This is a genomic window from Pseudomonas sp. CHM02 (assembly GCF_000612585.1).
Lineage (GTDB): Bacteria > Pseudomonadota > Gammaproteobacteria > Pseudomonadales > Pseudomonadaceae > Aquipseudomonas.
The window spans coordinates 1-90,006 of record NZ_JFCA01000034.1 but is presented as its reverse complement, the minus strand read 5'-3'; the positions used below and the strand labels follow the sequence as shown (position 1 = coordinate 90,006).

Genomic DNA, 90,006 nt, shown 5'->3' with positions numbered 1-90,006 from the left:
TCGCCGGCAAGCCGGGCTCCTACCGTTCAGCGTCAGGCCTGGTAGCTGATACGTCCGTCGACCAGGGTGTAACGCACCGTCGCCGGCAGGCTATGGCCGACGAACGGGCAGTTTTCCCCCTTGGACAGCCACTGCTCCCCGGCAATGGTGGAGCTGGCCGGGTCGAACAGCACCAGGTCTGCCGCCGAACCCACCGCCAGCTTGCCCGCCGGCAAGCGCAAGGCCTCGGCCGGGCCGGGGCTCAGGCGTGCCAGCAGTGTCGGCAAGTCCAGCAAGCCATCCTCCACCAACGTCATCGCCAGCGGCAGCAACAGTTCGACACTGCTGATGCCCGGCTCTGTCGCGCCGAACGGTGCCAGCTTGGCATCGCGCTCGTGGGGCTGGTGATGGCTGGAAATCGCCGAGACCACACCGGATTTCACCGCCGCACGCAAACCTTCGCGGTCGGCCAGGGTGCGCAGCGGCGGTTGCACGTGATACAGGCTGGAGAAGTCGATCAGCGCCTCATCCGTCAGGATCAGCTGATACAGCGCCACATCCGCGGTAACCGGCAAGCCACGGGCCTGGGCCTGGGCGATCAGGGCCACACCACGCGCGCTGGTCAGCTGGCTGAAGTGCGCACGCACGCCACTTTGTTCCACCAGCAGCAGGTCGCGGGCGAGGGCCACGGTTTCGGCGGTTTCCGGAATGCCCGGCAGGCCGAGGAAGCTGGCCACTGCGCCTTCATGGGCCAGGCCGCCTTCGGCCAGGTCGCGGTCCTGGGAGTGGAAGATCACCGTCAAATCGAAGGTCGCCGCGTATTCCAGGGCACGCAACAGCGTACGGGTGCTGCGGAAGCTTTCCAGGCCGTTGCCGAAGGCGACGCAACCGGCGTCACGCAGGGCGATCAGCTCGGCGAGTTGTTCGCCTTCCAGGCCTTTGCTCAGGGCGCCGATGGGGAACACTTTGCAATTGCCGGCTTCACGGGCGCGGTCGAGGATCAGCTCGGTCACGGCCGAGGTGTCCAGTACTGGCTTGGTATGCGGCGGGCAGCACAGGCTGGTCACACCACCGGCCGCGGCGGCGCGGGTTTCGCTGGTGATGTTGCCCTTGCGGCTGTAACCCGGCTCGCGCAGGGCGACGTTCAGGTCGACCAGGCCAGGCGCGGCCACCAGGCCTTTGGCGTCGATGGTCTCGCTGGCGTTGAAGCCTGCGGGCGCGGCGCCAATGGCAATGATCTTGCCGGCTTCCAGATGCAGATCGGTAACTTGATCCAGGCCACTGGCCGGATCGATGACTCGGGCGCCGAGAATGCTGAGCTTCACTGGGCGTTCTCCTGCTCGAATTGACGTTGCGCGGTTTGCCCGCTCATGGCCATGGACAACACCGCCATGCGTACGGCGATGCCGTAGGTCACCTGGTTGAGGATCACCGACTGGTTGCCGTCGGCCACCGCCGACTCAATCTCCACGCCGCGGTTGATCGGGCCGGGGTGCATCACGATGGCATCCGGCTTGGCGCCGGCCAGGCGTGCGGTGGTCAGGCCGAACAGACGATAGAACTCGCCTTCGCTCGGCAGCAGGCCGCCGGCCATGCGCTCACGCTGCAGGCGCAGCATGATCACCACGTCCACATCCTTGAGGCCTTCGGTCATGTCGGTGTAGACCTTCACGCCGTATTGCTCGATACCGATCGGCAGCAGGGTTTTCGGTGCAATCACGCGGATGTCCGGGCAGCCCAGGGTCTTCAGGGCCAGCATGTTCGAGCGTGCGACCCGCGAGTGCAGGATGTCGCCGACGATGGCCACCGAGAGGTTTTCAAAGCTGCCCTTGTGCCGACGAATGGTGAGCATGTCGAGCATGCCCTGGGTCGGGTGCGCATGACGGCCGTCGCCGCCGTTGATGATCGCCACCTGCGGGCACACGTGCTCGGCGATGAAGTGCGCAGCGCCGGAATCGCCGTGGCGCACCACGAACATGTCGGCGGCCATGGCTTCCAGGTTGCGCAGGGTGTCGAGCAGGGTTTCGCCCTTGCTCGCCGACGAAGTGGACACGTTCAACGTGATCACGTCGGCCGACAACCGTTGGGCCGCCAGTTCAAAGGTGGTTCGGGTGCGGGTGGAGTTCTCGAAGAACACGTTGCAGATGGTCTTGCCACGCAACAGCGGGACCTTCTTCACCGCGCGGCCACCGACTTCGAGGAACGAGTCGGCGGTGTCGAGGATTTCGGTGAGCAGTTCGCGGGGCAAACCGTCAAGGGACAAGAAGTGTTGCAACTGGCCCTGAGCATTGAGCTGCAGCGGGCGCTTGGCATCTAGAGGCGTCATCGCGGGGACTCTTTACAAGGCGGTTTAAAGGGCGAGGTCTTGCAGTTCGAGTTCGAGCGGCGTGGGACCGGACAATTTTACCCGTTGGTGGGCTTGCAGCGACAGTGTGGCGCCGACCACGTCCGGGCTGATCGGCAATTCGCCGGCGTCCAGGTCCAGCAGGCACACCAGGGTCACGCTGGCCGGGCGGCCGTAGTCGAACAGTTCGTTCATGGCGGCGCGGATGGTGCGGCCGCTCATCAGCACGTCGTCGATCAGCACCAGGTGCTGGCCTTCGATCTCGAACGGCAGGGCCGACGGGCGCACTTGCGGGTGCAGGCCGTTCTGGCTGAAGTCGTCGCGGTAGAAGGACACGTCCAGGGTGCCCAGGGGCGAGTCGCTGCCCAGTGCCTCCAACAGTGCCTGGGCCACCCACACACCGCCGGTGCGGATGCCAATGAAGCGTGGCTCGCTGATGGCACGGTGTTGCAGATGGGCCGTGAGGCTTGTCGCCATCTGGCTGATCAGTTCGGCGGGATTGGGCAGGCTCATGGTGCGCTCCTTCAAGGCCTTGCGCAGGCAAGGTCCGGGCTCAAACGTAAAAGACACTGTAGGAGCGAGCTTGCTCGCGAAGAACTCACAGGCACCGCGTGCATCACTGGATGCGCGCGTAATCGTTGACGTTTTTCGCGAGCAAGCTCGCTCCTACAAAAAGCAATGCGGCAATTCAGGATGTAAATAAAGCAGTGTTTTCATCCAGCCAGCCCTGCAACAGCAGCGCGGCGGCGATGGCGTCCACGGGGTTGTCGCGGTAGCTGCCTTTCTGGCCGCCACGGTCGCGGCGCTCACCCTTGGCTTCAAAGGTGGTCAGGCGTTCGTCATGGGTATAGAAGGGCAGGTTGTAGCGGCCATTGAGGCGGCGGGCGAACTTTTCGGCGCGCAGGCACATGTCGCTGGGGGTGCCGTCCATGTTCAAGGGCAGGCCGACGACGACCGCGTCGGGCTTCCACTCTTTGATCAGGGCTTCGACCTGGTTCCAGTCCGGCACACCGTTCTGGGCTTTCAGGGTGCACAGTTCGCGGGCCTGGCCGGTGATCACCTGGCCGACCGCTACGCCGATCTGTTTAGTGCCGTAGTCAAAACCAAGGATCAGACGCAAAGCCATCAGGCGTGCCCCGCCTGGCTGGTCAGCAGGCTGAGGTTCACCCGCAGCTTGGCCGCAGCGGCTTCCAGGCGCAGTTCGCTGGGGGTGTTGAAGAGGATTTCGGCGTCGAAAGGGCAGGTCAGCCAGGCATTGCTGGCCAGTTCGGCTTCCAGTTGGCCGGCTTCCCAGCCCGCGTAGCCGAGGGTGATCACGCTTTGCTCAGGGCCCACGCCGTCCGCGATGGCGAACAACACGTCCTGGGAAGTGGACAGCGACACGCCTTCCAGGTCGACCGTGGCCTGGAACTTCGGTCCGGTGGGGTGCAGCACAAAGCCGCGATCGGTCTGCACCGGGCCGCCGATGTAGATCGGCACGCCCTGGCACCGGGCGGGCGGGTCGATCTCTGGGCGCAGTTGCTCAAGGATGTCCGCCAGGTTCAGCTCTTGCGGGCGGTTGATAACCAACCCCATGGCACCATTGGCGGTGTGCTCGACGATGTAGGTCAAGGTCTGCGCAAAGTTCGGGTCGGCCATATGGGGCATGGCGATCAGGAATTGGTGCTTGAGGTAGGTCGGGCTGACATTTTTCATGTCCGCTAGTGTGGCGGTGGAGGGGCGAGCTGACAAGCTGGGGCGGACCATAATTGTGGCAAACAGGGTTGTTGTGGTGAGCGGGCTCACCACAGCAAGCCTGCTTACCACGAAGGTCATATTCAGTTGCTGGACAGGCGGTCGCCCTTGGCGAACTTCCAGGTGCGGATGATTTCCAGGCGGTCGACGTCATTCAAGTCGCCGCTGAATGGCGCAAAGGGCGCCGCCAGGCGCACGATGCGCTGGGCGGCCTGGTCCAGCAACGGCTGGCCGGACGATTCCAGCACCTGCACCTCATATAACGTACCGTCGCGGTTGATCGACACCAGCAAGCGCAAATTGCCATAAATCTGTTGGCGTCGCGCTTCATCCGGGTAGTTGAGGTTGCCGATACGCTCGACCTTCTTGCGCCATTCGTCCTTATACCAGGCGCCTTTGTCACGCATGGTCGAGGCAGCGTTCAGCCGGTAGATGCGCGGGCGCTTGGCGTACAGCTGCTGTTCGTTGGCCAGTTCGGCTTCCAGGCTGGAAATTTCATCGGTCAGCGTCGAGCTGTCGAAGGTTGGCGCCGGTTTCACGGGCTCGGGCACGGGCTCGGTCTTGGTTTTTTCGCGCTGGGTCGGGGCTTTTTGCGGTTTGGGCGCGACGGTGGTCACTGCAGCCTTGGGCGCGGCCTGCTTGACCTCCGGCTTGGGGGCTGGTGGCGGGGTGACTTTATTCACCTTGTTGTCCTGGAACGGCGCCACTTCGGTGGTCTTGGGCACGGCTTTCTTGTCGAGCGTGCCGCTGCCTTGCTGATTATCCTGGGCGAGAAAGTCCGCCTTCTCGGGCTTCTTTTCGCTCTTGAACGTGGCGAGGGTGATTTCCAGGGTTTTGCTGATCTGCTTGGGCTCGACCATTGTGAACCCAACGCCGAGGATCAAGGCCAGGTGAATCAGTGCAGCGAGGAACAGGGTAAATCCGAGCCGATCAGCCGGGCGCACGCCGCTATGGGAGAGTTCGGGAGGCAGTTCGGACGGGAGTGTCATGACAAAAAAACCAACATCGCGCGTTTCACAGGTGGCGCATGATAACGCAATGTTGGTGTGTGTCCGGCTGTTCTATGTCACTTGGCTTGTAGCTTGCGCTCAATGGCGGCCATCAACATTTCGCCGATGTTCGTGCCAAATGCGTTGTCGATCTCGCGAATGCAGGTCGGGCTGGTGACGTTGATTTCGGTGAGGTTCTCGCCGATCACATCCAGTCCCACGAACAGCAAGCCTTTTTCGCGCAGGGTCGGGCCAACCTGGGTGGCAATCCAGCGGTCCTTGTCCGACAGAGGACGTGCTTCACCACGACCACCGGCCGCCAGGTTGCCGCGGGTCTCGCCGGCTGCCGGGATGCGCGCCAGGCAGTAGTCCACCGGCTCGCCGTCGATCATCAGGATGCGCTTGTCGCCGTCCTTGATCGCCGGCAAGTAGGCCTGGCCCATGATCTGCTGGGTGCCCAGGGCGGTCAGGGTTTCGAGGATCACCGACAGGTTCGGGTCGCCGGCGCGATGACGGAAGATCGAGGTGCCGCCCATGCCGTCCAGCGGCTTGAGGATCACATCACCGTGCTTGGCGGCGAATTCACGCAGCACGTCGGCGCGGCGGCTGACCACGGTTGGCGGGGTGCACTGCGGGAAAAGGGTGGCGAACAGCTTTTCATTGCAGTCGCGCAGGCTCTGCGGCTTGTTGACGATCAGCACGCCGGCGCGCTCGGCCTGCTCCAGCAGGTAGGTGGAGTAGACGAATTCCATGTCGAACGGCGGATCCTTGCGCATCAGGATCACGTCCAGATCGCTCAGCGGGCTGTCGATTTCGTCGGCAAGCTCGAACCACTTCTCGGGGTTGGCAAACACCTGCAGCGGGCGCATGCGTGCGCGGGCTTCGCCGTCACCCTGGTAAAGATCGCGCTGCTCCATATAGAACAACGTCCAGCCGCGGGCCTGGGCGGCCAGGAGCATGGCCAGCGAACTGTCCTTTTTATAGGAGATGCTGGCGATAGGGTCCATGACAATGCCGACGCGAACGCTCATGGGGGATTTCCTCTAGCAAATTAGGGCGCATAAAAGTGGCGTCAGAGTGGCGCTGTGGCTGTTGTGGGTCAAGGAAAAACCACCTGGCCGGTTGCTCGATAGATTGCGTCCGGAGACTGTGCTAAAAAGACTGCCACGGCGTAGCAGCCCTTGAATTCCAAGGCTTGCGGCGCTCATCCTGTGCAACATCAGGCAGTACACACCGAAAACCGATTCGCTGTGGCGATGGCAGAGCAGATATGGAACAGCATTCCAACGCCTTGAGAGTGATGGTGATCGACGATTCGAAGACGATCCGGCGCACCGCTGAAACCTTGTTGAAGAATGTGGGATGCGATGTCATCACGGCCATCGACGGTTTCGATGCCCTGGCCCGGATTGTTGATCATCACCCGCACATTATTTTTGTCGACATCATGATGCCGCGCCTGGATGGCTATCAGACCTGCGCGCTGGTGAAGAACAACCCGGCGTTCAAGTCGATTCCGGTGATCATGTTGTCCTCCAAGGACGGCCTGTTCGACAAGGCCAAGGGGCGCATCGTCGGTGTCGATCAGTTTTTGACCAAGCCTTTCAGCAAGGAAGAACTGCTGAGCGCGATCAAGGCCTACGTGCCTGCTTTCGCCGCAGTAGAACAAGCACACTGACACCGCCTCACAAGGGCCGGCGTCCACCTATGTAGTGGGGAAAACCATGGCACGTGTTCTGATCGTCGACGATTCGCCGACCGAAATGTACAAACTGACCGGCATGCTGGAAAAGCATGGCCACCAGGTTCTCAAGGCCGAAAACGGCGCGGACGGCGTGGCCCTGGCCCGCCAGGAAAAACCCGATGCCGTGCTGATGGACATCGTGATGCCGGGCCTCAATGGCTTCCAGGCCACGCGCCAGCTGTCCAAGGAGCCGGAAACCAACGGCATCCCGATCATCATCATCACCACCAAGGACCAGGAAACCGACAAGATCTGGGGCGCGCGCCAGGGCGCCAAGGACTACCTGACCAAGCCGGTGGATGAAGAAACCCTGATCGCCACCCTGAACAAGGTGCTGGCCGGCTGACGGTTCGCCATCATGACCGAGTCGCAAACCGCCTTCGAGCTGCTGCTGGACATCGACCGGCGCTGCCGCCTGCTGGCTGCCGACCTGCCGTCCCAGGAAACCCGCCTGCAACGCTGGAGCGGAATCGGCTTTCGCCTGGGCCAGCACTGGTATGTGGCGCCCATGGGCGAAGTCGCCGAAGTCCTGCATGAACCGCGCTGCACGTTGATGCCCGGGGTCAAGGCCTGGGTCAAGGGCGTGGCCAACCTGCGTGGGCGCTTGCTGCCGGTGATGGACCTGGGTGGTTTCCTCGGGCTTGAACTGTCCAAGGCGCGTAAACAACGGCGCGTACTGGTGGTGGAATTCAACGACGTGTTTGTCGGGCTGCTGGTCGACGAGGTGGTGGGGATGCAGCATTTCGCACAAGACGCACTGCTGGCGAGCACCGCTCCCGGTGCGCCGTTTATCCAGGGCCAGTTCGATGGCGCCCAGCAATGGCAGGTCTTCAGCCCCTTCGCCCTGGCCCAGGCCCCAGGCTTCATGGATGTTGCCGCATGACCACCGCTACCACTCCAAAACCCCAGGCCGGCTCGCGCAGCCGTTCTCAGATCATCGTGCTGTTCATTGCACTGATCGTGTTCATCATGTTGCTGTTCGCCAACTTTGCGTACCTCAACACCCAGTCCACCTATGACAAACAGTACATCGGCCACGCCGGCGAGCTGCGCGTGCTGTCCCAGCGTATCGCCAAGAACGCCACCGAAGCCGCTGCCGGCAAGGCGGCTGCGTTCAAGCTGTTGGGTGAGGCGCGCAACGACTTTGCCCAGCGCTGGGGTTACCTGAAAAAAGGTGACGTGGAAACCGGCCTGCCCGCCGCGCCCAACGCCGTGCGCGCTGAAATGCGCGCAGTGCAGACCGATTGGGAAGCGCTGCTGAAAAATACCGACGCCATCCTCGCCAGCGAACAGACCGTGCTGTCGTTGCACCAGGTCGCTGCGACGCTGGCCGAAACCGTACCGCAACTGCAGATGGAGTCGGAAAAAGTTGTCGACATCCTCCTGCAACGCGGCGCCCCGGCCAGCCAGGTGGCCCTGGCCCAGCGTCAGTCCCTGCTGGCCGAACGTATCCTTGGCGCGGTGAACACCGTACTCGCCGGCGACGAAACCGCCGTCCAGGCCGCCGACGCCTTTGGCCGCGATGCCAACCGCTTCGGGCAGGTGCTCAACGGCATGCTCCAGGGCAACCCCGGCCTGCGCATCACCCAGGTCGAAGACCACGACGCCCGTGCGCGGCTGGCGGAAATTGCCGAGCTGTTCGAGTTTGTCTCAGGCTCCGTGGATGAAATCCTTGAGACTTCGCCGCAACTGTTCCAGGTACGCGCCTCGGCGAGCAATATCTTCAACCTGTCGCAAACCTTGCTCGACGAAGCCTCGCACCTGGCCACCGGGTTCGAAAACCTGGCCAGCGGGCGCAGCTTCGACACCATTGGCGGCTATGTGCTGGGCCTGTTGGCGCTGACTTCGATCATCCTGATCGGCCTGGTGATGGTGCGCGAGACCAACCGCCAACTGCACGAAACCGCCGAGAAGAACGAGCGCAACCAGAATGCGATCATGCGCCTGCTGGATGAAATCGAAGACCTGGCCGACGGCGACCTCACCGTGACGGCCTCGGTGACCGAAGACTTCACCGGCACCATCGCCGACTCCATCAACTATTCCGTCGACCAACTGCGCGACCTGGTCGCCACCATCAACCTCACCGCCGGGCAAGTCGCCGGCGCGGTGCAGGACACCCAGGCCACCGCCATGCACCTGGCCCAGGCCTCGGAGCACCAGGCCCAGCAGATCGCCGAGGCGTCCACGGCAATCAACCAGATGGCCCAGTCCATCGACCAGGTCTCGGCCAACGCCGCCGAGTCCTCGGCGGTGGCGGAGCGCTCGGTGGAGATCGCCAACAAGGGCAACGAGGTGGTGCACAACACCATCCACGGCATGGACAACATTCGCGAACAGATCCAGGACACTGCCAAGCGCATCAAGCGCCTGGGTGAGTCGTCCCAGGAGATTGGCGACATCGTCAGCCTGATCGACGACATCGCCGACCAGACCAACATCCTCGCCCTCAATGCTGCGATCCAGGCGAGCATGGCCGGGGACGCCGGACGTGGCTTTGCGGTGGTGGCCGATGAAGTGCAGCGCCTGGCCGAACGTTCGTCTGCGGCGACGCGGCAGATCGAAACGCTGGTGCGGGCGATCCAGGCCGACACCAACGAAGCGGTGATATCCATGGAGCAGACCACCACTGAAGTGGTGCGCGGCGCGCGGCTGGCCCAGGACGCCGGAGTGGCGCTGGAAGAGATCGAAGGCGTGTCGAAAACCCTGGCGGCGCTGATCCAGAGCATCTCCAACGCGGCGCAGCAACAGACGAGTTCGGCGGGGCAGATCTCCCTGACCATGAACGTGATCCAGCAGATCACCACCCAGACCTCGTCGGGCTCCACGGCGACCGCCGAAAGCATCGGCAACCTGGCGAAGATGGCCAGCCAGTTGCGCCGGTCGGTGTCGGGGTTCACCCTCCCGCCCGCAAAGCAGGTTGATGATTGAAATGCAGTGTCAATGTGGGAGGGGGCTTGCCCCCGATAGCAGTGGGTCAGTCACCCAATCTTTGACTGATGCACCGCCATCGGGGGCAAGCCCCCTCCCACATTTGATCTCTATCTGTCTTGAGATCTCGCACCACCAGCAACCCATGAATTCTAAGCGGAGCAGTTATGGTTGATCGGCACGACTACGTGGCCCTCGAATGGGTCAAGGGCGACATTGCCGAAACCCTGAAACAGGCCCGTTCGGCGCTCGATGCGTACGTCGAAACCTCCGACGGCGACGCCATCACCGAGTGCCTGGTCGGCATCCACCAAGTGCATGGTGCGTTGCAAATGGTCGAGTTCTACGGCGCGGCCCTGCTCGCCGAGGAAATCGAAGAATTGGCCCTGGCCCTCCAAGCCGGTCACGTGAGCCAGCGCGACGAAGGCATCCGCCTGCTGCAACAAGCCCTCAACCAATTGCCGCTGTACCTGGACCGTGTGCACAGCGCCCGCCGTGACCTGCCGCTGGTGGTGTTGCCGCTGCTCAACGACCTGCGCAGTGCCCGGGGTGAAAGCCTGCTGTCGGAGACCAGTCTGTTCAGCCCGCAACTGCTGACGATCGTGCCGTTGCCCGATGAGGCCCTGGCCCAACGCACCGTGCCCGACCTCAAAGAGCAATTGCGCCAGTGGCACCAACTGCTGCAACAGGCCCTGGCCGGGCTGCTGCGCGAAGACCACGGTCCCAGCAACCTGGAAGACATGGCGCGGGTGTTCGCGCGCCTCGAAGCCTTGTGTCAGGGCGCGCCGTTGTTGCCGCTGTGGCAAGTCACCTCGGCGCTGGTCGAAGGCATGCTCACCGGCGTGATCGCCAACAGCCCGGCGTTGCGCAGCCTGCTCAAGGCCAGTGACAAACAACTCAAGCGCCTGCTGGCGCAAGGCATCGGCGGGATCAATCAACCGGCGCCGGATGAGCTGCTCAAGAGCCTGCTGTTCTATGTCGCCAAGGTCACCCGGCCGACGCCGCGCATGCAAAGCCTCAAGGAACGCTACGGCCTGGATGAAGCCTTGCCTGACAGTGCGGTGGTCGATGCCGAACGCGCACGCTTGGCCGGACCGGACCGCAACGCCATGGGCTCGGTGCTGGGGGCATTGTGTGAAGAACTGGTGCGGGTCAAGGAGCGCCTCGACTTGTTCGTACGCAGCGACCGTCAGCACACCAGCGATCTCGATGCATTGCTGGCACCGCTGCGGCAGATCGCCGACACCCTGGCGGTGCTGGGTTTCGGCCAGCCGCGCAAAGTCATCATCGACCAGCTTGCCGTGGTGCTGAGCCTGGCCCAGGGGCAGCGCGAGCCGAACGATGCGGTGCTGATGGACGTCGCCGGCGCGTTGCTCTACGTCGAAGCCACACTGGCCGGCATGGTCGGCACCGTCGAGCCGGAAAGCCGCGAAGACAGCCGCCTGCCCACCACCGACCTGACCCAGATCCACCAACTGGTGATCCGCGAATCCTGCCAGTGCCTCAAGCAAGCCAAGGAACTGGTGATCGACTGCATCGAAGCCGACTGGGACCGCCAGCGCATCGAGTCCTTGCCGGAGCTGCTGAGCCAGGTGCGTGGCGCCCTGGCGATGATTCCGCTGCCCCGTGCGGCGAGCCTGATGCGGGGTTGTACGGATTACGTCGACGAACAGTTGATGGGCAACGACGCGTCGCCGTCCGAGATGCAACTGGCGCATTTCGCCGACGTGATCAGCAGCCTTGAGTACTACCTCGAACGTATGCTCCAGGACCCCGATGCTGCAGGTGAACGGGTGCTGGAACTGGCCACCCAAGGCCTGGCGGCGCTGGGTTACCTGCCTGCCGAGAAACCCTGGCGCCAAGCCCTGGTTGCGCCGGACGGCGCACTGGCGGTGGAGGTCACGCCGAGCCAGTCGCAGTTCGACGCGCTGGCCAGCCCGACGTCGCGCCTGAACCCGCCGGCGCTGCAACGCCCAGGCAGCCTGCTGCCGCCTCCGGCCGATGAAGAACCCATCGACGATGAACTGCGCGAAGTCTTCCTTGAGGAGACCGACGAAGTCCTGGAGGTGCTGCACCGTTACCTGCCCAACAGCGCGGATAAAACCGCCCAGGGCGAAATGCGCCGGGCCTTCCACACCCTCAAGGGCAGCGGCCGCATGGTCCGTGCCCTGGTCCTGGCCGAGCTGGCCTGGGCTGTGGAGAACCTGCTTAATCGTGTACTGGAGCGCAGCGTGGTCCTGGGCCCCGAGGTGCAACAGGTGCTGGATGAAGCGGTGGCCCTTTTGCCGGAACTGGTGGCTGACTTTGCCACCGATGACCAACGCCAGCGCGATGAAGTCGACGCCCTGGCCGCCCGCGCCCACGCCTTGGCCAGCGGTACACAAGTACCGGCCGCCGAGCCCCATGACCCGATGTTGCTGGAGATCTTCCGCAACGAAGCCCAAAGCCATCTGGACAGCCTCAACCACTTCCTGCAACAGGCCGCCGAGCATGTACCGCTGCAAGTCAGCGATGAACTGCAACGCGCCCTGCACACGCTCAAGGGCAGCGCCTACATGGCCGGCGTGTTGCCCATCGCCGAGCTGGCGCGCCCGCTGGACCACCTCACCCGCGAATACAAGGCTCACCGCCTGCCGCTGGACCTGGACGAAGTGGAGTTGCTGCTCGAAGCCGAGGGCCTGTTCCAGCGCGGGCTGCGTGACCTGGACGGCGACCCCCTGGCGCCCATCAGAGGCGCACAGGACCTGATCAACCGTACCCAAAGCCTGCTGGACCACCAGCTTGAAGCATTGCTCGACGCCCCGACCACCGGCCTGCGCATCAAGCGCGACCCGCAACTGATCGCCAACTTCCTGGCCCGGGGCATGGACATTCTGCTCGACGCCGAAAGCCTGTTGCGCCGCTGGCAACAGCATCCCGGCGAACGCCAGGAACTCACCGCGCTGCTCGACGAACTGACCACCCTCGGGGAGGGCGCGCACGTCGCGGATTTGCACGCCATCGACGAACTCTGCGAAGCCCTGCTCGACCTCTATGGCGCGGTGGAGGAGAGCAGCCTCGCCGTGAGCGAGCGGTTTTTCCATGAGGCCGAGCAGGCCCATGAAGCGCTGATCAGCATGCTCGACCAACTGGCCGCCGGCCAGGAAATCAGTCCGGCACCGGCGCGGGTCGAAGCCCTGCGCGAACTGCTGGATGAAGCCCTCGACCCGTCCGCCACCGGCCTGATCAAAAGTGACGGCAGCCGGGTGCTGAGCATTTCCGAACTGGGCGCGGCCACGCAGCAGTTGGATCACGCCACCGCGATGGACGATGAGATCGTCGAGATCTTTCTCGAAGAAGCCGTGGACATCCTCGACAGCGCCGGGCAGTCGCTCAAGCGTTGGTTACTGGAACCCGACAGCGCCGCGCCGTTGTCGTCATTGCAGCGCGACTTGCACACCCTCAAGGGGGGCGCGCGCATGGCCGAAATCGGCCCGATTGGCGACCTGGCCCATGAGCTGGAATGCCTGTACGAAGGGTTGGTGGACCGTCGCTTCAGCTATTCCACCGAGCTGTCCCAAGTGCTGATGGCCAGCCACGAGCTGCTTGCCTTGCAGCTTGAAGAGCTACAGCATCACCAGCCCTTGAGCGACAGCGCCGAGCTGATTGCCAAGGTGCGGGCGTTGCGCCAAGGCAATGCGCCTGTCGCCCCGACCGCCGAGCCGCCAGCGTCCGGTGCCGACCCCGAGCTGCTGGATATCTTCCTCGAAGAGGCGGCCGATATTCTCGACAGTTCCAGTGCGGCGTTGTCGCGCTGGCAGGCCGAGCCCGGCAATCGCCAGGAGGTGGAAACCCTGCTGCGCGACCTGCACACCCTCAAGGGCGGTGCACGCATGGTCGAAATCGCGCCCATTGGCGACCTGGCCCATGAACTGGAGTTTCTCTACGAAGGCCTGTCCGCCGGTTTGCTTGCGCCGTCGCCGGAGCTGTTCGCGTTGCTGCAGGGCTGCCACGACCGATTGGCGCAGATGATCGACGCAGTGGCGGATGGCTTGCCGGTCGGCTCGGTGGACAAGCTTATCGAGCGCATCAAAAGCCTGGTGCACCCAAGCGTAGAGCCGGTAGCGCCGGTGGCGTTGCCTGCGGGCAAGACGGATGCCGTGGTGGACCCGGCGGCCGACATGGTGAAGATCTCTGCCGAGCTGCTCGACGATCTGGTCAACCTGGCCGGTGAGACTTCCATCTTCCGTGGCCGTATCGAGCAGCAAGTCAACGACGCACGCATTGCCCTCACGGAAGTGGAAACCACTATCGAGCGCATGCGCGACCAACTGCGACGTCTCGACACTGAAACCCAGGGCCGCATCCTCAGCCGCCAGCAAGCCGAGGCCGAGCGCCTGGGCTACGAAGAATTCGATCCGCTGGAAATGGACCGCCACTCGCAATTGCAGCAATTGTCCCGTGCGTTGTCCGAGTCCGCCTCCGACCTGCTCGACCTCAAGGACACCCTCGAGCGCCGCAACGAGGACGCCCACGGCCTGTTGCAGCAACAGGCGCGCATCAACACCGAGTTGCAGGAAGGCCTGATGCGCACGCGCATGGTGCCGTTCGAGCGCATGCTGCCGCGCCTCAAGCGCATCGTGCGCCAAGTGGCCGGGGAGTTGGGCAAAGACGTGGAGTTCATCGTCGGCAATGCCGAGGGCGAGATGGACCGCAACGTGCTGGAGCGCATGGCCGCGCCGCTGGAGCACATGCTGCGCAACGCTGTCGACCACGGCCTGGAGTCCCGTGATGCGCGGCTGCTGGCTGGCAAGCCCGAGAAAGGCCGCATCACCCTGGACCTGACCCACGAGGGCGGCGACATCGTCTTCGACATGCGCGACGACGGCGCCGGTGTACCGCTGGAGGCCGTGCGCCGCAAGGCGATCAAGCGTGGCCTGCTCGCCCCGCATCAAGAGATCAGCGACCGCGATGTGTTGCAGTTCATCCTGCAGCCGGGGTTCTCCACCGCCGAAAAGATCACGCAGATTTCCGGGCGCGGCGTGGGCATGGATGTGGTGCATGAAGAAGTGCGTCAGCTGGGTGGCTCGATGGTCATTGATTCGACGCCGGGCGAGGGTGTGCATTTCCGTATTCGCTTGCCGTTCACCGTGTCGGTCAACCGCGCGCTGATGGTGCAATGTGCGGACGACCAGTACGCGATTCCGCTCAACACCATCGAAGGCCTGGTGCGGGTGCTGCCCCATGAGCTGGCGGGGCACTATCAGCAGGATCCGCCGAGTTATGAATACGCCGGCCAGCGCTATGAGCTGTTCTATCTGGGCGACCTGTTGCACACCGTGAGCCGCCCGAAACTGCTGGGCCAGTACCAGCCGGTGCCGGTGCTGTTGGTGCAGTGCAATGAGCTGCGCGTGGCCATCCATGTGGACGCCATGGCCGGCACGCGGGAGATTGTGGTCAAGGGCCTGGGCCCGCAGTTTGCCGGTGTGCAGGGCCTGTCGGGCGCGACGATTCTGGGCGATGGCCGCGTGGTGTTGATCATCGATTTGCTCGCACATATTCGTGCACGCCAGCCGGCCTTGCCGGCCCAGTCGGTCGATGCACCGCTGATCCTCAACGACCCATTGAAAAAACGCCCGTTGCTGGTGCTGGTGGTGGACGACTCCGTCACCGTGCGCAAAGTCACCAGCCGCCTGCTGGAGCGCAACGGCATGAACGTGCTCACCGCCAAAGACGGCATCGACGCCCTCGCCGTGCTCGAAGAACACACCCCGGACCTGATGCTGCTCGACATCGAAATGCCGCGCATGGACGGCTTCGAAGTCGCCACCCAAGTGCGCAACGACCCCCGGCTGATGCGCCTGCCGATCATCATGATCACCTCGCGCACCGGCCAGAAACACCGCGACCGCGCCATGGCCATCGGCGTCAACGACTATCTCGGCAAGCCGTACCAGGAATCGGTGCTGCTCGAAAGCATCGCCTACTGGAGCAAGTCCCATGCTTGACCACCGCACCAGCCAACTCACCGGCCTGCTCCTGCCCTTGGCCGACCGCCACCTGGTGCTGCCCAACGTCGCCATCGCCGAGCTGATCGACTTTCAGCGCGGCGAGCCGGCCAGCGATGCACCGCCGTGGTATCTGCGGCAAGTGACCTGGCGCGATCGGCAAATCCCGCTGATCAGCTTCGAAGCGGTATGCGGCGAAGCGAGTGTGACCGGCGAACGCTCGCGGATCGTGGTGTTGAATGCATTGGGTGGGCGGCCGACGTTGAAGTTTATTGCGCTGGTGATCCAGGGCATTCCGCGTTCGTACAAGCTCGACAGTGAGTTGAGCTATGTGGACGTGCCGCTGTGCCCGCTGGAACTGGCGGCGGTGCAGGTGGGCGAGCATGTGGCGAAGGTGCCGGACCTCATGGGGTTGGAAGCCTTGCTGGTCGAATCTGGTCTGGCGTAAATCTCTGTAGGAGCCGGCTTGCCGGCGATGACGGTCTGCCAGCCCACTCATTAACAACTGACCCACCGCTATCGCTGGCAAGCCAGCTCCTACAGGGGATTGTGCGTGCCTTTAAGCCTCAATCAATCCGCGCAAACCGCTCAATCACCGGCTGCTCCCGATGCTCGGCCTGCCACAAGTCGTAGGCGCTTTGCATCGACAGCCATAACTGCCCAGTGCTCACACCTGCCCGCTCAAGCCGCACCGCCAAGTCAGGACTGACAGGCGCACGCCCATGCAAAATCCTCGAAAATGTCTCACGGGCGAAACCCAGGCGCCGGGCCATTTCGGTGATGGTGATGTTCAGGGCAGGGATTACATCTTCAAGCAGGATTTCACCTGGGTGAGGGGGGTTGTGCATGCCCATATCGATACCTCTACTCAGTGGTAATCAAGATAATCAACCAGTTCGACTTGGTCGTCGAACATCCGAAAAGTGATGCGCCAGTTACCACTAATGCTGACAGACCAATAGTCGATCAGGTCGCCATTCAACCGATGGAAACGCCAACCAGGCAAGTTCAGTGCCTCTGGACGTTCGGCTTTGTCCAGAATGAACAGAACGCGGCGTAAGCGCTTTGCATGATTTGCGTTGATTCCACTGGTCGAGCCTGTCTCATAGAAGACCCTGAGACCTTTGTGTTTCCAGCTGACGATCATGGCGCGATTGTGATGTGATACATCACGCTCTGCAATGGCCTTGCATCGGTTTTAACGGTCGGCTTCATGATGTCTGTCCGCGGAACGATTCGGAGCGGAAAGGCTAGAGACACAGGTTCCGAGCAACAACCTGAAACGCTGTCAGAACATTCCTTGTTGCTTGTCGGGACGATAATCGTAGGTAGGGCTCGGACTGATAGCGTGTCTGAAATTTCTGTAAGTCTCACCTTCGTATTTTTACTGATTTTTGAGTGCTAGTTTTCATCGCTCAGCCCCATCAGCAAGGATTCGCAAATGGCCGTCCCTCCCATACCTTCGGGCGTTTCGCTGCAAGACAATATCGCCTTGGCCAACAACCGCAGGATGCATTTGAAGCCTGGTTCGGCCTTCGCCTATTCGTGGTTTTACTCACAGGTTCGGGGGCGTGGCCCTTGGGATTACAAACAGAAAAGCCGTGAGTACGAGGCGTTCGGTAACTTCAACTACGGCGTTACCGGCATTGTGCTGGGTATTCCGGAGAGTGTGCTGTTGAGAGCGGCTGGTGCGGCGCAAAAGGCAGCAGGGACTTCTCGGGCGGAGTTCGGAGACTGGTGGGGCGATGCGCCGTATGGTGATGATCACAGTGACCAGCATTGGATCAAGGAGGGTATCGAATATGCCAGAGCTCAAGGGTATTAAGTGGCCGGTCCAGGGCTTGTTCAATGGGCTGCTGGTGGTGTGTCTCGGGTACTTGGGTGTTGGTTGGTTGATGAGCCCAGGTCCACCGGAATTGGATGAGGTTGTGCTCAAGTATTCCCTGAATAACGGGAGCTCCATTTACGGTGCGCGAAACAATCAGGGTGGCGCTACGGTGGGCTTTTCCTACCTGTACTACGTCCACAAGGATCTGGGGAATGATCGGGAAATACTCACGACATTGGTGTCGGCACACCCTTTTCTGAAAACCAAAGAGCCGGATGTTCAAGTTACCCGGCAGGGGGGCCTTATCCGCCTCACTGTTCGAGGTGAGGTTTATGAGTACCGTAGTTACCCGCTCGAAGGTTTAGGGGCTGTGAGACTAGACATGAGGTTATAGGTCGGCAGGCTCTCGGATTTTTCCTGCAAGATTTTGGGCTGTGCATGAACTTGTCGCGTGCCGTCAGCGCGCCTAGTCTTCGTTCTGTCATCGCAAAAAACGGTGACACGGACGTGCAAGTCCGGTTACATATCGGCGCACCAACGCCCATAGCCATCCAACGGGCGTTTTTTATGCCTGCTGTATTTGTTATGGCGGCTGTGCGTGGGAGACCCTTCGGGGTCTGCCGGGGTCCGATATGCCCGGTCTTGCACACCTGCGCACAGCTGCCACCTTATTCGCGTGCAAGCGGAAGAGGGCGGTCTCCATCACATATCGGAGCTGTAAATCATGGTCAAACCTACCCCCAATCCGCCCCTCTTCACCGTAAACCCGCACGAAAACACCGAAACCCTGCTGGTCAACGCCAGCGAAACCCTGTCCTCCCTCAACGCACTCACCTGCAATCTCGCTTTCGACCTGGACACCTCCCAGCGCGCGATCATGCTCGGGATTCAGCAAATGGCAGAGTTGGGTCAGTTGTTGGTCGATAGAGCATTGGAGCAAGTCAGCCCATCGCCAGCCTCTTGAAACGGTCCCAAACAGGGACTGATCGTTCCCTGATTGGGACCGCTATTTAACAAACACCATCGATCAAATGTGGGAGCTGGCTTGCCTGCGATGGCGGAGTACCAGTCGACTTATCGCCAGATGACACACCGCTATCGCAGGCAAGCCAGCTCCCACATTTTGATGTGCATCAGGCTCACGATCAGCATTCGCAGGGGCTTCGTTACCCCAACCGTAACGATCCAACGCCCAGCTTGATTGATGGCCCTCTGAATCACTCCTAAGGTACAGCCCACGACAGCAAACCCGTGGAGCGACCATGACAACAACAATAACCCCCGACTCACGCTGGACGCGGCGGCGCGACGAGAAGCAGCGGCGGCTCGGGCTGGTCAAACAATACGCAGACGGCGCGGTGCTGCCCAGCGACAGGATCGTCGAGGCGCTTGAGGCGTTGATCCTCCCCGGCGACCGCGTGGTGCTGGAAGGCAACAACCAGAAACAGGCCGATTTCCTCTCGCGCTCCCTGGCCAAGGCCAACCCCGCCAAACTCCACGATTTGCACATGATCATGCCCAGTGTCGGCCGTTCCGAGCACCTGGACCTGTTTGAAAAAGGCATCGCCCGCAAGCTGGACTTCTCCTTCGCCGGCACCCAATCCCTGCGTATCAGCCAGTTGCTCGAAGACGGCCTGCTGGAAATCGGCGCGATCCACACCTACATCGAACTCTATGCGCGGCTGGTGGTGGACCTGATCCCCAACGTCGTGCTTTCCGCCGGTTTCATGGCCGACCGCGCCGGCAATATCTACACCGGCGCCAGCACCGAAGACACCCCGGCGCTGATCGAGCCCGCCGCGTTCAGCGATGGCATCGTGATCGTGCAGGTCAACCAGTTGGTGGACGACGTCACCGATTTGCCCCGCGTCGACATTCCGGCAAGCTGGGTGGATTTTGTGGTGGTGGCCGACAAGCCGTTCTACATCGAGCCGCTGTTTACCCGCGACCCGCGCCACATCAAGCCGGTGCATGTGCTGATGGCGATGATGGCGATCCGCGGCATCTACGAAAAACACAATGTGCAGTCGCTCAACCACGGCATCGGTTTCAACACTGCCGCCATCGAGCTGATCCTGCCCACCTACGGCGAATCCCTGGGCCTCAAGGGCAAGATCTGCCGCAACTGGACCCTCAACCCGCACCCCACGCTGATCCCTGCCATTGAAAGCGGCTGGGTGGAAAGCGTGCATTGCTTCGGCACCGAACTGGGCATGGAGCACTACATCGCCGCGAGGCCGGATGTGTTCTTCACCGGCCGTGACGGCTCGATGCGCTCCAACCGGATGTTCTGCCAACTCGCCGGCCAATACGCGGTGGACCTGTTTATCGGCGCCACCCTGCAGGTCGACGGCGACGGCCATTCCTCCACCGTGACCCGTGGCCGACTCGCCGGTTTTGGTGGCGCACCGAACATGGGCCACGACCCACGCGGCCGGCGCCACGGCACGCCGGCCTGGCTGGATATGCGCCACGACGATGCCCCGGAAGCGCTGCTGGAACGTGGCAAAAAACTCGTGGTGCAAATGGTCGAGACCTTCCAGGAAGGCGGCAAACCCACTTTCGTCGAGACGCTCGACGCGGTGGAAGTGGCGCGCAAAAGCGGCATGCCGCTGGCACCGATCATGATCTACGGCGATGACGTCACCCACCTGCTCACCGAAGAGGGCATCGCCTACCTGTACAAGGCGCGCTCCCTCGAAGAGCGCCAAGCGATGATTGCCGCTGTCGCAGGTGTCACGGCGATTGGCATGCGCCATAACCCCAAGGACACCGCGCGCATGCGCCGCGAAGGCCTGATCGCCTTGCCCGAAGACCTGGGGATTCGCCGCACCGACGCCACCCGCGAGCTATTGGCCGCCAAGAGCGTGGCCGACCTGGTGGAGTGGTCCGGTGGCTTGTACAACCCGCCCGCCAAGTTCAGGAGTTGGTAAATGCGCGCCCTCAAACTGCATGAACTCAGCCTTGCGGATCGCCTGGCCGATATGGCCGTCGATGCGCTGATCGATGAAGCGGACCTGTCGCCCAAACCCGCGTTGGTGGACCGGCGTGGCAACGGCGCCCACAGCGATTTGCACCTGGGCCTGATGCACGCCTCGGCGTTGTCGCTGTGGCCGATGTTCAAGGAAATGGCCGAGGCGGCGATTGAATTCGGTGAAGTCGGTCTGCCTCTGCGCGAAGCCCTCGGGCGTATTGGCCGTGAGGGTGAGCAAGCGATGCTAATCACCACTAACGGCGTGAATACCCACCGCGGCGCGATCTGGGCGCTTGGCTTGATCACCGCTGCCGCCGCCCTGGCACCCCGCGCCATCACGCTGACTGCGGCCAGACTGGCCCTGCTCAACGACCGCTACGCCCCCCAGCCCATGAGCCACGGTGCTCAAGTCGCCCAACGTTACGGCGCACGCGGCGCTCGTGAAGAAGCGCAGCTGGGCTTCCCCTCCGTGGTGCAACGCGGCTTGCCGCAGCTGCACCGAAGCCGCCAGCAAAACGCCGGCGAACAGAACGCGCGCCTGGACGCCTTGCTCGCGATCATGACGGACCTGGCCGACACCTGCGTGCTCTACCGCGCCGGCACCGAAGGCCTGCACGCGATGCAACGCGGGGCCCAGGCCGTGCTGGATGCAGGTGGCAGCGCAACCCTCGCCGGTCGCCGCCAACTGCACGCACTGGATCACCAACTGCTGGCCCTGAATGCCTCCCCCGGCGGCGCCGCCGACCTGTTGGCCGCCTGCCTGTTTATCGACCGCCTCGACGGAGCGTTGTGATGGAAACCTTATCCTTTGAATTCCCCGCCGGGCAGCCCCCCAAAGGCCGTGCGCTGGTGGGTTGCGTCGGCTCGGGCGACCTGGAAGTGCTGCTGGAACCCGGCACGCCGGGCACCCTGACCATCCAGGTGCAGACCTCGGTGAATGGCGCCGAGCAACGCTGGCAGCATCTGTTCGAGCGGATCTTCCAGGAGCAGACCCCGCCGGCCTTGAACATTGATATCCACGACTTCGGCGCCACCCCCGGCGTGGTGCGCTTGCGCCTGGAGCAGGGTTTCGAGGAGGTCGGCCATGACTGACTTACTCGCCAAACACAGCTTCGTTGAACTGGGCGCTCGGCAGCGTGCCAAGGCTTTGCTGGACGCCGGCTCCTACCGCGAATTGATCGACCCGTTCCAGCGCGTCATGTCGCCGTGGCTCAGCCGCCAAGGCGTGGTGCCCCAGGCCGATGACGGTGTGGTGATCGCCAAGGGCAGCATCGACGGCAAACCTGTCGTCATTGCCGCCATCGAAGGCAACTTCCAGGGCGGCAGCCTCGGCGAGGTGGGCGGCGCGAAAATCGCCGGCGCGCTTGAGCTGGCGGCCGAAGACAATCGCAAGGGCATTCCAACCCGCGCTGTGTTGCTGCTGGAAACCGGCGGCGTGCGCTTGCAGGAAGCCAACCTGGGCCTGGCCGCCATCGCCGATATCCACGCCGCGATCGTCGACCTGCGCCAGTACCAGCCGGTGGTCGGCGTGGTAGCCGGCAGCGTCGGTTGTTTTGGCGGCATGTCCATCGCGGCCGGGTTGTGCAGTTACCTGGTGGTCACGCGCGAAGCCCGCCTGGGCCTGAATGGCCCGCAAGTGATCGAACAGGAAGCGGGGCTTGAAGAGTACGACTCCCGCGACCGGCCTTTCATCTGGAGCCTTACGGGCGGTGAGCAACGCTTCAACAGCGGCTTGGCCGACCGTTATGTAGCGGACGATGTGGCCGAGATTCAACAGACCGTCAGTGCATTGCTGCAACAAGGCCGGCCCACCCAACAACGCAGCCGCCAGGCCGCGTACTACCTGGCGCGCCTGGCCGAACTGGACGCCACGGCGCAGATCGACCCGGCGACGGTACGCGCGCTGTTTCAAGGAGAACGCTCATGAGAGGTTTGCAGTGGTTCAACGCATTGAGCGCGGGTGCGACGCCTGTCGAGGGGTTGCCGAACTCTCTGAGAGTGGCTGACGGGCTGTTGGGCGAGCAGGCCGTGCGCTTTATCGCCGTGGTCACTGACGCGCAAAACCGCTTTGCGCGTGCGCGTAATGGCGAAGTCGGTTTGCTCGAAGGTTGGGGCCTGGCCAAAGCAGTGGATGAAGCCATCGCCCGAGGCGACAAACGCCCGATCATCGCCATTGTCGACGTGCCCAGCCAAGCCTATGGCCGGCGCGAAGAAGCCCTCGGCATCCACCAGGCCCTGGCCGCCGCTGCCGACAGCTACGCCCGTGCTCGCCTGGCCGGGCACCCGGTGATTGCGCTGTTGGTAGGCAAGGCCATGTCCGGCGCATTCCTTGCCCACGGCTACCAGGCCAACCGCCTGATCGCCCTGCGCGACCCTGGCGTGATGGTGCACGCCATGGGCAAGGCTTCGGCCGCGCGGGTGACCCTGCGCAGCGTTGAAGAGCTGGAAGCCCTGGCCGCGAGTGTGCCGCCGATGGCCTATGACATCGACAGTTATGCCAGCCTCGGCTTGCTCTGGGAGACCTTGTCGGTCAGCCAGATCGAACAGCCCACGGCGCAGGATGTGGCGCGGGTCAGCGATTGCCTGGCACAGGCGATCAAGGATATCGGCAGCACCGACTTGAGCGGGCGCCTTGGTGCGACCAACCGTGCAGCCTCCAGCCACGTACGCCAGTTGCTGCGGGAGCAATGGTGAACGCCCACGACTTGCTCTGGGGCATGACCCCGGCGCACCTGCCTGCCGACGCGCCGACCTGGGCGGTGGAGGCGATCGGCGCGGGGCAGCCCGTGGTGGTGCGTCGCGCCATTGCCGAGCCGGGCTATGTGGCGGTCGGTGTGCGCGGGCGCTTGCGGGAGCAGCGCTTGGCGGCGCAGATGCCGGTGTCGGCGGTGCAGCGGCGTGTGACGCCGGAAGCCTTGCGCGGTGTTGTTTCACCACGGGATTTGCCGGCGTTGCGAGCGCTCGCAGCCCTGCGGCCGATGCTGGCTCAGGAGACATGGGGCGTCACCGGCAGCGCCGGCTTCGAATTGGCCAGCGGGGTCGAAGCGCTGCATGAGCAGAGTGATCTGGATTTGATCCTGCGCACGCCCGAGCCGTTGGCTCGAGGTGATGCAGAAGACCTGTTGGCGATTCTTGAAACGGCTGAGTGCCCCGTGGATCTGCAGTTGCAAACGCCATTTGGCGCTGTTGCCCTGCGCGAATGGGCGAGTGGTTCACGCCGCGTGTTGCTCAAAACCGCCAGCGGTGCGCACCTGGTGCTGGATCCTTGGCAGGCCTTGGCATGAGCAGCCTTCTGGTGTTCCCGGGGCAGGGCGCCCAACGGCCGGGCATGCTCCAACAGTTGCCCGTGGAGGTGTTGGAGCAAGCCAGTGATGCATTGGGCGAAGACGTGCTGACGCTCGACTCGGCGCAAGCCCTTGAGTCGACCCGCGCTGTGCAGCTGTGCCTGTTGATCGCCGGCGTGGCCCACGCTCGCCGCCTGCAACACTCCCCGGACTACGTCGCGGGCCTGTCCATCGGCGCCTACCCGGCGGCGGTGATCGCCGGTGCACTGGACTTCGACGACGCCCTCAAACTCGTCAGCCTGCGCGGCGAGCTGATGCAAAACGCTTATCCACAGGGTTACGGCATGACCGCTCTGATCGGCCCTGCGTTATCCACCGTCGAAAGCATGCTGGCCGATATACACAGTGCTGAAACCCCGGTGTACCTGGCCAATATCAACGCCGACAACCAGACCGTGATTGCTGGCAGCAACGCGGCCATGCAGCGTGTCGCAGAACGCATCAAAGGCAACGGCATCGCCAAGCGCCTGGCCGTCAACGTGCCGTCCCATTGCGCGCTGCTGGAAGCGCCTGCCCAGGCGCTGGCGCAAGCCTTCGTGCCGCTCAAGGCGCCGCGCATCACCTACCTGAGCAGCACCCGCGCGCGGCCCATTCACAACCCCGAGCAACTGCGCGACGACCTGGCCTTCAACATGTGCCGCGTCGTCGACTGGCGCGGCACCGTGCAAAGCGCCTATGAGCGCGGCGTACGCCTGCAAATCGAACTGCCTCCGGGCGCGGTGCTCACCGGCCTGTCGCGACGGGTGTTTGAACAGGGCACGGTGATCGCCTGCGAAGGCGCACGCCTGGACACCTTGCAGGCCCTGCTGCAAGAGGAGGAACGCCGCCACCGATAAAGCACCACCCAAGGCTTTCGAAGCACAAAAACAACAATTTCGATCGAGCACTTTGAGGACAACAACAATGATTATCTACGGTGTGGCGTTTCTGGCGCTGTGTACCTTGGCCGGCTTGTTTGTCGGTGAACTGCTGGGCAAATGGATGGGCATCCCGGCCAACGTCGGTGGCGTGGGGATTGCCATGTTGCTGTTGATCGGCCTGGGCAGTTACCTGGGCAAGCGTGGGTTGTTTACGGGTAAGTCAGAGCAGGGCGTAAGCTTCTGGGCCGCGATCTACATTCCGATTGTGGTGGCCATGGCCGCCCAGCAGAACGTGTATGGCGCCATCAGTGGCGGGCCCATGGCGATTCTGGCCGGAACACTGGCAGTGGTGCTGGGCTTTGCCCTGGTGCCGGTGCTGGTGCGCATCGGCAATCGCGAGCCGAGCGCGGTTGTTCCCACCAAAGAAGCCGGGTGATCGCCATGTACGAATCGATAATGAAAGTGATCACCGGCTATGGCCTGATCAGTGGTTTCGCCGTAATTGGCCTGACCATGTGGGTCTCCTATTGGATTTCCGACACCTTCACCAAGGGCCGCCTGCACGGTTCGGCGATTGCCATCCTGTTGGGGCTGGTACTTTCTTATGTTGGCGGTGCGTTTACCGGTGGTTCGAAAGGCGTGGTGGATATCCCGTTGTTGTCGGGCATCGGCCTGTTGGGCGGGGCGATGCTGCGGGACTTTGCCATTGTCGCTACGGCCTTTGGCGTGAGTGTCGATGAGCTCAAGCGCGCGGGCTATGTCGGGGTACTCGCGTTGTTTGTCGGCGTGGGCTCGTCCTTTGTCGCCGGCGTCGGCGTGGCCATGGCGTTCGGCTACACCGATGCCGTAAGCCTCACCACCATTGGTGCGGGTGCCGTCACCTACATTGTCGGCCCGGTTACCGGCGCGGCGATTGGGGCCAGTTCCGAGGTGATGGCGCTGTCCATCGCCGCCGGGTTGATCAAGGCGATCCTGGTGATGGTGATGACGCCCTTCGTGGCGCCCCTGATCGGCCTGAACAACCCGCGCAGCGCGGTGATCTTCGGCGGCTTGATGGGCACCTCCAGCGGTGTGGCTGGCGGGCTGGCGGCAACCGACCCGAAACTGGTGCCGTATGGCTGCCTGACCGCAGCGTTCTATACGGCGTTGGGTTGTTTGCTGGGGCCTTCGCTGCTGTTTCTGCTCATGCGCGGCCTGGTCGGCTAGTCGCTACGGTTGGCGTACATCCGACACTCCGCCAACAACGCGAGCAAGTTCGGGTCACGTTCCTTGGCTTTCAGGAACACCACCCCGATATGCTGCTGCAACCGATACCTGGGTTGCAGCGGTATCAACTTCACGCGGTTCTCGTACACCGCCGCAATCCGCCCCGGCAGCAGCGCATAACCCACGCCCGAGCTGACCATGCTCAGCAGCGTGAAGATGTCATTGACCTGCATCGCCACCTTCGGCTCGAACCCCGCCTGCTTGAACACGCGATTGCCATCCTGGTGCGTGGCGAAGCCTTGGGTGAGGGTGATGAAGGTGGCGTCGCGCACGTCGGCGAGGTCGATCTCCCGCTCACGGTCGAAGGGGGAATCAGCCGGGGTGGCGAGGAAGATATCATCGGAAAACAGCGCAATCTGCTCGCAGTCGGGGTCGTTGGCGTGTTCGTCCAGGGAGATGAGGATCGCGTCCACTTCCATGTTCTTGAGCTTGTAGAGCAGGTCGAAGTTGGAGCCCAGGATCAGGTCGATATTGAGTTCGCTGCGGCGGATCTTCAGGCCCATGATCAGTTGCGGCACGGTCTTCACGGTCAGCGAATACAGCGAGCCCAGCTTGAAGCGCTCGGCAGAGAACCCGGCGGCTTCGCGGGTAAGGCGCACGCTGTCGACCACATCGGCGACCAGTTTTTGCGCGCGCTCTTCCAATACGTAGGCGCTTTCCAGCGGCGTGAGGTTGCGCCCTTCGTGTTTGAACAGCGGGCAGCGCAGGGCGTTTTCCAGGGAGTGGATGGCGCGGTGCACGCTGACGTTACTGGTTTGCAGCTCGGCGGCGGCGCGGGTCAGGTTTCCGGTGCGCATGAACGCCAGGAAGATTTCCAGTTTCTTGAGGGTGAATTCTTCGTCGATCAGCATGGCCGGGGCTCTTGTTCGAATGCGGTCGATTGTGCCCCTAAAACCAGTTCACTCCCAGCCATGCACTGCACAGGCCCAGCACCACGCCGAGGACGATCAGCCAGATCGCATTCAGCCGCGTGTAATACACCGCGGCGGCGCTGGCCAGGGTCAGCACCAGGCTGGTGGCGTTGCTTTCCAGGCTGTTCATCAGGATGTAGCTGGCGGCGAGGATCAGGCCGATGGAGATCGGCAGCAGGCTGCGTTTGACCCGCTGCACCCACGGCGTTTCGGTATGGCGCTCCAGCCAGCCGGCGCCGATGTAGGTGAGCACCGAGCACGGCACCAGCTTGGCCAGCAGTGCGACCAGCGCGCCGGGCAGGCCGGCGGCTTGCTGGCCGATAAACACCAGCAGCATGCCGTTCGGCCCGGGCAGGGCCTGGGACAGGGCGAAGAACGCGACGAATTGTGCGTCGGTCAGCCAGTTCATGTCGTTGACGGAGTAGCGGTGGATATCGCCGATGGCAACCATGTTGCCGCCGATCGACATCAGCGACCACAGCGAGCATTGGATCATCAGGTGCAGGAGGGTGGCTTGCATCAGCGGGCCACCTTGCGGGTGTCGATGAACCCCAGCGCCAGCGAACTGGGGATGCAGATCAACAGCACCATCCACAGCGGCAGCACCAGGATCGCCATCAACACGAAAGTCATCAGGAACGCGACGTAGTTGGCGACGGTCCTGGGCATGGCCTTGAGCAGGCGCAGGGTCGTGCCGAGAATCAGGCCGGTGGCAATCGGCATGACTGCGCCGAAAATCTGCTGGACCACCTCATGGGTCCACCACTTTGTATAGGCGAAGCCGGCGAGCACGGTGATCAGCGAGGGGAACAGGTACAACCCGCACACTGTCACAACCGCACCTGGCAAGCCATGCAGCCGTCGGCCGTAGATGATGCCGACGTTGGCAATGTTGGGGCCGGGGAAGAACTGGCCGGTGGTCAGCAGTTCATTGAACGCCTGTTCGCTGACCCAACGCCTGCGGTCGACCATCATCTGCCGCGCCCAGGGCATCACGCCGCCAAAGCCGAACAGACCGACCATGGCAAAGTTGTAAAACAATTGCCATAGGCTGGGTGGCGGCACGTCGGGTTCAAGTTCGGGCATGGTCAATACCAATAATCGGGGCGCACGCTCCCCTTGTAATTGGAGCCGGCCGCTGGATCGCCGCAAGGCTCAAGGGCCTCATTGCCGGCAAGGAGGGTGTGAATCATCCGATGGGCAGTGGTGTTAGAGCAAATGAAGAAAGGTTGTTACCTGATAGTGAGTGACTGGCGTCAGAATGCTCAAGGTGATAACGGTTATTCGAGGTGAGTGACACATGTATCACGGGGAACGATTCAACGCCTGGAGCCATTTGCTCGGGGCGGTTGCGGCCAGTATTGGCGCGGTATGGATGTTGGTGGTGGCGAGCCTGGACGGCAGCCCCTGGAAGATCGTCAGCGTGGCGATCTATGGCTTTACCTTGATGGTGCTGTACAGCGCGTCCACCGTGTACCACAGCGTGCAGGGGCGCCGAAAAGAGATCATGCAGAAGGTCGATCACTTTTCGATCTACCTGTTGATTGCCGGCAGCTACACGCCGTTTTGCCTGGTGACCTTGAGAGGGCCGTGGGGCTGGACACTGTTCGGCATCGTGTGGGGGCTGGCGGTGATCGGGATTTTGCAGGAGATCAAGCCGCGCTCCGAGGCGCGCATCCTGTCGATCGTGATCTATGCGGTGATGGGCTGGATCGTGCTGGTGGCGGTCAAACCGTTGATTGCAGCACTGGGCACGGCGGGGTTTATCTGGTTGGCTTCAGGCGGGGTGTTGTACACCGTCGGCATTATCTTCTTTGCCCTGGAGGACCGCCTGCGGCATTCCCATGGCATCTGGCACCTGTTCGTAATCGGCGGCAGCCTGCTGCATTTCGTGGCGATCATGCACTACGTCCTGTAGGAGCCGGCTTGCCGGCGATGGCTGCCTTGAATCCTCCGCAAGGCATCGGGCCTCATCGCCGGCAAGCCGGCTCCGTTACAAGCGTTGCAGCAGGTCACGGGCGCGGTGGCCGAGGATGTCGAGCAGGTTGGCCAACATATGCGGCGGCGGCTCATCGGCGCGGGTCAGGGCGTACAGGGTAATTGGCAGCGGCGGTGTGAGCGGGCGGATGCAGGTGGTGGCGGTCGAAGCACCGAGGGCGGTGAAGGGATCGATCACCGTCAAGCCGGCTCCGGACTCCACCATCGCGCGCGCCAGGGAATAGGTTTGCACCGAGATCGTGACCCTGGGCGGTGGGTCGACGTTTTCCAGGTAGCTGTCGAGTTTCGCCGCCAGCGGGTCGGCGCTGGAAAGACCGATCAACGGCGCGCCCGCCAGGTCCGCCAAGGGCAAGGGTTTGCTCAGTTCGTCTTGCGGCCAATAGCCTTTGGACGCCAACGCCACCAGCACTCCATTGGCCAGCACCTGCGTGGTCAGCCCTGGATGGCCGGAGAAGTTGAGAGTCAGCGCCAGATCAATCTCACGCATCAGCAGCTTCTGCACCAGTTCGCGGCTGTGGTCGCTGGACAGCTCGCAGGCCATGTCCGGGTAGTCGCGCTTCCACTCCAGCACCGCCGGCGGCAGCAGCGACAGGGCCAGCGCCGGGATCGCGCCGATGCGCACACTCTGGCCCGGTGCACGGCGCAAGCTCTTGGCCAGGCGGCGTACGCCTTGCAGGCTTTCGGTGACTTTCTCCACTTCGCGCTCCAGCGCCAGGGCTTCCGGCGTGGGCTGCAACTTGCCGCGCACGCGCAGGAACAGGGGGAAGCCCAACTGCAGTTCGGCGTGCTGCAGCACCTTGGTGACGGCGGGCTGCGACACGTGCAGCAACTGCGCAGCCGCACTGACGGAGCCGGTCTGGCGGATGGCCTGGAAGATTTCGATATGACGCAAGCGCATGGCAAGCCCATAACCTTTGTTTATAGGTGGCCCATCTTTATTCATTGTCGGTGACGTGTCACCTGCCTCTAGGCTTGAGGCCTCTGGATTCAACGGCGGGCAGCGAAGATGGTGTGCATCATTGGCGGTGGGGTGATTGGTCTGGCCAGCGCATATGCGTTGGTGCGTGCAGGTCATGAGGTGACGGTGATCGATGCGCGCGAGACCCTGGGCAGTGAAACCAGCTTCGCCAACGGCGGGCAACTGTCCTATCGCTACGTGGCACCGCTGGCCGATAAAGGGGTACCGCTGCAGGCCATTGGCTGGTTACTGCGCGGTGACTCGCCGCTGAAACTGCGCCCGCGCCTCGACCCCCAGCAATGGCGCTGGATGACGGCGTTCCTCGGCGCCTGCCGTGGCTCGGTGAACAAACGCAATGCCGCCCACCTGCTGCGCCTGGCGACCCTCAGCCAGGACACCTTGCAGCAATGGCGCGACGATGATCACCTGGACGGCTTCGACTGGCGGCGCAACGGCAAGCTGGTGACCTTCCGCAACGCCAGCTCCTTTGAACAGGCGCGCAGTAAGGTTACCAATATCCTTCAACAGCAGGTGCTGTCGGCCGCCGATTGCGCCCGCCTGGAGCCGGCGCTGGCCGGCGGTGGTTTCGTCGGCGGGATCTATACGCCCAACGAAGAGGTCGCCGATTGTCACGCGTTCTGCCAGCGGTTGGCGGCGCGGCTGGAGGCATCAGGGCGCTGCACTTTTTTGTTGGGGCGCAAGGTCACCGGGATTCGTCACGCTGACACAGCTGTGCAGGCTATCGAACTGGGCAGCGAGGTGATGCCGGTAGAGCATCTGGTGCTGGCGGCCGGGCATCGCAGCGCCGAGTTGGCGTTGCCTGGATTGTCACTGCCGCTGTATCCGCTCAAGGGGTATAGCCTGAGTGTGCCGATTGGCGAGCAGCACCGGGCGCCGAACGTCAGCATCACCGACTACGACCGCAAGATCGTCTATGCACGCATCGGCGAACAGCTTCGGGTAGCGGCCATGGTGGATATTGTCGGTTTCGACACCCGCCTGGAGCCCAAGCGCCTGGCGCTGATGAAACGCCAGGCGCTGGAGACATTTGCGCTGGCCGGCGATTATGCCCAGGCGGTGGAGTGGGCCGGCATGCGCCCGGCCACCCCAACCGGTGTGCCGCTGATTGGCGCCAGTGTCTACCGCAACCTGTGGCTGAACCTGGGGCACGGTGCGCTGGGTTTTACACTGGCCTGTGGCAGCGGCCAATTGCTCGCCGAATTGATTGGCCGGCAAACCCCTTCCATTGATATGCAGGGCCTGACACCCCGCGCTGCGTGACCACTCACAACCCGAAAACCAACGGAGCATAACAATGAAAAGAATCCTGTTGACCGGCTGCACCCTGGGGCTTTTGCTGGGGGCACAGGCCCATGCGAGTCCAGCGGTGCTGGAGGGCACGCTGGGCAAGATCGTCAGCGCCAAGTCCATAACCTTGGGCTATCGCGATGCGTCGGTGCCGTTTTCCTACGTGGGGGATCACAGTGGCAAGCCCATGGGCTATTCAGTGGAACTGGCGGACAAGATCGTCGAACGTATCCAGCAGAAAACCGGGGTGGCAACGCTTAGGGTGAAATACAACCTGGTGACATCGCAGACGCGTATCCCGCTGGTGCAGAACGGTACCGTCGACCTCGAGTGCGGCTCCACCGGGGTGACGGCCGAGCGCCAGAAGCAGGTGGCATTTTCCTACGGTTTCATTTACGTGAAGGGACAACTGCTGACGGCCAGGGACAGTGGCATCCAAGGCTTCTCCGACCTTGCGGGCAAGAACGTGGTGACCACCGCCGGCACGACCAATGAGCGCTATCTCAAGCGCTACAACGTCGAGCATAAAGCCAATATCTCGGTGATCAGCGCCAAGGATCACGGCGAGGCGTTCAAGATGCTCGAGACTGGTCGTGCGGTAGCGTTCTACATGGATGACGCGTTGCTCTATGGCGAACGCGCCAAGGCCAAGGACCCGCATAAGTGGGTGGTGGTGGGCGAGGAGCAGTCGCGGGAGATCTACAGCTGCATGGTGCGCAAGGACGACCCGCAGTTTCTGGCGGTGGTCAACGAGACGCTCGGCGACCTGTACCGCAGTGGCGAGATCAACGGGATTTACCAGCGCTGGTTTGAACAGCCGATCCCGCCCAAGGGCTTGAACCTGGAATTTCCGATGACCAGCGAGTTGAAGGCGATCATTGCCAAACCGATCAGCGATCCGGTGGAGTAAACCCTAGAAATCGCCCCACAGCTGCTGGGCGACGGCCAGCGCCACCACCGGCGCCGTCTCGGTACGCAACACCCTTGGGCCGAGGCGGGCGGCGTGGTAGCCGGCGGCTTGGGCGGTTTCGACTTCAGGGTCGGTCAGCCCACCTTCAGGCCCGATCAGGAACGCCAGGCTCGACGGCTTGGCGTGGCTGACCATCGGCTCGGCCACCGGGTGCAGCACCAACTTCAAATCCGCCTCGGTCTGCTTCAACCATTCTGCCAGCAGCAGCGGTGGGTGAATCACCGGCACTGTGGAGCGCCCGCATTGCTCGCAGGCGCTGATGGCTACCTGGCGCCAGTGCAGCAGGCGTTTGTCGGCGCGTTCATCCTTGAGGCGCACTTCGCAGCGCTCGCTGAAAATCGGCGTGATCGCGTTGACGCCCAGTTCGGTGGCTTTCTGAATCGCCCAATCCATGCGCTCGCCGCGGGACAGGCCCTGGCCGAGATGGATATGCAGCGGTGATTCGGTCTGGCCGGCGAAGTGTTGCGTGAGTTGCACGGTGACGCGCTTCTTGCCGACTTCCAGCAGGCTGCCCAGGAACTCCTGGCCGGAACCGTCGAACAATTGCACGGCATCGCCTTCGCCCATGCGCAGCACACGGCTGATGTAGTGCGCCTGGGCTTCGGGCAGTTCATGGTCGCCGAGGCTCAGCGGGGTGTCGGTAAAAAAGCGGGACAGTCTCATTTCTGTTCTCTGGAAAATAGGAGCGATGACAAATCCCTGTAGGAGCCGGCTTGCCGGCGATGGCGGCTGTAAGCTCGCTGCAAGGCGTAAAGGCCTCATCGCCGGCAAGCCGGCTCCTACAAGGGGGCTAGCCTGGGTCGCGGAAATCGGGGTGGAAATTGTCTGGAACGGCAACACTGACCTTGCTGTTGGTGGCGATATCGATGCCTTCGCTGGCGACTTTGGCGAGGAAGTCGATCTGCTCCGGCGTGATCACATAGGGCGGCAGGAAATACACCACGCTGCCCAATGGCCGCAACAGGGCACCCCGCTCCAGGGCATGCTCGAACACCTTCAGGCCGCGACGTTCCTGCCATGGGTAGGCGGTCTTGGTGGCTTTGTCCTGGACCATCTCGATGGCCAGCACCATGCCGGTCTGGCGCACTTCCGAGACGTGAGGGTGATCCACCAGGTGCGCGGTAGCCGTGGCCATGCGCTGGGCCAGGGCCTTGTTGTTCTCGATGACGTTGTCTTCTTCGAAGATATCCAGGGTCGCCAACGCTGCCGCACACGCCAGCGGGTTGCCGGTGTAGCTGTGGGAATGCAGGAAGGCGCGCAGGGTCGGGTAGTCGTCGTAGAAGGCGCTGTAGACATCTTCAGTGGTGACCACGGCCGCCAGCGGCAGGTAGCCGCCGGTCAGGGCCTTGGACAGGCACAGGAAGTCCGGGCGGATACCGGCCTGTTCGCAGGCGAACATGCTGCCGGTGCGGCCAAAGCCTACGGCGATTTCGTCGTGGATCAGGTGCACGCCGTAGCGGTCGCAGGCTTCGCGCAGCAGCTTGAGGTACACCGGGTGGTACATGCGCATGCCGCCGGCGCCCTGGATCAGTGGTTCGACGATCACGGCAGCGACGGTGTCGTGGTTGTCCGCCAGGGTTTGTTCCATGGCCAGGAACATAGTGCGCGAATGTTCTTCCCAGCTCATGCCCTCGGGGCGCAGGTAGCAGTCCGGGCTCGGCACCTTGATGGTGTCGAGCAGCAGCGCCTTGTAGGTCTCGGTAAACAGCGGCACGTCGCCCACTGACATCGCGGCGATGGTTTCGCCGTGGTAGCTGTTGGTCAAGGTGACGAAGCGCTTCTTGTTCGGCAGGCCACGGTTGAGCCAATAGTGAAAGCTCATCTTCAGCGCGACTTCGATGCACGACGAACCGTTGTCGGCGTAGAAGCAGCGGGTCAGGCCTTCGGGCGTCATCTGCACCAGGCGTTCGGACAGCTCGATCACCGGCTGGTGGCTGAAACCGGCGAGGATCACGTGCTCCAGCTGGTCGACCTGGTCCTTGATGCGCTGGTTGATGCGCGGGTTGGCGTGGCCAAACACGTTGACCCACCAGGAACTGACGGCATCGAGGTAGCGCTTGCCTTCGAAGTCTTCCAGCCAGACGCCTTCACCGCGCTTGATCGGAATCAGCGGCAATTGCTGGTGGTCTTTCATCTGGGTGCAGGGATGCCACAGTACCGCAAGGTCGCGTTGCATCCACTGGTTGTTCAAGCCCATCGGTTATCTCCTCGAAGCGGTCCTGCGGCTGGCGCAGGTAAAACAATCGCGCAAGCCTATGCAATGGACGGCTGTGTCACAAGCTATTACCCATGAATTCGCGGTAAACACAGGACGGTCTGTCACGTTTCTTAGGAATAGTCCTTAATCCTTCGTTAACTTACTGTGCATACGCTCCAGATCGTATTTCTCGATATTTCAAAGCGAAATTTTCCGCTTTAATTCGATAGGTAAATCGCTAGTCTTGGGCACAGCTCTTACGGGATTTGGGACATGCAGCTACGTAATTCATCGGCCCGCTATGGTTGGGTCAGCATTGTTTTGCACTGGGGCGTGGCCCTGGTGGTGTTTGGTTTGTTCGCCCTGGGCTTGTGGATGGTCGGTCTCGACTACTACAGCGCCTGGCGCAAAGACGCGCCGGACCTGCACAAGAGTATTGGCATCACGCTGTTCGCCATCATGCTGGTGCGTATTGTCTGGCGCCTGGTGAGCCCACCGCCGCCCGCGCTGGCCAGCTACAGCCGCATGACCCGTATCGGTGCTGCATTTGGCCATGCGTTCCTTTATCTCGGGTTGTTTGCCGTGATGATCGCCGGTTACCTGATTTCCACCGCAGACGGTGTCGGTATCCCGGTGTTTGGCCTGTTTGAGATTCCTGCCGTGGTTTCCGGGCTACCGGACCAGGCAGACAACGCTGGCCTCGTGCATCTGTACCTGGCCTGGGTGTTGGTGGTCTTCGCCGGCTTGCATGGCGTGGCTGCATTGAAACACCACTTTATCGATCGTGATGCGACCCTCACGCGAATGCTGGGGCGCAAAGCCTGATGTTCAACCTCGACTCACAAGGAATAGAAAGCATGTTGAAAAAGACCCTCGCCGCTCTGGCAATCGGTACTGCCCTGCTGTCTGCAGGTCAGGTGATGGCTGCTGACTACAAGATCGACAAAGAAGGCCAGCACGCCTTCATCGACTGGAAAATCAGCCACCTGGGCTACAGCTTCATCCACGGTACCTTCAAGGATTGGGATGGCTCGTTCAGCTGGGATGCTGCCAAGCCTGAAGCCAGCAAAATCGCGGTCGACGTGAAAACCGCCAGCCTGTGGTCCAACCACGCAGAACGTGACAAGCACATCGCCAGCAAAGACTTCATCGACGTGGGCAAATTCGCCGACGCCAAGTTCGTGTCCACCGCTGTTAAATCCACCGGCGAAAAGACTGCTGACGTGACCGGCGACCTGACCTTTCACGGCGTGACCAAGCCTGTGACCTTCAAGGCCACGTTCAACGGTGAAGGCAAGGACCCATGGGGCGGCGAACGCGCTGGCTTCAACGCCACCACCACGCTGAACCTGAACGACTTCGGCATCAAAGGCCCAGGCCCGTCCTCGCAGACCGTGGACCTGGACATCTCGCTGGAAGGCGTCAAGACGAAGTAATGCTTCGTATGCAGGAGCCGGCTTGCCGGCGATGAGGCCCTTGAGGTTTGCAGTGACTCAATGACTGCTATCGCCGGCAAGCCGGCTCCTACAGTTTCAAAGCGCTAAAAAAATGCCCCGCATCTTTCGATGCGAGGCATTTTTTTTGGCGTTTTGAAACTACCGGTTGCGCGTCAGCAATGCCGGTTTTTCACCACGAGGACGGCCTGGCAGTTGATCCAATTGCTCGGGTGTCGGGAAGCGGTCGGCTTTCGACTCCTTGTGGATGATCTTTGGCGCCGGGCCACCGCGCGGGTTCTGCACCGCCGGTTCGGACAAGCGAGGCTGGTCGTCACGGGCTGGTCGGCGGTTATTGCTGCGCGAGTCGTCGCGACGAGCCTGGCCGTCACGCGGTGCACCGTTGCGCGGGCCGTTACGCTTGGCAGGCGGGGTACCTGTGGTGCCGCCGCTGCTGTTGCGTGGGCCGTTCTGACGACCGCCCTGTGGCTGGCCGCCACGTGGAGCGCCTGCGCCTTGTGCCGGGGCACCTGGGCGACGGCCACGGCCTTGGGCTGGCTTGGCCTGAGGCACGTAGTCGACGCGGTTACCGAAGTTATCGATATCGTCGTCCAGGAACTCGTCCGGAGCACGGTCAGCGGCCGCGCGCGGTGGCTGGCTCGGCTGGCGCTGTTCGCGGGCCGGGGTGCCTTCACGGGGCTTCTGCTCGCGGGCCGGGCGTTCGCCACGGCCGTTGGTTGGCGCTTTTTCCTTGCCGCCCTTGTCCTTGCCTTTGTCGCGACGACCACCGCCGCCACCGCCGCCGTTCGGGCCATCGCCCTTCGGACCGCGTGGGTTGCGTGGGTTGCGCACGTCCGGACGCTCGCGCGCTTCTGGCTTCTCGGCCTCCACGGCGCTGGCATCGAAGCCCATCAGGTCGCCGTCGGCGATTTTCTGCTTGGTCATGCGCTCGATGCTTTTCAGCAGTTTTTCTTCGTCCGGTGCAACCAGGGAGATGGCTTCACCCGAACGACCGGCACGGCCGGTACGGCCGATACGGTGCACGTAGTCTTCATCGACGTTTGGCAGCTCGAAGTTGACCACGTGCGGCAGTTGGTCGATATCCAGGCCGCGGGCGGCGATATCGGTGGCAACCAGGATGCGCACGGAGCCGGCCTTGAAGTCAGCCAGGGCCTTGGTGCGCGCGTTCTGGCTCTTGTTGCCGTGGATGGCGACGGCGGTGAGGCCGTGCTTGTCCAGGTACTCGGCCAGACGGTTGGCGCCGTGCTTGGTGCGGGTGAACACCAGCACCTGTTCCCACGCGCCGGCGGTGATCAGGTGAGCCAGCAGCGCACGCTTGTGGCTGGCAGCCAGGCGGAATACGCGTTGCTCGATACGCTCGACCGTGGTGTTCGGCGGCGTGACTTCGATGCGCTCCGGGTTGTGCAGCAACTTGCCGGCCAGGGCGGTGATGTCCTGGGAGAACGTCGCCGAGAACAGCAGGTTCTGACGTTTGGCCGGCAGGCGGGCGAGGACCTTTTTCACGTCATGGACAAAGCCCATGTCGAGCATGCGGTCGGCTTCGTCCAGCACGAGGATTTCCACGTGGGACAGGTCGACGCTGCCTTGGCCGCACAAGTCGAGCAAACGACCAGGGCACGCCACCAGCACGTCAACACCACGGGACATGGCCTGAACCTGTGGGTTCATGCCGACGCCGCCGAAGATGCAGGCACTGACGAACTTCAGGTCGCGGGCATACAGCTTGAAGCTGTCGTGCACCTGGGCGGCGAGTTCGCGGGTTGGGGTCAGGACCAGTACGCGCGGTTGACGCGGGCCGTGACGCTGGGATTTGTCCGGGTGACCGTTGGGGAACAACCGCTCCAGAATCGGGAGGGCGAAACCGCCGGTTTTACCAGTACCTGTCTGAGCCGCAACCATGAGGTCGCGACCTTGCAACACGGCGGGAATGGCCCGCTGTTGCACCGGAGTAGGCTCGGTATAGCCCGCTGCCTCGATGGCGCGGACTAAAGCCTCGGAGAGACCGAGGGAAGCAAAGGACATGAGTAATCCTGTTTTAGTTAGGGCTTGGCCCAAAGGGATAATCTTGCCGGGCGTGAATGGCGCTTAGGGGAGCGCAACCCCGTCCGGTCCTGCTGCGTCTGGCGGGCACTCCACCGGCTCGCGCGGGCTGAAAGCTGCGCTGTAGCGGGGTTGGGTGCCTTTTTCAAGACCTCAGCGGCCGGGCGTGAGCCTGGCGGAAAGGCCGGAGTATAACAGAGCAATCACGGCGCGCTGCTTTCCTGCTGCTCAACGGTGCGTCCAGACCCCGTATTGGCTTGGATTCCACCATATCTGGCGCTCAAGGCGCTATAGGCCGGTTCCTGTTTGAAGCGTTTGAGCTCGGCGGCAAAGCGTTGTATCAGCAGGTCCATGCCCGCGCCACGACGCACCGCCAGAAACTGCGGCTGACGGCTGACCACCGCCGGCGCCTGGCTGACCTTGCCTTCCAGGCCCAATGCCTTGATCACATGCTGGCCTACCCGGCGGTCGGTGATCACCAGATCGATGCGTCCGAGCATCAATTTGCCGAAGTTGGCCTCGTGGCTGGGCGCCGGTTCGCGGTCGAACAGCGGCGAATCGCTGAACTCGTCGTCGTACAGGTAGCCCGGCGACGTACCGACCGTAAGGCCGCGCAGGTCTTCGAGACTTTGTGCAGGGTGGGGGCGCTCATTGGCGTAGAAGAGCACGAACTCCACTTCCGACAGCGGTTCGCTGGGATACAGAAGCAAGGTGTCGCGCTCATGGCTGTGGAAAATATCCAGTGCCCCGTCGGCCTGGCCTTGGTCGAGCATGGCCAGGCAGCGCTTCCACGGCAGGAACTGCCATTGCACCTCGACGCCCAGGCGTTGAAACACGATCACCGTGGTTTCGTAGTCCAGCCCACGCATGGTGCCGTTGTCGTCGTACACATAAGGCGCCCACGGCTCCGTGACAATGCGCAGTTTCTCGCCATAAGCGGCCAGGCTCAGGCAAGTAAAGAGGGCAGCGGTCAACAACTTGAGAAGGACGGGCATGCCTTGAGGTTACGACGCTCCTGCCTTAAAGAGAAGCTCTGGCACGCGCATCCGCGGGCGGGACTATCTGGCCGGTGAGGTCATCAAGTGTTCGTAGATCGATGCGCGCCGCTCGCCGAGAATCAGGCGCACCACGGGGTTGGCGAACCAGTGCTCCAACTGATGGGCGTCGATCGGGCGTTTCTGGCGTTCTTCCTGGTTCTGCCGGGCCTTGTCCCACCACACCGGGCCACACGCCTGGTCGAACTCGTTCTCATGCTCGTAGCAGCCGTAGAGAATTTCGCGGATGAACTGCTGCTGGTGCTTGGGCAGCACCAGCGTGATCAGCTTGTACAGCAGACGTTGCAGGCGGGGAGGGCGCGGCAGGTGCGAGGACACCTGGCGGGTATCGGCCAACGCCAATGCACTGGTAGGGGCGGCCGCATGCTTGGCGATCCAGGCCTTGACCTTGGCGCGAAACAGTTGCTTGCGACTCCAGTAATGGTGGATCAGGTCCGGGCATTCGCGCACGTTGACGGTGCGATAGGCGGCGATCGACAGGCAGAACTCTTCGAGGGTGTAGGCGCCCTGGGCGTAGGGGAACAGTTCGTCCATCAAGGCGATGGAGCGGTCGAGGATGTGCGCGTCCTGTTGCGTCAGGCCCATGACCCCGGAGTTGAGCGTCATCATGTCATCGTCGGCCACGCCCATGTCCAGCAGGCGCTGGCGCAGGGCGGTGTAGAGAACGCTTTCGTGGTTGTCGCCGTACTTGGTGTAGAAGGCGTTGCACAGCAGGGTGCCGGGCTGCACGCGCTCGAACAGGTCCATCGGTGAATGATGGAAGAACGTGTCGGTGTCGATCAACATGGCCACCGGCGATTCTTCCAGCACTTGGCGCAAGACCACATGCTTGGTGCGGAAGTGATAGCCGTGGGGCTCGCTCCAGCGTTTGCGGGTGGCTTCGTCCAGCGGGCGTACGCGCACTGGCAAGAGGCGATAGGGCTCGGGGTTGTCGCTGAATACCTGGATATCCACGGCGGCGTCCGGAGTGTCCTGCAGGAAGGCCAGTGCACTGGCGATGCTGAACACCGCTTCCTGGTGGTAGGTCTCGGAGCCGAAGACCAGATAGACCAGTTGTGGGCGGGAAGTCGTGGGCACTGTATTCATGGACTGCTGGATTCCGTGGGCATGTAAAACAACAAAGGCCCTCGTGGAAGCGAGGGCCTTGGCACAGCCGGACAAGCTTTAGCGTGGCAGCTTGAGGTTGTTCCAGATGGCAAGGCTGGGTTCAGCCTGGTTCAGGGTATAGAAGTGCAACCCTGGCGCTCCACCTTGCAACAATTCTTCACACATTGTGCTGATGACCTGTTCGCCAAACGCCTGGATGCTCTTGACGTCGTCGCCATAGGCTTCCAGTTGTTTGCGCACCCAGCGCGGGATCTCGGCACCGCAGGCATCAGAGAAACGCGCCAGCTTGCTGTAGTTGGTGATTGGCATGATGCCCGGCACGATCGGGATGTTCACACCCATGGCCCGTACGCGCTCGACGAAGTAGAAGTAGCTGTCGGCGTTGAAGAAGTACTGGGTGATCGCGCTGTCGGCGCCGGCGTTGGCCTTGCGCACGAAATTCTGCAGATCGTCTTCGAAATTGCGGGCCTGGGGGTGCATCTCCGGGTAAGCCGCCACTTCGATGTGGAAATGGTCGCCGCTTTCTTCACGGATGAAGCTCACCAGGTCATTGGCGTAGCGCAGTTCGCCGCTGGCCATGCCCATGCCGGACGGCAGGTCACCGCGCAGGGCGACGATACGCTTGATGCCGGCGGCCTTGTATTGGGTCAGCAGGCTGCGCAGGTCGGCCTTGCTGTCGCCCACGCACGACAAGTGCGGAGCGGCGGGAACTTTGACTTCGCTTTCCAGCTGCAACACGGTGTTGATCGTGCGATCACGGGTCGAGCCGCCGGCGCCGTAGGTGCAGGAGAAGAAGTCGGGGTTGTAGCTGGCCAACTGCTTGGCAGTCGCCATCAGTTTTTCATGCCCAGCATCGGTCTTGGTCGGGAAGAACTCGAAGCTGTAGCGACGGTCTTGGGACATGGTCGTATCCTTGGAAACTCAAAGGCCTGAAAGACGTGCGCAATTCATGTAGGAGCTGGCTTGCCGGCGATGCAGGCGTCTCGGTGGCTCAGCAGAACCGAGGTGAAACCATCGCCGGCAAGCCAGCTCCTACAAAAGCTCGCCCTCACACGGAGGGCGGGCAGCAGGCAAATCAGTAGCGGTAAGCGTGCGGCTTGAACGGACCTTCGACGGTCACGCCGATGTAGTCGGCCTGGGTCTTGGTCAGTTGAGTCACCACGCCGCCGAAGCCGCGGACCATTTCCAGGGCCACTTCTTCGTCGAGTTTCTTCGGCAGTACTTCCACGGTCAGGCGCTCGGCTTTCTGGGCCGGCGACAGGTCGGCGTACTTCTGGCCGAACAGGAAGATCTGGGCCAGTACCTGGTTGGCGAACGAGCCGTCCATGATGCGGCTTGGGTGGCCAGTGGCGTTGCCCAGGTTGACCAGGCGGCCTTCAGCCAGCAGGATCAGGTAGTCGTCGTTCTGTGGGTCGAAATCACCCGCACCGGTACGGTGAACCTTGTGCACCTGTGGCTTCACTTCTTCCCATGCCCAGTTCTTGCGCATGAAAGCGGTGTCGATTTCGTTGTCGAAGTGACCGATGTTGCAGACAACGGCGCGCTTCTTCAGGGCTTTGAGCATGTTCGCGTCGCAAACATTCACGTTGCCGGTGGTGGTCACGATCAGGTCGATCTTGCCCAGCAGGGCCTTGTCGATGCTGGCTTCGGTGCCGTCGTTCTGGCCGTTGATGAACGGCGAAACCACTTCGAAACCGTCCATGCAGGCTTGCATGGCGCAGATCGGGTCAACTTCGGAGACCTTGACGATCATGCCTTCCTGGCGCAGGGACTGGGACGAACCCTTGCCCACGTCACCGTAGCCGATCACCAGGGCTTGCTTGCCCGACAGCAGGTGGTCGGTGCCGCGCTTGATGGCATCGTTCAGGCTGTGACGGCAGCCGTACTTGTTGTCGTTCTTGCTCTTGGTCACCGAGTCGTTGACGTTGATGGCCGGGATTTTCAGCTCGCCCTTGGCCAGCATGTCCAGCAGGCGGTGCACGCCAGTGGTGGTTTCTTCGGTCACGCCGTGGACGCGGTCGAGGATCTGCGGGTACTTCTTGTGCAGCAGCTCGGTCAGGTCGCCGCCGTCGTCGAGGATCATGTTGGCGTCCCATGGCTTGCCATCTTTCAGGATGGTTTGCTCCAGGCACCACTCGTACTCTTCTTCGGTCTCGCCTTTCCAGGCGAATACCGCGATACCGGCAGCAGCGATAGCGGCAGCGGCCTGGTCTTGAGTCGAGAAAATGTTGCAGGACGACCAGCGTACTTCGGCACCCAGGGCAACCAGGGTTTCGATCAGCACGGCAGTCTGAATGGTCATGTGGATGCAGCCGAGGATCTTCGCACCCTTGAGCGGTTGCTCAGCGGCGTACTTGCGGCGCAGACCCATCAGGGCAGGCATTTCGGATTCGGCGATAAAGGTTTCGCGACGGCCCCAGGCGGCGAGGGACATGTCGGCGACTTTGTAGTCGTTGAAATCTGCAGGCGTGTTTACTGCGCTCATGAAGAGCCTCCATTCGTAGTGTGCGAATGGGCGCCGTTGTGCGTTTAGTATCAGGCCAGGTGGACCAGGCCGGACAACGCCCCATCCGAGCCTGACAGGTTGAACCTGCTGCAGCGCCCCTCGGACAGGTGGCGGGAGAACGGTATCAACTGAAGATGACCGTTTTGAAGCGGGGGCGATTATAGCCGTGTGCGCCAGACTTCCCAAGCCTTTCTGTCGGCCATATGAAGATCGCACATGGGCTTGATAGGCAATGGCACATAGAGCTTGGGGCCGGGCTCTGCCATGATGTTGCCCATCATTCGGCAAGACGCTTTGGAGTGACTATGAACTTCCACACCCGCAAATGGGTAAAACCCGAAGACCTCAACCCCAACGGCACGCTGTTCGGTGGCAGCCTGCTGCGCTGGATCGACGAAGAAGCGGCCATCTACGCCATTGTGCAATTGGGCAACCAGCGCGTAGTGACCAAGTACATCTCCGAAATCAACTTCGTCAGCGCGTCGCGCCAGGGTGACATCATCGAGCTGGGCATCACCGCCACCGAGTTCGGCCGCACCTCCATCACCCTGACCTGTGAAGTGCGCAACAAGATCACCCGCAAAAGCATCCTCACGGTGGAGAAAATGGTCTTCGTCAACCTCGGTGAGGATGGCCTGCCAGCACCACATGGCCGCACCGAGATCAAGTACGTGAAGGACCAGTTCAAGGAAGACAGTCTTCCTGAATGACATTCCTGCGGTGTGATTTGCTTTACCAAATCATTCCGCATGGATCTTTGCCCGGCGTGCTCATCACTCAGGACTACACCCCTGTGGAGAGCCCGCGTATGAAAGTGTTCACCTCGACCGTCCAGATTCAGCCCCCATTGAGTGAGAAGGCTCAACCTCCGACCCATCACACTGTGCAGACGCCTCTGGTAGAGCGGGTGGGCGAGCGCAATGTGACGCTTCTGCGCGATAGCCAGGGACGGGTGGAGGTGATTTTATCGGCTCCGCCTGTCACGAGCCTGGTGCTGAGTGGAGGCGGGGCCAAGGGCATTGCCTTTTCAGGGGTGGTGCAGGCACTTGAAGATGCCCGAAAACTGCAGGGTATCCAATTGGCTTGCGGCTCATCCGCCGGCGCGATTTCGGCGGCGCTGCTTGCCAGTGGCATGGGGGCGGCAGCGTTCGACAAGTTGTCGGACAGCATTGACTTGCCAAGCCTGTTGAACAGCCAGGACACCGTGACGGCTTGGATGCAGGATGCCAGCACGACACTTGGCAAACGCTTACGCCACCTGCCCAGCCCCGTCGGCAGTATCGCTCAGTCGTTGATGACCTTGCTGCCGCGCCTGCAAACCGAAGCCGTTCCCCTTGAAGAAATGATCCGCCACGAGTCGCGCCAGTCGATTCTTGCTCATATTGCGCAAACCCCTCGAGAAACCCGTCCGGTCGAAGTCATGAACATTGCTGACAGGCTGAGTGCCGGTGGCGCTCCGACGTTTGGCGATCTTGAGGTGCTGCACCGGCATATTCCCGCGATCAAGCAACTCAGTATCACCGGGACCGGCGTGTTTGACGGGCGCCCGCAGTTGGTGGTGTTCAATGCCAGTTTGACCCCGGAAATGGACATCGCACGGGCGGCGCATATTTCGGGCGCGTTGCCGGTAGTGTTCAAAAGCTCGCTGGAGCGAGGTCATGACTTCCAGGCGTCAGCTGAAGCCACCGTCTTCAAGGACGGTGGCTTGTTGCTCAACACCCCGGCGCCGGGTGTGGTGCAGAGGGCATTTCCCGATAGCCCCCTGAACAAGTCTGAATCGTTGATTGTCACGTTCGAACCCGGCTCCACTGATGCGCCAGCTCGCAGTGGGCGTTTTTTCGGTGGTGTGGTCGACTGCATCACGGGTGTACCGCATTCAGCCGCTGGGGCCTTTCAAGACAAGCGCCTTGAAGCGTTCGCCGACCAGCGGGTGACCCTGCCCCTGAAGACCGAAAAAGGTGACTTTCGGGGCCTGCTCACCGGCACGGTCAACTTCACTATGCGGGATGAGCAGAAGCAGCACCTGCAGGCAAAAGCACGGCAGGTGGTGGAGGCGCATCTGGAACGACGCACCCAGGCACTTGAGCATCACACGTTCCAGTCCCTGGATGATGCGGTGCTGGCCATGGATGATGAAATGCTCGCCAGTGTGCAACCCGCGCTGCAACAGGACCCGGCCGCCGCCCAGGTGCTGATGTTTAGAAAATACGCGCCACAGGGGTTGCAGGCCCTGGACAGTGCGATTGCCGAGGCGAACCAGTCACAGGGCCCGCTGGTGTTCACGCCGAAGATTTTATCGGCGCTGCGTAACCTGGATGCCCTTGCCCGGCGGCCTGAGCAAATTGATTGGTTGGGCCGGCGTCTCAATGTCGCAAGCCAGCGCAATTTCCAGCAGTTGCTGCAAGTGGCGGCCGGACAGGTCGCAGGCGATGCATTGCCGAGGTCCAATGTCATCGGTGGCGCGGTCGTCGAGATGAAGGCACGTGATATCGCGATGAAAGCTGAAAACTTCACACGCGAGGTGATCTACCCCTCGTTGTTTCGGCCAGGCCAACCCGAGTCCAACGTTGAACTGTTGCACCGTGCAGCGCAGGACCTGGCCTGGGCGAACACGCCTGACGAGTTCAACCGGGTACTCGACACCCTCAGCGACCACTACAAGGCGCGTAACAAACCCTGGGACACGCCATCCAGGTCCACCACGGTAGAGATGGCCAGGGCCTGGAAGCTGCAGGTTTAGTTGGCTGGCCACTGAACAGCCACTGTGGCGGCGTGTCGTAGCTACAGGCACCCCTTGGACTCTGGATGATCATGGCCACCGACGAAGCAGGCAAAACCCCCAATCTATCCCAGGAAGAGCAGCAGGACGTCGACAAGAGCCAGCCGCCGCGCGCAGCCGTGCTGCATGAAATCATCCGCACCCAGGGCGATCAGGAGCTGGAGCGCAGTGTCGCCGCCTTGTGGTGGTCGGCGCTGGCCGCCGGGCTGACCATGGGGCTGTCGCTGATGGCGATGGGGTTGCTCAACTCCCGTCTGCCGAATGGCGAAGCCTTCAAGGTGATCGCCAGCTTCGGTTATTGCGCGGGCTTCCTGGCGGTGATCCTTGCGCGCCAGCAACTGTTCACCGAAAACACCCTGACTGCCGTGCTGCCGGTGATGAGCAAACCGACCCTGGGCAATGCCGGGCGACTGTTGCGTCTATGGACAGTGGTGCTGGTGGGCAACCTGTGCGGCACCTTGCTGGTGGCATACGTGATGTTGCACTTGCCGATCTTCGATACCAAGACCGACCTGGCCTTCCTCGAAATCGGCCGCAAGATCATGGAGAACGACACCGGCCAGATGTTCGCCAAGGGCATTGTCTCCGGCTGGATGATCGCCACCATGGTGTGGATGATTCCCTCCATGGAAAGCGCCAAGATGTGGATCATTATCCTGATCACCTACCTGATGGCCCTGGGCGATTTCACCCATATCGTCGTCGGCTCGGCCGAGGTGTCGTACCTGGTGTTTGCCGGCGAGTTGCCGTGGAAGGATTTCTGGCTGGTGTTCGCCGGGCCGACGCTGGCGGGCAACATCATTGGCGGCAGCTTTATCTTCGCGCTGATCAGCCACGCGCAGATTCGCAGCGAAGGCAGCCTGCCGGGCAAGAAAGCTGCGGACCCGAGGCATCCGCAGCAGATCGACAAGGATCAGTGAGCGTCAGGCGCGGCCTGGGGCTCGTCCCGAGTCACGCGTTTGACCAGCTTGCCGATGCTCAACCCCTGCAACAGGATCGACGACAACACCACGATGTAGGTGATGCTCAGCAGCAGGTCGCGCTCCGGGCCCAGCGGCAGGGCCAATGCCAGTGCCACGGAAACCCCACCACGCAAGCCACCCCAGGTGAGGATGCGGATGGTGCCGCGTGGCACGCTGCGCCAACGCCGCAACAACAGAATGGCCGGGGCTACCGTCAGCAGGCGCGACAGCAGGATCGCCACGGCCAGCAGGCTGGCGGCGAACACGTGCAGCCAGTTGAACGGCAACAGCAGCAGCTCCATGCCGATCAGCGCAAACAGCAGGGCGTTGAGCATGTCGTCGAGCAATTCCCAGAAGCCGTCCAGATAGCGACGGGTCATGTCGTTCATCGCCAGCTTGCGCCCCAGGTTGCCGATGATCAGGCCGGCGACCACCATCGCAATCGGTGCCGAGACGTGCAGCTCGGTGGCCATCGCCGAGCCGCCGATCACCAGGGCGAGGGTCAGCATCACTTCGATCTGGTGCTGCTCGATGCTCTTGATCATCAGGTACACCAGGTAGCCGATCAGGCCGCCGAACACCACGCCGCCGATCGCCTCATGGGCAAACAGCATGGCGGTAGCGCCCACGGTCGGCGTCTCGCCCAGCTGTGCGATACCCAGCAATACGGTAAACACCACCACGGCCGTGCCGTCATTGAACAGCGACTCGCCGACGATAGTGGTCTTCAATGGCTTGGAGGCGTTGGCGGTACGCAGCACGCCCAGCACCGCAATCGGATCGGTGGGGGAAATCAGCGCGCCGAACAGCAGGCAGTAGAGGAAGCTCACGTGCCAGCCAAACAGGGCAAAGATGTAGTACGCCAGGCTGCCGATCACCACGGTCGCGATCAATACGCCGAAGGTCGCCAGCAGGCCGATGGGCCAGCGGTAGCTGCGCAGGTCGTTGAGGTTCACGTGCAAGGCGCCGGCGAACAGCAGGAACGAGAGCATCCAGTTCATCAGCAAATCGCCGAAGTCGATCTGGCCGATCAGTTGCTGGATGCGTTCCTCCAGGCCCGGGTAGCCGAGAACGCTCAAGCCTTGCAGGATCAAGGAAAACATCAGGGCCGTGACCATCACACCGATGGTGGGCGGCAGGCCGATAAAGCGGAAGTTCACGTAGGTGAGCAGGGTGGTGAGGCAAATGAAAGCGGCGACAAGTTCAAGCATCCGGGGTCCTTGGAAGTTGGGTGGAAGAGCGTCAATGAGGCATGGACCGCAACAGCGGCATGATGTTGCAGGGCTGGGGGCAAATCACCGATAGAACCTTTGCAGGTCTGGCGGCTCATAGCGGTGAGTGCGGCTTTTCATGTTTAGTGCTAAAACTCTAATTTCCGTTGCAAACTAAAAAGTAAACTAAAAAAGGAATCAGTGATGACGGTGGCCTTCTGGTGTGTGTTGATCGCAATTTTCCTGCCTTACCTGTGCACGGGTGTGGCCAAGTTCAGCGGTGGCAAGTTCGGCCCGCGGCAAAACCACGACCCGCGCGCTTTCCTGGACTCCCTTGAAGGGTTCGCCAAGCGCGCCCACAGCGCGCAACTCAACAGCTTTGAAGTCACGCCGGCATTTGCAGCGGCCGTGATTATCGCGCACCTGGCCGGTACGGCCGAATTGGTGACCATCAATGTGCTGGCCGTGCTGTTTATCACCAGCCGCCTGCTGTACATCATCTGCTACCTGGCGGATTGGGCGATGCTGCGTTCGCTGGTGTGGTTCGTAGGGATGGCGTTGATTGCGAGTTTCTTCTTCGTCTCGATCTGACGGGTTGATGAAGATCCCCTGTGGGAGCGGGCTTGTTGTGGTGAGCGGGGCTGTTGTGGTGAGCGGGCTTGCCCCGCGTTGGGTGGCGAAGCCGCCCCAGAACCCTACACCTCGGTGTGCCTGAAGAAATGTGGTGAGGCTGATGAGGGCTGCTGCGCAGCCCAACGTGGGGCAAGCCCGCTCACCACAACAGCCCCGCTCGCCACAACGAGCCTGCCCACTAGCTAGCCTGCTCACCCCGCTGAACCAAGTTGGGCAGACCGTGTTCAGGTCCCGGCTGGTGCCTCCGGCACCTGCGGCAATGCTGCGCCCTTGGGCCACAACATCCATATCTGCCCCTGCTGTTTCATGTTGCCCGCCAATTCTCCCGCTGCCTCACCAGTGCCCCAGAACAGGTCCGCACGCACTTCACCCGTGATCGCGCCACCGGTGTCCTGCGCCGCGACGGGCCGTGCGATTGGCGAACCATCCGGCTTGGTGGTCGAGAGCCATAACAGACTGCCCAACGGAATCACCTTGCGATCCACCGCGACGCTGTAGCCTGCGGTCAGCGGTACGTTCAATGAGCCGCGCGGACCTTCGTTGCTGTCAGGCCGAGCGCTGAAGAACACATAGCTGGGGTTGCTCGCCAGCAGTTCCGGAATACGCTGCGGATGCGCCTTGGCCCAGGCGCTGATGGCGCCCATGGTCACGTCTTCTTTCTTCAACTCGCCTTGCTCAACCAGCCAGCGCCCGATCGGGCGATAGGGGTAGCCGTTCTGGTCGCCATAACCGACGCGCAGTTGACGCCCACCGGCCAGTTGAATGCGGCCCGAGCCCTGGATCTGCAGGAATTGCAGGTCCATCGGGTTGGTCAGCCAGGCAATCGGTTTGGCCGTGGAGCCCTGGCCGTTGATGGCGCTGGCATCGTCGTAGGGCTTGAGCACGCGACCTTCCAGGCGACCACGCAGGCGTTTGCCCTTGAGCTCGGGGTAGATGCTTTCCAGGTTGACGATGATCAGGTCATCCGGCACGCCATACACCGGCACATTGGCGGTGGCGGTCTTGGTCAGGCTGCCGGGGTAGACCGGTTCGTAGTAGCCGGTGATCAAGCCGTTCGGGGTGTTGTCAGCCGAACGCAGGCCGAACACGTCCAGGCGTTCTTTGAGAAACCCACGCACCGCCCCGGCATTGCTCGGCACCGTGGCGGCTGCCGCACAGGTCGCGCCCCACACCGGGTCGGCCTTGAGGCGCTGGCAGGCGCTGCGCCAGGACTCAAAACCCGCCAGCAGGTCGCTGTCGGACACCGCCGGCAAGGCTTCCCATGGCGCACTCACATAGGTGGCGACGGCGTGGGGTTTGGAAGTTTCATCTTTGGCTGTTTCCTTGCCCGCGTCGCAGCCGGCCAGCAGCGCGATCATCGGCAGAGCCCACGCCAGGCGGCGGCTCCAGGGGTTCAAGCTGACATTCATACACACACTTCCTGAAGCGATTGCCCGCGTCGCAGCGCTGTTGGGCAACCCTTATTAATAATAGGGCTATTGGTCTTTGCGGGCGGGGCGGGGATACTGGCCGCCGTTTCCCGTGACCTCGAAGCCACCATGACTTTCAAACGACTGACCGTTGTACTGCTGGCCTGCCTGACCCTGTCCGCCTGTGGCGGCGTTGATCCGAATTCGCCACTGGGCCAGCGCAAGGCAATCTTCAAACAGATGCTCAAGACCGGCGAAGACCTGGGCGGCATGCTGCGTGGGCGCATTGCGTTCGACGGCGCAAAATTCGCCGAAGGCGCAGTCAAGCTGGATGCGTTGTCCCATGAACCGTGGAAACATTTCCCGAGCGTGCGTGAAGAGGATCACACCAGCGCCAAGGACGATGTCTGGCAGAAGCAGGCGCAATTCCAGCAGTTGGCCCGCAACCTTGAAGCGGCCACCGGTGAATTGGTGACCGCCAGCCAGGTGCAGCCTTACAAGGCGAGCAACCTGGGGCCTGCGGTGCAGAAAGTCGAAGATGCCTGCAGCGCCTGCCATAAACAGTTCCGGGACCACTGACCGGTTTTACTGGTCGAGTTCTTCCACGGCATCCTGCAGTTCCTTGCGGGACTCGGCGAGCTTGTCCTTGCGCTTGTTGATCTTGTCCGCGTCGCCTTTTTTCATGGCCTTGTCGAGGTCGGCCTGACGGCGGCTGACTTCATGCTTGGCGTCGAGCACCTTGTTTTCCCGCTCTTTCTTCAGGGAGGCGTCGGTGCAATTGGCGGTGACTTCGCTCAGGGCTTTTTCCAGGCCGGCTTGTTGTGCACTGTTGCCATGGGCCTTGGCCTGTTCGATCTGGGTGCTGATGGCTTGGCGCTTGGCGGCGCAGCCGGTGAGCTGAGGCGCTTCTTCGGCGGCCAGTAGCGGCGTGGTCATGAAGCTTGCGACGGTCAGCAAGGCAAAGGGGGCTAGAAATTTCATGTGGGGCTCCAAAATCGCAATCTGATGGCGCGGATATCGGGCTCAAAACCCGTCTATCCCCGCCACGCGTAATGTTTCAGCCAGGGCCTGTACGTGCGGGTCGCGAAAAAAAGCGCTCAGTTGCGCTGCGCGGCCCGGGCCGATGCCATCGATGGCCAGCCAGGCCTGGGTGTCTCTGGCGACCAGCGTCTGCCAGTCGCCTTCCAGGTTGTTACGTGCCGCAGGCGGTACACCTAAGGCTTTGAGCCATTGTGCAAAGGGCCGTTGTCGCGCGCTGTGAAGACTTTCCAACACGCGCGCACGGCTGCGTTCACCGAAGCCATCAATGTTAGCAAGCTCTGCCGCATCCAGGGTCAACCAATCGAGAAAGCCTGCGATTAGACCGGCCTGGATCAATACGTTCCACGTCTCGCGGCCCATGTGTGGCAAGGCGAGGCCCTGGTTGCCGCTCAGCCAGGTAAGGCGTGCCAGCAACTGCTCCTCGCAACCGGGGTCCAGCTGCCAGCAGCTCAAGGCGTGGAATTTTCCAGGGTTGGGCACTGGCAGGTCCGCCCTGCTGGTGCTGCGCAGGATGACCTCGTCCAACCGGGGGATCACCTGGCCCGCCAGGCTGATGGACACCTGGTCGCCAGGGCGGATATCCAGCGTTTGCCAACGCTTCAATGAACCGGCGCTCACGCGGCTGATCAGGCGGTCATCCAACCGCACCGGTTCCAGCTCCAGCATGGGCGTGATGCGCCCGGTGCGGCCGATCTTGAATTGCACGTTGCGCACCAGCGCCAAGGCCTTGGCGGCCGGGTACTTCCAGGCAACGGCCCAATAGGGTGCGCTGACCTGCCACCGCTCGGCGGGCGCGCGCTGCGCCTGATGCAACACCACGCCATCGCTGGCGAACGGCAGTGGATGGTTGTACCAATAGGTGCGCCAATGTGCGGCCTCGCTGATGTTTTGGATGGGCTGGCTGTAGCGTCGGCTATCGGTGAAGCCCCAGCGCGCCAGTGCGGCCAGGCGTTCGGTAAACCCTGCCGGCCCTTCCGGCCAGGCCCAGACGAACAGGCCAATGCCGGCGGCGTCGGTGTCGCTCAATTGCTTGCGGTTCATCAGCCCGGCCACCTTGCTGCGAGCATTGAGCCCTCCGCTTGCGGACTGCACGTGGTCATCGAGGCGCCAGTAGAGTTCGCCTTGCAGCACCAGGTCGATGGGGTCGGGCAGTTGCTGGACAATACCGGGAATCTTGCGCGCAGAAGCCGACCAGTCGTGTCCCGCGGCTCCATCACCTCGGCTGATGACCTGGCTCAGGTGCCCCTGGCGATACACCAGGGTCACCGCAACACCATCCACCTTGGGTTGAATCCAGACATCCTGGCGTGTGCCCATCCAGGCGCCGACGGCCTGCTCATCCAGCAGTTTTTCCAGGCCAGTGTGGGCGACGGGATGAAGCAGGGTTCCGCGCGAACTTGCCAGTGGATTGCCGGGCGCTGCAGCGGGTTCGGGGAAGCACTGGCGCCAATGGGTCAAGCGCTGGCGCGCCTGGTCATAGAGTTCATCGCTGACGGGAGATTGGCCGAGGCGGTGGTAACGGTCATCCCACTGGCGAATCTGTTCGGCGAGAGTGCCGACCTGTGAACGGGCTTCATCCGGGCAGCCTTCGGCCCGTATCCAGGAGGGTAAGACGATGAGTAGAAGGGCAAGCAGTAAACGCATCATGAGCATCCTTGCTCGGAAAGGGCGCCCAGCCTAAATGATCCACGCGGCCACAAAAAAGCCCCGGCAGGGCGGGGCTTTTTACTGGGTGTTTCTATTTACTTGAACAGGCCGCCCAGGGCTTTGACTGCGTCAGGCTTATCGGCCTTGGCCTCTTGGGTTTGCTGCTTGGCGTCGGCTTTGGCCTGGGCCTCGGAGAGTTTGTTGCAACCTTTGTTGATCTGGTCCTGCGCTGCTTTGAAGGCCTTCACTTTCAAGGTGTCCTTCTGGGCTTCGGCAGCATCGATCTTGGCTTGCAGATCGTTGGCTTGTTTCTGGCAGTCGCCGGAATTGCCGCCACCCAGTTGGGCGCTCAGGGCGCCACTCAGTGCGCTCAAGTCGGCAGAGTGGGCCGGCAGGGCGAACAGGCTGAGCAGAAGGGCGGCAGGGGCGAGCGTGGAAATGCGCATGAAAACCTCAATGTTCGATTGCCTGCGCGCATGTGAATCCCGGGCTGGCGCAGGGCAATATCCAAATTAGGTGAAGGGCCCGAGAGGGCGCGGATTCTAGAGGGCCATCATTGCGCCTGCAAGCTTTGGATCCAAAAAGCGTGAAGCTCGTCGCGCCATTCGCGCGCAATAAAAAAGCCCCGCCGGGCGAACCCGGCGGGGCTTTTGAGTACCAAGCGCGATTACAGGCCGGCGGCAGTGCGCAGGTCGTTGGCGCGGTCGGTTTTTTCCCAGGTGAAGGTGGTGAAGGTGTCGTCGCCGACAGTCTTCTGCGCAGGGGTACGACCGAAGTGGCCGTAGGCTGCGGTTTCCTGGTACATCGGGTGCAGCAGGTCGAGCATGGTGGTGATCGCGTAAGGGCGCAGGTCGAAGATCTCACGCACGAGCTTCACGATCTTGTCATCGCTGATCTTGCCGGTGCCGAAGGTATTCAGCGAGATCGACGTAGGCTGGGCCACACCGATGGCGTAGGACACCTGGATCTCGCAACGTTCGGCCAGGCCGGCCGCGACGATGTTCTTGGCCACGTAACGCCCGGCGTAGGCTGCCGAACGGTCAACCTTGGAAGGGTCCTTGCCCGAGAACGCGCCACCGCCGTGACGGGCCATGCCGCCGTAGCTGTCGACGATGATCTTGCGGCCGGTCAGGCCGCAGTCACCTACCGGGCCACCGATGATGAACTGGCCAGTCGGGTTGATGTGGAACTGGGTGTCCTTGCTCAGCAGCTCGGCCGGCAGCACGTGCTTGACGATCAGCTCCATCACGCCTTCGCGCAGGTCGGCGTAGGACACGTCCGGGTTGTGCTGGGTCGACAGTACGACAGCGTCGATACCGACGACTTTGCCGCCTTCGTAGCGGCAGGTCACCTGGGACTTGGCGTCGGGGCGCAACCAAGGCAGTTGCCCGGATTTGCGGGCTTCGGCCTGGCGCTGCACCAGTTGGTGCGAGAAGGTGATCGGTGCTGGCATCAGTACGTCGGTTTCGTTGCTGGCGTAGCCGAACATCAGGCCCTGGTCGCCGGCACCTTGATCTTCAGGCTTGGCGCGGTCGACACCTTGGTTGATGTCCGGGGACTGCTTGCCGATGATGTTCATCACGCCGCAGGTCGCGCCATCGAAGCCGACGTCGGAACTGGTGTAGCCAATGTCGGTGATCACGTCACGAACGATCTGCTCCAGGTCGACCCAGGCCGTGGTGGTCACTTCGCCAGCGATGATCGCTACACCGGTTTTCACCAGAGTCTCGCACGCCACACGGGCGAACTTGTCTTCAGCAATGATGGCGTCCAGCACCGCATCAGAAATCTGGTCGGCGATTTTGTCCGGATGCCCTTCAGACACGGACTCGGAGGTGAAAAGGGAGTATTCGCTCATCTCGATGTTTTCCTGATATTTACCGATGGTGAGTGTCGCCAGCCGGTCGCTGAAAATGGCGGACCTGGATCTGGAAACCATTACGTAAACCTACATAGAGGCTTTCCCCGGGAACGAGTCCCGCAGCGGTGGCCCAACGGGCCAGATCGTCCTGTTCAAAACCCAGCCAGAGATCACCGCAGGCCTCCCTGGCCCAATTCTGGTTGTGGCTGCATAAATCTGTAACCAGCAGGCTACCGCCGGGGTGCAGCAGCCCGGCCATTTGCTTGAGGGCGTCGGCGGGGGCGGCGAAATGGTGCAGCACCATATTCAACACCACGCAGTCGGCCTTGATCGTCGTGCTATTCAATGCGTCCGCCAACTGCAGGCTGACATTGCCCAGCGTTTCGCGTTCGCACAGCTGGCGTGCCAGTTCGAGCATCGCCGGGCTGTTGTCCAGCGCGGTTACCTGCTGGAAACGCCGCGCCAGCTCCGGCAAGAAACCGCCATCGCCCGGGCCGACTTCCAGCACCGTGGCCTCATCACTGAAGCTCAGCTTGTCCAGCAATGCCAGTACGCTGTCGCGGTACTGGGGCAAGCCGGCGATCAGGTCCTGCTGCGCACGAAACTTCTCCGCAACCCGTGCGAAGAAGTCCTGGCTCGCGGCGGCGCGTTGCCCATGCACCTGGCCGATGCGCGACTGTACGTCGCCTGGCAGGCTCAGGTTGTCCACTTCTTCGAGCAGGGCGGCGTGCAGCTTGCCGCCGAGCAGTTCGGTGTGGGGCAGGGCGCGACGGTAGAAAATCGCGTTGCCTTCACGGCGGGTGGCCACCAGGTCGGCCTGGGCCAGGACCTTCAAGTGGTGGCTCATGCCGGACTGGCCGATGGCGAAAATCTGCGCCAGTTCCAGTACGCCGAAGGAGTCGTTGGCCAGTGCGCGCAATACGTTCAGACGCAACGGGTCGCCAGCGGCCTTGCACAAGGCTGCCAGTTCATCGCCGTCGTCGGGGCGCAGTGAGGGCACGGGTAGGTTCATAAGGCCAGCAGTCTAGTGATGGGGGGAAATACCCGCAAGGCCAATATCAAAAAGTTTTGATATTGATCGATAAGTGGCAGTTATAAGCAGCCGCTATAACCTTTAGACGAACCGGTTCAAGGTTTCTGCAAGCGATTGCCGCCCAAAGCGCAGGAAAAACACCCTCAAGTGACTATCTGTCATTGCCCGCAGGCGGTGGCTGAGGGAAAATGCCGGTCCTTTTTTCCGTTTCTTTTATATTCAAACCTCAGGAGATCAGCGATGCCCAGCCGTCGTGAGCGTGCCAACGCCATTCGTGCCCTCAGCATGGATGCCGTGCAAAAAGCCAACAGCGGCCATCCCGGTGCCCCGATGGGCATGGCGGATATCGCCGAGGTACTTTGGCGTGACTACCTGAAACACAACCCGAGCAACCCGTCGTTCGCCGACCGAGACCGCTTCGTGCTGTCCAACGGCCACGGCTCGATGCTGATCTACTCGCTGCTGCACCTGACCGGCTACGATGTCACCATCGACGACCTCAAGAGCTTCCGCCAGTTGCACAGCCGCACTCCGGGCCACCCGGAATTCGGTTACACCCCAGGCGTCGAGACCACCACTGGTCCCCTGGGCCAAGGCCTGGCCAACGCCGTTGGCTTCGCACTGGCTGAAAAAGTCCTGGGCGCGCAGTTCAACCGTCCTGGCCACGACATCGTTGACCACCACACCTACGTGTTCCTGGGTGATGGCTGCATGATGGAAGGCATTTCCCACGAAGTCGCTTCCCTGGCCGGCACCCTGGGCCTGGGCAAGCTGATCGCCTTCTACGATGACAACGGCATCTCCATCGACGGCGAAGTCGAAGGCTGGTTCACCGATGACACCCCTAAGCGTTTCGAAGCCTACAACTGGCAGGTGATCCGCAACGTCGACGGCCACGATCCGGAAGAGATCAAGACCGCCATCGACACCGCTCGCAAGAGCGCGCAGCCGACGCTGATCTGCTGCAAGACCACCATCGGTTTCGGTTCGCCGAACAAGCAGGGCAAGGAAGACTGCCACGGCGCCCCACTGGGTGACGCGGAAATCGCCCTGACCCGTGAAGCCCTGAAGTGGACCCACGGCCCGTTCGAAATCCCGGCCGACATCTACGCCGAATGGGATGCCAAGGAAAAAGGCCTGGCCACCGAGGCCGAGTGGGACCAGCGTTTCGCTGCCTACTCCGCCGAATTCCCGGAACTGGCCAATGAGCTGGTACGCCGCCTGGCCGGTGACCTGCCTGCCGACTTCTCGGAAAAAGCCTCGGCCTACATCGCCGAAGTCGCAGCCAAGGGCGAGACCATCGCCAGCCGTAAAGCCAGCCAGAACACCCTGAACGCCTTCGGCCCGCTGCTGCCTGAGATCCTCGGCGGTTCGGCTGACCTGGCCGGTTCCAACCTGACCCTGTGGAAAGGCTGCAAAGGTGTTTCGGCTGAAGACGCCAGCGGCAACTACATGTACTACGGCGTACGTGAGTTCGGCATGAGCGCCATCATGAACGGCGTGTCCCTGCACGGCGGCCTGGTGCCTTACGGCGCGACCTTCCTGATGTTCATGGAATACGCCCGCAACGCCGTACGCATGGCTGCGCTGATGAAGAAGCGCGTGATCCATGTCTACACCCACGACTCCATCGGCCTGGGCGAAGACGGCCCGACGCACCAGCCGGTCGAGCAACTGACCAGCCTGCGTACCACGCCAAACCTGGATTGCTGGCGCCCAGCCGACGCGGTGGAATCCGCCGTGGCCTGGAAGCACGCCATCGAGCGCAAGGATGGCCCTTCGGCGCTGATCTTCTCGCGTCAGAACCTGCAGCACCAAGTGCGTACCGATGCGCAGATCGCCGACATCAGTCGTGGCGGCTACGTACTCAAGGACTGCATCGGCGAGCCGGAGCTGATCCTGATCTCCACCGGTTCCGAAGTGGGCCTGACTGTCCAGGCGTATGACAAGCTGACCGCGCAAGGCCGCAACGTACGTGTTGTGTCCATGCCGTGCACCAGCGTGTTCGAAGCCCAGGATGCCGGCTACAAGCAATCGGTGCTGCCATTGCAGGTCAGTGCGCGTATCGCCATCGAAGCGGCTCACGCCGACTACTGGTACAAGTACGTGGGCCTGGAAGGCCGCGTGATCGGCATGACCACCTACGGTGAGTCGGCGCCGGCGCCAGCGTTGTTCGAAGAGTTCGGCTTCACCCTGGAAAACATCCTGGGTCAGGCTGAAGAGTTGCTGGAAGACTAAAGCGCGAACGCGGTGGTCAACTGGCCGCCGCACCCCTTGTAGGAGCTGGCTTGCCAGCGATGGCGTCTGTCCAGCCAACATCTATGTTGAAGCTGATGGCCTCATCGCTGGCAAGCCAGCTCCTACAATGGTTTGTGTCGCCCATAATGCGAGAACCCCATGCCTCAACCCCGTCCCTACAAAGTTGCACTCAACGGCTACGGCCGCATTGGTCGTTGCGTCTTGCGTGCTCTGTTCGAGCGAGGGGCGGCGGCCGGGTTCGAAATTGTCGCGATCAACGACTTGGCCGACATGGCGAGCATCGAATACCTGACACGCTTTGACTCCACCCACGGCCGCTTCCCCGGCGAAGTGCGGGTCGAGGGCGATTGTCTGCATATCAATGGCAACTGCGTGCAGGTCTTGCGCAGTGCCACCCCCGAAGGCATCGACTGGAAAGCACTGGGCGTCGACCTGGTGCTGGAATGTTCCGGTGTCTATCACACCCGTGCCGATGGCCAGCGTTTCCTCGACGCCGGCGCACCGCGTGTGCTGTTTTCCCAGCCGATGGCCAGCGAGGCGGATGTCGACGCCACCATCGTCTACGGCATCAACCAGGATTGCCTGACCGGCGATGAGCTGCTGGTGTCCAATGCTTCCTGCACCACCAACTGCAGCGTGCCGCTGTTGCGCCTGCTGGATCAGGCGATCGGCCTGGACTACGTGTCGATCACCACGATCCACTCGGCGATGAACGACCAGCCGGTGATCGACGCTTACCACCACGAAGACCTGCGTCGCACGCGTTCGGCGTTCCAGTCAGTGATCCCGGTGTCCACGGGCCTGGCGCGCGGTATCGAACGACTCTTGCCGGAACTTGCCGGGCGAATCCAGGCCAAAGCCGTACGGGTGCCGACGGTGAATGTGTCCTGCCTGGACATCACCATGCAGACCGTCAGCGACACCGATGCGACAGAGGTCAACCGTATTTTGCGCGACGCCGCCACCAGCGGCCCGCTCAAAGGCTTGCTGGCCTACACCGAGTTGCCCCACGCCAGCTGCGATTTCAACCATGACCCGCATTCGGCGATTGTCGATGCCAGCCAGACCCGCGTTTCCGGCCCCAGGCTGGTGAACATCCTGGCCTGGTTCGACAACGAATGGGGTTTTGCCAACCGAATGCTGGATGTTGCGGAACATTATCTGCACATCGCCTCTAAACAACCTCATCAACAGTAATTCAGGAACTGCGACCCATGACCGTGTTGAAGATGACCGACCTCGATCTGCAAGGTAAGCGCGTACTGATCCGCGAAGACCTCAACGTCCCAGTCAAGGACGGTGTTGTCACCAGCGATGCGCGAATCCTGGCCTCGCTGCCGACCATCAAGCTGGCCCTGGAAAAAGGCGCGGCCGTGATGGTCTGTTCCCACCTGGGTCGCCCGACCGAAGGTGAGTTCTCTGCCGAAAATAGCCTCAAGCCTGTAGCCGACTACCTGAGCAAGGCCCTGGGTCGCGACGTGCCGCTGGTGGCTGACTACCTGGGTGGTGTGGACGTGAAAGCTGGCGACATCGTGTTATTCGAAAACGTACGCTTCAACAAGGGCGAGAAAAAGAACAGCGACGAACTGGCCCAGCAATATGCGGCGCTGTGCGACGTATTCGTGATGGACGCATTTGGCACCGCTCACCGTGCTGAAGGTTCGACCCACGGCGTGGCCAAGTTCGCCAAGGTTGCCGCCGCTGGCCCACTGCTGGCTGCTGAACTGGACGCACTGGGCAAGGCACTGGGCGCTCCGGCTCAGCCAATGGCTGCCATCGTGGCCGGCTCCAAGGTGTCCACCAAACTGGATGTGCTCAACAGCCTGAGCCAGATCTGTAACCAACTGATCGTCGGCGGCGGCATTGCCAACACCTTCCTGGCCGCTGCTGGCCACCCGGTGGGCAAGTCCCTGTACGAGCCGGACCTGCTCGACACCGCCCGCGCCATCGCCGCCAAGGTCAGCGTACCGCTGCCGGTGGACGTGGTCGTTGCCAAGGAATTCGCTGAAAGCGCCGAAGCCACGGTCAAGCTGATCGCTGACGTGGCCGCCGACGACATGATCCTGGATATCGGCCCGCAAACCGCAGCCAACTTCGCCGAACTGCTGAAAGCCTCGCAGACCATTCTGTGGAACGGTCCAGTGGGTGTGTTCGAATTCGACCAGTTCGGTAACGGCACCAAAGTGCTGGCCAAGGCCATCGCCGAAAGCTCGGCCTTCTCCATCGCTGGCGGCGGCGACACCCTGGCGGCCATCGATAAATATGGCGTTGCTGACCAGATCTCCTACATTTCCACTGGTGGCGGCGCATTCCTCGAATTCGTCGAAGGCAAAGTACTGCCGGCGGTTGAAGTGCTGGAAACACGAGCCAAAGGCTAAGGCTCGTGATCCGGAAAAGGAGTATTCCCATGATCAAGTCGTTGGCACTGGTGATCGCGGCGGGCCTGTTGGCCGGCTGCGGCAGCACACCAAACGCGGCGCCGGAGCCCGAGAAGTCGGGGCCGTCGCCGAAAAAGAGCTGCTATCAGGCTGACTGGCAAGCCGAGACCATGCCGGTGATCAACAAGCGCATCGGCAACGAACGGCTGGAGAAATACGACTCCGCGCCCAACGGTCAGGAACAGGGTTGCCCTTGACGGGTCTGATCAACTAACCGACAGCAGCGGCGGCCCCCCGGTCGTCCTGTGAGGATTGGCAATGAAAGGCGTTTTCGCCCTGGCAGCCCTGGCCCTGTTGGCCGGCTGCAGCAGCATGGACATGTTCAACAGCAAGGCCGAAACGGCCGACAAATGGACCACCTGGACCTGCGACAGCAAGGCCGAGGTCAATTGGCGCTTTGCTAATCAGGCTAAATCCGAGGTGGATGTACGCCTCGGCGGTTCCGACCAGGTTTATCGCCTTAAACAGGACGTCGCCGCTTCGGGCGTGCTGTACGCCAACGACCAACTGGCGTTTCACACAAAAGGTGAGGAAGGCCTGGTTTACTGGGTCGCCACCGATGATTTGATCGGCCGTGGTTGCAGAGCCCAGTAGTGGGATCAATGAAGATCAAATGTGGGAGCTGGCTTGCCTGCGATTACGGTGGGTCCGCCACTGAAGATGTTGGCAGGTAAGTCGCCATCGCAGGCAAGCCAGCTCCCACATGGTTCGGTTCCAGATTGGAATTTGGGTCAACCTATTAGCAATAACGATTCAGCAGGCCAAGGCTCAACCCCTTGATCTGCAATAACTTGAATAGCAGCCGCCGCTACGGCAGGCTTGCACGATTAACGACCCTCGACCGGGAGAGACAACACAATGGCACTTATCAGCATGCGTCAAATGCTGGACCACGCAGCCGAGTTCGGCTACGGCGTCCCAGCCTTTAACGTCAACAACCTTGAGCAGATGCGCGCCATCATGGAAGCCGCTGACAAGACCGACTCCCCCGTGATCGTCCAGGCTTCGGCCGGTGCGCGCAAATACGCCGGTGCCCCGTTCCTGCGTCACCTGATCCTCGCTGCGATCGAAGAATTCCCGCACATCCCGGTGTGCATGCACCAGGACCACGGTACTAGCCCTGACGTGTGCCAGCGCTCCATCCAACTGGGCTTCAGCTCGGTGATGATGGACGGTTCCCTCGGTGAAGACGGCAAGACCCCGACCGACTACGAATACAACGTCCGTGTGACCCAGCAGACCGTGGCCATGGCTCACGCCTGCGGCGTCTCGGTTGAAGGCGAACTGGGCTGCCTGGGTTCCCTGGAAACCGGCATGGCTGGCGAAGAAGACGGCATCGGCGCCGAAGGCGTGCTGGATCACAGCCAGATGCTGACCGACCCGGAAGAAGCCGCCGACTTCGTCAAGAAGACCCAAGTCGATGCCCTGGCCATCGCCATCGGCACCAGCCACGGTGCCTACAAGTTCACCAAACCGCCTACCGGCGACGTGCTGGCCATCGACCGCATCAAGGAAATCCACAAACGCATCCCCAACACCCACCTGGTGATGCACGGTTCTTCCTCGGTCCCGCAAGAGTGGCTGGCGATCATCAACCAGTACGGCGGCGACATCAAAGAAACCTACGGCGTACCGGTTGAAGAAATCGTCGAAGGCATCAAGTACGGCGTGCGCAAGGTCAACATCGACACCGACCTGCGCCTGGCGTCCACCGGCGCAATGCGTCGCCTGATGGCCACCAACCCGAGCGAGTTCGACCCGCGTAAGTTCTTCGGCGCCACCGTGACCGCGATGCGTGATGTGTGTATTGCGCGTTATGAAGCGTTTGGTACTGCTGGCAATGCTTCGAAGATCAAGCCGATCTCGTTGGAAGCGATGTACCAGCGTTACCTCAAAGGTGAGCTGAACGCTAAGGTGAACTGAGCCTCAGGCGTTTAAAAAAGAAGCCCGCAGCGATGCGGGCTTTTTTTGGCCTCGGGTTTGATCAGGCAGCGTTGGGTGTATCGAAACCACGGTGTTCGATTACGCGGAACACATCACTCACGTCCTGCACGAGAATGCGCGCCGTGTTGGCGACGTTGTTCAGGTCGCGCTCGGCGAAGTCCGGCAGGCTGGAGCAGGCCATCAGGCTGAGATGTTCGAGGGCGGCGTTGAGGCGTTCGCGCAGGCAGGCGTGGAGGTCGCGCAGTGGGGCGGCGCTGTCGATCAATAGGACGGGGTTGACGGTCGCGGTTTCGGTGCAAGGGTAGAAGCGGCGTGGAGGTAGTTCGTTCTTCATGGCAAATCCTTAACTCAAGAGAAGAATGGCCACCGTTTGCTGCGAAACAAATGGGGTGGCAGTTGTGCGCGGGTTCGCAGACCGAGGAGTTAAGACCCGGCAGACCCTGAGGTCTCCCACGCACAACCGCCATAACAAAGACGGCCATCGGCAAGAATACCGGGGCTGCTTTGACGGTTGTGGCTTTAACTCTGTAGGGCTGCGAAACCCTATCGCCAGTCAATGCCAGCGACGGGGCGAACTATAAGCGCCGACCTGATTCACCGCAACGGCCCTGTAGGACGCAGAACCCCTGTGGGAGCCGGGCTTGCCCGCGATGGCGGTGGGCCAGCCACCGAAAATGTTGCCTGATACACCGCCATCGCGGGCAAGCCCGGCTCCCACATGGATCGTTGGTGTATTCAAGAGTGCGAATGATCTATGGGCTTGTTAGGACAAGGCCTACGCAATACTAGGCGATGCTCAATCGTGATCAATATCCAACTTCGCAAAGGTCACCCGTGCGCCTTCCTTGCTGTTGCCACTGTTGTCCTGCACATAGGCCCCGGCCTTGAAATATAACGGCTTGCTGCCCCACGCCGCGCCAATGCGTTCATTCCACTCGCCATCCGCGGCATAGACGCTGAGCAGTCCGGCCTTGTTGAGGTTGATGACGTAGGTAAACGTTTTCTCCAGCGGCACGTTCGACGCGACGATGATTACCCGACCTTCGTCCTCGTCCGGACGCATGCGCACCTTGGCGACGATGTTGCCGGTCTGGGTTTTTTCCTTGAATTGATACTCCAGCTTGATCAGCGGTTTCTGGCTGTCGTAGGCGTGGATCTGCCCGATCACGATCTTGCCGGTGGAGGGCACTTGATTCACGGCCAGGGTGGCGCGTAGAAAGTTGTCCGCATCCGGGTAGGTCCAGTTGCGCAGGCGCCCATCGGCGTAGGTTTCACGCAGTTCGCTGCGCGGGTACACGGCATTTTCGGTGCGGGTGCCGGTGACGGGGGTCCAGAATTGCACATTGCTGCCTTCGGCCTGGAAATACTGGTCTTTGAAGCCATTCATCAGCTTCGGGGTGTCGATGGTGGCGGGCGGAGAGCCGACCGGGATGCTGAGGTTCCAGGTAGATAGGTCGATCATGGCGTAGGCCTTTTTACAGAGGGGTGTAGGCTATGGCCCTTGGGCCAGACAGGTTCTTTATAGGTGGTGTTAACCGTCTTGTTAAACGATTGATGGCAATTTATTGGCGTCAAATGAATGTCAAAAAGCCATGTTTCCCATGATCCGTGGGCTTCAGGCGCTTACCGTTAGTCGGCTTGCTGAAAATTGGCGCAATGATGGCACTGCCATTACTTCTGATTTTTCGGAACCGGGGCTAGAGTGAGGCCTCAGTGTTTATCCGGGTTTATCTCAAAAGTGACCGGAGCAGCTCCTTAAGGAAGAGACGTAGCATGGATTGCGCTCCACACCACGGCGATGGCGATTCGGTTCTTTTGGTGGTCGATGACTACCCGGAAAACCTGCTCAGCATGCGCGCACTTTTGCAGCGGGAAGACTGGCAGGTGATCACTGCCGGTTCCGGCCTGGAAGCCCTCGAATTGCTGCTGGAGCATGAAGTCGACCTGGTGTTGCTGGATGTGAAGATGCCCGGCATGGACGGCTTTGAAGTCGCCCGCCTGATGCGCGGCAGCCAGCGCACGCGGATGACGCCGATCATCTTTCTCAGCGCCAATGCCCAATCACCCGCCGCCGTGCTGGAAGGCTACGCCAGCGGTGCCATCGATTACCTGTTCAAACCCTTCGACCCGCATATCCTCAAGCCCAAGGTCCAGGCGTTGCTGGAGCACCAGCGCAATCGCCGGGCCTTGCAGCGCCTGAGCCATGACCTGGAGTCCGCGCGTGCTTTCAATGCCTCGGTATTGGACAACGCCGCCGAAGGCATTCTGGTGGTGAGCGAGGCGGGCGTGATCGAGTACGCCAACCCGGCGATTTCACGCCTGCTCAACGCCACGATGGATGAGCTGCAGGGGCAAGAGTTCTTGAGCTTCCTGCAGAAACCCCACGTGCCCGCGTGGCTCGATTCGCAGATGTACACCGCTTACCGCCAGAGCGACACTTGGCGCGTGCACGATGCGATCTTGCGCACCGGCCGCGGCCAGCAGGTACCGGTGGCCTTGTCCTGTGCGCCGTTGCCTGCCGAGCAGAAAGCGATGGTGGTGACGGTGCTGGATATGTCCGAGGTGCGCCACCTGCATCAGCAACTGGAGTTCCAGGCGGTCACGGACCCATTGACCGGTTTGCTGAACCGGCGCGGTTTCTATCAGGCGGTGGAGAACACCCTGCTGCGCAACGAACGGGTGGAGCCGTCTTTGGTATTGCTCTACCTGGATCTCGACGGCTTCAAGCGGGTCAACGATTCCCTTGGCCATGACGCCGGTGACCGGGTCTTGCGCTGGGTTTCGGAGCAATTGCAAGGGTGCTTGCGCTCTTGCGACATTCTCGGGCGCATGGGCGGGGACGAATTCACCGCGCTGCTGGAGCTGGAGTTCCCCGAGCAGGCGGCGAAGATTGCGGAAAAACTGATCGAACGCGTGTCGATCTGCCAGCAGGTGGATGGCCTGGATGTGGTACTCGGCGTCAGCATTGGCATCGCCACGTTCCCCGATTGCGGCTCGGACTTGAATGGCCTGCTGCGTGCGGCTGACATTGCCATGTACGAAGCCAAGCGTGCGGGTCGTCAGCAATATCGCTATTACGACCAGGAAATGAACGGCCGCGCTCGCTCGCGACTGATGCTCGAAGACAGCGTGCGCACGGCAATTCAAAACAAGGATTTCACCCTCGTCTACCAACCCCAGATCTCCCTGGAGGACGGCCGTGTGCGCGGCGTCGAAGCGCTGTTGCGCTGGCAGCACCCGAGTGTCGGCGATGTGCCGCCGGGGCTGTTCTTGCCGTTGCTGGAAGAGGCGCGGTTGATCAGCCAACTGAGTACATGGATCTATCAACAGGTCGCCGCGCAGCGCCAGGCGTGGCAGGCCACCTTCGATGATGATCTGGTGCTGAGCGTGAGCCTGAGCAGCAACCAGTTCAATATGCCTAACCTGGCGATCCAACTGCAGCAGGTGCTCGAGCGACATGGCTTGCAGGGGCACCAGTTGGAGGTGGAGATCAGCGAAGACAGCCTGATGAACAACCTGGAAGAGTCGACCAAGCAGCTCAAGTTATTGCGCCAGATTGGCGTGCGAACCGCCTTGGATGACTTCGGCCTGGGCAATTGTTCCCTGGCGCATCTGCGCGATCTGGCGTTTGACACCCTCAAGCTCGACCCGCAATTGGTGGCGCGCCTGCCGGGTTCCGCGCGGGATGCGGTGATGGCGCGCAGCATTATCGAGTTGTGCGGGCATTTTGAGGTGGCCGTGGTCGCCGAGGGTGTGGAAAGCGAAGAACAAGCCCAATGGCTCAAGGCCAATGGTTGCCCGTTTATTCAAGGCCCATTGGCGGCACAGCCGTTGGTGGCGGAGGAAGTGGCGCATTGGTGCCGCGCCCGCGTGCGCTGAATTCGCTACACTGGCGGCCATCCGAGCCCTGTTGCAGAACCCATGACCGCGCTGAAATACCTCCAGGCGTATCCCGCCGCCCTCCAGGAGCAAGTGCGCCAGCTGATCGCCAAGGACCAGTTGGGTGCCTACCTGGAACAACGTTACCCCGAACGCCACGCCGTGCAGAGCGACAAGGCGTTGTATACCTATGCCCTGGCCTTGAAGCAGGAACACCTGCGTAATGCGCCGGCGATCGACAAGGTGCTGTTCGATAACCGCCTGGACCTGACTCACCGCGCCCTCGGCCTGCACACCACGATCTCACGGGTGCAAGGCGGCAATCTGAAATCCAAGAAAGAGATCCGCATTGCCGCGCTGTTCAAGGAAGCCGCGCCCGAGTTTCTGCGCATGATCGTGGTACATGAACTGGCGCACTTCAAGGAGTCGGACCACAACAAGGCGTTCTACAAACTCTGTGAATACATGATGCCGGGCTACCATCAGGTGGAATTCGACCTGCGCGTCTACCTCACGTACCGCGACCTGCAGGGCAGGCCCTGACCGCACAAGGCGACCGACCATGGATGTGAGCAAGACCAAGAGCAGCTTTTACCGCCGCCTGTACGTGGCCTACCTGATCGACAGCGGCCAGGCCAGCAACGTCCCGGCCCTGACCGACGCCACCGGCATGCCCCGGCGCACGGCGCAGGACACGATTGCGGCATTGGCCGACCTGGATATCCTGTGTGAGTTCGAACAGGAAGACGGCGCCCGCAACCATGCCGGGCACTATCGGATTCGCAGCTGGGGGGCGATTGATCGGCGCTGGATCGAGGCAAACCTGGGGCAGATCAAGCAGGTGCTGGGTTACCCCTAGTCCTTTCTCATGCCAATGTGCGGAATATCATCCTCAAGGTATTCCTCACCGGCCACTACGAACCCATAACGCCCGTAGTAGCCCTGCAGGTGCGCCTGGGCTGACAGGAATATCGGTGTCTCGGGCCAGATATCGGCAATCTGCTTGAGTGTCTCTTCCATCATCCGATGCCCCAGCCCGGTGCCACGTGTCACCGGTGCCACGATCACCCGGCCGATCACCACATCACCGCCTTGGGACTCAGGGTCCAGCAGGCGCAGGTAAGCCACCAGTTGGTCATTCTGCCAGGCCATCAGGTGGTGGGTGTCGCCCGACAAATCCTGTCCGTCGAGATCCTGGTAAACGCATTTCTGCTCGACGACAAACACCTCGTTACGCAGACGCAGGATGGCGTAAAGCTGCTCCTTGCCGAGGTCATCGTGATGTTTGCAGACCCATTCAACTGTCATGGTGTGTTCTCTTATAAATGTCTGTTTCGGATAGTAAGCGCAGCCGGCAACGCTGTCTAAATCAGCTATTTTTGTGAGTGAAGTCAAATAGCCATCATTGAGTGCGTCCGGTGCCGGTTTCTTTGTGTAATCTGAGCTACTGTTAGAATCTCAGGCCCCGCCTGAGCTAAGGCCACCGCCTGCCTGCCAAGGACTTTGAGCATGCCGCGATTCTCTCGTGCCGTTGCTTTGATTGGAGTGTTGTTGCTGGCCCAGCCGGCATTCGCACAGCGCTTGCGCCTGGTTGCGGATGCCTGGCCACCCTTTACCGATGCCACCTTGATCAACGGTGGGTTGGCCACTGATATCGTCAGTACCGCCCTGGCCCGTGCGGGTTACGCCAGCGATTTTGAACAGGTGCCCTGGGCCCGGGCGCTGATGGGCGTGGGCGAAGGGCGCTATGACGTGCTGGTCAACGCCTGGTACGACGATGCCCGTACGCAGTTGGGGCAGTTCTCTGGAGAATACCTGCTCAACCGCGTGCGCTTCATCAAGCGCCGCGACGATCCCATTGAGTTCCAGAACCTCGAGCAACTGCACGATTACCCCATCGCCGTGGTGCGCGGTTATGCCTATTCGGCGGCGTTCGATGGGGATGCGCAGCTACAGAAAATCCCTGTGCATAACTTCGCCATGGCCGTGCGTATGCTGGCGGCGCAGCGGGTGCGGCTGACGGTGGAGGACGAATATGTGGCGCGCTATTACCTGTCGCGCGAGTCGGCGCGAGTGCGCAGTGCCGTGGAGTTTTTACCCAAACCGCTGAGCGAAAACAGCCTGCATATCCTGGTCAGCCTGAAGAACCCCGAGCATGCGCAGATCGTTGCCGGCTTTGACCGAGAGATTGCCAGGATGAAGGCGGATGGCAGTTATGCGCGGTTGATGAAGCAGCATGGCATGTAGCGGGTGCCTCTTGTGGCGAGCGGGCTGGCCCCGCATTGGGCTGCGCAGCGGCCCCAAAAATCTTGGGAGCGCTTCGCACTCCAACGCGGGCGGTGCGACGATTCGACAAGCCCGCTCGCCATAGGTCAGGCCGCGCTGGTGTCTTTGATCAGATGCGCCGCCAAGGTGCGCAACGGCCCCAACTGCCGGCATATCAACGCCAACTGCGTCTGCACCAACCGCTGCCCTTCATCAATCTCATCCGGCATCTGCTCCAGGTCTGTTGCCAGGGCTTCTTCAGCATCGCTCTGAATCGCAATCGGCTGCTTGTTGGCCAACCCCGTGGCGATTTCATCGATGCTCGCTGCCAAGGTATTCCCGGCGCCGTCGATCAGATGCTCACGCACTTCGGCCGGCAATTGGGTTTCGCGGTGCGCGCCCAGGCCTGACAAATAACTCAGCAAGGTGTGCGACAGCACCAGGAAGCGGAAGCCCACGTCCGCCTCCTTACGGAAGTGCCCCGGCTCCATCAGCATGTTCGCCAGGGTGGTGGACAGCGCCGCATCGGCGTTGTGCGCATTGCGCCGGGCCAGGCGGTAGGCCAGGTCGTCGCTCTTGCCGGCGGCGTACTGCTGCATGATCTGGCGCAGGTAGATGCTGTTGCAGCTCAGGGTGTTGGCCAGCACTTTGTTCAAGCGGCGGCCTTGCCAGTCCGGCAGGAACAGGAACACCGCCAGGCCGGCGATCAGGCTGCCGAGCAAGGTATCCAACAGTCGCGGCAGGAACAGCCCGTAGCCATCGCCGACCTGGTTGAAGCAGAACAGCACCATCAAGGTGATGGCTGCAGTGGCCAGGGTGTAGCGGGTGGTGCGGTTGATAAAGAACACCAGGCCGGCGGCGATGGCGAACATTGACTGCACCAAGGGGCTCGGGAACAGGTCGAACAGCGCCCATGCCACGGTGAGGCCGATGGCGGTGCCGATGATCCGCTGGCCGAGCTTGCGCCGGGTGGCGCCGTAGTTCGGTTGGCAAACAAACAGCGTGGTGAGGATGATCCAGTAGCCCTGGGACGCGTGGATCGCATGCAGCATGCCGTAGCCGACCGTCAGCGCCAGGGACAGACGCAGCGCGTGCCGGAACAACAGCGACGTCGGCGTCATCTGTGTGCGCAGGCGCGTCCACATTTCCTTGAGGTTGCGCGGGGCGCGGTCCAGCAGGTTGCTATCAGTGGCGTCCGCCAGGCTGTCGGGGTTGCTGGCGTCGCCCAGCAGGCGGTCCAGCGTGGACAGGTTGGCCGCCAGGGCGCGCAACGAGCGCAGCAGGCCGCGCCAGGCCGGGTTGCTCTGGATGCGCAGGTGTTCCAGGGACGCGTTCAGGTCGCCCAGGGCTTCGGCGAAGCTGTCGTCATAGATGAATGGCTGGCGCATCTGGATCGATTCGGCCAGGGTCTGGCAGGCCTTGCCTTGTTGGCGTAGCAGGCGCTGGCAACGGAACAGCACGTCGCTGTGGAAGAAGGCCTCGGCCAGGGCGTTGTAGGGGTAGTGGGACGAGCTGGCGCGTTCGTGGATGTCCTGGGCCAGGAAGTACAGCTTCAGGTAGCGGCTGACTTTCGAACCGGGACGACCATTGCCTACACGGTGCAGGATGATTTCCTTCGCCGCATTCAACGCTGCCACCACGCGGCCGTTCTGCTGGGCCAGCTCCAGGCGTCGCGCTTCCACATCCAGCTGGCGGATCGGTTCGAACAACGACGACTTCAGCTTGAGGTAACGCCCCAGCTCGCGAAACAGTCGTGCCAGGCTCTGCTGCACCGGCTGGTTGGAAAACAGCGCCTGCCACAGCACCGACAGCGCGCCGTACCAGGCAGCGCCGGCCACCAGCAGCAACGGTTCGTGCCAGAAGTCGGAGACGGCGCCGCCGCGCTGGTCCACGCCGATCATGGTGTACACCGACAGGATCAGCGTCGCCGACGCAATCGCGCCATAGCGCTCGCCCAAGGCGCCGAGCATGGTCAGGCAGAAGGTGGCCAGGGCCAGGGAGATTGCGAAGATCCACGGATAAGGGAACAGCAGCTCCACCGACAGCGCGGCGATGCTGAAACACACCAGCGTCACCGCCAGGGCGTTGAGGCGGCCTTGCCAACTGTCATCGGTCTCGGCCAGGGCGCTGGCGATAATCCCCAGGAACAACGGGATCAGCAGCGTCATTTCATCCTGATACCAGCACAGCGCCATGCTGCCGGTGAGGGCGATGAACACCCGTATGCTGTAGCTGAATTTATCCAGTGCCCACAGGCGCCGCATGGACTGCTTGAACGAGGTCGATGACATGGAGTCTGGAGTCTTCCGGGACGATGCCGTTAAATTGAGCCATCAGTGACGTCACGGCAAGCGTGGCGATCACATCTCATTGCATATTTTTGAGTGCCACCCCAAAACGAATGTGGGAGCTAGCTTGCCTGCGATGGCGGCGATGAATTCACCACCGCTATCGCAGGCAAGCCAGCTCCCACATTTTGACCGAGTACAGCCTTTTGTCAGGCGTATTGCGCGGCGGCGTAGCCGGATGCCCACGCCCACTGGAAGTTGAACCCGCCCAGGTGGCCGGTCACATCCAGCACTTCACCAATAAAGTACAGCCCCGGGCTTTTCAGCGATTCCATGGTCTTGGACGACACTTCACGTGTGTCCACGCCACCCAGCGTCACCTCGGCCGTGCGATAGCCTTCAGTACCTGCCGGCACCAACTGCCAGCTCGACAACTTTTGCGCGATGTCGGCCACTTCGGCGTGGGTGTATTGCTTCATCGGCTTGGACACAAACCAGATTTGCGCCAACAGGTTGGCCATCTTCTTGGTGAAGATCTCACCCAGTAGGGTTTTCAACTCGCTATTGGGGTGCTCGACCTGTTGCTGTTGCAGCCAGGTGTGCGCGTCGTGGTCGGGCAGCAGGTTGATTTCTACCGTGTCGCCGGATTCCCAGTACGACGAAATCTGCAAAATCGCCGGGCCACTGAGACCACGGTGGGTAAACAGGATGTTCTCGCGAAAGCTCTGGTCGTTGCAGCTGACCAGGCAATCCACGGAAGTACCGGACAGCTCGCCGCACAAGTCCTTGAGCTGATCGGTAATGGTAAATGGCACCAAACCTGCGCGGGTCGGCAGCAGTTCATGGCCGAACTGCTTGGCTACCTGGTAACCAAAACCGGTGGCACCCAGAGTCGGGATCGACAGGCCGCCGGTGGCGATCACCAGGGATTCGCAGCGCAGTTCACCCAAGGTGGTTTGCAACTGATAACCGGCTTCCAGCTTGGCAATCTCCTGGACCGACGTGTCCAGGTGCATGCTCACACCGACCTGGATGCACTCGTCGAGCAACATGCCGAGGATGTCGCTGGACTTGTTATCGCAGAACAACTGGCCGAGCTTTTTCTCGTGGTACGGCACGCCGTGTTTGGCCACCAGCCCGATAAAGTCCCACTGGGTGTAGCGCGCCAGGGCGGATTTGCAGAAGTGTTCGTTGTGCGAGAGGAAGTTGGCCGGCTCGGTGTACATATTGGTGAAGTTGCAACGGCCACCGCCGGACATCAGGATCTTCTTGCCGGCCTTGTTCGCATGGTCGATCAACATCACCTTGCGCCCACGCCCGGCGGCCGTCAGCGCGCACATCAAGCCAGCGGCGCCGGCGCCAATGATCACAACTTCGGTCGAGCGCACAGCTTTGTCCTCACAGAAACTTGATATGAAATGCAATTGAATGTGGGAGAGGGCTGTTGTGGTGAGCCACACACACATTGGATCGGAGAGTGTTACAGGATGCGCACGCGCAACGAACGGCCTTTGATCTTGCCGTCGTTCAAGCGCTGCAGTGCCTGCTTGGCGATCCCGCGTTCCACGGCCACGAAAGCCTGGAAGTCGAAGATCGCGATCTTGCCGACCTGGGCGCCCGGGATGCCGGCTTCACCGGTCAACGCGCCGAGGATGTCGCCCGGGCGAACCTTGTCTTTACGGCCGGCAGCGATGCACAAGGTGCTCATCTGCGGCAGCAACGGACCACCGCTTTGCGGCTTGAGGTTGTCCAGTTGGTCCCAGTTCAGTGGCGACTTCTGCAGTTGCTCGATGGCCTGGGCACGGTGCGCTTCGGACGGGGCCACGAGGCTGATGGCGATGCCGGTCTCACCGGCGCGACCGGTACGGCCGACACGGTGGATATGGATTTCCGAATCGCGGGCCAGTTCGACGTTGATCACCATGTCCAGCGAGTCGATATCCAGACCACGGGCGGCGACGTCGGTGGCGACGAGCACCGACGTGCTGCGGTTGGCAAACATCGCCAGCACCTGGTCACGGTCGCGCTGTTCCAGGTCGCCATGCAGGCCGACGGCGGAAATGCCCTTGGACGTCAGGTGATCCACGGTTTCCTGCACTTGCTGCTTGGTGAAGCAGAACGCTACGCAGGAGGCCGGGCGGAAGTGCGCCAGGACCTTGGTCACCGCGTCCATGCGCTCTTCCGGGGAAATCTCGTAGAAGCGCTGCTCGATCTGGTCATCGGAGTGGAAGGCTTCGGCCTTCACTTGCTGCGGCGCGCGCATGAACTTGGAAGCAAGCTGCTTGATGCTCACCGGGTAGGTGGCCGAGAACAGCAGGGTCTGGCGGCGCGGCGGGGTCTTGCTGATGATGTCTTCGATGGCGTCGTAGAAGCCCATGTCGAGCATGCGGTCGGCTTCATCGAGGATCAGCGTGTTGAGGCCGTCCAGCACCAGCGAACCTTTGCGCAGGTGCTGCTGGATACGGCCCGGTGTACCGACGATGACGTGGGCACCGTGTTCCAGGGAGGCGATCTGCGGGCCGAGGGACACGCCGCCGCACAGGGTCAGTACCTTGATGTTGTCTTCGGCACGGGCCAGGCGGCGGATTTCCTTGGCGACCTGGTCGGCCAGCTCACGGGTCGGGCACATCACCAGGGCCTGGCAGCCGAAGTAGCGCGGGTTGATCGGGTTCAACAGGCCGATGCCGAACGCCGCGGTCTTGCCGCTGCCGGTCTTGGCCTGGGCAATCAGGTCCAGCCCTTTGAGGATCACCGGCAAGCTTTGCGCCTGGATCTGCGTCATCTCGACGTAACCCAGCGAGTCGAGGTTAGCCAGCATGGCGGCGGACAGGGGCAAAGTATTAAAAGCGGTGGCGATGGTAGTCACGGGACTGGCTCTGCAAAACAAAATGTCGCGCAGTGTACCAGTCTCGTGGGAATTTCCCCGCAAGTTCTAGACGAGAAGCCTGTTAATGCTCGATGTCGTGCTCGCGGCTGACCACCCGTTTGCCGTCGGTTGGCGACAATTGCAGGAAGATCGCCGCCGCCAGCATCGCCATGATGCCCACGGTGAGGAAGGTCAACTGGAACGCACCGAGTACGCTTTCCACACCGTCATTGCCGGTTTCGGCGGTGAAGCCGCCAAGCAGCGCACCGGCGCAGGCTACGCCCAGGCTGAGGGACAACTGCGCCACCACCGACAGCAAACTGTTGCCGCTGCTGGCCTGGGCGTCGTCGAGGTCGATCAGGGTGACGGTGTTCATCGCCGTGAATTGCAGGGAGTTGATCGCCCCCAGCACCGCCAGCATGCACAACAGCAGCGGGTAGGGCGTGTGCTCGCTGACCAGGCCCATGCTGGCCAGCATGATGCCCAGCGCCAGCGTATTGCCGGTGAGCACGATGCGGTAGCCGAGGCGTTCGATCAGCGTGCGGGCGATGGATTTGGCGAACATCGCCGCTGCCGCCAGGGGCAACATGCTCATGCCGGCTTCCGACGGTGAATAACCCAGCGCCACCTGCAACAGCAGCGGCACCAGGAACGGCAGGGCGCCACTGCCCAGCCGTGCGAACAGGTTGCCGAGAATACCCACGGCAAAGGTGCGGGTCCTGAACAGCACCGGCGAAAACAGGGGGGTATCGATATGCCCGGCCCGCAACCAATAGGCCGCCAGGCACGCCAGCCCGCCGAACAGCAGCAACATCACCCGCAGGTGCGGCAGGTGCAGTTCGCCCAGGCCTTCCATGGCGATGGTGATCAGCACCATCGCCGCGCCAAACAAGAGAAACCCGATGCCATCAAAGCGCGTGCGTTCGCTGCCGCGCAGGTCGGGGATCAGTTTCCACACGGCATAACAGCCGACCATGCCCACCGGCAGGTTGATCAGGAAGATCCAGTGCCAGGTCAGGTATTGCACCATCCAGCCGCCCATGGTCGGGCCCAGCAGCGGGCCGAGCAGGCCAGGGATGGTAATGAAGCCCATGATGCGCACCAGTTCGGAACGTGGATACGCACGTAGCACCACCAGCCGCCCGACCGGCAGCATCAACGCGCCCCCCAGGCCCTGGATGACTCGTGCGCCCACCAGCATGGTCAGGCTGCTGGACAAGGCGCACAGCAGCGAACCAATGCTGAACAGCATGATCGCGCCGAAGAAGATTCTCTTGGTGCCGAAGCGATCGGCGATCCAGCCCGAGGCCGGGATCAGCAAGGCGACGGTGAGCATGTAGGCGATCACCACCCCTTGCATGCGCAGCGGGTTTTCCGCGAGGTCCCGGGCCATGGCCGGCAATGCCGTGTTGAGGATCGTCCCGTCCAGCGACTGCATGAAGAAGGCAATCGCGACCACCCAGGGGAGCCAGCGGGCGGTCTTGGCATCGAGCGGAACGCGGTTCGGCATGGAAAACCTTTTTGTTAGCAGGCTATGTGTTGGCGATTATGCGCCATCCGTCGCTCCTTTTCCCACTGGCGGTTCGTCTAAATCCGACAACGCAGCGTGCTCGCCCACCAGGAAATCCAACAGTGCGCGGTGTACCGCCAACGCCGCTTCGCGTGACTCCAGGTCGAGCAAGTGGCCAGTATGTTCGGCCACGGCAAAGCTGCTGCGCCCCACGTACTGCTTGAACACCTTTGCCTCTGCGGCGGGGGTGTATTCGTCCAATGCGCCGTTGAGAAAGTGCACCGGTGTTTCAATCTGCCTGAGGGCCGGCAGGTAGTTGCCATCGCCCAAGGCCAGCACCTGGTGGATATGAAAACGTGCCTGGCGGTATTCGGTGGTGGCCATGGTCGACAAGTGCCGGTGGTTGTTGCGCTTGAGTCGGGGCGACAGGTACTTGCCCACGGTCTCGTTGAGCAAGTGGCCGACGGCAGACTTGTCATCTGCCTCGATCAACACGCGCACGCGCTCCACATAGTCGAGCATGGCTTGGTTGAGGTTGGGTGCCAGGGCCATCACCACCGAGCTTTCGATGGATGGCGGGTTGTGCGCCAGGGTCAGCAGCGTCGAGATGCCGCCCCAGGAGGCCGACACCAGGTGGTTGACCTGGAAACGCTCGACCAGGGCGCGCAGCATTTGCACCTCGTCATCCTTGGTGACCAGGTCCAGGTCAGTGTTGTGTTCGCGCGAATAGCCGGAGAACGGCAGGTCGAACAGCAACACGTTGAAATGCTCCGCCAGGCATTTGCTGGTACGAGCAAATGAGCGCGTGGTGGACAGCGCGCCGTTGACCATCAGCACGGTCTTTTTTTCCGAATCGTTTCCCAGCTGCTCAACATGAACGTTGTAGTGCTTGAACAGCTTTTCAATGACAAAACTTCCATGGTTCATGTCAACGCTCCAGCTTGCCCTTCCCGGGCAAGGTCGTGCTCTCGTGGGTGGGGTGGCGGGGGGCCAGCAACCCTTATAGCGAGGTTTTTTAAGAGCGACAACTGAGCACGCTGGAGCAAGCGTGAGATGGGACTTGACGGTAGGACGGATTGAGTCGAGGTGTCGGAAGTAACCGCAAGACAATGTGGGAGCGGGCTTGCTCCCACAAGGGTTTTGTATTTACAAGGTTAAGGTCAGGCGTTTGACCAGGGCGCCCGGCAGCAGGTTGGAGGCGGTGTTGCGCTGGCTGTACGTACTGGCGGACAGCAGCAGTTCCCGATCAGCGGTCAGGGCTTCCAACTGCGAACCGAGCAGGTTGTAGACACTGTCATCAAAGCGCATCGTGCTGACCGGCGCCTTGATCTCGCCGTCTTCCACCCAGAACGTGGCGAAGCGCGTCATGCCGGTCAGGCGGGCGGCCGGCAGGTCGGAGTAGTTCAGGTACCACAGGTTGCTGATGTACAGCCCGGTGCCCAACTGCTTGAGGATATCGGCCTGGGCCAGGTTGCCTGCGGCCATTTGCAGAGCGCTGGGCGACTCATCACTGCTGGCGCCGTTGGTGCTCAGGCCATATTCGGCGGCGCTGCGCGAGTTCACCAGTTGGCCGTCGGCCTGGCCCGCATTGATCAGCGTGACATCATTGCGTGGGTAGCCTTCGGTGGAGAATGCCTGGCTCAGGGAGCCGCTGATCTGTTCGGTCACCGTCACCAGCGGGCTGAGGTGTTGTTCGCCGGCGTACAGCCGTTGCAGCGAGCTGCCTTTGCTGGCGATGGCCTGGGCGGAAAAACCACCCCAGGTGATGATGCTGATGATTTCCTCCAGCGCTGCCGGGGCCAGGTAGGCGCGATAGGCGCCGGGCGCCAGCTTGTGCAGCGGCCGGCCCAGAAACTCGAGCTGTTCACGGGTCTGTTGAAGGCGGCGGGCGAACTCGGCGCTGTTCCATGCGTCGCCGGCATAGCTGGCCTTCACGGCTTCGCCATTGGCGTGGAACAGACTGAAGTCGAAGTTGAAGCTGTTGGCCTGATGCCAGCCAAATGCCCCATTCGAACTGGCAAAGCCACGGCTGATCGGGCCGGCGGCGTAGAAGCCGACCAGGTCGACGCCTTCGGCCGCCTGGCTGATTTCTTCCAGTACCTGGGCCAGTGCCGGCAGGGGACGGGCTTGTTCGTTGTGGCTTTGCCAGGCGTTGTGGTTGAGCAACAGGTACGGATCGTGGGGCAGCAACGGCAGGGTTTCGCGCAGTTGCTGCAGGCCTTCGGCAAGGCGCTGGCGATCCAGTTCCGGTTCACCAGCCAGGGTAATGGCGAGGTCGGCATGGCGACCGTCGTTGATCAGCTTCAAGTTGAGGCTGGCCTGTTGCACTTGCCCGGCCTGGCGCACCTTCGCATGGTTGAAGCGCACGAACTCGGACGCTTCGGCGGCGTAGCCCAGGTGAAATTGTTCCTTGTCGGTGATGGCTTGCTTGAGCCACTCCACCAATGCCTTGAAGTTATTCATCAGGCATCTCCTCCGAATACGTCAATGTCACTGAATACACAGGCCGGCGATGCATGGCCGACGCGGATGACCTGGTTGGGCTCACCCTTGCCGCAGTTCGGCGTGCCCAGGACCTTGAAAGTGCTGGCGTCGCCCACGGCGCTGAGGTTGCGCCAGAACTGCGCGGAAATCGCCCGGTAGTTGGGGTTTTTCACCACGCCCTTGAGCTCGCCGTTTTCAATCAACTGGCCCCACTCGCAGCCGAACTGGAATTTATTGCGCGCGTCATCGATGGACCACGAGCGGTTGGTCGACATCAGGATGCCGCTTTCGATGCCGCCAACCAGTTGCGCCAGGCTCTTGTCACCGGCTTCGATATTCAGGTTGGCCATGCGGTCGATCGGCGGGCGGTTCCAACTGCTGGCACGGCTGTTGGCCACGCCGCCCATGCCGGAACGGAACTGCGACAGCGCACCGCCCAGCGGCTTGAGCAGCAACCCTTCGCGGATCAGGAATTGCTTGCTGGCGGCGGTGCCGTCGTCGTCATGGCTGTAGCTGGCCAGTTGTTCGGGAATGTCCGGGTCGAAGGTCACGTTGAGCAAGGGTGAGCCGTATTGCAGGTGGCCGAAGTCCTCGGCCTTGACGAAGCTGGTGCCCGCGTAATTACGCTCATCGCCGAGGATGCGGTCGAGTTCCAGCGGGTGGCCGATGGATTCGTGGATCTGCAGGATCATCTGGTCGGGCATCAGCAACAGGTCGCGTGGGCCCTGGGGCGTGTTCGGTGCCAGCAGCAGTTGCAGGGCTTCGTCGGCAATGCGCGGCGCGGCGCCGACCAGGCCGAAGCGATCGATCACATCGAAGCCACCTTGTTGGCCGAAGTTGGTACCGCCGAAAGTGCGCGACTGGCTGTCGTTGCCGTCGTAGGCGGTGACATTGACGCCGGGGAATACAAAACGCTGGGCCTGGCGCAACTCGGCACCGGCACTGTTGAGGTAGATCTGCTCGACCTGGGTCAGGCCGAGGCTGACTTCCCAGCTCACCAGGCGCTCGTCCTGGGGCACGGCAGCGGACTCATCGCCGAGCAACTGGTAGCAGTCGCTCAGGGACGCGAAGGTCTGGGCAAGGTTGGGTGACAGGTAGTCGGCGACATCGCTGGAAACGGGTTGATCGCGCAGGTCGAGCAGGGCATGGGGCTTGATCAGGCGGGCTTGCTGTTCGGCACGCTCAAGGGCAGCTTGCAAGCCTGGCAGGGAAATGTCGTTGGTCGCGGCATAGGCTTCCACGCCATTCAAACGCACGGTGAGCATGGCGCCTTCGTCGTGGTTCAGGTGGGGTGGTTCGGCGACGTTCTTGCGTACGGCCAGGTATTGGCCGGATTCGCGTACGTAACGCAGCGAGAAGAAATCGGCGGTGGTGCGCAGGGCACTGAAATGCTTTTTGAGTGTGGCGTGGTGGTCGAACATGGGGCCTTCCTTGTGGGCGGCTCGGCGCGGGCAGGCAAACAGAGTAGGCCTGGGCTGTGAGCTGATCAAGGAAAGGCGAGCACTTGTGTGGCTTGAGCTTATTGTGGTGAGCGGGTTTGTTGTGGTGAGCGGGCTTGCCCCGCGCTGGGCCGCGCAGCGGCCCTGAAAATCTTGGGAGCGCTTCGCACTCCAGCGCGAGCAAGCTCGCTCACCACAACAGTGCTTCAGTTACTGCGCAGTCGGGCCCACTTCACGCATCGGCTTGCCACGCACCGGCGCATCGCCGGCCACGTAGTAGTCGGCGGTGCTGCGCGGCAGCGGCTGGCGGCCACGGATCTTGTCGGCGATTTTCTCGGCGATCATGATCGTCGGCGCGTTCAGGTTGCCGGTGGTGATGATCGGCATGATCGATGCGTCGACCACACGCAGACCCTGCATGCCATGCACGCGGCCTTCGCCATCGACGACCGCCATTTCGTCGGTGCCCATCTTGCACGAGCAGGACGGGTGGAACGCGGTCTCGGCGTGCTCGCGGATGAACTTGTCCAGTTGCTCATCGGTTTGCACGTCAATGCCGGGGCTGATCTCGCGGCCACGGTACTGGTCGAGTGCCGGCTGGGCCATGATTTCACGGGTCAGGCGGATGCCGTCGCGGAATTCCTGCCAGTCCTGCTCGGTGGCCATGTAGTTGAAGAGGATGCTCGGGTAGTCCCGTGGGTTCTTCGACTTCAGTTGCACGCGGCCACGGCTTGGCGAACGCATGGAGCCCATGTGCGCCTGGAAACCGTGCTCTTTCACACCGTTGCTGCCGTTGTAGTTAATCGCTACCGGCAGGAAGTGGTACTGGATGTTCGGCCACTCGAACTCTTCACGGGTACGGATGAAACCGCCCGCTTCGAACTGGTTGCTGGCGCCGATGCCGGTGCCGTTGAACAGCCATTCGGCGCCGATCGCCGGTTGGTTGTACCAGAGCAGCGACGGGTACAGCGACACGGGCTGGGTGCACGCGTATTGCAGGTACAGCTCAAGGTGGTCCTGCAGGTTTTCGCCGACGCCTGGCAGGTCATGGACCACCGGGATATCGAGGCTTTCCAGCAGTTTGGCCGGGCCGACACCGGAGCGTTGCAGCAGTTGCGGCGAAGCGATCGCGCCGCTGCACACCAGCACTTCTTTACGGGCGCGGGCTTCAACGCGCTCTTCGGCAGCACCGATCAGGTAACGCACGCCCACGGCACGCTTGCCTTCGAACAACACTTTGTCGGTGAGGGCGTGGGTGACGATGGTCAGGGTGGAGCGCTTCTTGGCGGTGTCCAGGTAACCGCGCGCGGTGCTGGCGCGACGGCCTTTTGGCGTGACGGTACGGTCCATCGGGCCGAAGCCTTCCTGCTGGTAGCCGTTCAAGTCTTCGGTGCGCGGGTAACCGGCCTGCACGCCGGCTTCGACCATGGCGTGGAACAGTGGGTTATTGCCGGCTTTGGGCGTGGTCACGCTGACCGGGCCATCGCCGCCGTGCCAGTCGTTCGGGCCGATGTCGCGGGTTTCGGCCTTGCGGAAATACGGCAGGCAGTCGAGGTAGGTCCAGTTTTCCAGGCCTGGCAGCTTCGCCCAGTTGTCGTAGTCCATGGCGTTGCCACGGATGTAGCACATGCCGTTGATCAGCGAAGAACCACCCAGGCCCTTGCCGCGACCGCATTCCATCCGGCGGCCGTCCATGTGTGGCTCTGGATCGGTCTCGTAGGCCCAGTTGTAGCGGCGGCCTTGGAGTGGGAAGGCCAGGGCGGCTGGCATCTGGGTACGGAAGTCGAAACGGTAGTCCGGGCCACCGGCTTCCAGCAGCAGGACGGTGACGCCTTCGTCTTCGGTCAGACGGGTCGCCAGGGTGTTACCGGCGGAGCCGGCACCCACAATGATGTAATCGTATTCTTGGGACATTGGATGCACCCTCTTTGGATATGGTCAGGTCAGTCAAACAGTGGTGTCCGGGATGGGGCTGCTGCGCAGCCCAGCGCGGGGCGAGCCCGCTCACTACAAAGGCGAATCCCGACGCTGTTAGAACACCGAGGCGTAGTCGCCCAGCTCAACCTGTACCGATTTGATGCGGGTGAAGTTGTTCAGCGAGCTGATGCCGTTCTCACGGCCAACACCGGATTGCTTGTAGCCACCAACCGGCATCTTCGCGTCGGATTCGCCCCAGGCGTTGATCCAGCAGATACCCGCTTCCAGCTGATGAATCACGCGGTGGGCGCGGTTCAGGTCCTTGGTCACCAGGCCGGCAGCCAGGCCGAAGTCGGTGTCGTTGGCGCGACGGATCACTTCTTCTTCGGTTTCGTAAGTGAGGATGCTCATCACTGGGCCGAAGATTTCTTCACGGACGATGGTCATTTCGTCAGTGCAGTCGGTGAACACGGTCGGGGCCACGAAAGCGCCTTTGGCGAAGTCGCCGTCGATCAGGCGGTCGCCGCCGCACAGTACGCGTGCGCCTTCTTCCTTGCCTTTGGCGATGTAGCCCAGCACGCTTTCCATGTGGGCGAAGCTGACCAGCGGGCCGAAGTTGGTGTTGTCGTCTTGCGGGTTGCCGACGCGGATGCGTGCAACACGCTCAACGATCTTGGCTTCGAACGCTGCTTGCAGGTGCTTGGGCACGAACACGCGAGTGCCGTTGGTGCAGACCTGACCGGAGCTGTAGAAGTTGGCCATCATCGCGATGTCGGCAGCGCGATCCAGATCGGCATCTTCGAACACGATCAGCGGCGACTTGCCGCCCAGCTCCATGGTCACTTCCTTGAGCGACGAGCTCGAAGCGCTGGCCATGACTTTCTTGCCGGTGTCGGTGCCGCCGGTGAACGAGACTTTCTCGATGCGCGGGTGTTCGGTCAGCCAAGTGCCGACTTCACGGCCGCTGCCGGTCAATACGTTGAACACGCCCGCCGGAACGCCGGCTTCGGTGTAGATCTCGGCCAGTTTCAGGGTGGTCAGCGAGGTGACTTCGCTTGGCTTGAAGATCATCGCGTTACCGGCAGCCAGGGCCGGTGCGGATTTCCACAGGGCGATCTGGATCGGGTAGTTCCACGCGCCGATACCGGCTACCACGCCCAGCGGCTCGCGGCGGGTGTAGACGAACGACGTGTCACGCAGCGGGATCTGCTCGCCTTCGATGGCGGGCACCAGGCCGGCGTAGTATTCCAGCACGTCGGCGCCGGTGACGATGTCGACGTACTTGGTTTCGGAGAAGGCTTTACCGGTGTCCAGGGTTTCCAGGGCGGCCAACTCGTCGTTGCGCTCGCGCAGGATGTCGACGGCGCGACGCAGGATGCGCGAGCGCTCCATGGCGGTCATCGCGGCCCAGATTTTCTGGCCTTTTTCGGCGCTGACCACGGCGCGTTCAACGTCTTCTTTCGTTGCGCGTTGCACTTGGGCGAGAACTTCACCGTTAGCCGGGTTGATGGCTTCGAAGGTGGCATCGCTGCCAGCGTCGCTGTAGCCGCCGTCAATGTAGAGTTTTTGCAGTTCGAAACGGGCCATAAAGTCCTCGCAAGTGCATAAGTGGTTGGCGTTACCCGCCGACAGTGGGCCATGGGGTTCTGGCATCACTGAGCGGCGGACGTTCAGGGGTTGAGCGGTTGTGTGTGCTCTAACTCACCTGCTTGGCCAATTGGAAATCCATGTATTCGTAAGCGATCCGTTGCGCCTGCTCCGTGTCGAAAGCGTCTCCCGACAGGGCGCCGCGCAACCACAAACCGTCGATCAGGGCCGCCAGGCCTCGGGCTGCTTTGCGTGCGTGCGGCAGCGGCAGCACTCGGCGGAACTGGCAGCACAGGTTGGAATACAGACGTTGATCGTTGATCCGCTGCAACCTGTGCAATGACGGGTGGTGCATGCTGGTGGCCCAGAAGGCCAGCCAGGTTTTCATTGCCGGGCCGTTGACCTGGCTGGCATCGAAGTTGCCCTCGATGATCACCTGAAGGTGCGCCCGTGGGCTGTCATCCTTCAGTGCGAGCCTGCGTTCGTGGACGTTCTCGATCAGCACATTCATCAAGTACCGCATCGTCGCGGCGATCAGGCCGTTCTTGTCCTGAAAGTAGTGACTGATGATGCCGTTCGAGACGCCGGCCAGACGGGCGATCAGCGCAATGCTGGCATCCCCCATTCCGACCTGATCGATGGCCGTCAAGGTGGCTTCGATCAACTGCTGGCGGCGTATGGGTTGCATACCGACCTTTGGCATGTAGCACTTCTCCTTAGGCCTGCCGACGGGCGATGAACGTCTGTCGGCTTGATGGCCAGTCTATTTTGTTTTGATTGAACGTTCAATCAACAAAGAATAAGATCTGCGACAAATGGTCGCTGCCTACAGGTATTTCCTACGTGCAAGCCGCGACATCTGACACCTGCAAAAACCCTTGAAACAGGCCGTATCAGGGCCTGGGCACCGCTTCGGCGGGGCTCAAGAATTTTCGGGGTGTCTTTATAACACCCGTCCGTCGACTGCCGAAAAATCGATGTCCCGGGATAACCGTTGCCTTGTGTTTCTCTCTCGCACTGCCTGGAGCATCTGCGCCATGAGTTCTGCCTCTCTTATAAAGACCCCGCCGGAAAAGGTACGGGTCAACGGTTGGGTGTTCTACACCTCCACCGCACTGATTCTGTTGTTGACCGCCATCCTGATCATCGCCCCGCAGGAGGCCGGGCGCATGCTCGGCGTAGCACAAGCGTGGCTTTCCAAAAGCTTCGGCTGGTACTACATGGTGGTCATCGCCGCCTACCTCGTGTTTGTGGTGGGCCTGGCGTTTTCGTCCTACGGCAAATTGAAACTGGGCAGCAAGGACGACACCCCGGACTTCAGCTACGGCGCCTGGGCCGGCATGTTGTTCTCGTCGGGCATCGGCATCTCGCTGCTGTACTTCGGTGCCTCGGAGCCGCTGGACCACTACTTCAACCCGCCCGAAGGCGCTGCCGCCAGCAATGGTGCCGCACGCCAGGCGCTGCAACTGACCTTCCTGCACTGGGGCCTGCACGGCTGGGCGATCTATGCGCTGGTCGGCCTGGCGGTGGCGTACTTCGCGTATCGTCATAACCAGCCGCTGGCCTTGCGTTCGGCGCTGTACCCGCTGGTGGGCGAACGCTGGGTGAAGGGCGCGGCCGGCCATGCGGTGGACGGTTTCGGCATGTTCGTGACCCTGCTGGGCCTGGTGACGAACCTGGGGATTGGTTCGATGCAGGTGTCGTCCGGGTTGGAAAACCTGTTCGGCATGCAGCACAGCAACACCAACCTGCTGATCGTGATCATCGTGATGAGCACCGTGGCGACCATCGCCGCCGTGTCGGGCGTGGAGAACGGCATCCGCCGCCTGTCCAACCTCAACATCGTGCTGTTCAGCGGCTTGCTGATCTTCGTGCTGCTGTTCGGCCCGACCTTGCACCTGCTCAACGGCCTGGTGCAAAACACCGGTGACTACCTCAACGGCATCATCCTGAAAACCTTCGACCTCTACGTCTACGAAGGCGATGCCGACAAGACCGAACGCTGGATGGGCCTGTGGACCCTGTTCTACTGGGCGTGGTGGATTTCCTGGGCGCCATTCGTGGGCATGTTCATCGCGCGTATTTCCCGTGGTCGTACGGTGCGTGAACTGGTGGCCGGCGTGCTGCTGATCCCGCTGGGCTTCACCCTGGCATGGCTGTCGATCTTCGGTAACTCGGCCCTGGACCTCGTGCTGAACCACGGTGCGGTGGAGTTGGGCAAGACGGCGTTGGAACAGCCTTCCATGGCAATCTACCAACTGCTTGAGCATTACCCGGCGTCGAAAATCGTCATTGGCGTGTCGATCTTTGTGGGCTTCGTACTGTTCCTGACCCCGGCGGATTCCGGCGCGGTGATGATGGCCAACCTTTCCTGCAAAGGCGGCAACGTGGATGAAGATGCGCCGCACTGGCTGCGGATCTTCTGGTCGGTGGTGATTACCCTGGTGACCATCGGCTTGCTGTTCGCCGGTAACTTCGAAGCCATGCAAACCATGGTGGTGCTGGCGGGGCTGCCGTTCTCGGTGGTGCTGATCTTCTTCATGTTCGGCTTGCACAAGGCCATGCGCCAGGACGTGGCGATCGAGCAAGAGCAGGCGCAATTGGCCGAGCGTGGCCGTCGTGGTTTCAGCGAGCGCCTGACCGCGCTGGACCTGCAACCGAGCCAAGGCACCGTGCAGCGCTTTATGGACAAGCACGTCACGCCGGCGCTGGAACAAGCGGCGACTGCGTTGCGTGAACAGGGGCTGGAAGTGCAGACCTTGCTCGGTAAGTCCAAGCGTTGCATCGGTGTGCGCATCGAGATGGAAGAAGGCAACCCGTTTGTCTACGAAGTGAGCCTGGATGCTTACTCGTCGGCGCCGAGTGACCTGCCCGAGGAAGAGCGCACCCGTTACTACCGTGCCGAGGTTTACCTGCACAACGGGCCTCAGGAATACGACCTGATGGGCTTCACCCAGGAACAGATCACCCGGGACGTGCTCGATCAGTTTGAAAGCCATCGGCAGCTCCTTGGCCGTGTCTATAGCTGATAAAAGCCGGTGGTGTCGTCACTGACACCACCTGTCCAAGCATTGGTAATCCAATCAACTGTGGGAGCTGGCTTGCCTGCGATAGCTTTGGTGAATTCACTACCGCTATCGCAGGCAAGCCAGCTCCCACATTGACCCAGTTTCTTCAGTTGTTCCTGCGGTGTGAATCAGCCCAGGTTCTTGCCCAGCAAGGCGTGGTACAGCTCACTGTCTCCCAGAATCCCCACCACCTGGTTGTTGTCATGCAACACCAGCTTATTGCCGGTGTGATAGCGGATCTGCAACGCATCGCGCATGCCGATGTTCGAGTCCACCAGCGTCGGCAGCCGGCCCAAACCTTCCACCGCTTGCCCCGGCTCCCAGTTCTGCAGGTTCATCACTGCGCCATTCTGGCGGGCGCCCTTGATGGTGTTGCCTTCGGCCAGGTCCAGCCACGAGTCGCCGCCCGGGTCCAGGCACACCGAACCGTTCACGCGCTTGCAGTTGTCGAGGGTGCGCATCAGGCTGCGGCCGCACAGTACGTTCAGCGGGTTGGTATGGGCGACGAAGGTGCGCACATAGTCATCCGCCGGGTTCAGCACGATTTCTTCCGGCACGCTGTACTGGATGATCTTGCCGTCTTTCATGATCGCGATACGGCTGCCCAGTTTGAGCGCCTCATCGAGGTCGTGGCTCACGAAGACAATGGTCTTGCTCAGCTTGCGTTGCAGTTCCAGCAGTTCATCCTGCAGGCCCTGGCGGATCAGCGGGTCGAGGGCTGAGAAGGGTTCGTCCATCAGCAGGATATCGGCGTCCATCGCCAACGCACGGGCCAGGCCGACGCGTTGCTGCATGCCGCCGGAGAGTTCATCGGGCTTCTTGTTGCGCCATTGCGTCAGGCCCACCAGCTCGAGTTTTTCATCCACCAGCTTGCGCCGGTCTTTCTCCGGGCGACCCTGCATCTCCAGGCCGAAGCTGATGTTCTCGCGCACCGTCAGCCAAGGCATCAGGGCGAACTTCTGGAACACCATGGCGATGCGCTTGGTGCGCATCATTTTCAGCTCGGCCGGCGTGCAGGAGGCGATGTCGATCTGGCGACCTTCATGCTCCACGAACAGTTGGCCACGGCTCACCGTATTGAGGCCGTTGATGCAGCGCAGCAAGCTGGACTTGCCGGAGCCCGACAAGCCCATCAGCACGCAGATTTCGCCTTTCTCGATATCCAGGCTGGCTTTTTCTACGCCGACAATCTGCCCGGTCTTTTTCAGGATCTCGTTGCGGTGCATCCCCTGGTCCAGCAGCTTGAGCGCTTCGCGTGGGTCCTTGGAGAAGATCACATCGACATTGTCGAATCGGATAATGCTCATGCATCACCCCCTACTTTAGCGTCGGGTTGTTTGCAGATGCGGTCGAGCATGATGGCCAGCAGCACGATCGCCAGGCCGGCTTCAAAGCCCAGGGCGATATCGGCAGTGTTGAGTGCGTTGACCACGGGTTTGCCGAGGCCATCGGCGCCCACCAGGGCCGCGATCACCACCATCGACAACGACAGCATGATGCATTGGGTAATGCCGGCGGCAATGCTCGGCATGGCGTGGGGCAGTTCAATACGCGAGAGCAACTGACGGCGCGAGCAGCCAAAGGCCTTGCCGGCGTCCATCAACTCTTGCGGTACATCGCGGATACCCAGGTAGGTCAGGCGGATCGGCGCGGCAATCGCGAACACCACCGTGGAAATCAGCCCAGGCACCACACCCAGCCCGAAGAGGGTCAGGGTAGGGATGAGGTAGACGAAGGTCGGTACGGTCTGCATCAGGTCGAGCACCGGCCGCATCAGGGTGTAGAACATCGGCTTGTGCGCGGCAACAATGCCCAGCGGCACACCGATGACCACGCAGACCAGGGTGGCGAACAACACCTGCGCGAGGGTTTCCATGGTTTCCTGCCAGTACCCCAGGTTCAGGATCAGCAGGAAGGAGGCGATGACAAAAACAGTCAGTCCCCATTTACGTTGGATAAAGTGAGCCAGCAGCGCAATCAGACCGATCAATGCCAGCGGATTGAACCAGGTCAGCGCGAACGTCACGCCGTGGATCATCGTTTCCAGTGTCGATGCGATTGCGTCGAAGTAGTTGGCGCCGTGCTGGGTCAACCATTCGACGAAGGCAGCGATGTACTGGCCTAGTGGGATTTTCTGTTCAGTCAGCATGGTAGTGAATGTCCACATGCGAAGGGGAAAACATCCCGGGCCAGCGCACCAGCCCGGGGTCAGCGAGTGTTATTTGGCGAGATAAGCTTTGACGGCCTCCAGACCTGGTTTGCCATCGACGGTGGTGACGCCGGCGAGCCAGGTGTCGAGCACTTGCGGGTTGGCTTTCAGCCAAGCCTTGGCCGCTGCATCGGGTTTCTGTTTATCGTCCAGGACTTTACCCATCAGGGTGCTTTCCATGTTCAGGGTGAACACCAGGTTTTTCAGCAACTGGCCCACGTTGCTGCATTCCTGGGTGTAGCCCTTGCGGGTGTTGGTGTAGATGGTGGCCTGGCCGTAGTTGGGGCCGAACGAATCGTCACCCCCGGTCAGGTACTTCATCTTGAAACGGGTGTTCATCGGGTGCGGTTCCCAGCCGAGGAACACGATGGCCTGGTCGCGTTTGGTGGCGCGTTCGACCTGGGAGAGCATGCCGGCTTCGCTGGATTCGACGACTTTGAAGCCGGCGGTTTTCAGGCCGAAGGCGTCTTTGTCGATCAGCGTCTGGATGGTGCGGTTGCCGTCGTTACCCGGCTCGATGCCGTAGATCTTGCCGCCCAGCTCGTCCTTGAATTTGGCGATATCGGCGAAGTCTTTCAGGCCTTTGTTGTACAGCGCTTCCGGGACCGCCAGGGTGTACTTGGCGTTCTCCAGGTTGGCGCGCACGGTTTCCACGGTGCCGGCATCACGGTACTGCTTGATGTCGTTTTCCATGGTCGGCATCCAGTTGCCGAGGAAGATGTCCATGTTCTTGCCGTCGGCCAGTGACTTGTAGGTCACCGGTACCGAAATCATCGTGGTGCGCGGCTTGTAGCCCAGCCCCTTGAGGATTTCGCTGGTGGTCGCGGTCGTGACGGTGATATCGGTCCAGCCGACATCGGAGAAGTTGACGGTCTGACATTGTGCCGGTTCTGCAGCGTGCGCCAGGACTGGCAGACTCAGCATGGCGGCCAACAACAACGAGGGTGAACCTTTCATGGGGCTAGACTCCTGTGTTTTTTCTGGCGGCATTCGCCGCGCTTTATAGGTGTTGCGGTTGGTGCGTGCGACAACAGCTCTGGCACGGTGCCTTGCAAACGAGTCGAGACTGATCATGTACCAGTGAAAATCTGACGCCTACAGGGGGCGTCGTATCCAGTACAGGGATGGTCGTATCCAGTGTCGGTGACGTCGCTTACAGATTTTTCCAGCGGCAAAACTGCAGTTTTTGCCCATCTGCACCGCTAAAAACGGCCAAAACAGGCGATCGCACGGGAGCGACGCTGGTGAGCATGAGTGCGTCGGTGTGAGACGCCGTGGCGGCAAGTAAAAGCTTGATGATGCCGCCATCTGGGCGATCTGAGCGTAGCAGCTCCTTGGTGTCCGGCCTGCTCACCTGCGGAGTTCCACGTTAATGGCTATCAGCGTTTTCGACCTGTTCAAGATCGGCATCGGGCCTTCTAGTTCTCACACCGTCGGCCCCATGCGCGCTGCGGCGTTGTTCGTCCAGGCTTTGCGTGAACGTGAACTGTTGGAACAAGTCAGGCGCGTCGAAGTTCAGCTCTACGGCTCATTGTCGGCCACCGGCATCGGTCACGGCAGCGACACTGCGACCATCATGGGCCTGATGGGCGAGTGGCCGGATGCGATCGATCCGTCGCAAATCGGCGTGCGCATCCACACCCTGCGCGAGACCGACACCCTGCTGCTGGACGGCCGTTTGCCGGTGCCCTTCGTATGGGCGCGGGACATGCGCCTGCTCGACGAAAACCTGCCGTTCCACCCCAATGCCATGACCCTGGTGGTGACGGGCGATCACGGCGAGCTGCACCGCGACACCTACTATTCGGTGGGCGGCGGCTTTGTGGTGGATGAGGCCCAGGCGCAGAGCGGCGTGGCCGATATGGACCGTACCGAGCTGCCTTATGATTTTTCCAGCGCAGTAGAGCTGTTGCAGCTGTGCAAGACCCATAACCTGCGTGTCGCCGAGTTGATGCTGGCCAACGAAAAGACCTGGCGCTCCGAAGAAGAAATCCGCAGCGGCCTGATGAAACTCTGGCGCGCCATGCAGGACTGCGTGGAACAGGGCCTCAAGCACGAAGGCATCCTGCCCGGCGGCCTGAACGTGCGCCGCCGCGCGGCCAAGTTGCACCGCAGCCTGCAGGAGTTGAACAAGCCCAATGTGATCGGCTCGACCTTGAGCGCGATGGAATGGGTCAACCTGTTCGCCCTGGCGGTGAACGAGGAAAACGCTGCCGGCGGGCGCATGGTGACCGCGCCCACCAATGGCGCGGCGGGGATCATCCCGGCGGTGCTGCATTACTTCATGAAATTCAGTGAAGAGGTCACCGAAGCCAACGTGGTCGACTACCTGCTCGGTGCGGCGGCGGTAGGCATCCTGTGCAAGAAAAACGCCTCGATCTCCGGTGCGGAAGTCGGCTGCCAAGGGGAGGTGGGTTCGGCCTGCGCCATGGCCGCCGCCGGTTTGGCCGAGATTCTTGGCGCCACGCCGGAACAATTGTGCAACGCCGCCGAAATCGGCCTGGAGCACAACCTCGGCCTGACCTGCGACCCGGTGGGCGGGCTGGTGCAAGTGCCGTGCATCGAGCGCAATGCGATTGCGGCGGTAAAGGCGATCAACGCGGCGCAAATGGCGCTGCGGGGCGACGGCCAGCACTTTATCTCCCTGGACCGGGTGATCCGCACCATGCGCGATACCGGGGCGGACATGCATGACAAGTACAAAGAGACGTCGCGGGGTGGGCTGGCGGTGAGTGCCGTTGAATGCTGATGGGCTTGCTGTGGTGAGCGGGCTTGCCCCGCGCCGGGGCGCGA

82 protein-coding genes and 1 riboswitch are annotated in these 90,006 nt (G+C 61.8%); of the genes, 39 read left to right on the top strand and 43 right to left on the bottom strand.

The genetic code is table 11. From position 1 onward, the window contains the following. Positions 1-32: 32 nt before the first annotated feature. The 7 genes from BM70_RS0120435 to gshB all read right to left on the bottom strand — a co-directional run bounded on the left by BM70_RS0120435 (position 33) and on the right by gshB (position 6,077). Positions 33-1,304, bottom strand: coding sequence for a dihydroorotase (locus BM70_RS0120435; protein ID WP_025857713.1), 1,272 nt, complete (start codon positions 1,302-1,304; stop codon positions 33-35). Then, entirely contained in the window at positions 1,301-2,305 is a 1,005-nt protein-coding gene (locus tag BM70_RS0120430) for an aspartate carbamoyltransferase catalytic subunit (RefSeq protein WP_025857712.1), read from the bottom strand. Before BM70_RS0120430 ends, BM70_RS0120435 begins: the two co-directional genes overlap by 4 nt. A 24-nt stretch (positions 2,306-2,329) precedes the next feature. Then, a complete protein-coding gene (pyrR, locus tag BM70_RS0120425) occupies positions 2,330-2,836 on the bottom strand; it encodes a bifunctional pyr operon transcriptional regulator/uracil phosphoribosyltransferase PyrR (RefSeq protein WP_025857711.1) in 507 nt (168 codons plus the stop codon). 175 nt (positions 2,837-3,011) lie between these two features. After that, positions 3,012-3,449: a Holliday junction resolvase RuvX gene (gene ruvX, locus BM70_RS0120420; protein WP_025857710.1), complete on the bottom strand. Its 438-nt coding sequence runs from the start codon at positions 3,447-3,449 to the stop codon at positions 3,012-3,014. Beyond that, on the bottom strand, positions 3,449-4,018 hold the full coding sequence (locus BM70_RS0120415) for a YqgE/AlgH family protein (protein ID WP_025857709.1): 570 nt from the start codon (positions 4,016-4,018) through the stop codon (positions 3,449-3,451). The genes ruvX and BM70_RS0120415 overlap by 1 nt, the downstream gene beginning before the upstream one ends. A 122-nt stretch (positions 4,019-4,140) precedes the next feature. Beyond that, complete coding sequence (locus BM70_RS0120410; protein ID WP_025857708.1) at positions 4,141-5,046, bottom strand: energy transducer TonB; 906 nt, start codon at positions 5,044-5,046, stop codon at positions 4,141-4,143. Between the two features lie 77 nt (positions 5,047-5,123). Continuing rightward, positions 5,124-6,077, bottom strand: coding sequence for a glutathione synthase (gene gshB / locus BM70_RS0120405; protein WP_025857707.1), 954 nt, complete (start codon positions 6,075-6,077; stop codon positions 5,124-5,126). Positions 6,078-6,316: 239 nt separating this feature from the next. On the opposite strand from gshB, the gene pilG reads away from it, so the two are divergent. From pilG to BM70_RS0120375, 6 genes are all read left to right on the top strand, one after another. Continuing rightward, a complete protein-coding gene (gene pilG / locus BM70_RS0120400) occupies positions 6,317-6,724 on the top strand; it encodes a twitching motility response regulator PilG (RefSeq protein WP_025857706.1) in 408 nt (135 codons plus the stop codon). A 46-nt stretch (positions 6,725-6,770) separates the two neighbouring features. Continuing rightward, positions 6,771-7,136: a twitching motility response regulator PilH gene (gene pilH / locus BM70_RS0120395; protein ID WP_014720320.1), complete on the top strand. Its 366-nt coding sequence runs from the start codon at positions 6,771-6,773 to the stop codon at positions 7,134-7,136. Between the two features lie 12 nt (positions 7,137-7,148). Continuing rightward, a complete protein-coding gene (locus tag BM70_RS0120390) occupies positions 7,149-7,673 on the top strand; it encodes a chemotaxis protein CheW (protein ID WP_025857705.1) in 525 nt (174 codons plus the stop codon). Continuing rightward, on the top strand, positions 7,670-9,721 hold the full coding sequence (locus tag BM70_RS0120385; RefSeq protein ID WP_025857704.1) for a methyl-accepting chemotaxis protein: 2,052 nt from the start codon (positions 7,670-7,672) through the stop codon (positions 9,719-9,721). Before BM70_RS0120390 ends, BM70_RS0120385 begins: the two co-directional genes overlap by 4 nt. A 167-nt stretch (positions 9,722-9,888) precedes the next feature. Beyond that, a complete protein-coding gene (locus BM70_RS0120380) occupies positions 9,889-15,708 on the top strand; it encodes an Hpt domain-containing protein (RefSeq protein WP_025857703.1) in 5,820 nt (1,939 codons plus the stop codon). After that, on the top strand, positions 15,701-16,156 hold the full coding sequence (locus BM70_RS0120375) for a chemotaxis protein CheW (protein WP_010207210.1): 456 nt from the start codon (positions 15,701-15,703) through the stop codon (positions 16,154-16,156). The genes BM70_RS0120380 and BM70_RS0120375 overlap by 8 nt, the downstream gene beginning before the upstream one ends. 118 nt (positions 16,157-16,274) lie before the next feature. Here the strand turns inward: BM70_RS0120375 and BM70_RS0120370 are convergent, their stop codons facing one another. Continuing rightward, positions 16,275-16,562 (bottom strand): HigA family addiction module antitoxin, encoded by a 288-nt coding sequence (locus BM70_RS0120370; RefSeq protein ID WP_025857702.1) that lies wholly within the window; start codon positions 16,560-16,562, stop codon positions 16,275-16,277. 14 nt (positions 16,563-16,576) lie between these two features. After that, a complete protein-coding gene (locus BM70_RS0120365; RefSeq protein WP_025857701.1) occupies positions 16,577-16,855 on the bottom strand; it encodes a type II toxin-antitoxin system RelE/ParE family toxin in 279 nt (92 codons plus the stop codon). Positions 16,856-17,149: 294 nt separating this feature from the next. Here BM70_RS0120365 and BM70_RS0120360 point away from each other — a divergent pair, with 294 nt between their 5' ends. The 11 genes from BM70_RS0120360 (at position 17,150) to madM (ending at position 25,920) form a co-directional block, all read left to right on the top strand. Next, positions 17,150-17,533 carry a polymorphic toxin type 44 domain-containing protein gene (locus tag BM70_RS0120360; RefSeq protein ID WP_025857700.1) on the top strand — a complete coding sequence of 128 codons (384 nt, stop codon included), beginning with the start codon at positions 17,150-17,152 and terminating at the stop codon, positions 17,531-17,533. A gap of 727 nt (positions 17,534-18,260) precedes the next feature. Then, positions 18,261-18,500 carry a DUF6124 family protein gene (locus tag BM70_RS0120350; RefSeq protein WP_025857698.1) on the top strand — a complete coding sequence of 80 codons (240 nt, stop codon included), beginning with the start codon at positions 18,261-18,263 and terminating at the stop codon, positions 18,498-18,500. Between the two features lie 298 nt (positions 18,501-18,798). Further along, positions 18,799-20,469: a malonate decarboxylase subunit alpha gene (gene mdcA / locus BM70_RS0120345; protein ID WP_025857697.1), complete on the top strand. Its 1,671-nt coding sequence runs from the start codon at positions 18,799-18,801 to the stop codon at positions 20,467-20,469. After that, positions 20,470-21,303: a triphosphoribosyl-dephospho-CoA synthase gene (locus BM70_RS0120340; protein ID WP_025857696.1), complete on the top strand. Its 834-nt coding sequence runs from the start codon at positions 20,470-20,472 to the stop codon at positions 21,301-21,303. It abuts the gene before it with no gap. Then, positions 21,303-21,602, top strand: a complete 300-nt coding sequence (locus tag BM70_RS0120335; protein ID WP_025857695.1) for a malonate decarboxylase subunit delta — start codon at positions 21,303-21,305, stop codon at positions 21,600-21,602. The genes BM70_RS0120340 and BM70_RS0120335 overlap by 1 nt, the downstream gene beginning before the upstream one ends. Continuing rightward, entirely contained in the window at positions 21,595-22,437 is an 843-nt protein-coding gene (locus tag BM70_RS0120330; RefSeq protein WP_025857694.1) for a biotin-independent malonate decarboxylase subunit beta, read from the top strand. Before BM70_RS0120335 ends, BM70_RS0120330 begins: the two co-directional genes overlap by 8 nt. Next, positions 22,434-23,204 (top strand): biotin-independent malonate decarboxylase subunit gamma, encoded by a 771-nt coding sequence (gene mdcE, locus BM70_RS0120325; RefSeq protein ID WP_025857693.1) that lies wholly within the window; start codon positions 22,434-22,436, stop codon positions 23,202-23,204. The genes BM70_RS0120330 and mdcE overlap by 4 nt, the downstream gene beginning before the upstream one ends. Continuing rightward, positions 23,198-23,794, top strand: coding sequence for a malonate decarboxylase holo-ACP synthase (locus BM70_RS0120320; protein WP_025857692.1), 597 nt, complete (start codon positions 23,198-23,200; stop codon positions 23,792-23,794). Before mdcE ends, BM70_RS0120320 begins: the two co-directional genes overlap by 7 nt. Further along, positions 23,791-24,690, top strand: a complete 900-nt coding sequence (gene mdcH, locus BM70_RS0120315) for a malonate decarboxylase subunit epsilon (protein ID WP_025857691.1) — start codon at positions 23,791-23,793, stop codon at positions 24,688-24,690. The genes BM70_RS0120320 and mdcH overlap by 4 nt, the downstream gene beginning before the upstream one ends. Positions 24,691-24,757: 67 nt before the next feature. Beyond that, positions 24,758-25,150: a malonate transporter subunit MadL gene (madL, locus tag BM70_RS0120310; RefSeq protein WP_025857690.1), complete on the top strand. Its 393-nt coding sequence runs from the start codon at positions 24,758-24,760 to the stop codon at positions 25,148-25,150. Between the two features lie 5 nt (positions 25,151-25,155). Continuing rightward, positions 25,156-25,920 (top strand): malonate transporter subunit MadM, encoded by a 765-nt coding sequence (madM, locus tag BM70_RS0120305; RefSeq protein WP_025857689.1) that lies wholly within the window; start codon positions 25,156-25,158, stop codon positions 25,918-25,920. Here madM and BM70_RS0120300 read toward each other — a convergent pair. From BM70_RS0120300 to BM70_RS0120290, 3 genes are read right to left on the bottom strand one after another with little or no spacing between them, the layout of a single operon-like run. Further along, a complete protein-coding gene (locus BM70_RS0120300; RefSeq protein ID WP_025857688.1) occupies positions 25,917-26,831 on the bottom strand; it encodes a LysR substrate-binding domain-containing protein in 915 nt (304 codons plus the stop codon). The two genes, madM and BM70_RS0120300, sit on opposite strands and share 4 nt — an antisense overlap. A 37-nt stretch (positions 26,832-26,868) precedes the next feature. Beyond that, positions 26,869-27,411 carry a chromate transporter gene (locus tag BM70_RS0120295; protein ID WP_025857687.1) on the bottom strand — a complete coding sequence of 181 codons (543 nt, stop codon included), beginning with the start codon at positions 27,409-27,411 and terminating at the stop codon, positions 26,869-26,871. Next, positions 27,411-27,977, bottom strand: coding sequence for a chromate transporter (locus tag BM70_RS0120290; protein ID WP_025857686.1), 567 nt, complete (start codon positions 27,975-27,977; stop codon positions 27,411-27,413). Before BM70_RS0120290 ends, BM70_RS0120295 begins: the two co-directional genes overlap by 1 nt. A gap of 214 nt (positions 27,978-28,191) precedes the next feature. Here BM70_RS0120290 and BM70_RS0120285 point away from each other — a divergent pair, with 214 nt between their 5' ends. Continuing rightward, positions 28,192-28,809, top strand: a complete 618-nt coding sequence (locus BM70_RS0120285; RefSeq protein ID WP_025857685.1) for a hemolysin III family protein — start codon at positions 28,192-28,194, stop codon at positions 28,807-28,809. A gap of 75 nt (positions 28,810-28,884) precedes the next feature. On the opposite strand, the gene BM70_RS0120280 is transcribed toward BM70_RS0120285, so the two are convergent. After that, positions 28,885-29,787 (bottom strand): LysR family transcriptional regulator, encoded by a 903-nt coding sequence (locus BM70_RS0120280; RefSeq protein WP_025857684.1) that lies wholly within the window; start codon positions 29,785-29,787, stop codon positions 28,885-28,887. A 108-nt stretch (positions 29,788-29,895) separates the two neighbouring features. On the opposite strand from BM70_RS0120280, the gene BM70_RS0120275 reads away from it, so the two are divergent. Together BM70_RS0120275 and BM70_RS0120270 are read left to right on the top strand one after the other, a co-directional pair. After that, positions 29,896-31,128 (top strand): D-amino acid dehydrogenase, encoded by a 1,233-nt coding sequence (locus BM70_RS0120275; RefSeq protein ID WP_025857683.1) that lies wholly within the window; start codon positions 29,896-29,898, stop codon positions 31,126-31,128. A gap of 34 nt (positions 31,129-31,162) precedes the next feature. Then, positions 31,163-32,065, top strand: a complete 903-nt coding sequence (locus BM70_RS0120270; RefSeq protein ID WP_025857682.1) for a transporter substrate-binding domain-containing protein — start codon at positions 31,163-31,165, stop codon at positions 32,063-32,065. A gap of 3 nt (positions 32,066-32,068) precedes the next feature. On the opposite strand, the gene BM70_RS0120265 is transcribed toward BM70_RS0120270, so the two are convergent. Continuing rightward, positions 32,069-32,788 carry a 16S rRNA (uracil(1498)-N(3))-methyltransferase gene (locus BM70_RS0120265; protein WP_025857681.1) on the bottom strand — a complete coding sequence of 240 codons (720 nt, stop codon included), beginning with the start codon at positions 32,786-32,788 and terminating at the stop codon, positions 32,069-32,071. Positions 32,789-32,915: 127 nt separating this feature from the next. Beyond that, entirely contained in the window at positions 32,916-34,322 is a 1,407-nt protein-coding gene (locus tag BM70_RS0120260; protein WP_025857680.1) for an adenosylmethionine--8-amino-7-oxononanoate transaminase, read from the bottom strand. Between the two features lie 273 nt (positions 34,323-34,595). On the opposite strand from BM70_RS0120260, the gene BM70_RS0120255 reads away from it, so the two are divergent. Both BM70_RS0120255 and BM70_RS0120250 read left to right on the top strand, forming a co-directional pair. Then, positions 34,596-35,147: a cytochrome b gene (locus tag BM70_RS0120255; RefSeq protein ID WP_025857679.1), complete on the top strand. Its 552-nt coding sequence runs from the start codon at positions 34,596-34,598 to the stop codon at positions 35,145-35,147. Between the two features lie 32 nt (positions 35,148-35,179). Beyond that, positions 35,180-35,758: a YceI family protein gene (locus BM70_RS0120250; RefSeq protein WP_025857678.1), complete on the top strand. Its 579-nt coding sequence runs from the start codon at positions 35,180-35,182 to the stop codon at positions 35,756-35,758. A gap of 159 nt (positions 35,759-35,917) precedes the next feature. Here BM70_RS0120250 and BM70_RS0120245 read toward each other — a convergent pair whose 3' ends face one another. The 5 genes from BM70_RS0120245 to ahcY all read right to left on the bottom strand — a co-directional run bounded on the left by BM70_RS0120245 (position 35,918) and on the right by ahcY (position 42,463). Continuing rightward, positions 35,918-37,798, bottom strand: a complete 1,881-nt coding sequence (locus tag BM70_RS0120245) for a DEAD/DEAH box helicase (RefSeq protein ID WP_025857677.1) — start codon at positions 37,796-37,798, stop codon at positions 35,918-35,920. Positions 37,799-38,019: 221 nt separating this feature from the next. Continuing rightward, positions 38,020-38,811 (bottom strand): ABC transporter substrate-binding protein, encoded by a 792-nt coding sequence (locus tag BM70_RS0120240; protein WP_025857676.1) that lies wholly within the window; start codon positions 38,809-38,811, stop codon positions 38,020-38,022. A 63-nt stretch (positions 38,812-38,874) separates the two neighbouring features. Then, on the bottom strand, positions 38,875-39,957 hold the full coding sequence (locus tag BM70_RS0120235) for a hypothetical protein (protein ID WP_025857675.1): 1,083 nt from the start codon (positions 39,955-39,957) through the stop codon (positions 38,875-38,877). Between the two features lie 78 nt (positions 39,958-40,035). Then, on the bottom strand, positions 40,036-40,881 hold the full coding sequence (metF, locus tag BM70_RS0120230) for a methylenetetrahydrofolate reductase [NAD(P)H] (RefSeq protein WP_025857674.1): 846 nt from the start codon (positions 40,879-40,881) through the stop codon (positions 40,036-40,038). Positions 40,882-41,053: 172 nt separating this feature from the next. Next, positions 41,054-42,463, bottom strand: a complete 1,410-nt coding sequence (gene ahcY, locus BM70_RS0120225; protein WP_010207176.1) for an adenosylhomocysteinase — start codon at positions 42,461-42,463, stop codon at positions 41,054-41,056. A 21-nt stretch (positions 42,464-42,484) separates the two neighbouring features. Beyond that, positions 42,485-42,591, bottom strand: a riboswitch (S-adenosyl-L-homocysteine riboswitch). A 198-nt stretch (positions 42,592-42,789) separates the two neighbouring features. Between ahcY and BM70_RS0120220 the strand changes: the two genes are divergently transcribed. The 3 genes from BM70_RS0120220 (at position 42,790) to BM70_RS0120210 (ending at position 46,183) form a co-directional block, all read left to right on the top strand. Continuing rightward, positions 42,790-43,194, top strand: a complete 405-nt coding sequence (locus tag BM70_RS0120220; RefSeq protein WP_025857673.1) for an acyl-CoA thioesterase — start codon at positions 42,790-42,792, stop codon at positions 43,192-43,194. A 98-nt stretch (positions 43,195-43,292) separates the two neighbouring features. Beyond that, the gene (locus tag BM70_RS0120215; protein ID WP_025857672.1) at positions 43,293-45,224 is read left to right on the top strand and encodes a patatin-like phospholipase family protein; all 1,932 of its coding nucleotides are present in this window, start codon (positions 43,293-43,295) and stop codon (positions 45,222-45,224) included. Positions 45,225-45,295: 71 nt separating this feature from the next. Next, the gene (locus BM70_RS0120210) at positions 45,296-46,183 is read left to right on the top strand and encodes a formate/nitrite transporter family protein (RefSeq protein WP_025857671.1); all 888 of its coding nucleotides are present in this window, start codon (positions 45,296-45,298) and stop codon (positions 46,181-46,183) included. Here BM70_RS0120210 and BM70_RS0120205 read toward each other — a convergent pair. Next, positions 46,177-47,436, bottom strand: coding sequence for a sodium:proton antiporter (locus BM70_RS0120205; protein ID WP_025857669.1), 1,260 nt, complete (start codon positions 47,434-47,436; stop codon positions 46,177-46,179). The two genes, BM70_RS0120210 and BM70_RS0120205, sit on opposite strands and share 7 nt — an antisense overlap. Positions 47,437-47,640: 204 nt before the next feature. Between BM70_RS0120205 and BM70_RS0120200 the strand changes: the two genes are divergently transcribed. After that, complete coding sequence (locus BM70_RS0120200) at positions 47,641-48,027, top strand: MAPEG family protein (RefSeq protein WP_025857668.1); 387 nt, start codon at positions 47,641-47,643, stop codon at positions 48,025-48,027. Between the two features lie 266 nt (positions 48,028-48,293). On the opposite strand, the gene BM70_RS0120195 is transcribed toward BM70_RS0120200, so the two are convergent. Beyond that, positions 48,294-49,478 (bottom strand): murein transglycosylase A, encoded by a 1,185-nt coding sequence (locus BM70_RS0120195; RefSeq protein WP_025857667.1) that lies wholly within the window; start codon positions 49,476-49,478, stop codon positions 48,294-48,296. A gap of 129 nt (positions 49,479-49,607) precedes the next feature. Here BM70_RS0120195 and BM70_RS0120190 point away from each other — a divergent pair, with 129 nt between their 5' ends. Then, positions 49,608-50,057, top strand: a complete 450-nt coding sequence (locus BM70_RS0120190) for a cytochrome c (protein WP_025857666.1) — start codon at positions 49,608-49,610, stop codon at positions 50,055-50,057. Between the two features lie 6 nt (positions 50,058-50,063). On the opposite strand, the gene BM70_RS0120185 is transcribed toward BM70_RS0120190, so the two are convergent. From BM70_RS0120185 to BM70_RS0120165, 5 genes are all read right to left on the bottom strand, one after another. Beyond that, complete coding sequence (locus BM70_RS0120185) at positions 50,064-50,459, bottom strand: DUF1090 domain-containing protein (protein WP_025857665.1); 396 nt, start codon at positions 50,457-50,459, stop codon at positions 50,064-50,066. Between the two features lie 42 nt (positions 50,460-50,501). Continuing rightward, positions 50,502-52,166 carry an NAD-dependent DNA ligase LigB gene (gene ligB / locus BM70_RS0120180; protein ID WP_025857664.1) on the bottom strand — a complete coding sequence of 555 codons (1,665 nt, stop codon included), beginning with the start codon at positions 52,164-52,166 and terminating at the stop codon, positions 50,502-50,504. 95 nt (positions 52,167-52,261) lie between these two features. After that, positions 52,262-52,612 carry a hypothetical protein gene (locus tag BM70_RS0120175; protein WP_025857662.1) on the bottom strand — a complete coding sequence of 117 codons (351 nt, stop codon included), beginning with the start codon at positions 52,610-52,612 and terminating at the stop codon, positions 52,262-52,264. 221 nt (positions 52,613-52,833) lie between these two features. Next, positions 52,834-54,024 (bottom strand): methionine adenosyltransferase, encoded by a 1,191-nt coding sequence (gene metK / locus BM70_RS0120170; protein WP_025857661.1) that lies wholly within the window; start codon positions 54,022-54,024, stop codon positions 52,834-52,836. Between the two features lie 19 nt (positions 54,025-54,043). Next, positions 54,044-55,039 carry a metalloregulator ArsR/SmtB family transcription factor gene (locus tag BM70_RS0120165; protein WP_025857660.1) on the bottom strand — a complete coding sequence of 332 codons (996 nt, stop codon included), beginning with the start codon at positions 55,037-55,039 and terminating at the stop codon, positions 54,044-54,046. 261 nt (positions 55,040-55,300) lie between these two features. Between BM70_RS0120165 and tkt the strand changes: the two genes are divergently transcribed. The 6 genes from tkt to fba all read left to right on the top strand — a co-directional run bounded on the left by tkt (position 55,301) and on the right by fba (position 61,680). Then, complete coding sequence (gene tkt, locus BM70_RS0120160; RefSeq protein WP_025857659.1) at positions 55,301-57,298, top strand: transketolase; 1,998 nt, start codon at positions 55,301-55,303, stop codon at positions 57,296-57,298. Positions 57,299-57,457: 159 nt separating this feature from the next. Then, positions 57,458-58,516, top strand: a complete 1,059-nt coding sequence (gene epd / locus BM70_RS0120155; protein WP_025857658.1) for an erythrose-4-phosphate dehydrogenase — start codon at positions 57,458-57,460, stop codon at positions 58,514-58,516. 17 nt (positions 58,517-58,533) lie between these two features. After that, positions 58,534-59,697 (top strand): phosphoglycerate kinase, encoded by a 1,164-nt coding sequence (locus BM70_RS0120150; protein ID WP_025857657.1) that lies wholly within the window; start codon positions 58,534-58,536, stop codon positions 59,695-59,697. 29 nt (positions 59,698-59,726) lie between these two features. After that, the gene (locus BM70_RS0120145; protein WP_025857656.1) at positions 59,727-59,954 is read left to right on the top strand and encodes a hypothetical protein; all 228 of its coding nucleotides are present in this window, start codon (positions 59,727-59,729) and stop codon (positions 59,952-59,954) included. Positions 59,955-60,015: 61 nt separating this feature from the next. Continuing rightward, positions 60,016-60,351: an MliC family protein gene (locus BM70_RS0120140; protein ID WP_025857655.1), complete on the top strand. Its 336-nt coding sequence runs from the start codon at positions 60,016-60,018 to the stop codon at positions 60,349-60,351. A 264-nt stretch (positions 60,352-60,615) separates the two neighbouring features. Next, positions 60,616-61,680 carry a class II fructose-bisphosphate aldolase gene (gene fba / locus BM70_RS0120135; RefSeq protein ID WP_003177554.1) on the top strand — a complete coding sequence of 355 codons (1,065 nt, stop codon included), beginning with the start codon at positions 60,616-60,618 and terminating at the stop codon, positions 61,678-61,680. 61 nt (positions 61,681-61,741) lie between these two features. Here the strand turns inward: fba and BM70_RS0120130 are convergent, their stop codons facing one another. Together BM70_RS0120130 and BM70_RS0120125 are read right to left on the bottom strand one after the other, a co-directional pair. Then, the gene (locus BM70_RS0120130) at positions 61,742-62,035 is read right to left on the bottom strand and encodes a hypothetical protein (protein WP_025857654.1); all 294 of its coding nucleotides are present in this window, start codon (positions 62,033-62,035) and stop codon (positions 61,742-61,744) included. A 462-nt stretch (positions 62,036-62,497) separates the two neighbouring features. After that, a complete protein-coding gene (locus BM70_RS0120125; protein WP_025857653.1) occupies positions 62,498-63,163 on the bottom strand; it encodes a polysaccharide lyase family 7 protein in 666 nt (221 codons plus the stop codon). A 311-nt stretch (positions 63,164-63,474) separates the two neighbouring features. Here BM70_RS0120125 and BM70_RS0120120 point away from each other — a divergent pair, with 311 nt between their 5' ends. Genes BM70_RS0120120 through BM70_RS0120110 form a run of 3 tightly spaced genes read left to right on the top strand, consistent with a single transcriptional unit; the run spans position 63,475 to position 66,439 of the window. Continuing rightward, the gene (locus tag BM70_RS0120120; RefSeq protein ID WP_025857652.1) at positions 63,475-65,580 is read left to right on the top strand and encodes a bifunctional diguanylate cyclase/phosphodiesterase; all 2,106 of its coding nucleotides are present in this window, start codon (positions 63,475-63,477) and stop codon (positions 65,578-65,580) included. 42 nt (positions 65,581-65,622) lie between these two features. After that, complete coding sequence (locus BM70_RS0120115; protein WP_025857651.1) at positions 65,623-66,123, top strand: M48 family metallopeptidase; 501 nt, start codon at positions 65,623-65,625, stop codon at positions 66,121-66,123. Between the two features lie 19 nt (positions 66,124-66,142). Further along, positions 66,143-66,439 (top strand): helix-turn-helix domain-containing protein, encoded by a 297-nt coding sequence (locus BM70_RS0120110; RefSeq protein WP_025857650.1) that lies wholly within the window; start codon positions 66,143-66,145, stop codon positions 66,437-66,439. Here BM70_RS0120110 and BM70_RS0120105 read toward each other — a convergent pair. Next, positions 66,436-66,888 (bottom strand): GNAT family N-acetyltransferase, encoded by a 453-nt coding sequence (locus BM70_RS0120105; RefSeq protein WP_025857649.1) that lies wholly within the window; start codon positions 66,886-66,888, stop codon positions 66,436-66,438. The two genes, BM70_RS0120110 and BM70_RS0120105, sit on opposite strands and share 4 nt — an antisense overlap. A 201-nt stretch (positions 66,889-67,089) precedes the next feature. On the opposite strand from BM70_RS0120105, the gene BM70_RS0120100 reads away from it, so the two are divergent. Next, positions 67,090-67,827, top strand: coding sequence for an ABC transporter substrate-binding protein (locus BM70_RS0120100; protein ID WP_025857648.1), 738 nt, complete (start codon positions 67,090-67,092; stop codon positions 67,825-67,827). A gap of 125 nt (positions 67,828-67,952) precedes the next feature. On the opposite strand, the gene yccS is transcribed toward BM70_RS0120100, so the two are convergent. The 10 genes from yccS to betI form a co-directional block, all read right to left on the bottom strand. Beyond that, a complete protein-coding gene (yccS, locus tag BM70_RS0120095; protein WP_025857647.1) occupies positions 67,953-70,136 on the bottom strand; it encodes a YccS family putative transporter in 2,184 nt (727 codons plus the stop codon). Between the two features lie 206 nt (positions 70,137-70,342). Next, on the bottom strand, positions 70,343-71,521 hold the full coding sequence (locus BM70_RS0120090) for an NAD(P)/FAD-dependent oxidoreductase (protein ID WP_025857646.1): 1,179 nt from the start codon (positions 71,519-71,521) through the stop codon (positions 70,343-70,345). A 92-nt stretch (positions 71,522-71,613) separates the two neighbouring features. Continuing rightward, on the bottom strand, positions 71,614-72,951 hold the full coding sequence (gene dbpA / locus BM70_RS0120085; RefSeq protein ID WP_231501119.1) for an ATP-dependent RNA helicase DbpA: 1,338 nt from the start codon (positions 72,949-72,951) through the stop codon (positions 71,614-71,616). A gap of 130 nt (positions 72,952-73,081) precedes the next feature. Further along, complete coding sequence (gene mdtD / locus BM70_RS0120080; RefSeq protein WP_025857645.1) at positions 73,082-74,509, bottom strand: multidrug transporter subunit MdtD; 1,428 nt, start codon at positions 74,507-74,509, stop codon at positions 73,082-73,084. Between the two features lie 36 nt (positions 74,510-74,545). Then, positions 74,546-75,436 carry an alpha/beta fold hydrolase gene (locus BM70_RS0120075; protein WP_025857644.1) on the bottom strand — a complete coding sequence of 297 codons (891 nt, stop codon included), beginning with the start codon at positions 75,434-75,436 and terminating at the stop codon, positions 74,546-74,548. A gap of 219 nt (positions 75,437-75,655) precedes the next feature. Beyond that, complete coding sequence (locus BM70_RS0120070; RefSeq protein WP_025857643.1) at positions 75,656-76,972, bottom strand: TldD/PmbA family protein; 1,317 nt, start codon at positions 76,970-76,972, stop codon at positions 75,656-75,658. After that, a complete protein-coding gene (locus tag BM70_RS0120065; RefSeq protein WP_025857642.1) occupies positions 76,972-78,414 on the bottom strand; it encodes a TldD/PmbA family protein in 1,443 nt (480 codons plus the stop codon). Before BM70_RS0120065 ends, BM70_RS0120070 begins: the two co-directional genes overlap by 1 nt. 228 nt (positions 78,415-78,642) lie before the next feature. Next, positions 78,643-80,346 carry a choline dehydrogenase gene (betA, locus tag BM70_RS0120060; protein WP_025857641.1) on the bottom strand — a complete coding sequence of 568 codons (1,704 nt, stop codon included), beginning with the start codon at positions 80,344-80,346 and terminating at the stop codon, positions 78,643-78,645. A gap of 117 nt (positions 80,347-80,463) precedes the next feature. Further along, complete coding sequence (betB, locus tag BM70_RS0120055; RefSeq protein ID WP_025857640.1) at positions 80,464-81,936, bottom strand: betaine-aldehyde dehydrogenase; 1,473 nt, start codon at positions 81,934-81,936, stop codon at positions 80,464-80,466. Positions 81,937-82,045: 109 nt separating this feature from the next. Next, the gene (betI, locus tag BM70_RS0120050; protein WP_025857639.1) at positions 82,046-82,639 is read right to left on the bottom strand and encodes a transcriptional regulator BetI; all 594 of its coding nucleotides are present in this window, start codon (positions 82,637-82,639) and stop codon (positions 82,046-82,048) included. Positions 82,640-83,030: 391 nt separating this feature from the next. Here betI and BM70_RS0120045 point away from each other — a divergent pair, with 391 nt between their 5' ends. Beyond that, positions 83,031-84,965, top strand: a complete 1,935-nt coding sequence (locus BM70_RS0120045; protein WP_256220923.1) for a BCCT family transporter — start codon at positions 83,031-83,033, stop codon at positions 84,963-84,965. Between the two features lie 167 nt (positions 84,966-85,132). On the opposite strand, the gene choV is transcribed toward BM70_RS0120045, so the two are convergent. The 3 genes from choV to BM70_RS0120030 form a co-directional block, all read right to left on the bottom strand. Then, a complete protein-coding gene (choV, locus tag BM70_RS0120040; RefSeq protein ID WP_025857637.1) occupies positions 85,133-86,311 on the bottom strand; it encodes a choline ABC transporter ATP-binding protein in 1,179 nt (392 codons plus the stop codon). Then, positions 86,308-87,153: a choline ABC transporter permease subunit gene (gene choW, locus BM70_RS0120035; RefSeq protein WP_015886271.1), complete on the bottom strand. Its 846-nt coding sequence runs from the start codon at positions 87,151-87,153 to the stop codon at positions 86,308-86,310. Before choW ends, choV begins: the two co-directional genes overlap by 4 nt. Positions 87,154-87,222: 69 nt before the next feature. After that, complete coding sequence (locus BM70_RS0120030; protein ID WP_025857636.1) at positions 87,223-88,170, bottom strand: choline ABC transporter substrate-binding protein; 948 nt, start codon at positions 88,168-88,170, stop codon at positions 87,223-87,225. 415 nt (positions 88,171-88,585) lie between these two features. Between BM70_RS0120030 and BM70_RS0120025 the strand changes: the two genes are divergently transcribed. Next, on the top strand, positions 88,586-89,962 hold the full coding sequence (locus BM70_RS0120025; protein ID WP_025857635.1) for an L-serine ammonia-lyase: 1,377 nt from the start codon (positions 88,586-88,588) through the stop codon (positions 89,960-89,962). Positions 89,963-90,006: the final 44 nt, after the last annotated feature.

What these genes read in the sequence shown, in the direction of transcription:
- BM70_RS0120430 (WP_025857712.1), bottom strand. Translation starts at nt 2,305, where the DNA reads ATGACGCCTCTAGATGCCAAGCGCCCGCTGCAGCTCAATGCTCAGGGC.
- pyrR (WP_025857711.1), bottom strand. Translation starts at nt 2,836, where the DNA reads ATGAGCCTGCCCAATCCCGCCGAACTGATCAGCCAGATGGCGACAAGC.
- ruvX (WP_025857710.1), bottom strand. Translation starts at nt 3,449, where the DNA reads ATGGCTTTGCGTCTGATCCTTGGTTTTGACTACGGCACTAAACAGATC.
- BM70_RS0120415 (WP_025857709.1), bottom strand. Translation starts at nt 4,018, where the DNA reads ATGAAAAATGTCAGCCCGACCTACCTCAAGCACCAATTCCTGATCGCC.
- BM70_RS0120410 (WP_025857708.1), bottom strand. Translation starts at nt 5,046, where the DNA reads ATGACACTCCCGTCCGAACTGCCTCCCGAACTCTCCCATAGCGGCGTG.
- gshB (WP_025857707.1), bottom strand. Translation starts at nt 6,077, where the DNA reads ATGAGCGTTCGCGTCGGCATTGTCATGGACCCTATCGCCAGCATCTCC.
- pilG (WP_025857706.1), top strand. Translation starts at nt 6,317, where the DNA reads ATGGAACAGCATTCCAACGCCTTGAGAGTGATGGTGATCGACGATTCG.
- pilH (WP_014720320.1), top strand. Translation starts at nt 6,771, where the DNA reads ATGGCACGTGTTCTGATCGTCGACGATTCGCCGACCGAAATGTACAAA.
- BM70_RS0120390 (WP_025857705.1), top strand. Translation starts at nt 7,149, where the DNA reads ATGACCGAGTCGCAAACCGCCTTCGAGCTGCTGCTGGACATCGACCGG.
- BM70_RS0120385 (WP_025857704.1), top strand. Translation starts at nt 7,670, where the DNA reads ATGACCACCGCTACCACTCCAAAACCCCAGGCCGGCTCGCGCAGCCGT.
- BM70_RS0120380 (WP_025857703.1), top strand. Translation starts at nt 9,889, where the DNA reads ATGGTTGATCGGCACGACTACGTGGCCCTCGAATGGGTCAAGGGCGAC.
- BM70_RS0120375 (WP_010207210.1), top strand. Translation starts at nt 15,701, where the DNA reads ATGCTTGACCACCGCACCAGCCAACTCACCGGCCTGCTCCTGCCCTTG.
- BM70_RS0120370 (WP_025857702.1), bottom strand. Translation starts at nt 16,562, where the DNA reads ATGGGCATGCACAACCCCCCTCACCCAGGTGAAATCCTGCTTGAAGAT.
- BM70_RS0120365 (WP_025857701.1), bottom strand. Translation starts at nt 16,855, where the DNA reads ATGATCGTCAGCTGGAAACACAAAGGTCTCAGGGTCTTCTATGAGACA.
- BM70_RS0120360 (WP_025857700.1), top strand. Translation starts at nt 17,150, where the DNA reads ATGGCCGTCCCTCCCATACCTTCGGGCGTTTCGCTGCAAGACAATATC.
- BM70_RS0120350 (WP_025857698.1), top strand. Translation starts at nt 18,261, where the DNA reads ATGGTCAAACCTACCCCCAATCCGCCCCTCTTCACCGTAAACCCGCAC.
- mdcA (WP_025857697.1), top strand. Translation starts at nt 18,799, where the DNA reads ATGACAACAACAATAACCCCCGACTCACGCTGGACGCGGCGGCGCGAC.
- BM70_RS0120340 (WP_025857696.1), top strand. Translation starts at nt 20,470, where the DNA reads ATGCGCGCCCTCAAACTGCATGAACTCAGCCTTGCGGATCGCCTGGCC.
- BM70_RS0120335 (WP_025857695.1), top strand. Translation starts at nt 21,303, where the DNA reads ATGGAAACCTTATCCTTTGAATTCCCCGCCGGGCAGCCCCCCAAAGGC.
- BM70_RS0120330 (WP_025857694.1), top strand. Translation starts at nt 21,595, where the DNA reads ATGACTGACTTACTCGCCAAACACAGCTTCGTTGAACTGGGCGCTCGG.
- mdcE (WP_025857693.1), top strand. Translation starts at nt 22,434, where the DNA reads ATGAGAGGTTTGCAGTGGTTCAACGCATTGAGCGCGGGTGCGACGCCT.
- BM70_RS0120320 (WP_025857692.1), top strand. Translation starts at nt 23,198, where the DNA reads ATGGTGAACGCCCACGACTTGCTCTGGGGCATGACCCCGGCGCACCTG.
- mdcH (WP_025857691.1), top strand. Translation starts at nt 23,791, where the DNA reads ATGAGCAGCCTTCTGGTGTTCCCGGGGCAGGGCGCCCAACGGCCGGGC.
- madL (WP_025857690.1), top strand. Translation starts at nt 24,758, where the DNA reads ATGATTATCTACGGTGTGGCGTTTCTGGCGCTGTGTACCTTGGCCGGC.
- madM (WP_025857689.1), top strand. Translation starts at nt 25,156, where the DNA reads ATGTACGAATCGATAATGAAAGTGATCACCGGCTATGGCCTGATCAGT.
- BM70_RS0120300 (WP_025857688.1), bottom strand. Translation starts at nt 26,831, where the DNA reads ATGCTGATCGACGAAGAATTCACCCTCAAGAAACTGGAAATCTTCCTG.
- BM70_RS0120295 (WP_025857687.1), bottom strand. Translation starts at nt 27,411, where the DNA reads ATGCAAGCCACCCTCCTGCACCTGATGATCCAATGCTCGCTGTGGTCG.
- BM70_RS0120290 (WP_025857686.1), bottom strand. Translation starts at nt 27,977, where the DNA reads ATGCCCGAACTTGAACCCGACGTGCCGCCACCCAGCCTATGGCAATTG.
- BM70_RS0120285 (WP_025857685.1), top strand. Translation starts at nt 28,192, where the DNA reads ATGTATCACGGGGAACGATTCAACGCCTGGAGCCATTTGCTCGGGGCG.
- BM70_RS0120280 (WP_025857684.1), bottom strand. Translation starts at nt 29,787, where the DNA reads ATGCGCTTGCGTCATATCGAAATCTTCCAGGCCATCCGCCAGACCGGC.
- BM70_RS0120275 (WP_025857683.1), top strand. Translation starts at nt 29,896, where the DNA reads ATGGTGTGCATCATTGGCGGTGGGGTGATTGGTCTGGCCAGCGCATAT.
- BM70_RS0120270 (WP_025857682.1), top strand. Translation starts at nt 31,163, where the DNA reads ATGAAAAGAATCCTGTTGACCGGCTGCACCCTGGGGCTTTTGCTGGGG.
- BM70_RS0120265 (WP_025857681.1), bottom strand. Translation starts at nt 32,788, where the DNA reads ATGAGACTGTCCCGCTTTTTTACCGACACCCCGCTGAGCCTCGGCGAC.
- BM70_RS0120260 (WP_025857680.1), bottom strand. Translation starts at nt 34,322, where the DNA reads ATGGGCTTGAACAACCAGTGGATGCAACGCGACCTTGCGGTACTGTGG.
- BM70_RS0120255 (WP_025857679.1), top strand. Translation starts at nt 34,596, where the DNA reads ATGCAGCTACGTAATTCATCGGCCCGCTATGGTTGGGTCAGCATTGTT.
- BM70_RS0120250 (WP_025857678.1), top strand. Translation starts at nt 35,180, where the DNA reads ATGTTGAAAAAGACCCTCGCCGCTCTGGCAATCGGTACTGCCCTGCTG.
- BM70_RS0120245 (WP_025857677.1), bottom strand. Translation starts at nt 37,798, where the DNA reads ATGTCCTTTGCTTCCCTCGGTCTCTCCGAGGCTTTAGTCCGCGCCATC.
- BM70_RS0120240 (WP_025857676.1), bottom strand. Translation starts at nt 38,811, where the DNA reads ATGCCCGTCCTTCTCAAGTTGTTGACCGCTGCCCTCTTTACTTGCCTG.
- BM70_RS0120235 (WP_025857675.1), bottom strand. Translation starts at nt 39,957, where the DNA reads ATGAATACAGTGCCCACGACTTCCCGCCCACAACTGGTCTATCTGGTC.
- metF (WP_025857674.1), bottom strand. Translation starts at nt 40,881, where the DNA reads ATGTCCCAAGACCGTCGCTACAGCTTCGAGTTCTTCCCGACCAAGACC.
- ahcY (WP_010207176.1), bottom strand. Translation starts at nt 42,463, where the DNA reads ATGAGCGCAGTAAACACGCCTGCAGATTTCAACGACTACAAAGTCGCC.
- BM70_RS0120220 (WP_025857673.1), top strand. Translation starts at nt 42,790, where the DNA reads ATGAACTTCCACACCCGCAAATGGGTAAAACCCGAAGACCTCAACCCC.
- BM70_RS0120215 (WP_025857672.1), top strand. Translation starts at nt 43,293, where the DNA reads ATGAAAGTGTTCACCTCGACCGTCCAGATTCAGCCCCCATTGAGTGAG.
- BM70_RS0120210 (WP_025857671.1), top strand. Translation starts at nt 45,296, where the DNA reads ATGGCCACCGACGAAGCAGGCAAAACCCCCAATCTATCCCAGGAAGAG.
- BM70_RS0120205 (WP_025857669.1), bottom strand. Translation starts at nt 47,436, where the DNA reads ATGCTTGAACTTGTCGCCGCTTTCATTTGCCTCACCACCCTGCTCACC.
- BM70_RS0120200 (WP_025857668.1), top strand. Translation starts at nt 47,641, where the DNA reads ATGACGGTGGCCTTCTGGTGTGTGTTGATCGCAATTTTCCTGCCTTAC.
- BM70_RS0120195 (WP_025857667.1), bottom strand. Translation starts at nt 49,478, where the DNA reads ATGAATGTCAGCTTGAACCCCTGGAGCCGCCGCCTGGCGTGGGCTCTG.
- BM70_RS0120190 (WP_025857666.1), top strand. Translation starts at nt 49,608, where the DNA reads ATGACTTTCAAACGACTGACCGTTGTACTGCTGGCCTGCCTGACCCTG.
- BM70_RS0120185 (WP_025857665.1), bottom strand. Translation starts at nt 50,459, where the DNA reads ATGAAATTTCTAGCCCCCTTTGCCTTGCTGACCGTCGCAAGCTTCATG.
- ligB (WP_025857664.1), bottom strand. Translation starts at nt 52,166, where the DNA reads ATGATGCGTTTACTGCTTGCCCTTCTACTCATCGTCTTACCCTCCTGG.
- BM70_RS0120175 (WP_025857662.1), bottom strand. Translation starts at nt 52,612, where the DNA reads ATGCGCATTTCCACGCTCGCCCCTGCCGCCCTTCTGCTCAGCCTGTTC.
- metK (WP_025857661.1), bottom strand. Translation starts at nt 54,024, where the DNA reads ATGAGCGAATACTCCCTTTTCACCTCCGAGTCCGTGTCTGAAGGGCAT.
- BM70_RS0120165 (WP_025857660.1), bottom strand. Translation starts at nt 55,039, where the DNA reads ATGAACCTACCCGTGCCCTCACTGCGCCCCGACGACGGCGATGAACTG.
- tkt (WP_025857659.1), top strand. Translation starts at nt 55,301, where the DNA reads ATGCCCAGCCGTCGTGAGCGTGCCAACGCCATTCGTGCCCTCAGCATG.
- epd (WP_025857658.1), top strand. Translation starts at nt 57,458, where the DNA reads ATGCCTCAACCCCGTCCCTACAAAGTTGCACTCAACGGCTACGGCCGC.
- BM70_RS0120150 (WP_025857657.1), top strand. Translation starts at nt 58,534, where the DNA reads ATGACCGTGTTGAAGATGACCGACCTCGATCTGCAAGGTAAGCGCGTA.
- BM70_RS0120145 (WP_025857656.1), top strand. Translation starts at nt 59,727, where the DNA reads ATGATCAAGTCGTTGGCACTGGTGATCGCGGCGGGCCTGTTGGCCGGC.
- BM70_RS0120140 (WP_025857655.1), top strand. Translation starts at nt 60,016, where the DNA reads ATGAAAGGCGTTTTCGCCCTGGCAGCCCTGGCCCTGTTGGCCGGCTGC.
- fba (WP_003177554.1), top strand. Translation starts at nt 60,616, where the DNA reads ATGGCACTTATCAGCATGCGTCAAATGCTGGACCACGCAGCCGAGTTC.
- BM70_RS0120130 (WP_025857654.1), bottom strand. Translation starts at nt 62,035, where the DNA reads ATGAAGAACGAACTACCTCCACGCCGCTTCTACCCTTGCACCGAAACC.
- BM70_RS0120125 (WP_025857653.1), bottom strand. Translation starts at nt 63,163, where the DNA reads ATGATCGACCTATCTACCTGGAACCTCAGCATCCCGGTCGGCTCTCCG.
- BM70_RS0120120 (WP_025857652.1), top strand. Translation starts at nt 63,475, where the DNA reads ATGGATTGCGCTCCACACCACGGCGATGGCGATTCGGTTCTTTTGGTG.
- BM70_RS0120115 (WP_025857651.1), top strand. Translation starts at nt 65,623, where the DNA reads ATGACCGCGCTGAAATACCTCCAGGCGTATCCCGCCGCCCTCCAGGAG.
- BM70_RS0120110 (WP_025857650.1), top strand. Translation starts at nt 66,143, where the DNA reads ATGGATGTGAGCAAGACCAAGAGCAGCTTTTACCGCCGCCTGTACGTG.
- BM70_RS0120105 (WP_025857649.1), bottom strand. Translation starts at nt 66,888, where the DNA reads ATGACAGTTGAATGGGTCTGCAAACATCACGATGACCTCGGCAAGGAG.
- BM70_RS0120100 (WP_025857648.1), top strand. Translation starts at nt 67,090, where the DNA reads ATGCCGCGATTCTCTCGTGCCGTTGCTTTGATTGGAGTGTTGTTGCTG.
- yccS (WP_025857647.1), bottom strand. Translation starts at nt 70,136, where the DNA reads ATGTCATCGACCTCGTTCAAGCAGTCCATGCGGCGCCTGTGGGCACTG.
- dbpA (WP_231501119.1), bottom strand. Translation starts at nt 72,951, where the DNA reads ATGCTGGCTAACCTCGACTCGCTGGGTTACGTCGAGATGACGCAGATC.
- mdtD (WP_025857645.1), bottom strand. Translation starts at nt 74,509, where the DNA reads ATGCCGAACCGCGTTCCGCTCGATGCCAAGACCGCCCGCTGGCTCCCC.
- BM70_RS0120075 (WP_025857644.1), bottom strand. Translation starts at nt 75,436, where the DNA reads ATGAACCATGGAAGTTTTGTCATTGAAAAGCTGTTCAAGCACTACAAC.
- BM70_RS0120070 (WP_025857643.1), bottom strand. Translation starts at nt 76,972, where the DNA reads ATGAATAACTTCAAGGCATTGGTGGAGTGGCTCAAGCAAGCCATCACC.
- BM70_RS0120065 (WP_025857642.1), bottom strand. Translation starts at nt 78,414, where the DNA reads ATGTTCGACCACCACGCCACACTCAAAAAGCATTTCAGTGCCCTGCGC.
- betA (WP_025857641.1), bottom strand. Translation starts at nt 80,346, where the DNA reads ATGTCCCAAGAATACGATTACATCATTGTGGGTGCCGGCTCCGCCGGT.
- betB (WP_025857640.1), bottom strand. Translation starts at nt 81,936, where the DNA reads ATGGCCCGTTTCGAACTGCAAAAACTCTACATTGACGGCGGCTACAGC.
- betI (WP_025857639.1), bottom strand. Translation starts at nt 82,639, where the DNA reads ATGCCAAAGGTCGGTATGCAACCCATACGCCGCCAGCAGTTGATCGAA.
- choV (WP_025857637.1), bottom strand. Translation starts at nt 86,311, where the DNA reads ATGAGCATTATCCGATTCGACAATGTCGATGTGATCTTCTCCAAGGAC.
- choW (WP_015886271.1), bottom strand. Translation starts at nt 87,153, where the DNA reads ATGCTGACTGAACAGAAAATCCCACTAGGCCAGTACATCGCTGCCTTC.
- BM70_RS0120030 (WP_025857636.1), bottom strand. Translation starts at nt 88,170, where the DNA reads ATGAAAGGTTCACCCTCGTTGTTGTTGGCCGCCATGCTGAGTCTGCCA.
- BM70_RS0120025 (WP_025857635.1), top strand. Translation starts at nt 88,586, where the DNA reads ATGGCTATCAGCGTTTTCGACCTGTTCAAGATCGGCATCGGGCCTTCT.